102 protein-coding genes, 1 pseudogene and 2 riboswitches (2 of these 105 cut by a window edge) are annotated in these 113,905 nt (G+C 73.3%); of the genes and pseudogenes, 63 read left to right on the top strand and 40 right to left on the bottom strand.

The annotated features are described in order from the left end of the window. Positions 1–762 carry the 5' portion of a bifunctional adenosylcobinamide kinase/adenosylcobinamide-phosphate guanylyltransferase gene (locus ACFW6A_RS01810; protein ID WP_351851205.1) on the bottom strand. Its footprint begins 441 nt before the window's first position, so 762 of the gene's 1,203 nt are visible here — the first part of the coding sequence; it begins with the start codon at positions 760–762; its stop codon lies off the left edge, out of view. 91 nt (positions 763–853) lie between these two features. On the opposite strand from ACFW6A_RS01810, the gene ACFW6A_RS01805 reads away from it, so the two are divergent. Further along, the gene (locus ACFW6A_RS01805; protein WP_351851207.1) at positions 854–1,060 is read left to right on the top strand and encodes a hypothetical protein; all 207 of its coding nucleotides are present in this window, start codon (positions 854–856) and stop codon (positions 1,058–1,060) included. 161 nt (positions 1,061–1,221) lie between these two features. Here the strand turns inward: ACFW6A_RS01805 and ACFW6A_RS01800 are convergent, their stop codons facing one another. From ACFW6A_RS01800 to ACFW6A_RS01790, 3 genes are all read right to left on the bottom strand, one after another. Further along, positions 1,222–2,313, bottom strand: coding sequence for a trypsin-like peptidase domain-containing protein (locus ACFW6A_RS01800; protein ID WP_351851210.1), 1,092 nt, complete (start codon positions 2,311–2,313; stop codon positions 1,222–1,224). Between the two features lie 184 nt (positions 2,314–2,497). Next, on the bottom strand, positions 2,498–3,274 hold the full coding sequence (locus ACFW6A_RS01795; protein WP_351851236.1) for a methyltransferase domain-containing protein: 777 nt from the start codon (positions 3,272–3,274) through the stop codon (positions 2,498–2,500). A gap of 65 nt (positions 3,275–3,339) precedes the next feature. Further along, positions 3,340–3,942, bottom strand: a complete 603-nt coding sequence (locus ACFW6A_RS01790; protein ID WP_351851213.1) for a DUF3043 domain-containing protein — start codon at positions 3,940–3,942, stop codon at positions 3,340–3,342. Between the two features lie 280 nt (positions 3,943–4,222). Here ACFW6A_RS01790 and ACFW6A_RS01785 point away from each other — a divergent pair, with 280 nt between their 5' ends. The 5 genes from ACFW6A_RS01785 to ACFW6A_RS01765 all read left to right on the top strand — a co-directional run bounded on the left by ACFW6A_RS01785 (position 4,223) and on the right by ACFW6A_RS01765 (position 10,995). Beyond that, positions 4,223–5,020, top strand: a complete 798-nt coding sequence (locus ACFW6A_RS01785; protein WP_079021937.1) for a PspA/IM30 family protein — start codon at positions 4,223–4,225, stop codon at positions 5,018–5,020. A gap of 19 nt (positions 5,021–5,039) precedes the next feature. Continuing rightward, positions 5,040–5,318: a hypothetical protein gene (locus tag ACFW6A_RS01780; RefSeq protein WP_351851215.1), complete on the top strand. Its 279-nt coding sequence runs from the start codon at positions 5,040–5,042 to the stop codon at positions 5,316–5,318. A gap of 463 nt (positions 5,319–5,781) precedes the next feature. Continuing rightward, entirely contained in the window at positions 5,782–7,005 is a 1,224-nt protein-coding gene (locus tag ACFW6A_RS01775) for a histidine kinase (RefSeq protein ID WP_351851239.1), read from the top strand. Next, positions 7,002–7,688 carry a response regulator transcription factor gene (locus ACFW6A_RS01770; RefSeq protein ID WP_351851218.1) on the top strand — a complete coding sequence of 229 codons (687 nt, stop codon included), beginning with the start codon at positions 7,002–7,004 and terminating at the stop codon, positions 7,686–7,688. The genes ACFW6A_RS01775 and ACFW6A_RS01770 overlap by 4 nt, the downstream gene beginning before the upstream one ends. Positions 7,689–7,845: 157 nt before the next feature. Further along, positions 7,846–10,995 (top strand): efflux RND transporter permease subunit, encoded by a 3,150-nt coding sequence (locus ACFW6A_RS01765; RefSeq protein ID WP_386638159.1) that lies wholly within the window; start codon positions 7,846–7,848, stop codon positions 10,993–10,995. Positions 10,996–11,075: 80 nt separating this feature from the next. On the opposite strand, the gene nadA is transcribed toward ACFW6A_RS01765, so the two are convergent. Further along, positions 11,076–12,257 carry a quinolinate synthase NadA gene (gene nadA / locus ACFW6A_RS01760; protein ID WP_351851224.1) on the bottom strand — a complete coding sequence of 394 codons (1,182 nt, stop codon included), beginning with the start codon at positions 12,255–12,257 and terminating at the stop codon, positions 11,076–11,078. Between the two features lie 235 nt (positions 12,258–12,492). Between nadA and erpA the strand changes: the two genes are divergently transcribed. Continuing rightward, positions 12,493–12,849 carry an iron-sulfur cluster insertion protein ErpA gene (gene erpA / locus ACFW6A_RS01755; protein WP_189850249.1) on the top strand — a complete coding sequence of 119 codons (357 nt, stop codon included), beginning with the start codon at positions 12,493–12,495 and terminating at the stop codon, positions 12,847–12,849. A gap of 94 nt (positions 12,850–12,943) precedes the next feature. On the opposite strand, the gene ACFW6A_RS01750 is transcribed toward erpA, so the two are convergent. Then, complete coding sequence (locus tag ACFW6A_RS01750) at positions 12,944–14,431, bottom strand: hypothetical protein (RefSeq protein WP_386638156.1); 1,488 nt, start codon at positions 14,429–14,431, stop codon at positions 12,944–12,946. A gap of 67 nt (positions 14,432–14,498) precedes the next feature. Beyond that, positions 14,499–14,705, bottom strand: coding sequence for a hypothetical protein (locus ACFW6A_RS01745; RefSeq protein ID WP_351840890.1), 207 nt, complete (start codon positions 14,703–14,705; stop codon positions 14,499–14,501). 130 nt (positions 14,706–14,835) lie between these two features. Here ACFW6A_RS01745 and ACFW6A_RS01740 point away from each other — a divergent pair, with 130 nt between their 5' ends. Then, the gene (locus tag ACFW6A_RS01740; protein ID WP_351840892.1) at positions 14,836–15,810 is read left to right on the top strand and encodes a carbohydrate kinase family protein; all 975 of its coding nucleotides are present in this window, start codon (positions 14,836–14,838) and stop codon (positions 15,808–15,810) included. Positions 15,811–16,157: 347 nt separating this feature from the next. On the opposite strand, the gene ACFW6A_RS01735 is transcribed toward ACFW6A_RS01740, so the two are convergent. After that, a complete protein-coding gene (locus ACFW6A_RS01735; RefSeq protein ID WP_386638152.1) occupies positions 16,158–17,540 on the bottom strand; it encodes a cysteine desulfurase/sulfurtransferase TusA family protein in 1,383 nt (460 codons plus the stop codon). Positions 17,541–17,973: 433 nt separating this feature from the next. On the opposite strand from ACFW6A_RS01735, the gene coxB reads away from it, so the two are divergent. From coxB to ACFW6A_RS01715, 4 genes are all read left to right on the top strand, one after another. Further along, entirely contained in the window at positions 17,974–18,939 is a 966-nt protein-coding gene (gene coxB, locus ACFW6A_RS01730) for a cytochrome c oxidase subunit II (protein WP_386486169.1), read from the top strand. Next, the gene (ctaD, locus tag ACFW6A_RS01725; RefSeq protein ID WP_351840899.1) at positions 18,936–20,669 is read left to right on the top strand and encodes a cytochrome c oxidase subunit I; all 1,734 of its coding nucleotides are present in this window, start codon (positions 18,936–18,938) and stop codon (positions 20,667–20,669) included. The genes coxB and ctaD overlap by 4 nt, the downstream gene beginning before the upstream one ends. Next, positions 20,666–21,064: a cytochrome c oxidase subunit 4 gene (locus ACFW6A_RS01720; RefSeq protein WP_041128840.1), complete on the top strand. Its 399-nt coding sequence runs from the start codon at positions 20,666–20,668 to the stop codon at positions 21,062–21,064. Before ctaD ends, ACFW6A_RS01720 begins: the two co-directional genes overlap by 4 nt. A gap of 112 nt (positions 21,065–21,176) precedes the next feature. Continuing rightward, the gene (locus ACFW6A_RS01715) at positions 21,177–22,430 is read left to right on the top strand and encodes an Ig-like domain-containing protein (RefSeq protein ID WP_351840902.1); all 1,254 of its coding nucleotides are present in this window, start codon (positions 21,177–21,179) and stop codon (positions 22,428–22,430) included. A 73-nt stretch (positions 22,431–22,503) separates the two neighbouring features. Here the strand turns inward: ACFW6A_RS01715 and ACFW6A_RS01710 are convergent, their stop codons facing one another. After that, positions 22,504–22,905, bottom strand: a complete 402-nt coding sequence (locus ACFW6A_RS01710) for a hypothetical protein (RefSeq protein WP_351840904.1) — start codon at positions 22,903–22,905, stop codon at positions 22,504–22,506. 202 nt (positions 22,906–23,107) lie between these two features. On the opposite strand from ACFW6A_RS01710, the gene ACFW6A_RS01705 reads away from it, so the two are divergent. From ACFW6A_RS01705 to ACFW6A_RS01680, 6 genes are all read left to right on the top strand, one after another. Continuing rightward, complete coding sequence (locus tag ACFW6A_RS01705) at positions 23,108–23,728, top strand: heme-copper oxidase subunit III (protein ID WP_169085597.1); 621 nt, start codon at positions 23,108–23,110, stop codon at positions 23,726–23,728. 74 nt (positions 23,729–23,802) lie between these two features. Then, on the top strand, positions 23,803–24,612 hold the full coding sequence (locus ACFW6A_RS01700; protein ID WP_043222969.1) for a c-type cytochrome: 810 nt from the start codon (positions 23,803–23,805) through the stop codon (positions 24,610–24,612). Beyond that, the gene (locus ACFW6A_RS01695; RefSeq protein WP_043222971.1) at positions 24,609–25,661 is read left to right on the top strand and encodes a ubiquinol-cytochrome c reductase iron-sulfur subunit; all 1,053 of its coding nucleotides are present in this window, start codon (positions 24,609–24,611) and stop codon (positions 25,659–25,661) included. Before ACFW6A_RS01700 ends, ACFW6A_RS01695 begins: the two co-directional genes overlap by 4 nt. After that, the gene (locus ACFW6A_RS01690) at positions 25,658–27,283 is read left to right on the top strand and encodes a cytochrome bc complex cytochrome b subunit (protein ID WP_351840908.1); all 1,626 of its coding nucleotides are present in this window, start codon (positions 25,658–25,660) and stop codon (positions 27,281–27,283) included. The genes ACFW6A_RS01695 and ACFW6A_RS01690 overlap by 4 nt, the downstream gene beginning before the upstream one ends. Positions 27,284–27,413: 130 nt before the next feature. Next, on the top strand, positions 27,414–28,478 hold the full coding sequence (gene trpD / locus ACFW6A_RS01685) for an anthranilate phosphoribosyltransferase (RefSeq protein WP_351840910.1): 1,065 nt from the start codon (positions 27,414–27,416) through the stop codon (positions 28,476–28,478). Between the two features lie 85 nt (positions 28,479–28,563). Continuing rightward, positions 28,564–28,679, top strand: a riboswitch (SAM riboswitch). 206 nt (positions 28,680–28,885) lie between these two features. Further along, complete coding sequence (locus ACFW6A_RS01680; RefSeq protein ID WP_386638149.1) at positions 28,886–30,286, top strand: aminotransferase class V-fold PLP-dependent enzyme; 1,401 nt, start codon at positions 28,886–28,888, stop codon at positions 30,284–30,286. Here the strand turns inward: ACFW6A_RS01680 and ACFW6A_RS01675 are convergent. From ACFW6A_RS01675 to ACFW6A_RS01645, 7 genes and pseudogenes are all read right to left on the bottom strand, one after another. Then, positions 30,247–31,490, bottom strand: a pseudogene (locus tag ACFW6A_RS01675) (glycerate kinase); the annotation flags it as partial. The gene ACFW6A_RS01680 and the pseudogene ACFW6A_RS01675 overlap by 40 nt on opposite strands. Then, positions 31,445–32,875 (bottom strand): SLC13 family permease, encoded by a 1,431-nt coding sequence (locus ACFW6A_RS01670; protein WP_386638146.1) that lies wholly within the window; start codon positions 32,873–32,875, stop codon positions 31,445–31,447. The gene ACFW6A_RS01670 and the pseudogene ACFW6A_RS01675, both read right to left, overlap by 46 nt. 81 nt (positions 32,876–32,956) lie before the next feature. Continuing rightward, positions 32,957–33,616, bottom strand: a complete 660-nt coding sequence (locus tag ACFW6A_RS01665) for a response regulator transcription factor (protein ID WP_351840918.1) — start codon at positions 33,614–33,616, stop codon at positions 32,957–32,959. A gap of 2 nt (positions 33,617–33,618) precedes the next feature. Then, the gene (locus ACFW6A_RS01660; protein WP_351841192.1) at positions 33,619–34,971 is read right to left on the bottom strand and encodes an ATP-binding protein; all 1,353 of its coding nucleotides are present in this window, start codon (positions 34,969–34,971) and stop codon (positions 33,619–33,621) included. A gap of 59 nt (positions 34,972–35,030) precedes the next feature. Then, entirely contained in the window at positions 35,031–35,309 is a 279-nt protein-coding gene (locus tag ACFW6A_RS01655) for a small hydrophilic protein (RefSeq protein ID WP_351840920.1), read from the bottom strand. Positions 35,310–35,403: 94 nt separating this feature from the next. Next, entirely contained in the window at positions 35,404–35,685 is a 282-nt protein-coding gene (locus ACFW6A_RS01650) for an Lrp/AsnC family transcriptional regulator (RefSeq protein ID WP_030758121.1), read from the bottom strand. Continuing rightward, the gene (locus tag ACFW6A_RS01645; RefSeq protein ID WP_351840923.1) at positions 35,682–36,416 is read right to left on the bottom strand and encodes a rhomboid family intramembrane serine protease; all 735 of its coding nucleotides are present in this window, start codon (positions 36,414–36,416) and stop codon (positions 35,682–35,684) included. Before ACFW6A_RS01645 ends, ACFW6A_RS01650 begins: the two co-directional genes overlap by 4 nt. A 160-nt stretch (positions 36,417–36,576) precedes the next feature. Here ACFW6A_RS01645 and ACFW6A_RS01640 point away from each other — a divergent pair, with 160 nt between their 5' ends. From ACFW6A_RS01640 to ACFW6A_RS01620, 5 genes are all read left to right on the top strand, one after another. Continuing rightward, positions 36,577–36,819, top strand: a complete 243-nt coding sequence (locus tag ACFW6A_RS01640) for a hypothetical protein (RefSeq protein ID WP_351840925.1) — start codon at positions 36,577–36,579, stop codon at positions 36,817–36,819. A 34-nt stretch (positions 36,820–36,853) separates the two neighbouring features. Further along, the gene (locus ACFW6A_RS01635) at positions 36,854–38,218 is read left to right on the top strand and encodes an NYN domain-containing protein (protein ID WP_351840927.1); all 1,365 of its coding nucleotides are present in this window, start codon (positions 36,854–36,856) and stop codon (positions 38,216–38,218) included. A 265-nt stretch (positions 38,219–38,483) separates the two neighbouring features. Beyond that, on the top strand, positions 38,484–39,530 hold the full coding sequence (locus ACFW6A_RS01630; protein ID WP_351840929.1) for an NlpC/P60 family protein: 1,047 nt from the start codon (positions 38,484–38,486) through the stop codon (positions 39,528–39,530). A gap of 187 nt (positions 39,531–39,717) precedes the next feature. Further along, positions 39,718–40,743 carry an NlpC/P60 family protein gene (locus ACFW6A_RS01625; protein ID WP_351840931.1) on the top strand — a complete coding sequence of 342 codons (1,026 nt, stop codon included), beginning with the start codon at positions 39,718–39,720 and terminating at the stop codon, positions 40,741–40,743. A gap of 59 nt (positions 40,744–40,802) precedes the next feature. Next, complete coding sequence (locus ACFW6A_RS01620; RefSeq protein ID WP_351840933.1) at positions 40,803–42,026, top strand: hypothetical protein; 1,224 nt, start codon at positions 40,803–40,805, stop codon at positions 42,024–42,026. Here ACFW6A_RS01620 and ACFW6A_RS01615 read toward each other — a convergent pair. After that, a complete protein-coding gene (locus ACFW6A_RS01615) occupies positions 42,002–42,553 on the bottom strand; it encodes a PadR family transcriptional regulator (RefSeq protein ID WP_351840935.1) in 552 nt (183 codons plus the stop codon). The two genes, ACFW6A_RS01620 and ACFW6A_RS01615, sit on opposite strands and share 25 nt — an antisense overlap. 97 nt (positions 42,554–42,650) lie before the next feature. On the opposite strand from ACFW6A_RS01615, the gene ACFW6A_RS01610 reads away from it, so the two are divergent. Beyond that, on the top strand, positions 42,651–44,009 hold the full coding sequence (locus tag ACFW6A_RS01610) for an MATE family efflux transporter (protein ID WP_386483562.1): 1,359 nt from the start codon (positions 42,651–42,653) through the stop codon (positions 44,007–44,009). Here ACFW6A_RS01610 and ACFW6A_RS01605 read toward each other — a convergent pair. Then, positions 43,970–45,250 (bottom strand): glycosyltransferase family 87 protein, encoded by a 1,281-nt coding sequence (locus ACFW6A_RS01605; protein ID WP_351840939.1) that lies wholly within the window; start codon positions 45,248–45,250, stop codon positions 43,970–43,972. The genes ACFW6A_RS01610 and ACFW6A_RS01605 overlap by 40 nt on opposite strands. A 96-nt stretch (positions 45,251–45,346) precedes the next feature. Between ACFW6A_RS01605 and ACFW6A_RS01600 the strand changes: the two genes are divergently transcribed. Then, complete coding sequence (locus tag ACFW6A_RS01600) at positions 45,347–46,489, top strand: glycosyltransferase family 4 protein (protein WP_351840941.1); 1,143 nt, start codon at positions 45,347–45,349, stop codon at positions 46,487–46,489. Positions 46,490–46,540: 51 nt separating this feature from the next. Here the strand turns inward: ACFW6A_RS01600 and ACFW6A_RS01595 are convergent, their stop codons facing one another. After that, a complete protein-coding gene (locus ACFW6A_RS01595) occupies positions 46,541–48,337 on the bottom strand; it encodes an AMP-dependent synthetase/ligase (protein WP_351840942.1) in 1,797 nt (598 codons plus the stop codon). Positions 48,338–48,596: 259 nt separating this feature from the next. Here ACFW6A_RS01595 and ACFW6A_RS01590 point away from each other — a divergent pair, with 259 nt between their 5' ends. The 6 genes from ACFW6A_RS01590 to ACFW6A_RS01565 all read left to right on the top strand — a co-directional run bounded on the left by ACFW6A_RS01590 (position 48,597) and on the right by ACFW6A_RS01565 (position 53,535). Then, complete coding sequence (locus tag ACFW6A_RS01590) at positions 48,597–49,364, top strand: metallophosphoesterase (protein WP_351840944.1); 768 nt, start codon at positions 48,597–48,599, stop codon at positions 49,362–49,364. Between the two features lie 91 nt (positions 49,365–49,455). Then, positions 49,456–49,896 (top strand): SRPBCC family protein, encoded by a 441-nt coding sequence (locus ACFW6A_RS01585; protein WP_351840946.1) that lies wholly within the window; start codon positions 49,456–49,458, stop codon positions 49,894–49,896. 81 nt (positions 49,897–49,977) lie between these two features. Beyond that, positions 49,978–51,144 carry an ArsA-related P-loop ATPase gene (locus ACFW6A_RS01580; RefSeq protein ID WP_351840948.1) on the top strand — a complete coding sequence of 389 codons (1,167 nt, stop codon included), beginning with the start codon at positions 49,978–49,980 and terminating at the stop codon, positions 51,142–51,144. Between the two features lie 55 nt (positions 51,145–51,199). Further along, the gene (locus tag ACFW6A_RS01575; protein WP_351840950.1) at positions 51,200–51,697 is read left to right on the top strand and encodes a DUF5304 domain-containing protein; all 498 of its coding nucleotides are present in this window, start codon (positions 51,200–51,202) and stop codon (positions 51,695–51,697) included. A gap of 67 nt (positions 51,698–51,764) precedes the next feature. After that, entirely contained in the window at positions 51,765–52,706 is a 942-nt protein-coding gene (locus ACFW6A_RS01570) for an ROK family glucokinase (protein WP_351840952.1), read from the top strand. A 73-nt stretch (positions 52,707–52,779) separates the two neighbouring features. Next, complete coding sequence (locus tag ACFW6A_RS01565; RefSeq protein ID WP_351840954.1) at positions 52,780–53,535, top strand: endonuclease/exonuclease/phosphatase family protein; 756 nt, start codon at positions 52,780–52,782, stop codon at positions 53,533–53,535. A gap of 240 nt (positions 53,536–53,775) precedes the next feature. On the opposite strand, the gene ACFW6A_RS01560 is transcribed toward ACFW6A_RS01565, so the two are convergent. Both ACFW6A_RS01560 and ACFW6A_RS01555 read right to left on the bottom strand, forming a co-directional pair. After that, positions 53,776–54,423 (bottom strand): hypothetical protein, encoded by a 648-nt coding sequence (locus ACFW6A_RS01560; RefSeq protein ID WP_351840956.1) that lies wholly within the window; start codon positions 54,421–54,423, stop codon positions 53,776–53,778. Further along, entirely contained in the window at positions 54,416–55,198 is a 783-nt protein-coding gene (locus tag ACFW6A_RS01555) for an alpha/beta fold hydrolase (protein WP_351841194.1), read from the bottom strand. Before ACFW6A_RS01555 ends, ACFW6A_RS01560 begins: the two co-directional genes overlap by 8 nt. 175 nt (positions 55,199–55,373) lie before the next feature. On the opposite strand from ACFW6A_RS01555, the gene ACFW6A_RS01550 reads away from it, so the two are divergent. The 4 genes from ACFW6A_RS01550 (at position 55,374) to ACFW6A_RS01535 (ending at position 59,175) form a co-directional block, all read left to right on the top strand. Next, positions 55,374–56,120: a lysophospholipid acyltransferase family protein gene (locus tag ACFW6A_RS01550; RefSeq protein WP_351840958.1), complete on the top strand. Its 747-nt coding sequence runs from the start codon at positions 55,374–55,376 to the stop codon at positions 56,118–56,120. A 36-nt stretch (positions 56,121–56,156) separates the two neighbouring features. Beyond that, positions 56,157–57,386, top strand: coding sequence for a MacS family sensor histidine kinase (macS, locus tag ACFW6A_RS01545; RefSeq protein WP_351840960.1), 1,230 nt, complete (start codon positions 56,157–56,159; stop codon positions 57,384–57,386). A gap of 44 nt (positions 57,387–57,430) precedes the next feature. Further along, positions 57,431–58,078 carry a response regulator transcription factor gene (locus tag ACFW6A_RS01540; protein ID WP_351841196.1) on the top strand — a complete coding sequence of 216 codons (648 nt, stop codon included), beginning with the start codon at positions 57,431–57,433 and terminating at the stop codon, positions 58,076–58,078. 95 nt (positions 58,079–58,173) lie between these two features. Further along, positions 58,174–59,175, top strand: coding sequence for a 2-hydroxyacid dehydrogenase (locus tag ACFW6A_RS01535; protein ID WP_351840962.1), 1,002 nt, complete (start codon positions 58,174–58,176; stop codon positions 59,173–59,175). Here the strand turns inward: ACFW6A_RS01535 and ACFW6A_RS01530 are convergent. After that, on the bottom strand, positions 59,172–61,049 hold the full coding sequence (locus tag ACFW6A_RS01530) for a chorismate-binding protein (RefSeq protein WP_351840964.1): 1,878 nt from the start codon (positions 61,047–61,049) through the stop codon (positions 59,172–59,174). The genes ACFW6A_RS01535 and ACFW6A_RS01530 overlap by 4 nt on opposite strands. 252 nt (positions 61,050–61,301) lie before the next feature. Continuing rightward, positions 61,302–64,061 (bottom strand): N-acetylmuramoyl-L-alanine amidase, encoded by a 2,760-nt coding sequence (locus ACFW6A_RS01525; RefSeq protein ID WP_351840966.1) that lies wholly within the window; start codon positions 64,059–64,061, stop codon positions 61,302–61,304. Between the two features lie 215 nt (positions 64,062–64,276). Here ACFW6A_RS01525 and ACFW6A_RS01520 point away from each other — a divergent pair, with 215 nt between their 5' ends. Both ACFW6A_RS01520 and ACFW6A_RS01515 read left to right on the top strand, forming a co-directional pair. Further along, positions 64,277–65,629: a class II 3-deoxy-7-phosphoheptulonate synthase gene (locus tag ACFW6A_RS01520; RefSeq protein WP_376466916.1), complete on the top strand. Its 1,353-nt coding sequence runs from the start codon at positions 64,277–64,279 to the stop codon at positions 65,627–65,629. Positions 65,630–65,751: 122 nt separating this feature from the next. After that, complete coding sequence (locus ACFW6A_RS01515) at positions 65,752–66,012, top strand: (2Fe-2S)-binding protein (protein WP_351840968.1); 261 nt, start codon at positions 65,752–65,754, stop codon at positions 66,010–66,012. Between the two features lie 37 nt (positions 66,013–66,049). On the opposite strand, the gene bfr is transcribed toward ACFW6A_RS01515, so the two are convergent. Continuing rightward, a complete protein-coding gene (gene bfr, locus ACFW6A_RS01510) occupies positions 66,050–66,526 on the bottom strand; it encodes a bacterioferritin (RefSeq protein ID WP_351840970.1) in 477 nt (158 codons plus the stop codon). Between the two features lie 181 nt (positions 66,527–66,707). On the opposite strand from bfr, the gene ACFW6A_RS01505 reads away from it, so the two are divergent. Next, positions 66,708–67,352 carry a sulfite oxidase-like oxidoreductase gene (locus ACFW6A_RS01505; RefSeq protein WP_351840972.1) on the top strand — a complete coding sequence of 215 codons (645 nt, stop codon included), beginning with the start codon at positions 66,708–66,710 and terminating at the stop codon, positions 67,350–67,352. A 33-nt stretch (positions 67,353–67,385) separates the two neighbouring features. Here ACFW6A_RS01505 and ACFW6A_RS01500 read toward each other — a convergent pair whose 3' ends face one another. From ACFW6A_RS01500 to thiO, 6 genes are all read right to left on the bottom strand, one after another. Beyond that, on the bottom strand, positions 67,386–67,982 hold the full coding sequence (locus ACFW6A_RS01500) for a DUF4396 domain-containing protein (protein WP_351840974.1): 597 nt from the start codon (positions 67,980–67,982) through the stop codon (positions 67,386–67,388). Positions 67,983–68,078: 96 nt separating this feature from the next. Continuing rightward, positions 68,079–68,930 (bottom strand): deoxyribonuclease IV, encoded by an 852-nt coding sequence (locus ACFW6A_RS01495; RefSeq protein WP_351840976.1) that lies wholly within the window; start codon positions 68,928–68,930, stop codon positions 68,079–68,081. A 7-nt stretch (positions 68,931–68,937) separates the two neighbouring features. Next, complete coding sequence (gene pknB, locus ACFW6A_RS01490) at positions 68,938–70,863, bottom strand: Stk1 family PASTA domain-containing Ser/Thr kinase (RefSeq protein ID WP_351840978.1); 1,926 nt, start codon at positions 70,861–70,863, stop codon at positions 68,938–68,940. Between the two features lie 102 nt (positions 70,864–70,965). Next, complete coding sequence (locus tag ACFW6A_RS01485; RefSeq protein ID WP_351840980.1) at positions 70,966–71,760, bottom strand: thiazole synthase; 795 nt, start codon at positions 71,758–71,760, stop codon at positions 70,966–70,968. A 5-nt stretch (positions 71,761–71,765) separates the two neighbouring features. After that, positions 71,766–71,966, bottom strand: coding sequence for a sulfur carrier protein ThiS (gene thiS, locus ACFW6A_RS01480; RefSeq protein ID WP_043223059.1), 201 nt, complete (start codon positions 71,964–71,966; stop codon positions 71,766–71,768). Then, positions 71,963–73,147 (bottom strand): glycine oxidase ThiO, encoded by a 1,185-nt coding sequence (gene thiO, locus ACFW6A_RS01475; protein ID WP_351840982.1) that lies wholly within the window; start codon positions 73,145–73,147, stop codon positions 71,963–71,965. The genes thiS and thiO overlap by 4 nt, the downstream gene beginning before the upstream one ends. Next, a riboswitch (TPP riboswitch) is annotated at positions 73,145–73,258 on the bottom strand. (Overlaps the previous gene by 3 nt.) An 83-nt stretch (positions 73,259–73,341) precedes the next feature. Between thiO and ACFW6A_RS01470 the strand changes: the two genes are divergently transcribed. The 5 genes from ACFW6A_RS01470 to ACFW6A_RS01450 all read left to right on the top strand — a co-directional run bounded on the left by ACFW6A_RS01470 (position 73,342) and on the right by ACFW6A_RS01450 (position 77,733). Continuing rightward, a complete protein-coding gene (locus tag ACFW6A_RS01470) occupies positions 73,342–74,565 on the top strand; it encodes an FAD-dependent oxidoreductase (protein ID WP_351840984.1) in 1,224 nt (407 codons plus the stop codon). Positions 74,566–74,663: 98 nt separating this feature from the next. Next, the gene (locus tag ACFW6A_RS01465; RefSeq protein WP_351840986.1) at positions 74,664–75,029 is read left to right on the top strand and encodes an Rv2175c family DNA-binding protein; all 366 of its coding nucleotides are present in this window, start codon (positions 74,664–74,666) and stop codon (positions 75,027–75,029) included. Positions 75,030–75,103: 74 nt separating this feature from the next. Beyond that, positions 75,104–75,757, top strand: coding sequence for a thiamine phosphate synthase (gene thiE, locus ACFW6A_RS01460; RefSeq protein WP_351840988.1), 654 nt, complete (start codon positions 75,104–75,106; stop codon positions 75,755–75,757). Positions 75,758–75,876: 119 nt separating this feature from the next. Beyond that, positions 75,877–76,791, top strand: a complete 915-nt coding sequence (gene metF / locus ACFW6A_RS01455; protein ID WP_351840990.1) for a methylenetetrahydrofolate reductase [NAD(P)H] — start codon at positions 75,877–75,879, stop codon at positions 76,789–76,791. Between the two features lie 54 nt (positions 76,792–76,845). Further along, positions 76,846–77,733 carry a hypothetical protein gene (locus tag ACFW6A_RS01450; RefSeq protein WP_351840992.1) on the top strand — a complete coding sequence of 296 codons (888 nt, stop codon included), beginning with the start codon at positions 76,846–76,848 and terminating at the stop codon, positions 77,731–77,733. A gap of 19 nt (positions 77,734–77,752) precedes the next feature. Here ACFW6A_RS01450 and ACFW6A_RS01445 read toward each other — a convergent pair whose 3' ends face one another. The 5 genes from ACFW6A_RS01445 to ACFW6A_RS01425 all read right to left on the bottom strand — a co-directional run bounded on the left by ACFW6A_RS01445 (position 77,753) and on the right by ACFW6A_RS01425 (position 83,641). Beyond that, positions 77,753–79,186, bottom strand: coding sequence for an NAD(P)/FAD-dependent oxidoreductase (locus ACFW6A_RS01445; RefSeq protein WP_351840994.1), 1,434 nt, complete (start codon positions 79,184–79,186; stop codon positions 77,753–77,755). Positions 79,187–79,196: 10 nt separating this feature from the next. Continuing rightward, positions 79,197–79,835 carry a DUF4126 domain-containing protein gene (locus ACFW6A_RS01440; protein WP_351840996.1) on the bottom strand — a complete coding sequence of 213 codons (639 nt, stop codon included), beginning with the start codon at positions 79,833–79,835 and terminating at the stop codon, positions 79,197–79,199. Between the two features lie 302 nt (positions 79,836–80,137). Then, entirely contained in the window at positions 80,138–80,749 is a 612-nt protein-coding gene (locus tag ACFW6A_RS01435; RefSeq protein ID WP_351840998.1) for a TetR/AcrR family transcriptional regulator, read from the bottom strand. Positions 80,750–80,778: 29 nt separating this feature from the next. Continuing rightward, positions 80,779–82,923: a YhgE/Pip domain-containing protein gene (locus tag ACFW6A_RS01430; RefSeq protein WP_351841000.1), complete on the bottom strand. Its 2,145-nt coding sequence runs from the start codon at positions 82,921–82,923 to the stop codon at positions 80,779–80,781. Beyond that, complete coding sequence (locus ACFW6A_RS01425) at positions 82,895–83,641, bottom strand: ATP-binding cassette domain-containing protein (RefSeq protein WP_351841200.1); 747 nt, start codon at positions 83,639–83,641, stop codon at positions 82,895–82,897. Before ACFW6A_RS01425 ends, ACFW6A_RS01430 begins: the two co-directional genes overlap by 29 nt. A gap of 362 nt (positions 83,642–84,003) precedes the next feature. On the opposite strand from ACFW6A_RS01425, the gene ACFW6A_RS01420 reads away from it, so the two are divergent. The 3 genes from ACFW6A_RS01420 to ACFW6A_RS01410 all read left to right on the top strand — a co-directional run bounded on the left by ACFW6A_RS01420 (position 84,004) and on the right by ACFW6A_RS01410 (position 86,008). Next, entirely contained in the window at positions 84,004–84,477 is a 474-nt protein-coding gene (locus ACFW6A_RS01420; RefSeq protein ID WP_351841002.1) for an SAV_6107 family HEPN domain-containing protein, read from the top strand. Between the two features lie 66 nt (positions 84,478–84,543). Next, positions 84,544–85,332 carry a methyltransferase gene (locus tag ACFW6A_RS01415; protein ID WP_351841004.1) on the top strand — a complete coding sequence of 263 codons (789 nt, stop codon included), beginning with the start codon at positions 84,544–84,546 and terminating at the stop codon, positions 85,330–85,332. 274 nt (positions 85,333–85,606) lie between these two features. Continuing rightward, on the top strand, positions 85,607–86,008 hold the full coding sequence (locus ACFW6A_RS01410) for a DUF3040 domain-containing protein (RefSeq protein ID WP_351841006.1): 402 nt from the start codon (positions 85,607–85,609) through the stop codon (positions 86,006–86,008). Between the two features lie 229 nt (positions 86,009–86,237). Here the strand turns inward: ACFW6A_RS01410 and ACFW6A_RS01405 are convergent, their stop codons facing one another. The 4 genes from ACFW6A_RS01405 to ACFW6A_RS01390 form a co-directional block, all read right to left on the bottom strand. Further along, the gene (locus ACFW6A_RS01405) at positions 86,238–88,586 is read right to left on the bottom strand and encodes a DUF3488 and transglutaminase-like domain-containing protein (RefSeq protein WP_351841008.1); all 2,349 of its coding nucleotides are present in this window, start codon (positions 88,584–88,586) and stop codon (positions 86,238–86,240) included. Next, positions 88,583–89,962, bottom strand: coding sequence for a DUF58 domain-containing protein (locus tag ACFW6A_RS01400; protein WP_351841010.1), 1,380 nt, complete (start codon positions 89,960–89,962; stop codon positions 88,583–88,585). The genes ACFW6A_RS01405 and ACFW6A_RS01400 overlap by 4 nt, the downstream gene beginning before the upstream one ends. After that, on the bottom strand, positions 89,962–90,978 hold the full coding sequence (locus ACFW6A_RS01395) for a MoxR family ATPase (protein WP_351841012.1): 1,017 nt from the start codon (positions 90,976–90,978) through the stop codon (positions 89,962–89,964). Before ACFW6A_RS01395 ends, ACFW6A_RS01400 begins: the two co-directional genes overlap by 1 nt. A gap of 146 nt (positions 90,979–91,124) precedes the next feature. Further along, positions 91,125–91,718, bottom strand: a complete 594-nt coding sequence (locus tag ACFW6A_RS01390; protein WP_351841014.1) for a carbonic anhydrase — start codon at positions 91,716–91,718, stop codon at positions 91,125–91,127. Positions 91,719–92,037: 319 nt separating this feature from the next. On the opposite strand from ACFW6A_RS01390, the gene rsmH reads away from it, so the two are divergent. From rsmH to ACFW6A_RS01310, 16 genes are all read left to right on the top strand, one after another. Next, complete coding sequence (gene rsmH / locus ACFW6A_RS01385) at positions 92,038–92,994, top strand: 16S rRNA (cytosine(1402)-N(4))-methyltransferase RsmH (protein ID WP_351841016.1); 957 nt, start codon at positions 92,038–92,040, stop codon at positions 92,992–92,994. Beyond that, entirely contained in the window at positions 92,991–93,524 is a 534-nt protein-coding gene (locus ACFW6A_RS01380; RefSeq protein WP_351841018.1) for a septum formation initiator, read from the top strand. Before rsmH ends, ACFW6A_RS01380 begins: the two co-directional genes overlap by 4 nt. Before the next feature lie 7 nt (positions 93,525–93,531). Continuing rightward, positions 93,532–95,538 (top strand): penicillin-binding protein 2, encoded by a 2,007-nt coding sequence (locus ACFW6A_RS01375; protein WP_351841020.1) that lies wholly within the window; start codon positions 93,532–93,534, stop codon positions 95,536–95,538. A gap of 18 nt (positions 95,539–95,556) precedes the next feature. After that, positions 95,557–97,251 (top strand): UDP-N-acetylmuramoyl-L-alanyl-D-glutamate--2,6-diaminopimelate ligase, encoded by a 1,695-nt coding sequence (locus ACFW6A_RS01370; protein ID WP_386483606.1) that lies wholly within the window; start codon positions 95,557–95,559, stop codon positions 97,249–97,251. A gap of 4 nt (positions 97,252–97,255) precedes the next feature. After that, entirely contained in the window at positions 97,256–98,680 is a 1,425-nt protein-coding gene (murF, locus tag ACFW6A_RS01365) for a UDP-N-acetylmuramoyl-tripeptide--D-alanyl-D-alanine ligase (RefSeq protein WP_351841024.1), read from the top strand. Continuing rightward, on the top strand, positions 98,677–99,747 hold the full coding sequence (gene mraY, locus ACFW6A_RS01360) for a phospho-N-acetylmuramoyl-pentapeptide-transferase (RefSeq protein ID WP_351841026.1): 1,071 nt from the start codon (positions 98,677–98,679) through the stop codon (positions 99,745–99,747). Before murF ends, mraY begins: the two co-directional genes overlap by 4 nt. Next, positions 99,729–101,168: a UDP-N-acetylmuramoyl-L-alanine--D-glutamate ligase gene (murD, locus tag ACFW6A_RS01355; RefSeq protein WP_351841028.1), complete on the top strand. Its 1,440-nt coding sequence runs from the start codon at positions 99,729–99,731 to the stop codon at positions 101,166–101,168. Before mraY ends, murD begins: the two co-directional genes overlap by 19 nt. A 55-nt stretch (positions 101,169–101,223) precedes the next feature. Beyond that, positions 101,224–102,564 carry a putative lipid II flippase FtsW gene (ftsW, locus tag ACFW6A_RS01350; protein WP_351841030.1) on the top strand — a complete coding sequence of 447 codons (1,341 nt, stop codon included), beginning with the start codon at positions 101,224–101,226 and terminating at the stop codon, positions 102,562–102,564. Positions 102,565–102,570: 6 nt separating this feature from the next. After that, entirely contained in the window at positions 102,571–103,665 is a 1,095-nt protein-coding gene (murG, locus tag ACFW6A_RS01345) for an undecaprenyldiphospho-muramoylpentapeptide beta-N-acetylglucosaminyltransferase (RefSeq protein ID WP_351841032.1), read from the top strand. Between the two features lie 25 nt (positions 103,666–103,690). After that, the gene (locus tag ACFW6A_RS01340; protein WP_351841034.1) at positions 103,691–104,494 is read left to right on the top strand and encodes an FtsQ-type POTRA domain-containing protein; all 804 of its coding nucleotides are present in this window, start codon (positions 103,691–103,693) and stop codon (positions 104,492–104,494) included. Positions 104,495–104,773: 279 nt separating this feature from the next. Then, positions 104,774–105,988 (top strand): cell division protein FtsZ, encoded by a 1,215-nt coding sequence (gene ftsZ, locus ACFW6A_RS01335; RefSeq protein ID WP_351841036.1) that lies wholly within the window; start codon positions 104,774–104,776, stop codon positions 105,986–105,988. Continuing rightward, entirely contained in the window at positions 105,985–106,728 is a 744-nt protein-coding gene (gene pgeF, locus ACFW6A_RS01330; protein ID WP_351841038.1) for a peptidoglycan editing factor PgeF, read from the top strand. Before ftsZ ends, pgeF begins: the two co-directional genes overlap by 4 nt. Continuing rightward, positions 106,725–107,444 carry a YggS family pyridoxal phosphate-dependent enzyme gene (locus ACFW6A_RS01325; RefSeq protein WP_351841040.1) on the top strand — a complete coding sequence of 240 codons (720 nt, stop codon included), beginning with the start codon at positions 106,725–106,727 and terminating at the stop codon, positions 107,442–107,444. The genes pgeF and ACFW6A_RS01325 overlap by 4 nt, the downstream gene beginning before the upstream one ends. 122 nt (positions 107,445–107,566) lie before the next feature. Beyond that, complete coding sequence (locus ACFW6A_RS01320; protein ID WP_030748389.1) at positions 107,567–108,187, top strand: cell division protein SepF; 621 nt, start codon at positions 107,567–107,569, stop codon at positions 108,185–108,187. A gap of 81 nt (positions 108,188–108,268) precedes the next feature. Then, on the top strand, positions 108,269–108,559 hold the full coding sequence (locus ACFW6A_RS01315; protein ID WP_150227729.1) for a YggT family protein: 291 nt from the start codon (positions 108,269–108,271) through the stop codon (positions 108,557–108,559). A 55-nt stretch (positions 108,560–108,614) separates the two neighbouring features. Next, positions 108,615–109,688 carry a DivIVA domain-containing protein gene (locus tag ACFW6A_RS01310; protein ID WP_200428100.1) on the top strand — a complete coding sequence of 358 codons (1,074 nt, stop codon included), beginning with the start codon at positions 108,615–108,617 and terminating at the stop codon, positions 109,686–109,688. A 166-nt stretch (positions 109,689–109,854) separates the two neighbouring features. Here the strand turns inward: ACFW6A_RS01310 and ileS are convergent, their stop codons facing one another. Further along, on the bottom strand, positions 109,855–112,998 hold the full coding sequence (gene ileS, locus ACFW6A_RS01305; protein ID WP_351841043.1) for an isoleucine--tRNA ligase: 3,144 nt from the start codon (positions 112,996–112,998) through the stop codon (positions 109,855–109,857). Positions 112,999–113,557: 559 nt separating this feature from the next. On the opposite strand from ileS, the gene ACFW6A_RS01300 reads away from it, so the two are divergent. Beyond that, positions 113,558–113,905, top strand: the beginning of a protein-coding gene (locus tag ACFW6A_RS01300) for a TraR/DksA family transcriptional regulator (RefSeq protein WP_386483534.1). Its footprint extends 555 nt past the window's final position; only the first 348 of its 903 coding nucleotides appear in the window; it begins with the start codon at positions 113,558–113,560; its stop codon lies off the right edge, out of view.

Below are 113,905 nucleotides of genomic sequence, written 5' to 3'. Positions count from 1 at the left end.
GGTGGCCACGTACACCACCTCGGGGAAGGTCTCCAGGCGCCGCTCGGCCTCCACCGACTTCCCCGAGCGCGCCCCGCCGGTCACCAGCGTCCGCCGCGGCACGCCGGGCCGTTCGCGGTACTCGCCCGGGTACAGCACCGTCCCGTCCGGCACCGCCCGCGCCCCGGCCGCCGCGAGCCGCCGGTCCAGCTCCGCGCCGGTCGGCGCGTCGTGGTCCAGGTGGACGGCGATCACCTCCGTGCCCGGCCCCACCGCGCCGGTCGCCCGCAGCCGGGCCAGCGCCTCCGGCCGGCCCGTGACGTCCATCGCCACCAGGTCGTACGGCTCCGTGTGGTTCTCCGCCAGCCCGGCCGGCGCCCCGCCGCGCGGCAGGTACAGCAGCCGCTCGCCCTCGGCGGACACCACCTCGTAGCCGGTCCCGGGGGAGTCCATCGGCACCGCCCGCACCCGGTGCCCGCTGATCAGCGTCAGCTCCCGTCCGTCGGGCACCCGTCCCGCCGTCGGCAGCCCGGCCGGCAGCTCCACCGGCGGACCGTCGTGCGGATACGTCAGGAGCACCTGCCGCACCCCCACCAGCGAACGCCCCGCGCGGGCCGCGGCGAGCGCCGCCCCCGGGGTGAGGTCCAGCAGCAGCGCCCCGTCCACGAGCAGGGCGGTGGCGGCACGCGCGCGCGTGCCGAGGGAGCACGCGCACACCGCGCAGGGGCAGTCGGGGCGGGGCAGGCCGAGCGGAGAGCCGGTGCCGAGCAGAGTCAGTTCCACGCACTGATCCTCCCGCGCCCCCGCGCGCGGTGCTCGCCCGGCTACGCTGCGGGCAGGAAACCGATCATCCGGTGAGCCCCAGGAGGCGGACATGGCATGGACGTGGCGGTTCGAGAAGTCCGACGGCACGGAGGTCGTGCCGGTGGTGACCCCGGAGGAGTTCGGCACCCAGGGGGACGCCGAGAGCTGGCTCGGCGAACACTGGCGCGACCTCCTCGCCGGCGGCGCGGACCAGGTGACCCTCTCCGAGGACACCACGAAGATCTACGGCCCGATGCCGCTGGACGCGGGCGAGTGACCCGGTAGCCGCCGTTCGGGGGCGGGGCCCTGGCGGCTCCCGCCCCCTCCGCGTCCCCGCCGCCACCCGGCCCGGTCCGGCGTCACCCCTCGCCCCGGCGCCCCGCTCCGCCGCCGGGCCCGGCACGCCGGCACGCCCGGCGCGTCCGGCGTGCGTCCGGGTCACATCTCGCCGAGCGTCACCTCGGCCTTGCGGGTCGCGTCGCCCCGCACGTACGTCACGGCCACGACGTCCCCGGGGCTGCGGTCCGCCAGGGACTCCGCGAGCGAGGTGATCGTCGTGATGTCGTCGTCGGCGAGCCGGGTGATCACGTCGCCCGCCCGCAGCCCCGCGTCCGCCGCCGCGCCGCCCGCCTCGGCCTCCACCACCGCCACGCCCGCCGGCTCGTAGTCGTCGTTCAGGACCGTGCGGCCGGTGATGTCGAGGGCCGCCCGGCCCGAGTCGGTCACCTTGCCGTCCTTGACGATCTGGTCGGCGACCGTCTTCACCATCGAGGCCGGGATCGCGAAGCCGATGCCGGGCGCCGAGCCGCCGCCCATCTGGGGGTCGCTCGCCGCCAGCGTCGGGATGCCGATGACCCGGCCGTCCAGGTCGACCAGCGCGCCGCCGCTGTTGCCGGGGTTGATCGCGGCCGAGGTCTGCACCATGTTGCCGATGGTCGCGCCGGTGCCGCCGCCGGTCCGCCCCTCGCTGACCGTGCGGCCGGTGGCGGAGACGATGCCCTGGGTGACGCTGCCGGACAGGCCCAGCGGGGAGCCCATCGCCAGCACGATCTGGCCCATCGCGACCGCCGACGAGTCGCCGAACCGGGCCGGCTTGAGCCCGTCGGGCACCGACTCCAGCCGGATCACCGCGAGGTCCTGCTCCGGATAGGCGGCGACCAGCCGGGCCGCGACCGGCTGCCCGCCGGTGGCGGCCGTGACCCGGAAGGTCTTCTCGTCGCCGACCACGTGCGCGTTGGTGACGACGTGCCCCTTGTCGTCGTAGACGACGCCGGAGCCGAGGCTCTCGGAGGCGTCGATCTGCACCACGGACGGCAGCACGTCCTTGATGACGGCCTGGTAGTCGTCCTGGAGGTCGTTGGCGGCGCGCGGGACCGCCGCCTGCGAGGTGGTCCGCTCCGGCGCGGCGGGCGTCCCGGGGTCCGTGGAGCAGCCGGCGGTCAGGGCGGCGGCGCAGACCCCCGCGGCGAGGGGGAGGGCGAGGCGTCGGGCGCGGGAACGGGCACGGGGGCGGGCACGGGTGGCATCCATGTCCGGAGTATCCGTTCCGCCCCCTTCGCCCGTCCCGGTGGACGACTCCGGACGGGCGTACCTCCCGGCCGGGCGTACTTCCCGCCGGACCGGGCAGGGGTATGTGTCGGGAGCAGGCGGTACGCGAAGGGGCCGGCCCGCCGCGTCGGCGCACCGGCCCCTCGGCCGTGTCGTGAAGGAGGCGTCAGCCCCGGACCCCGCACAGGTGCAGCAGCGCCGCGACCCGCCGGTACGGATCGGTCCGGCCCGCCCGCTCCTCGGCGGCGAGCAGCCGCTCCAGCTCCTCGGCGGCGGGCAGTCCCGCCTCCAGGGGGACGCCGTCGGTGAAGACCCGCACCCCGTACCAGGCGTGCAGCGGCGCCGCGATCCCCGCGAGCGTCGCCGTCAGCGCCTCCAGCCGGTCGGCCCGCACCTTCACGCCGTCGTCGTCCTGGTAGACGTCCGTGTCGAAGCCGGCCAGCGCACCCGCCCAGTCCCCGGCGAGCCCCGGCCGCATGGCGAGGGCGTCCGCGTTCCGTACCACCAGGGAGAGCAGGCCGCCGGGCGCCAGCATCCGGGCCAGGCCCGCGAGCAGGGCGTCCGGCTCGTCGGCGTACATGAGCACCCCGTGGCACAGGACCACGTCGAAGCTGCCCGGCAGGAAGTGGACGCCGGTCTCGCGGCCGTCGCCCTCGATCAGCCGGACCCGCTCGCGGATCCCGGCCGGCTCGGTCGCCAGCGAGTCCCGGGCCGCCTTCAGCAGCTCGGGGTCGGCCTCCAGGCCCGTGACGGTGTGACCGGCCCGGGCCAGCCGCAGTGCCTGCGCACCGGCCCCCATGCCCGCGTCGAGGATCCTCAGCCGCTGGCCCACCGGGTAGCGGCCGGTTATCTGCTCGTCGACCTGGCGGGCGACGATCTCCTGCCGGATGGTGTCCCGGAGCCCGCCGTGGCCGGCGGGCCAGTGGACGACGGCGGGCAGCACGGGACCGCCCGCCCCGGTGGCGGACACGCCGAAGGCGTGCCCGCCGGAGACCGAGCCGTCCGCGCTCAGGGCCGCTCTCCGCGCTTGACCTGCGGCTTCGGAAGCCGCAGACGGCGCATCTGGAGCGTGCGCATCAGGCCGTACGCGATCGCGCCGCGCTTCGGCTCGTTCGGGAAGCGCTCGGCCAGCTGCTTCCGCAGGCGGATCCAGATGCCGATCGAGTCGATGACGATCAGGATGATCACACCGAGCCAGAGCAGCAGGGAGATGTTCTGGAGCGAACGGTTCGTGTTGCCGAAGAGCGAGAGCACGAGGATGACCACGGCCATCGGCAGGAAGAACTCGGCGATCGCGAAGCGCGAGTCGACGAAGTCGCGCACGAACCGGCGCACCGGGCCCTTGTCACGGGCCGGCAGATAACGCTCGTCACCGCTGTTCAGCGCTTCGCGCTGGCGCGTCAGGTCGGCCCGCCGCGCCTCTCGCTGGCGCTTGGCGGCCTCCTTGCGGTCGAGCGGGACGGTCTGCGCACGACGGCGCTGCGTCTGGGCCTCACTCCGCTTCGGGGTCGGGCGGCCCTTGGGGGCCTCGGGGTCGCGGGGCTGCTTGGAGAGGTCCGCCGTCACCTTCTCGGTGGGGGCCTTCTCATCCTTCGAACGGCTACGGAACACAAAACCCAAGGGTACGGGGTGGCGGGCATGGAACCCCAGTCCGGGAGGGAACGATCCGCTCACAGCCGGCGTCGTAGCCGGTACGCACACGAGGACGGCCGGCCCCGGGGTCTCCCTGAGGTCCTTCCTCCTCCTCCCGCGGGAGGAGCGGCAGGGGCCACTCGTCCTTGGGGAGGAGCGCATCCCGCTCCGAACAGTGCGGTAATAGAGGCAGGGCCCGTACTGTGGATCCTGTCGAAGAGCCGGTGCCACGTCCGTCAGAAGGGGGCGCGCGAAGCCCATGAGCGGTGTCATGAAGCGTATGGGGATGATCTTCCGCGCGAAGGCGAACAAGGCCCTTGACCGGGCCGAGGACCCGCGCGAGACCCTCGACTACTCCTACCAGAAGCAGCTGGAGCTGCTGCAGAAGGTGCGCCGGGGCGTCGCCGACGTCGCCACCTCCCGCAAGCGGCTCGAACTCCAGCTGAACCAGCTGCAGGGCCAGTCCGCCAAGCTGGAGGACCAGGGCCGCAAGGCGCTGGCGCTCGGCCGTGAGGACCTCGCCCGCGAGGCGCTGTCCCGCCGCGCCGCGCTCCAGCAGCAGGTCAGCGACCTGGAGGTGCAGCACCAGACCCTCCAGGGCGAGGAGGAGAAGCTGACCCTCGCCGCGCAGCGGCTCCAGGCCAAGGTGGACGCCTTCCGCACGAAGAAGGAGACCATCAAGGCCACCTACACGGCCGCCCAGGCGCAGACCCGGATCGCCGAGTCCTTCTCCGGCATCTCCGAGGAGATGAGCGACGTCGGCCTCGCCATCCAGCGGGCCGAGGACAAGACCGCCCAGCTCCAGGCCCGGGCCGGCGCCATCGACGAGCTCCTCGCCTCCGGCGCGCTCGACGACCAGTCGGGCCTCGCCAAGGACGACATCCAGGCCGAGCTGGACCGCCTCTCCGGCGGCACGGACGTCGAGCTGGAGCTCCAGCGCATGAAGGCCGAGCTGGCCGGCGGCCCCTCGGCACAGCAGCAGGCCATCGAGGGCGGCGCCCAGGGCGCCCCGCAGCAGAACCAGCAGCAGTCCCACCCGCGCTTCGACAAGCAGTAGCCAGGACAAGGACGGCGTCATGATCGTACGGATCATGGGGGAGGGCCAGCGCGAGCTGGCCGACAGCCACTTCGCCGAGCTGAACGCGCTCGACGACGAGTTGCTGGCCGAGATGGAGTCGGGCGACGAGGAAGGCTTCCGCCGCACCCTGGCGGCCCTCCTCGACGCCGTCCGCCGCCTGGGCGGCCCCCTCCCCGACGACGCCCTGGAGCCCTCGGAGCTCATCCTCCCGTCCCCCGACGCGAGCCTGGACGAAGTCCGCGCCATGCTCACGGACGACGGCCTGATCCCGGGCTGACGCCCCCGGCGCGGCCGGACGTTCCGCCCGGGGAACCCCCGGGCGGACGGACGACGCCACCGGGGGAGGGCCGGCCCGCCCCACCGGTACGCCACCCGCACGGCGCCGCCCCGCGCTCCCACCGGCCCAGCTCCCGCCGTACCCGCGCTCCTGCCAGCCCGCTTCTTGCCGTGGCGGCCCCCGCCGGAGCCGCTCCCGCCGGAGCCGCTCCCGCCGGAGCCGCTCCCGCCGGAGCCGCTCCCGCCGGAGCCGCTCCCGCCGGAGCCGCTCCCGCCGGAGCCGCTCCTACCGTGCCCGCTCTCGCGGTGTCCGCCCCGGCCCAGCTCCGGCCGTGCCCGCCGCCGGACCCGCGCTCCTGCCGTGCCCGCCCTCCGTACCAGCCCCCCCGTACCCGCCCCCGCCGGACCCGCCCTGTTCCGCGCCCCCCGCGCCCCCGTACCGTTCCCCGGTGACCCGCACCAGCATGACCGCCCGCGTGTGTGAGCGCTTCCGCGAGCATCCCCTCGCCTTCGACACGGCCCTGGCCGGAGGCGTCCTCGTCGCGATGATCGCCGCCTCCTTCACCGACCCCCACGGCAGCGTCACCGGCCCCACCTTCGGCGACCGCGCCCCCACCCTCCCCGGGGTGGGGATGATGCTCGTCGCCGCCCTCGCCCTCGTCTTCCGCCGCCGCCGGCCCTTCGCCGTCCTCACCCTCGTCTCCGGGCTCGCCCTCGTCGAGCTGCTCGGCGAGACCCGTCCGGCGCCGGTCACCATCGGCGTCGTCGTCGCCCTCTACACCGTCGCCTCCCGCACCGACCGCCCCACCACCTGGCGCGTCGGCCTCGCCACCATGACCGTGCTCGCCGTCGCCGCCATGGCCTTCGGCCCCACCCCCTGGTACGCCCAGGAGAACCTCGGGGTCTTCGCCTGGACCGGCATGGCGGCCGCCGCCGGCGACGCCGTCCGCAGCCGCCGCGCCTTCGTCGACGCCATCCGCGAGCGGGCCGAGCGCGCCGAGCGGACCCGCGAGGAGGAGGCCCGCCGGCGGGTCGCCGAGGAGCGCCTCCGGATCGCCCGCGACCTCCACGACGTCGTCGCCCACCACATCGCCCTGGTCAACGTGCAGGCCGGGGTCGCCGCCCACGTCATGGACAAGCGTCCCGACCAGGCCAAGGAGGCGCTCGCCCACGTCCGCGAGGCCAGCCGCTCCGCCCTCGACGAACTGCGCGCCACCGTCGGCCTGCTCCGCCAGTCCGGCGACCCGGCGGCCCCCACCGAGCCCGCCCCCGGCCTCGCGGTGCTCGACGGGCTCCTCGACAGCTTCCGCAAGGCCGGCCTGCCCGTCTCGCTGGCCCGCACCGACGGGGCCCGGCCCCTCCCGGCGGCCGTCGACCTGGCCGCGTACCGGATCGTCCAGGAGGCCCTGACCAACGTCCGCAAGCACGCCGGACCGGACGCCCGCGCCGAGGTGAGCGTCGTCCTCGTGGGCCGTACGGTCGAGGTCACCGTCCTCGACGACGGCGCCCCGGCCGCCGGCCCCGCCCCCGAACCCTCCGGCGGCCACGGCCTGCTGGGCATGCGCGAGCGGGTCACCGCGCTCGGCGGCGTCCTCACCACCGCACCCCGCTACGGCGGCGGCTTCCGGGTGCAGGCGATACTGCCGCTGACGCCCGGGACGGCCCGGGAGGCGGGGGAGGACAGATGACGATCCGCGTGCTGCTCGCCGACGACCAGGCCCTGCTGCGCAGCGCCTTCCGGGTGCTGGTCGACTCCGAGCCCGACATGGAGGTCGTCGGGGAGGCCGCCGACGGGGCCCAGGCCGCCGCCCTCGCCCGCAGCGAACGGCCCGACGTCGTCCTCATGGACATCCGGATGCCCGGCACCGACGGCCTCGCCGCCACCCGCGCGATCACCGCCGACCCCGAACTCTCCGGCGTCCGGATCGTCATGCTCACCACCTTCGAGATCGACGAGTACGTCGTCGAGTCGCTGCGGGCCGGCGCCTCCGGCTTCCTCGGCAAGGGCGCGGAGCCGGAGGAACTGCTCGGCGCGATCCGGATCGCGCACGCGGGCGAGGCGCTGCTCTCGCCGGCCGCCACCAAGGGCCTGATCACCACCTTCCTCGCCCAGAGCGCCGCCGCCCCGGCCGGAGCCGGGCCCGGGGCGGACGCCGGCCGGCTCGCCGCGCTCACCGCCCGGGAGCGCGAGGTCCTCGTCCTGGTCGGCGGCGGCCTCTCCAACGACGAGATCGCCGAACGGCTCGACGTCAGCCCGCTCACCGTGAAGACCCACGTCAACCGCGCCATGGCCAAGCTCGGCGCCCGCGACCGCGCCCAGCTGGTGGTCACCGCCTACGAGACGGGACTGGTCCGCCCGAGGGGGGAGTGACCCGGGGCCCCGGCGTACTGCGGACGCGGTACGCGCCCGGCCGGGATAACCGCCCCGGGGGCGACGCGATCGGCCCGCGGGTGGCCGATCCTGGGGCCGGGGGGCGCTCCTGGCTGCCCGCCGCCTGCCGACGAGTACGCCACAGAAGAGAGACCCCATGTCCTGGCTGTCCAGATTCAGCCTCGCGCAACGGGCCCTGATCGGGCTGATGTCCATCGTCGCGATCGTCTTCGGACTGATCGCGATACCCCAGCTGAAGCAGCAGCTGTTCCCCTCGATCGAGCTCCCGATGGTCTCGATCATCGCCCCGTACCAGGGCGCCTCTCCCGACGTGGTCGAGAAGCAGGTCGTCGAGCCGCTGGAGAACAACCTCAAGGCCGTCGACGGCATCAAGGGCGTCACGTCCACCGCCTCCGAGGGCAGCGCCGTCATCATGGCCTCCTTCGACTACGGGGACGAGTCCACCAAGCAGCTCGTCGCCGACGTCCAGCAGGCCGTCAACCGCGCCCGGGCGGTGCTGCCCGACACGGTCGACCCGCAGGTCGTGGCCGGCTCCACCGACGACATCCCGACCGTCGTCCTCGCCGCCACCTCCGACCGGGACCAGCAGGCCCTCGCCGACCAGCTGGAGCGGACCGTCGTCCCGGCCCTGGAGGACATCGACGGCGTCGGCCAGGTCAGCGTCGACGGCGTCCAGGACCTCCAGGTCTCCGTCACCCCCGACGAGCGCAAGCTCGCCGCGGCCGGCCTGACCCCGATGAACCTCGCCCAGGCCCTGCAGAACGGCGGCGGCACCATGCCCGCCGGCTCCTTCTCCGAGGCCGGCGAGAGCCGCACCGTCCAGGTCGGGGGCGGCTACACCTCGCTCCGGCAGATCCAGGACCTGCGCGTCAAGCCCGCCAAGGGCAAGGCGGTCCGGCTCGCCGACGTCGCCACCGTCGAGCAGGAGGAGTCCGCCCGGGTCTCGCTGACCCGCACCAACGGCAAGCCCAGCCTCGCCGTCATGGCCACCATGGACAAGGACGGCAGCGCCGTCGCCATCTCCGAGGCCGTCGAGGAGAAGCTGCCCGAGCTGCGGAAGCAGCTGGGGGCGGGCGCCCAGCTGACCGTCGTCTCCGACCAGGGCCCGGCCGTCGCCAAGTCGATCTCCGGCCTCACCACCGAGGGCGCCCTCGGCCTCGTCATGGCCGTCCTGGTGATCCTGGTCTTCCTCGCCTCGATCCGCTCGACCCTGGTGACCGCGGTCTCCATCCCGCTCTCGGTCGTCCTCGCGCTGATCGTGCTGTGGACCCGCGACCTCTCCCTCAACGTGCTGACGCTCGGCGCGCTCACCATCGCCATCGGCCGGGTCGTCGACGACTCGATCGTGGTCCTGGAGAACATCAAGCGCCACCTCGGCTACGGCGAGGACCGCCAGTCCGCGATCATCACGGCCGTGAAGGAGGTGGCCGGCGCGGTCACCTCCTCCACCCTCACCACGGTCGCCGTCTTCCTGCCGATCGGCCTGGTCGGCGGCATGGTCGGCGAGCTGTTCGGCTCCTTCAGCCTCACCGTGACGGCCGCCCTGCTGGCCTCGCTGCTCGTCTCCCTGACGGTCGTCCCGGTGCTCTCGTACTGGTTCCTGCGCGCCCCCAAGGGCACCTCCGATGACCCGGACGAGGCCCGCAGGGCCGCCGAGGAGAAGGAGGCGAAGAGCCGCCTCCAGCGCGCGTACGTGCCGGTGCTGCGGTTCGCCACCCGCCGCCGCCTCACCAGCGTGGCGATCGCCCTCGTCGTCCTGGTCGTCACCTTCGGCATGGCGCCGCTGATGAAGACCAACTTCTTCGACCAGGGCGACCAGCCGGTCCTGACGGTCAAGCAGAAGCTGGACCCCGGCACCTCCCTGGACGCCTCCGACGAGGCCGCGAAGAAGATCGAGAAGGTCCTCGCGGACACCGAGGGCGTCAAGGACTACCAGGTCACCGTCGGCTCCTCCGGCTTCATGGCGGCCTTCGGCGGCGGCACCGGCGCCAACCAGGCGTCCTTCCAGGTGACCCTGGAGGAGTCCGCCTCGTACGAGAAGACCCGCGACGCCATCGAGGCGGCGCTCGGGAAGCTCGACGGCGTCGGCGACACCTCGATCTCGGCCGGCGACGGCTTCGCCGCCCAGGACCTCAGCGTCGTGGTGAAGGCCGGTGACCGGGAGCTGCTCCAGAAGGCGTCCGAGCAGGTCCGGAAGGCCGTCGCGGAGCTGAAGGACGTCACCGATGTCCAGAGCGACCTCTCCCAGTCGGTCCCGCGGATCTCCGTGAGGGCCAACGAGAAGGCGGCCGACGCCGGCTTCGACGACGCGAGCCTCGGCATGATCGTCGCGCAGGCCGTCCGCGGCACCCCCGCCGCCAAGGCCACCCTCGACGACACCGAGCGGGACGTCCTCATCACCTCGGCCACCCCGGCCACCACCCTCGACCAGCTGAAGGCGCTGCCCCTCGGCCCGGTGCGGCTCGGTGACGTCGCCACCGTCGAGCTCGTCCCCGGCCCGGTCTCCATGACCCGGATCGACGGCGCCCGGGCGGCGACGATCACGGCCAAGCCGACCACGGACAACACCGGCGCCGTCGGCACCGCGCTCCAGTCGAAGATCAGCGCGCTCGACCTGCCGGAGGGCGTCTCGGCCTCCGTCGGCGGCGTCTCCGAGGACCAGGACGAGGCCTTCCTCAACCTGTTCCTGGCGATGCTCGCGGCCGTCGCGATCGTCTTCATGCTGCTGGTCGCGACCTTCCGGTCGCTGATCCAGCCGCTGATCCTGCTGGTCTCCATCCCGTTCGCCGCCACCGGCGCCATCGGCCTGCTGGTCGCCACCGGCACCGCGATGGGCGTCCCGGCGATGATCGGCATGCTGATGCTCATCGGCATCGTCGTGACCAACGCGATCGTGCTGATCGACCTGATCAACCAGTACCGGGCCCAGGGGTACGGCGTCGTGGAGGCGGTCGTCGAGGGCGGCCGGCACCGGCTCCGCCCGATCCTGATGACCGCCCTGGCGACGATCTTCGCCCTGCTGCCGATGGCCCTCGGCATCACCGGCGAGGGCGGCTTCATCGCCCAGCCGCTCGCCGTGGTCGTGATCGGCGGCCTGATCAGCTCGACCCTGCTGACCCTCCTCCTCGTCCCGACGCTCTACGCGATGGTCGAGCTCCGCAAGGAGCGCCGCGCGAAGAAGAAGGCGGCGAAGAAGGCCCGCGAGGAGGACGACGACGCGACGGTGATCCCGGAGCAGCCGGACGTCAGCCCGCTCGACGCGACCCTGCTCGACGCCCTGGACTAGATTCCGGCCGGCAGAGCGAAGGGGCGCCCCGCGAACTCGCGGGGCGCCCCTTCGGCGTACGTGCCCAGACGGGAGAACCGTTACGGCAGTGCCAGCATCCGCTCCAGCGCCAGCTTGGCGAAGGTCTCGGTCTCCTTGTCGACCTCGATCCGGTTGACCAGGTTGCCTTCGGCCAGCGACTCCAGCGTCCACACCAGGTGCGGCAGGTCGATCCGGTTCATGGTCGAGCAGAAACAGACCGTCTTGTCGAGGAAGACGATCTCCTTGCCCTGATCGGCGTAACGGTTCGCCAGCCGGCGGACCAGGTTCAGCTCCGTGCCGATCGCCCACTTCGAGCCGGCCGGGGCCGCCTCCAGGGTGTTGATGATGTACTCGGTCGAGCCCACGTGGTCCGCGGCGGCGACGACCTCGTGCTTGCACTCCGGGTGGACCAGCACGTTCACGCCGGGGATCCGGGCGCGGACGTCCTCGACCGACTCCAGCGAGAAGCGGCCGTGCACCGAGCAGTGACCCCGCCACAGGATCATCTTGGCGGCGCGCAGCTGCTCGGCGGTGAGCCCGCCGTTCGGCTTGTGCGGGTTGTAGACCACGCAGTCGTCCAGGGACATGCCCATGTCGCGGACGGCGGTGTTCCGGCCCAGGTGCTGGTCCGGCAGGAAGAGCACCTTCTCGCCCTGCCGGAAGGCCCAGTCCAGGGCCCGCTCGGCGTTGGACGAGGTGCAGATCGTGCCCCCGTGCCTGCCGGTGAAGGCCTTGATGTCGGCCGAGGAGTTCATGTACGAGACCGGCACGGTGACGTCCGCGATCCCGGCCTCGGTCAGCACGTCCCAGCACTCGGCGACCTGCTCGGCGGTGGCCATGTCGGCCATCGAGCAGCCGGCCGCGAGGTCCGGCAGGACGACCTTCTGGTCGTCGCCGGTGAGGATGTCGGCCGACTCGGCCATGAAGTGCACGCCGCAGAAGACGATGTACTCGGCCTCCGGCTTGGCGGCGGCGTCACGCGCGAGCTTGAAGGAGTCGCCGGTGACGTCGGCGAACTGGATGACCTCGTCGCGCTGGTAGTGGTGGCCGAGGACGAAGACCTTGTCCCCGAGCTTCTCCTTGGCCGCGCGGGCACGCTCCACCAGGTCGGGGTCGGAGGGAGACGGCAGATCGCCGGGACACTCCACGCCGCGCTCGCTCTTGGGGTCGGCCTCGCGGCCGAGCAGCAGCAGGGCGAGCGGCGTCGGCTGGACGTCCAGGGGGGTCTGGGCGGTGGTCACGTCACGCACCCTTTCTTCGGGGAACCTTTTCGTCTAAATGACGCTATCTATCATAACCCCTTCACGTCATCCTGACGATGGCCATAGTGTCGATGTGACGAATTCGCCTTCCGCGTCTTCGGACGGCATGTGCGAGCATGGAGGAGGGAAATCCCACCCGACCCGGAATGAATCCGGGGCACCGCCGGTTGTCACCGTCGGCAAGCAGTCTCCGTACAACCCGGGAGAGATGTAGATGTCCGTATCGGACGAGACCGGCACCGTCACCGACGGCATCATCGTCACCGACGCCGCCGCGGCCAAGGTCAAGGCTCTGCTGGAGCAGGAGGGCCGTGACGACCTCGCGCTGCGCGTCGCCGTCCAGCCCGGTGGCTGCTCCGGTCTGCGCTACCAGCTGTTCTTCGACGAGCGCTCGCTCGACGGCGACGTCGTCAAGGACTTCGACGGTGTCAAGGTCGTCACCGACCGCATGAGCGCCCCGTACCTGGGCGGCGCCTCCATCGACTTCGTCGACACCATCGAGAAGCAGGGCTTCACGATCGACAACCCGAACGCCACCGGCTCCTGCGCCTGCGGCGACTCGTTCAGCTAAACCGTCGCGGAGCGACGAAGCGGGCGGTGGCCCGGGAGACCGACCTCCCGGGCCACCGCCCTTTCCGCGTGCCCGGCGCCCGGGCGGTACGGCCCTACCGGCGCGGCACGGCCTCGTCGCTCGCCGCGTCCACCACCGGCCGGTCGCCCAGCGGCGCCTCCAGCGTCACCTCCACGGTGACCTCCTCGGCGACCAGGACGCAGACCCGGTCGGGGTCGTTCGGCTTCTCGTCGATCCGCACCCGCACCTGCCGCGGGTCCTCGACGGCGTGCGCGGTGTAGGTGCTGCACACCCCGCCCCAGAAGGTCACCGCCAGCGTCCGCCCGTCACCCCCGACGGTGAACGACTCGATCCGCCGCACCGGCGCCGTGCCGTCCGAGGGCTCCGGCGCGGAGGGCGTGGGCTGCGGGGACGGCGCCGCCGGTGGCGCCAGGAACTCCGGCGCCACCGCCGTCGAGGTCACCGTGTACGCCGCCGCGTCCGCCGGATCGGCCGTGAACAGCCACGCGGGGACCAGCGCCCGCCCGTCCGCCGTGTCCGCCGCCGCGAGACCGAGCACCGCACCGGTCACCGGGACCTCGCGGGGCGGCGCCGCGTCGACGGCCGTCTGGCACGGCACGTCCTTCCCGGGCCCGCCGGGGGCCTGTGGCTCTCCGGCCTGCGGCTCCCCGGCCGGCGGGTCCGTGGCGCAGCCGCCGATCCCGATCGGGCCGGTGCCCTTCGACTCCTCGTTCAGCCGCGCCAGCGCCCGCTCCGCCGACACCACCGGGTACGCCTCGCCCCTCGCCGGCTCCTTCAGCGTCCCGCTGCCCGCCACCGGCCGCCCGTCCGGACCGATGTGCAGCCCCGTCGACCAGCCGTACGTGGGCAGCCCGCCGATCACCGGATCGGCGTTCACCACCCGCACCGAACCGTTCATCACCTGCGCCGCCGACACCTTGGCGTCGTCCTGGCCCAGCGCCTTCAGCACCGGCGCCGCCGCGGCCCTCGCCGCCGCCTCGCTCACCGGGGAGCCTCCGGCCGGCGGCTTCGCCCCGCCCGGAGGCGGACAGGCCCTCCCCTTCAGGCAGGCGTCGCCGGCCGGACCGCCGTCGTACCAGGAGTACGTCCAGTTCCCCGGCGCCTGCCGCGACACGTCCAGGCGCGGCCCCCGGCCGTCCTTCTCGGGCCGGATCGTCCACACGTCCCCGACCAGCGCCGGGCTTCCCCCGACGCCGAGCGCCCCGGCCAGCCTGGTCACCTCTTCCGAGGTGACCAGGCCCTTCGGCCGGTGGACCGCGGCCGACGAGGGCCCTTGGGGGAGTGGGCCCTCGGCTCTGTAGACCGTTCCCCGCGGGTCGCCGCCCGGGTCCGGTTCGCCCGGCGCGATCCCCGCGCCCGGGCCGGTACCGCCGCCCCCGCCCCCGAGCCGCAGGGGCGGCGGCGCGGGCGCGCCCGCGGCCCGGGACGCCGTGTCCCCGCCGTCCCCGTCGTCACCGGCGGCGGTCAGGTACAGCCCACCGCCACCGGCCAGCAGCACACCCGCCGCCACCGTGGCGACGAGCACGGCCCGCCGCCCGCGTCCGCTCTCCGTACCGCTCACCGCAACGCTCCCTCGTGTCGTTCGGACACCGGTGGGACGGGGCGGGGGCGCGGTCGGTTCCGTTCCGTCAGCCGCCGTACTCGGCGGTGGCGGCGATCAGCCGCGCCGACGCGTCCGGGACGACCACGCCGTGGATCGAGGCGGGGGAGACGGGGGCGGGCGCCGGATCGGCCGGCGTCACCCAGTGCGGGACCATCCGGGCACTGGCGCCGCGCAGCTCGGCGAGGCTCGGTTCGGACTCGTGTCGCTCACGGGGAGCGGGGTACGTCGTCATGGGCGCACCGTATGCACCACCCGCCTCCGGAGAAAAGCCCTACTCTGGGGTAGTTTCCACTGTTCGGCAGCGCGCCCCGCAGCGGATACCGTGGAACGTCCTCACCCATCACCCGCAGGAGCGCCCAGCCGTGCGTATCGCAGTCACCGGCTCCATCGCCACCGACCACCTCATGACCTTCCCCGGCCGGTTCGCCGACCAGCTGGTGGCCGACCAGCTCCACACGGTCTCCCTCTCCTTCCTCGTGGACAACCTCGACGTCCGCCGCGGCGGCGTCGGCCCCAACATCTGCTTCGGCATGGGCCAGCTCGGCGGCAACCCGATCCTCGTCGGCGCGGCCGGCTACGACTTCGACGAGTACCGCGCCTGGCTCGACCGCCACGGCGTCGACACCGCCTCGGTCCGCATCTCCGAGGTCCTGCACACCGCGCGCTTCGTCTGCACCACGGACAAGGACCACAACCAGATCGGGTCCTTCTACACCGGCGCCATGAGCGAGGCCCGCCTCATCGAGCTCAAGGCCGTCGCCGACCGGGTGGGCGGCCTCGACCTCGTCCTCATCGGCGCCGACGACCCCGAGGCGATGCTCCGCCACACCGAGGAGTGCAAGGCCCGGTCCATCCCCTTCGCCGCGGACTTCTCCCAGCAGATCGCGCGCATGGACGGCGAGGAGATCCGCACCCTCCTCGACGGCGCGGCGTACCTCTTCTCCAACGAGTACGAGAAGGGCCTCATCGAGGCGAAGACCGGCTGGACCGACGAGGAGATCCTGTCCCGCGTCGGGCACCGCGTCACCACGCTCGGCTCGCGCGGCGTCCGCATCGAGCGCGCCGGCGAGCCGGCCATCGAGGTCGCCTGCCCGGAGGAGGAGGCCAAGGTCGACCCCACCGGCGTCGGCGACGCGTTCCGCGCGGGCTTCCTGACGGGGCTGTCCTGGGGGGTCGGGCTGGAGCGGGCGGCGCAGGTCGGGTGCATGCTGGCGACGCTCGTCATCGAGACGCTCGGCACGCAGGAGTACACGCTGCGGCGCACCAACTTCATCGACCGCTTCACCAAGGCGTACGGCCACGAAGCCACCGCAGAACTCCAGTCCCACCTCTCCTGACCCGCGCGCCCGCGCCGCCGCCCGTGGCGCGGGCCGTGCCTGTGGGACGGCGCCCCTCTGCCGGGCCAAGGCTTTCCGGGCCTGAACCCGCACCTGCTGTACGACGCCGTACGGGTGCGGGTCCGGGCACGGAAGCGGAGGCACCCGCAAAGGTGCCGTTCCGTTGTGCCCACCCTCCCCCAAGCTCTCGGCTTCGCTCGAGCAGGGGGGACCCCCATCGCCCCAGCGGAACGACTGCCCACAACGGAGCGGCGGGGGCAGCCCCGCCCGGGCGCAGCCCACAACGGAACGGAGGGGGCGGCCCGCAGCGTGGCGGTCGGGCGCGGCGCCCTGCGGGGGTGGCGGGGTCAGGTGGTGCGGCGGACGACGTACGCGGGGGCGCCCTGCGGGGAGGGGACCTCGCCCACGTACTCCTGCCCCCGCATCCCGCACCACGCGGGAATGTCCAGCCGGGCCGCCGCGTCGTCCGACAGCACCGTCACCGTCCCCCCCACCCGCACCGACCCGATCACCTTCGCCAGCTCGATCACCGGGATCGGGCACCGCTTCCCGAGCGCGTCGACGACCAGCTCCTCGGCGAGGACCGGCTCCGCGGCGACCGGCGCGGCGCCCAGCCGTTCCCGTACCGACGCCACCACCCCCGGCAGCACCGCAAGGAAGCGGTCCACGTCCGCCTCCGCCGTGCCGGCCGGCAGCGAGACCCGGACGTTCCCCTCGCTCAGGACGCCCATCGCGCGCAGCACGTGGCTGGGCGTCAGCGTCGAACTCGTACACGACGAACCGGACGAAACGGAGAATCCCTCCCGGTCCAGCTCCGACAGGAGCGTCTCCCCGTCGACGTACAGGCAGGAGAAGGTGACGAGGTGGGGGAGGCGCCGCACCGGGTCGCCCACCACCTCCACGTCCGGCACCAGCTCCGGCACCCGCGCCCGGATCCGGTCGACCAGGCCCCGCAGCCGGGCGCCCTCCGCCGCCGCCTCGGCGCGCACGGCCCGCAGGGAGGCCGCCGCCGCGACGATCGCGGGCAGGTTCTCGAAGCCGGGCGCCCGGCCCGACTCCCGCTCGTCGGACGGGCCTTGCGGCGCGAACCGCACGCCCTTCCGCACCGCCAGCAGGCCCACCCCGGCCGGCCCGCCCCACTTGTGCGCGCTCGCCGCCAGCAGCGACCAGCCCTCCGGCACCGGCCCCCAGCCGAGCGACTGGGCCGCGTCCACGAGCAGCGGCACCCCGGCCGCCCGGCAGGCCTCCGCGACCTCGGCCACCGGCTGCTCCGTGCCCACCTCGTGGTTGGCGGACTGGAGGCAGGCGAGCGCGACCCCCTCGCCCAGCTCCGCGGCGAAGACCTCCGGGTCCACCGCACCGGTCCGGCCGACCGGGACCTCCGTCACCGTCCCGCCGGCCGCCGCGTGCGCCTCGCCCGCGTGCAGCACCGAGGAGTGCTCGACGGCCGAGACCACCAGCCGCCCGCCGATCCGCCGGCGCCCGGCGAGCGCGCCCGACACGCCCGAGTGGACCGCGCGGGTCCCCGAAGGAGTGAAGACGAGTTCGTCGGGGCGGCAGCCCACCGCCTCCGCCGCGGCCTCCCGCGCCGCGTCGAGCAGCAGCCGGGCCCGCCGCCCCTCCCGGTAGAGCCGGGCCGGGTCGGCCCACCCCTCGTCGAGGGCGGCGAGCAGCGCCTGGCGGGCGACGGGGTGCAGGGGGGCGGCGGAGGCGGCGTCGAAGTACGGCATCCGCCCACGGTAGAGCCTGCCTCCCGGCGCCCCCGGGAGCCCCCGCCACCGGCCGGTGGCCGTCGCCGGGCCCGCGCGGACCCGCCCGCCGGCCCCCGCCCCGGCCCGCGGCCGCCGGTCGTCCGGCGCCCGCGCCCGCCCCCGGGCCGGGTGCCCGGACCCGGCCGGTGAGCTCCCGTCAGAACCCCGCTCCCACCCGCCGCCAGACCCCCGAACGGGCGCTTCCGATCGTCCGCCGGAACGGCCGGGTCCACCCCTTCGGGGACTCGGACGGCGCGTTGGGCACCCTCCCCGCGCGACCCCAAATAGCGTCCAGTAGGGTTTGGTCCGCATAAACATCCAAACCCCTGCCCGCGGCCGGGGCGGCGACCGACCAGCGAGACGGACGGCCGTGGCCGACCAACGCGGGCCGAGACTCTCGGGAAGGCGCTACGTGAGTCCCAACGGCTCCGACCGCTCGTCGCGGCGCCCGATGCGGCGGAAGCTGCCGCAGGTGCTGACTGCGGGCCTGATCCTGGCGACAGCCACCGGCTGCTCGTACAACTGGGAAGACTTCCCCCGCCTGGGCATGCCCACCCCCGTCACGGAAGAGGCGCCTCGGATCCTCTCCCTGTGGCAGGGCTCCTGGGCCGCCGCGCTCCTCACCGGCATCCTGGTGTGGGGCCTCATCCTGTGGGCGACCATCTTCCACCGGCGCAGCCGGACCAAGGTCGAGGTACCTCCGCAGACCCGCTACAACATGCCCATCGAGGCGCTGTACACGGTCACCCCCCTCATCATCGTCTCGGTGCTCTTCTACTTCACCGCGCGCGACGAGTCGAAGCTCCTCGAGCTCTCCCCGAAGCCCGCCCACACGATCAACGTGGTCGGCTACCAGTGGAGCTGGGGCTTCAACTACATCGAGGACGTGCCCGGCGTCGAGGGTGACGCGAAGACGGACGAGAACCTCGCGTCCATCCCGGACAAGTTCATCGACCAGTTCCCGGAGAACGCGGGCGGCGTCTACGACGCCGGCATCCCCGGCGACCGGAACCCGCAGACCGGCAACCCGGGCCCGACCCTGTGGCTGCCGAAGGGCGAGAAGGTCCGCTTCGTCCTCACCTCGCGTGACGTCATCCACTCCTTCTGGGTGGTGCCCTTCCTCATGAAGCAGGACGTCATCCCGGGTCACACCAACGCCTTCGAGGTCACCGCGACCCGTGAGGGCACCTTCCTCGGCAAGTGCGCCGAGCTGTGCGGTGTCGACCACTCCCGGATGCTCTTCAACGTCAAGGTGGTCTCCCCGGAGCGCTACCAGGCGCACCTGAAGGAGCTGGCCGAGAAGGGTCAGACCGGCTACATCCCGTCCGGCATCGAGCAGACGGACCCGGCCAGGAACGCGGAGAAGAACCAACTGTGAGCATCCCCAACGAAACCAAGGGTGCCGCGGCTGAGGACTCGTACGAGAACGAGGTGCCCGTCCGCCGCAAGCAGCCCGGCAACGTGGTGGTGAAGTGGCTGACCACCACCGACCACAAGACGATCGGTACCCTGTACCTCGTCACCTCGTTCGTGTTCTTCTGCATCGGTGGCCTCATGGCGCTCTTCATGCGCGCCGAGCTGGCCCGTCCGGGCACGCAGATCATGTCGAACGAGCAGTTCAACCAGGCGTTCACGATGCACGGCACGATCATGCTGCTGATGTTCGCGACGCCGCTGTTCGCCGGATTCGCCAACTGGATCATGCCGCTGCAGATCGGCGCGCCCGACGTGGCGTTCCCGCGGCTGAACATGTTCGCCTACTGGCTGTACCTCTTCGGCTCGATCATCGCGGTGGCCGGCTTCCTCACCCCGCAGGGTGCGGCCGACTTCGGCTGGTTCGCCTACTCCCCGCTGTCGGACGCCGTCCGCTCGCCGGGTGTCGGCGCCGACATGTGGATCATGGGTCTGGCCTTCTCCGGCTTCGGCACGATCCTCGGTTCGGTCAACTTCATCACCACGATCATCTGCATGCGCGCCCCGGGCATGACGATGTTCCGCATGCCGATCTTCACCTGGAACGTGCTGCTGACCGGTGTCCTGGTCCTGCTCGCCTTCCCGGTCCTGGCGGCCGCGCTGTTCGCCCTGGAGGCGGACCGCAAGTTCGGTGCCCACGTCTTCGACGCGGCCAACGGCGGAGCCCTGCTCTGGCAACACCTCTTCTGGTTCTTCGGACACCCAGAGGTGTACATCATCGCCCTGCCGTTCTTCGGCATCATCTCCGAGGTCATCCCGGTCTTCAGCCGCAAGCCGATGTTCGGCTACATCGGTCTGGTGGCCGCGACCATCGCGATCGCCGGTCTGTCCGTGACCGTGTGGGCCCACCACATGTACGTCACCGGTGGCGTGCTCCTCCCGTTCTTCTCCTTCATGACGTTCCTCATCGCCGTACCGACCGGCGTGAAGTTCTTCAACTGGATCGGAACGATGTGGAAGGGCTCGTTGTCCTTCGAGACCCCGATGCTCTGGGCCGTCGGCTTCCTGATCACCTTCACCTTCGGTGGTCTGACCGGCGTCATCCTGGCCTCGCCCCCGATGGACTTCCACGTCTCGGACTCGTACTTCGTCGTGGCGCACTTCCACTACGTCATCTTCGGCACCGTCGTCTTCGCGATGTTCTCCGGCTTCCACTTCTGGTGGCCGAAGTTCACGGGCAAGATGCTCGACGAGCGCCTCGGCAAGATCACGTTCTGGACGCTGTTCGTGGGCTTCCACGGCACCTTCCTGGTGCAGCACTGGCTCGGTGCCGAGGGCATGCCGCGTCGTTACGCGGACTACCTGGACGCCGACGGCTTCACCGCCCTGAACACGATCTCGACGATCTCCTCCTTCCTGCTCGGCCTGTCGATCCTGCCGTTCTTCTACAACGTCTGGAAGACCGCCAAGTACGGCAAGAAGATCGAGGTCGACGACCCGTGGGGCTACGGCCGTTCGCTCGAGTGGGCGACCTCCTGCCCGCCGCCGCGGCACAACTTCCTCACGCTGCCGCGGATCCGTTCGGAATCGCCCGCGTTCGACCTGCACCACCCTGAGATCGCGGCTGTCGACCAGCTCGAGAACAAGCCGCACGAGGCCGCGGCCCTCACGGGCAGCAAGGAGGCCGGCAAGTGAAGATCCAGGGCAAGATGTTCATCTGGCTGAGCGTCTTCATCCTTGCCATGGCGATCCTCTACGGCGTCTGGTCCAAGGAGCCGGTCGGCACGACGGCGCTCTTCCTGGCCTTCGGCCTGGCCATCATGATCGGCTACTACCTGGCCTTCACGGCCAAGCGGGTCGACGCGATGGCGCAGGACGACAAGGAGGCCGACGTCGCGGACGAGGCCGGCGAGGTGGGCTTCTTCGCCCCCCACAGCTGGCAGCCGCTGTCGCTGGCCATCGGTGGCGCCCTCGCCTTCCTCGCGATCGCGATGGGCTGGTGGCTGCTGTACTTCTCCGCGCCGCTGATCCTCGTCGGCCTGTTCGGCTGGGTCTTCGAGTTCTACCGCGGTGAGAACCAGAACCAGTAGCGGTACCCCGTAACACCCCGAGGGGCCCGGTCACTTCGTACGCGAAGCGGCCGGGCCCCTCTTTTGCCGCGCCCGGCGCGCCCGCGCGCGGAACTGTCCTTAGCGTGAGGTCATGAACGACACGCCGCGCATTCGGACTGTTCTGAGCTGCACCCTCCTGGCCCTCGCCGTCACCGCGGGCGCGACGGCGTGCGCGGGCCCGGACGGGCACCCGCTGTCGGCGAGCCCCTACGACGCGGCCGACCAGATCGCCTTCGCGGCGGCCGACGGCACCCGGCTGGACCCCGAGAAACCGCTGGAGATCACCTCCCGGGGCGACGACGGGCGGATCACCGACGTGACCGTCACCGACGCGGCCGGCCGCCACCTGGCGGGCGAGCTCACCGCGGACGGCCGCACGTGGCGTTCCACGGGCTCCCTGGCCGCCGGGACCCGCTACACCGTCAGGGTGGCCGCGGAGGACGAGGACGGGGCCCCGGGCGCCCGTACGTACACCTTCGAGACGGCTCCGGCCAAAAGGGCCCTGACCGTCACCTTCGGGCCGGAGGCGGGCACGTACGGCGTCGGGCAGCCGATCACGGCCGAACTCACCCTCCCCGTCAAGGACAGGGCCGCGCGCGCCGTCGTCGAGCGGGCCCTCAAGGTCCGCTCCACGCCCGCCGTCGAGGGCTCCTGGTACTGGGTGGACGACAAGACGCTCCACTTCCGGCCCCGGGAGTACTGGCCGGCCGGCGCGCTCGTCTCCGTCACCGGCAACCTCGACGGCCTCCGGGTCGGCGACAAGCTCTACGGCGGCCCGTCCAAGCCGCTCCGGCTGAAGATCGGCGACCGGATCGAGGCCGTCGCCGACGCCGGGTCGCACCAGATGACCGTGAAGCGCAACGGAGAAGTGATCAACACCATTCCGGTGACCACCGGGAAACCGGGCTTCTCCACCCGTAACGGGATCAAAGTGGTGCTCGGCAAGGAGTACTACGTCCGGATGCGCGGCACCAGCATCGGCATCTCCGAGGGCAGCTCGGAGTCGTACGACCTGCCGGTGTACTACGCCACCCGGGTCACCTGGAGCGGCGAGTACGTGCACGCCGCCCCCTGGTCCGTGGGCTCCCAGGGCGTCGCCAACGTCAGCCACGGCTGCGTGGGCATGTCCACCGACAACGCGGCCTGGTTCTACGAGACCGTCCGCGCCGGCGACATCGTCCGCACCGTCAACAGCAGCGGCGAGATGATGGACACCTTCGGGAACGGCTTCGGGGACTGGAACATGCCCTGGGAGAAGTGGCGCCGGGGCAGCGCCCTGGTGGCCGAGCAGGGCGACCCCACGGCCACCCACGACGCCAAGGCGCGCCTCCGCCCGTCCCTCTAGGGGCCCGGCACCGCCGCGCCCCTCCGGCTCACCCGCCCGGCGCCACGGCTCCGCCGCCGCGCCCCCGCGGGGGTCACGCGTCGATCGACAGGCGCGAGCGCAGCAGGGCCGCCAGGGACGCCGCGAACTCGACCGGTTCCACCGGAAGGGTGACAGCGGCGTCCGCGCGGCTCCAGGTGGCCAGCCAGGCGTCCTGCGGGCGGCCGATGAGCAGCAGCACCGGCGGGCACCGGAAGACCTCGTCCTTGATCTGCCGGCAGACGCCCATGCCGCCCGCGGGGACGGCCTCGCCGTCCAGCACGCAGACGTCGATCCCCCCCTCGTCCAGCCGCTTCAGCACGGCCGGGAGCGTCGCGCACTCCACGAACTCCACGGGGGGCACGTCGGCCGCGGGCCGCCGCCCGGCGGCGAGCCGGACCTGCTCCCGGGTGTTCGCGTCATCGCTGTAGACCAGGACCGTGGCACTCGACTGCATCGTTCCTCCGTCCGGAAGGCGGGCCGGTCGTCCTCGACCGGTGCGCGGGAGCCTACTCCGCTCCACACCCCGTCAACACCCGTTCAACACCTGTTCGAAGGGTGTCCGGAGGCCCTTCCGATGGGCCGTTCGGGCTGGACACACCCCTCTGACACTCCGAACGGCACCCCCCGGAGTGAGGGCGGGATAAGCGACCGACATAATGTCGGTCGTGGCGACAGTAACGACAGTAGATACCGGGCACGCGCACCCGTCGGTCAATCGACCGAACCTCACCAGCGTCGGAACCATCATCTGGCTGAGTTCCGAGCTGATGTTCTTCGCGGCCCTCTTCGCGATGTACTTCACCCTGCGATCGGTGACCGGTCCCGAGTTCTGGGCGGAAAAGGCCGCGGCCTTGAACTTCCCGTTCTCGGCGACCAACACCACGATCCTGGTGCTCTCCTCCCTCACCTGCCAGCTCGGCGTCTTCGCCGCGGAGCGGGGCGACGTGAAGAAGCTCCGGACGTGGTTCATCATCACGTTCGTGATGGGTGCGATCTTCATCGGCGGCCAGGTCCTGGAGTACACCGAGCTGGTCAAGCACGAGGGCCTCTCGCTCTCGTCGGACCCGTACGGCACGGTGTTCTACCTGACCACCGGCTTCCACGGCCTGCACGTGACGGGCGGTCTCATCGCCTTCCTGCTGGTCCTCGGCCGGACCTACGCCGCCAAGAGGTTCACTCACGAGCAGGCAACCGCCGCCATCGTCGTGTCCTACTACTGGCACTTCGTCGATGTCGTCTGGATCGGCCTCTTCGCCACGATCTACATGATCAAGTAGTCGGTCACCGCCCGTCGCGGCGGACCGACATCCAGCAAGCATCGACGCAGAAGATCCTGACACCGGGGTAATCCGTGAAAAAGCTCTCCGCACGACGACGCCATCCGCTGGCGGCGGTCGTCGTCCTACTTCTCGCGCTGGCGGCCACGGGGGGGCTGTACGCCGCGTTCGCGCCCGCGGGCACGGCGAAGGCCGATGAAACCGCCCAGTCCCTCGCCATCGAGGAGGGCAAGAAGCTCTACTCCGTCGGCTGCGCCAGCTGCCACGGAACCGGCGGTCAGGGCACCTCTGACGGCCCGTCCCTCGTCGGCGTGGGCTCCGCATCCGTGGACTTCCAGGTCGGCACCGGCCGCATGCCCGCGCAGCAGCCGGGCGCCCAGGTCCCGAAGAAGAAGGTCATCTACACGCAGGCTGAGATCGATCAGCTCGCGGCGTACGTCGCCTCCCTCGGTGCCGGCCCCGTCACGCCGAAGGAAGGCCAGTACAGCCCTGAGGGCGCCGACATCGCGAAGGGTGGCGAGCTGTTCCGCACGAACTGCGCGCAGTGCCACAACTTCACCGGCGAGGGCGGCGCGCTGACGCACGGCAAGTACGCCCCGAGCCTCGAGGGCGTCAGCCCGAAGCACCTCTACGAGGCCATGCAGACCGGCCCGCAGAACATGCCTTCCTTCCCGGACACCACCATGCCGGAGAAGGAGAAGAAGGACATCATCGCGTACGTCCAGGCCGTCAACGGCGACGAGACCGCCAGCCCGGGCGGCCTCTCGCTCGGTGGCCTCGGCCCCGTCTCCGAGGGCCTGTTCGCCTGGATCTTCGGTCTGGGTGCGCTGATCGCAGTTGCCATCTGGGTCGCGGCCCACACCGCTAAGGCCAAGAAGTCATGAGTACCCAAGAGATTCCAGAAGAGAACCTGCCGGCAGGGCAGGACACCGCGCACGGCGCGGTGAAGGTCGCGGACAACCCGTTCGCCGACCCGGGCCTTCCGCCCCACAAGCCGCGTGTCCAGGACATCGACGAGAAGGCCGCCCGGCGCTCCGAGCGCGCGGTCGCCTTCATGTTCGTGCTGTCGATGCTGGCCACCATCGGCTTCATCGCCTCGTACGTGATCTTCCCGGTCGACAAGATCGTGTACATCTGGCCCTTCGGCCACGTGTCCGCGCTCAACTTCGCGCTCGGGTGGACGCTCGGCCTCGCCCTCTTCTTCATCGGCGCGGGTGCGGTCCACTGGGCCCGCACCCTGATGTCCGACGTCGAGATCGCGGACGAGCGTCACCCGATGGCGGCGTCGCCCGAGGTCAAGGCGAAGGTCATGGCGGACTTCGCGGCCGGTGCCGCCGAGTCCGGCTTCGGCCGCCGCAAGCTCATCCGCAACACGCTCTTCGGCGCGCTGGCCCTGGTGCCGCTCTCCGGAGTCATGCTGCTGCGTGACATGGGACCGCTGCCCGAGCGCAAGCTCCGGACCACCCTGTGGGCCAAGGGCAAGCTGCTCATCAACATGAACACGCACGAGCCGCTGCGTCCCGAGGACGTCGCCGTCGGTTCGCTGACCTTCGCGATGCCCGAGGGCCTCTCGGAGCACGACCACAACTTCCAGACCGAGATCGCCAAGGCCGCCCTGATGATCGTCCGGATCCAGCCGGAGGACATCAAGGACAAGCGCGAGCTCGAGTGGTCGCACGAGGGCATCGTCGCCTTCTCGAAGATCTGCACCCACGTCGGCTGCCCGATCTCCCTGTACGAGCAGCAGACGCACCACGTGCTCTGCCCGTGCCACCAGTCCACCTTCGACCTGTCCGACGGCGCCCGAGTCATCTTCGGCCCGGCCGGTCACGCCCTCCCGCAGCTGCGGATCGGCGTGAACGACAAGGGCTTCCTCGAAGCGCACGGCGACTTCGACGAGCCCGTCGGTCCCGCATTCTGGGAGCGCGGATGAGCACTGTGACCAACACGCAGAAGAAGGCGCCCGCCGGTGAGCGGGTCGCCGACTGGGCCGACGGACGCCTGGGGATCTACACGCTGGCCAAGGCCAACATGCGGAAGATCTTCCCGGACCACTGGTCCTTCATGCTGGGCGAGATCTGCCTCTACAGCTTCCTCATCATCATCCTGACGGGCGTCTACCTGACGATGTTCTTCCACCCGTCGATGAACGAGGTGGAGTACGCCGGCTCGTACGTCCCGCTCCAGGGACAGCTGATGTCCGAGGCGTTCAACTCGACCATGCACATCTCCTTCGAGGTGCGCGGTGGTCTGCTGATCCGGCAGATCCACCACTGGGCGGCGCTGATCTTCCTCGCCGGCATGTTCGTGCACATGATGCGCGTCTTCTTCACCGGCGCGTTCCGCAAGCCGCGTGAGATCAACTGGCTGTTCGGCTTCCTGCTGTTCTTCCTGGGCATGTTCACCGGCTTCACCGGCTACTCGCTCCCGGACGACCTGCTCTCCGGCACCGGTGTCCGCTTCATGCAGGGCGCGATCCTGTCGGTGCCGATCGTCGGCACCTACCTGTCGATGTTCCTCTTCGGCGGCGAGTTCCCCGGCGGCGACTTCGTCGCCCGGTTCTACTCGGCGCACGTGCTGCTGCTCCCCGGCATCATGCTGGGCCTGGTGGTCGCTCACCTGATCCTGGTGTTCGTCCACAAGCACACGCACTTCGAGGGCCCCGGCCGGACGAACAAGAACGTCGTCGGCATGCCGCTGCTCCCCGTGTACATGGCGAAGGCCGGAGGCTTCTTCTTCCTGGTCTTCGGCGTCATCGCGGTGGTCGCCGCGGTCGCCTCGATCAACCCGATCTGGGCGCTCGGCCCGTACCGCCCGGACCAGGTGTCCACCGGCGCCCAGCCCGACTGGTACATGGGCTTCGCCGAGGGTCTGATCCGCGTCATGCCGGGCTGGGAGATCAACCTGTGGGGCCACACGCTGGTCCTCGGCGTGATGATCCCGCTGGCGATCTTCCCGGCGGTCCTCGCCGCCATCGCGGTCTACCCGTTCATCGAGTCCTGGATCACGGGCGACAAGCGCGAGCACCACATCGCGCAGCGCCCGCGCAACGCTCCGACGCGCACCGCCTTCGGCGTCGCCTGGATCACCGCGTACATGATCATGCTCGTCGGTGGTGGAAACGACCTCTGGGCGACCCACTTCCACCTGTCGATCAACTCGATCACCTGGTTCGTGCGGATCTTCTTCTTCGTCGGCCCGGTCATCGCGTTCATCGTCACCAAGCGGATCTGCCTCGGCCTCCAGCGCCGGGACAAGGACAAGGTGCTGCACGGGCGCGAGTCCGGCATCATCAAGCGCCTGCCGCACGGTGAGTTCGTCGAGGTCCACGAGCCGCTCAGCCAGGGCGAGCTGTACAAGCTCACCGCGCACGAGCAGTACGAGCCCGCCGCGCTCCCGCCGGCCGTCGACGAGAACGGCGTCCAGCGGAAGATCGGCGCGATGGAGAAGCTCCGGGTCAAGCTCAACAAGGGCTACTACGGCGACGACAACCAGGTCGCCAAGCCCACCCTGGAGGAGTACAAGGAGATCCAGAGCGGCCACGGCCACCACTGACTCCCTCCCGACCTCCTGACGTAGGTCGCCACGGCGAGAGCCCCGTCCATTCGATGGACGGGGCTCTTTGCCGTTCCCGGGGATCGATAGGCTGGACCCCGTATCCGACGCACGATCATCAGGAGCTGCCATGAGCGCTGTGACCCCCGCTGGAGGACCTACCACGGCGGGCCGCTCCTGGCCCGTCCTCCTGAACGGCCTCCTGGAGGGGAAGGACCTCTCCGCCGACGACACCGCGTGGGCGATGGACCTGATCATGAGCGGCGAGGCGACCGACGCCCAGATCGCCGGCTTCATGGTGGCGCTCCGGGCCAAGGGCGAGACCGTCGAGGAGATCAGCGGGCTCGTCCGCACCATGTACGCGCACGCCAACACCATCGAGGTGCCGGGACCGGCCGTCGACATCGTCGGCACCGGGGGCGACGGCGCCAAGACCGTCAACATCTCCACGATGGCCTCGATCGTCGTCGCCGGCACCGGCACGAGGGTCGTCAAGCACGGCAACCGGGCCGCCTCCTCCGCCTCCGGCTCCTCCGACGTCCTGGAGAAGCTCGGCGTCAACCTCGACCTCACCCCCGCCCGGGTGGCCGCGGTCGCCGAGGAGGCGGGCATCACCATCTGCTTCGCGGTGAGGTTCCACCCCTCGCTGCGGCACGTCGCCGCCGCCCGCGGCCAGCTCGGCATCCGCACCACCTTCAACGTGCTCGGCCCGCTCACCAACCCGGCCCGGGTGAAGGCGCAGGCCGTCGGCGTCGCCGACCCGCGGATGGCGCCGATCGTCGCCGGGGTCTTCGCCGAGCGCGGCAACTCCGCCCTGGTCTTCCGCGGCGACGACGGCCTGGACGAGCTGACCATCACCGGCACCTCCCGGGTGTGGGTGGTCCGCGACGGCGCCGTCCGCGAGGAGGTCTTCGACCCCAAGGACGTCGGCGTCGACTACGCGCCGCTGGAGGCGCTGCGCGGCGCCGACGCCTCCTTCAACGCGGACGTCGCCCGCCGGCTCCTGGCCGGCGAGACCGGGCCGGTGCGCGACGCGGTGCTGCTCAACGCGGCGGCGGCGCTCACCGCCCTGGAGCCCGGCGAGGGCACCCTGGCGGAGCAGCTGCGGGCCGGGATGGCGCGGGCCGCCGAGTCGATCGACTCCGGGGCCGCCCGCGCGTCCCTGGACCGCTGGGTCGCCGCCACCCACGCCTGAGACCCGCCGCGCGGACCGCGCGACCCCGTCCCGGAATGCGGACGGGGTTGCGCGGAACGCGAGCGGTGGCATACGTTCGGCTACAGGTCATGAGTGACAGCCCCAAGCCCCGGCTGGCTGTCCGGCAACCCTCCGTCCGTGGCGGGGTGCCCCGGGTGAAGACCAGGCCGTGGACAGCAAGGTCCATGGCAAGCGCGGACCCCTTGCGCCATCCCTGGGGTCCTGGTCCTTGAGGGAGCGGTCTCGTGAGCAAGCGAATGCGTTAGGGCCTCCGGCCCCCTTCTCCTCCCCTCCGTACGGCCCCGTTCTCGCCGTGCGTCGAGGCAACACCCGTACGCGGCACGCCGTTTCGCGCTGCCCTGCGGGCCCTTCACGCCCTTTCGCCTGTCCCGCCGGGAGATACCGCCATGTCCGCACGCCCGAACGCCGCCGCCTCCTCCGCCCTCGCCGCCGCCGAGTCCGCCGACGCCTGCTGCGCCGAGCCGCTGCCGGTCCTCGGCCGTGACGTCACCGTCCCGCTCGTCACCGGCGGCGAGGTCACCTACGCGGCCCTCGACTACGCCGCCAGCGCCCCCGCCCTCCAGCGCGTCTGGGACGACGTCGCCGCCTACGCCCCGTACTACGGCAGCGTCCACCGCGGCGCCGGCTACCTCTCCCAGCTCTCCACCGACCTCTTCGAGCAGAGCCGCGCCACCGTCGCCGAGTTCCTCGACTGCCGCGAGGGCGACCAGGTCGTCTTCACCCGCTCCACCACCGACTCGCTCAACCTGCTGGCCCAGGTCGTGCCCGCCGACTGCCAGGTCTTCGTCTTCGAGACCGAGCACCACGCCTCGCTGCTGCCGTGGCGCGACGCCCAGGTCACCTACCTCAACGCCCCGCGCACCCCGGCCCAGGCCGTCGAGACCCTGGAGCGCGCCCTCGCCGACCGCGACCCCCACGGTCCCGCCCTCGTCTGCGTCACCGGCGCCTCCAACGTGACCGGCGAGCTGTGGCCGGTGCGCGAACTGGCCGCCGCCGCCCACGCGCACGGCGCCCGGATCGTCCTCGACGCCGCCCAGCTCGCCCCCCACCACCCGGTCTCCGTCAAGGAACTCGACGTGGACTGGGTCGCCTTCTCCGGGCACAAGCTGTACGCGCCCTTCGGCTCCGGCGTCCTCGCCGGCCGCGCCGACTGGCTCCAGACCGCCGAGCCCTACCTGGCCGGCGGAGGCGCCTCCCGTACCGTGGCACGCCGCGCCGACGGCGGCGTGGACGTCGAGTGGCACACCACCGCCGCCCGCCACGAGGCCGGCTCCCCGAACGTCATCGGCGTCTACTCCATCGCCTCCGCCTGCAAGGCGCTGACCGAGGCCGGCTTCGACGCCCTCGTCGCCCGCGAGCGGCACCTCATCGACACCGTCCGCGCCGGGCTCGCCGAGGTGCCCCAGGTCCGCGTCCTCTCCCTCTTCGGCGACGACGCCCCGCGCGTCGGCGTCATCTCCTTCGTCGTCGACGGCTGGAACAGCTCCCACTTCGCCGCGGTCCTCTCCGCCGAGTACGGCATCGGCGTCCGCGACGGCCTCTTCTGCGCCCACCCGCTCGTCCGCACCCTGCTCGGCTCCGACGCCCAGGACCCGGGCGAGTGCGGCGCCCCCGAGCCGGCCGCCCCCGGCGAGCGCTCCCTCAACGCCATCCGCGTCAGCTTCGGCGCCGGCACCCCGGACGAGCACGTCGAGCGCTTCGTCCGCGCCGTGAAGGAGCTCGTCCGCGACGGCGCCCAGTGGAAGTACCGCACCGAGGACGGCCGCTGCGTCCCCGACCGCGGCTGACCGACGGGCCTCAGGCCACGAGCCGGGTCCCCAACAGGACCATCCGCAGGGCCCGTTCGGCCGCGTCCGCGAGGAACTCGGCGCCCCGGTCGAGCGCCTCGGGCAGCGCCACCGGCGCGGGCAGGATCGAGCCGTACGCGTCGACCCCCACCGCCCGCACCTCGTGGGCGCCCCGGCCGAGCGTGCCGGCCAGGGCCAGCACCGGCACCCCGTGGGTCTTGGCCCGGCGCGCCACCTCCGCCGGGACCTTGCCCCGCACGGTCTGGCCGTCCAGGGCGCCCTCCGCGGTGATCACCAGATCGGCGCGGGCCAGCCGGGCGTCCAGGTCCACGTGGCCGAGCAGCACCTCGAAGCGGGGGAGCAGCCGGGCCCCGAGCGCGGCCAGGCCCGCGCCGAGCCCGCCCGAGGCCCCGGACCCGGGGGCCGTACCGAGCGCCGCGGGCGCGCCCAGGTCCCGTACGAGGAGCGCGGCCCAGCGGTCCAGGGCGGCCGCCAGCTCCTCGACCCGCTCCGGGCCCGCGCCCTTCTGCGGACCGAAGACCCGGGCCACGCCCCGCTCGCCGCAGAGCACGTTGTACGGATTGCAGGCCACCAGCAGCTCGGCCGCCGCGAGCCGCGGATCGAGGCCCGTCGGATCGATCCGCTCCAGCCGCGTCAACGCGGCACCCCCCAGGGGGAGTTCGACTCCCTCGGCGTCCAGGAGCCGGGCGCCGAGGGCCTGGAGCGCACCCGCTCCGCCGTCCGAGGTGCCGGAGTCGCCGCAGCCGACCAGGATGCGGCGGGCCCCGGCGTCGAGGGCGGCCCGGATCAGTTCGCCCACCCCGTACGTGGTGGTGGCGCCCGGGTCGCGCCGGTCGGCCGGCACCAGGGAGAGGCCCGCGACGGCCGCCATCTCGACCACCGCGGAGGAGTGGTCGAGCAGCGCGAAGTGGGTCTCGACCGGGTCGCCGAGGGGGCCGGCCGCGATCCGGGGCAGCAGCCTGCCCCCGGTCGCGGCGGCCAGCGCCCGGGCGGTGCCCTCTCCTCCGTCGACCAGCGGGATCAGGTCGACGACCGCGTCCGGGCGGACCCGGCGCAGCCCCTCGGCGATGGCCTCGGCGGCCTCGGGCGCGGACAGCGACTCCTTGAAACCGCTGGGGGCGACGGCGATGTGCAGGCTCACGGCCGGGACTCCTGAAGGACGGGCACGCCGAGCAGCGGCCAGACGGCGAGGGCGAAGAGCAGCACCAGGGCGGCGCTGAGCGGGGCGAGCACGACGGAGAGCCGCAGCAGGTCGCCCGGGGTGAAGGTGGGGACGCCGTCCGGCGGTTCGGCGAAGAGGGCGACCGGTTTCGCGGAGGCCGGCAGCGTCTGGCAGAACCCGGCGGCGGCCGTGGAGGCGAGGGCGGCGGCCACCGGGTTGATCCCGGCGCCGGCCGCCGCGGCCACCACCAGCGGCACCAGCACCGAGGAGCGGGCGGAGCGGGACTGGAGCACCAGGTGGGCGGCGGTGCTCACGGCGACGACCACGGCGAGGAAGGCCCACGGGGGCATCCCGCCCGGCACTCCGCCGACCAGCCATCCGGCGGCGCCGGAGTCGACCAGGGCCACGCCCATCGCGGTGGTCGCCGCCATGAAGAGCAGCATCGGCCAGGGCACCGACCGCAGCCCGTCCTTCATCCGGACCGTGCCGAGCGCGGGGGAGGAGGCCACCACCGCGCCGATCAGCGCGACCACGGCCGGCGAGACCCCGTGCAGCGGCTCCGCGCACCACAGCGTCACCACCGTGCAGAGCAGCAGCAGGCAGCGCTGCTCGGGCGGGGAGAGCGGGCCCGACACCGGGGTGGCGGAGTGCTCCTGGACCTCGGCGGCGGTGATCCGGACGGGCCCCCGCCGGTCCTCGCGGCGGGTGGTGGTGAGCAGCACCGCCTCCGCGGCGAGGTGGGAGGAGACCACCGCGAGCGGCAGGCCGAGGACCAGCCAGCGGGTGAAGCCGAGGGACTCGCCGGTCTGTTCCAGGAGCACCCCGACGGTGATGAGGTGGGCGCCCGCGCCGATCAGGGTGGCGACCGCCGACAGCAGGATGACGGTGGGGAAGAGCAGGGCCAGCATCACGACCAGCCGGCGGCGCCCGGCGAGCACGTGGGCGAGGGCGAGGAAGACCGGCAGGGCGAGCGCGGCCCGGCCGGAGGTGGCCGGGACGGCGAAGGCGGTGACGACCAGCGCGGCGGTGGTCAGGTGGACCAGCTGGCGCACGGTCCGGGCGCCGGTGACGAGGAAGGCGGCCGCGCGACCGGCCAGCCCGGTCCTGGTCACCGCGGCGGCGAGGACGAAGGCGCAGATCAGCAGCCAGATGGTGGCGTCGCCGAGGGTGGCGAAGAGGACGTCGGAGCTGATCACCCCGGTGACGGTGAGGGCGAGTCCGGCGCCGAGCGCGACGGAGGTGTCGTCGACCGGGGCGGCGATCCAGGCGCAGGTCGCGAGGGCGAAGACGGCCAGGGTCAGCCGCGCCTCGCCGCCGAGGCCGGGGGTGGTGCCGGGGACGGCGAGCACCGCGCAGGCGCCGAGCGCCAGGCAGAGCCAGACCGTCTGTCGGAGGGAGAGGTTCACGGGAACCAGCCTCCGGGCGGCCGGTGAGCCGGCGATGAGCCCTCCATGAAGGAAGGTTCACGCGGCGCCCGGCCGCGCGGGTCACGGCAGCCGGTACCCCATGCCCCGCACCGTCTCCAGCCGCTCCGCGCCCAGCTTCTTCCGCAGCGCCCGGACGTAGACGTCCACGATGTTGGAGCCGGGGTCGAAGTCGTACCCCCACACGTGGGAGAGGATCTGCTCCCGGGAGAGCACCTGCCCCGGGTGGCGCAGGAACAGTTCCAGGAGCACGAACTCACGGGCGGTCAGGTCCACCGTCCGCTCCCCGGAGCGGGCCCGCCGGGTGCGCAGGTCCAGGCCGAGGTCGCCGCTGCGCAGCACGGTCACCTCGGGGGCGCGGGCGGCGGTGCGCAGCCGCAGCCGGATCCGGGCGAGCAGCTCCTCGAAGCGGAAGGGCTTGGTCATCCAGTCGTCGGCGCCGCCCTCCAGGCCGGCCACGGTGTCCCGTACCGAGTCGCGGGCCGTCAGGACCAGGACGGGGAGGGTCGCCCGGGCCTCGCGCAGCTCCCTGAGGACGGTGAAGCCGTCCCGGCCGGGCAGGCCGATGTCCAGGACGACCAGGTCGAAGGCGCCGGTGAGGGCCAGGGCGAGGGCGGTGTCGCCGTCGGCGGCCACGGAGGTGGTGAAGCCGTTGGCGCGGAGCCCCTTCTCGACGAAGGAGGCGATGCGCTCCTCGTCCTCGGCGATCAGGATGCGGTTCATGCTCACTCCTCGAAGACAAGTGCGAAGGTGGCCCCGCCGCCCGGGGTCGGACGGAGCTCGACCGAGCCGCCCCGGTGCCCCTCGGCGATGGCCCGGACGATGGCGAGCCCCAGCCCGGCTCCGCTGGTGCGGGCGCCGCGCCGGGCGGTGCCCCGCCGGAAGCGCTCGAAGATCACCGCCGCGTCCTGCTCCTGGACCCCGGGGCCCCGGTCGGCGACGTACAGCTCGATCCGGCCGGCTGCGGCCCGCGAGCCGATCGCGATCCGCGCGCCGGGCACGGTGTGCTGGACCGCGTTCTGCGCGAGCTGCACCATCGCCTGGGTGATCCGCTGGGCGTCCAGCGACGCCTCCCGGTCGGCCACCCCGTCCAGCACCCAGTCCCGCTCGCCGAGCGCCCGGGCCTTCACGAAGACGTCGGCGGTCAGCTCCGCGAGCTGGACGTCCTCCGTGCGGACGAAGTCCGGCCGCTCGGCCTTGGCGAGCAGCAGCAGGTCCTCCACGATCCGGCTCATCCGGTCCAGCTCGTCGGTGACGATCCGGACGGTCTCGGCGCGCTCGGCCGGGTCGTCGCCCATCAGCTCCAGGTGGCCGCGGACGATGGTGATGGGGGTCCGCAGCTCGTGCCCGGCGTCGTCCACGAACTGCCGCTGGCCCGCGAAGGCGCGTTCGAGCCGGTCCAGCATCGCGTTGAAGGTCGCGGCGAGCGCGGCGATGTCGTCCTTGCCCTGCACGGGGATCCGCTGGGTGAGGTCCCGCTCGGTGAGTTCGGCGGCGGTCGTCCGCACCACCCGCACGGGGGCGAGGATGCGGCCCGCGACGACCCAGCCGATGCCGGTGGTCAGCAGCAGCGCCACCCCGGATATGGCGAGCAGGATGCGGAACGCCTCGTCCGCGATGGCCTGTTGCCGGTCGGCGTGAAAGGCGACGACGAAGGCCGAGGGCGGGCCGCCGGTCTCGATCGGCACCTTCGCCCAGCGCACCTCGCCCCGCGCCCGGTCGATCCGGCCCGAGGCCTCCGGCGCGGCGGCGACGGCGTCGAGCGCGGGCCGGTCGCGGTGGAGCGGGAGGGCGCTCGGCGTGTCCCGGGACTGCCGGACCACCCGCGGTCCGGGCCCGCCGGTGCCGACCAGGCCGAGCAGCTCCTCGTCCGGGTCGGAGTACTGGCGCTGGAGGAAGACCCGGAGCAGCGTCTCCGGGTCGGTGAAGCGGCGGCCGGTCGCCGGGTCGACGCCCTGGGCCACGAAGGTGGCGAACTCCCCGGTCTCCTGGGCGAGCAGCTGGTTGATGCGGTGGTCGGCGTCCCGCAGCAGCAGGGTGCGGGTCACCACGGCGACGGCGGCCAGCGCGACCGTCATGACGAGCAGCAGCCAGAGCAGGATGCGGACGCGGGCGGAGAGGCGGTGTTCGGTGCGCTTCACTCGTGGTCGTCATCGTCGTCGTCGCCCGTGGCCGAGGGCCCGGGCACGACGGAGTCGGTGGGCGTCGTCGAGGGTGCCGTCGCGGTCGGGGCCGGTACGGACCACGTCGGCGTCGGTGCCGGCGGGGCGGGCGGGGGCGGTGTGGTGGAGAGGCGCACGGCGGGCGGGACGCGCGGCGCCTCCGGCTCGTCGGTCAGCGCGTAGCTGGTCGCGGCGATGCCGAGCGGGACGGCGACGACGGCGACGAGGCCGGCCATGCGGTGGGTGAAGGACATGGCGCCAGGGTGGGGCGCGAAGGCGCGTCCCCGGATGAAGCCCGGATGAGGATTCCTTCATCCGGGCTTCCGCGGGGCGGCACGGGGGCCGGGGTCAGGACTCCAGGCCGATGGCGAAGGCCGCTTCCAGGTCGTGCTGCGAGTACGTGCGGAAGGCGACGTGCGTGTCGGTGCCCTCGACGCCCGGGATCTTGCTGATCCGGCCGGGGATGACCTCGGCCAGGTCGTCGTGGCGCGGCACCCGGACCATCGCGATGAGGTCGTACGTGCCGGTCACCGAGAAGACCTCGCTGACGTTGTCGAGCGCGGCGATCGACTCCGCGATCTCGGGGATGCGGTCCACGCTGGTCTTGATGAGGACGATCGCGGTGATCACGGCTGGCTGTCTCCCTCGGTCGCCGCTGCTGGGGATTTCACTCTATCCCCACCCCGGAAGCGCGCCCACGCGTAGAGGAAGCCGACGGAGAAGCCCACGACGTGGGCCAGGTAGGCGACCCCGGGCCCCGCGCCGGCGGCCCGCGCGGCCAGCCACTGGAGCGTGAACCAGAAGACGAGCACCGCCCAGGCCGGGAAGCGCAGCGGCAGGAAGAAGAGGAAGGGGAAGAGGCTCGTCACCCGGGAGCGGGGGAAGAGGAAGAGGAAGGCCCCGAGCACCGCCGAGATCGCCCCGGAGGCCCCGACCAGGGTCTGCTCGCTGTCGGCGTGCGCCAGCGCGTAGCCGAGCAGGGCGAGGTAGCCGGTGCCCAGGTAGAAGAGGGCGAACTCGGCGTGCCCCATCCGCTCCTCCGCCATCGCCCCGAAGACCCAGAGGAAGAGCATGTTGCCGAGCAGGTGGAGCCATCCGCCGTGCACGAAGAGGGCGGTGAAGGGGGTGAGCAGGGCGCCCGGATCGCCCCGCGTCAGCTCGGCTGGCACCACTCCCCACCGCTGGAAGTACGCGCTCTGCGCCGCGAGCACCTCGTCCCCTGTGCCGTACGACGGGTTCATTCCGGAGACGGGGCTGACAATGAAGAGGAGGCAGCAGGCGGCGATCAGTCCGTAGGTCACCGCGGGTCCGGTGCGGACGCTCCGGTAGGCGCCCCGGGCCGTGCCTCGCCAGTCGATCATGGACAGATCATGGCCCAAGAGGGACGAAGTGGACAGAGTGCCTCGCCGGGCCGGGCGCCCGCCGGTGAGGCCGTAGGGTTACGGGATCGAGCACCGCAGTCCGACGGCGCACCGCGGCTCCCGTACCTGGTACCACCACGACAGGAAGAAGGACGGCACCATGACGACCGTTCCCCAGCCGACCGCCGAGACCCGCTGGCGCTGCACCCTGTGCGGCAACCTGACCCGCTTCGACGTGACGCGCTCGTCCAAGGTCGTGGAGTACGTCCATCTGGACCTGGCGGGGGAGCCCAAGGTCGAGGAGCGCGAGGTGCTCAGTGAGACCATCGAGTCGGTCCGCTGCCGCTGGTGCAACGCGGTGGACCAGATCGAACTGGTGGACAAGCCGGGCGTCGAGTCCTGACGGACGGCGCCGACGACAGTAGGGGTGACGGATCGTGGAGCAGTCCGCGCACGGTGACGAACCGGCCGGCGCGGCGGGTGACGCTGCCGAGACGCTCGACCATCCCCTGCCGGAGGGGGTACGGCGGCGGGTGATCGCGCTGGTCGCCGACGCCTTCGGCGGCCTGACCGTCGCCGAGCTGCCCGCCCCCCTGCGCCAGTACGCCCGTTTCACCGCGAGCCGGCGCGCCAAGTTCGCCGGCAACGCGATGGCCGCCGCCCTGGAGGGCGACCCGCTCTTCCGGCAGCGGATCGGCGAACGGTTCAGACAGGCTCAGCCGGAACTGGCCGGGGCCGTGGAGACCGGCGCGCCGCCCGCCGCCGCCGACCCCGTCGACGTGGCCGCGGCGGCCTACGTGCTGCGCCCGCCGGGCTGGGCCAAGCTGGTGGCCGCCGCCGGCGAGGAGGTCCAGCGCGCCGACGCCGAACGCGCCGACGAGGCGGGCCGGCGCGAGCTGGAGCGGCTCCGCGAGGAGCTGGCCGCCGCCCGCGACCGGACCAGGGACGAGACCGAGCAGCTCCGGCACGACCTGGAGGCCGCCCGCAAGGAAGCCGAATCGCTTCACCGCAAGCTGCGCAGCGCGCAGAGCGACGTGAAGCGCGGCGAGGCGGCGCTGCGCCGCGCCCAGGCCGAGATGGAGGCCGCCCGCGCCGAGTCGGCCGCCCAGGTGTCCGCCGCGGAGAGCGAGTCGCGGCGGCTCAAGGCCCGCCTCGGCGAGGCCGAGGCGGCCCTGGAGGCGAGCCGCCGGGCCGCCCGCGAGGGGCGTTCGGTGGAGGACATGCGGCTGCGGCTGCTGCTCGACACCGTCCTGGACGCGGCCCAGGGGCTGCGGCGCGAACTCGCCCTGCCGCCCGTGTCGGTGCATCCGGCGGACACCGTGGACGCCGTGGAGCCGGGGCGGATGTCCCCGAAGGACATCGCGGCCCGCGCCCTGTCGGAGACCGATCCGGCCCTGCTCGACCAGCTGTTGGAGCTGCCGCAGACGCATCTGGTCGTCGACGGCTACAACGTCACCAAGACCGGCTACCCGACGATGCCGCTGGAGAAGCAGCGGCTGCGGCTGCTCGGCGGGCTCTCCGCGCTCGCGGCCCGCTCGGGCGCCGAGGTCACCTGCGTCTTCGACGGGGCGGAGCTGGCCGCCCCGGTGCTCCTCGCGCCGCCGCGCGGGGTGCGGGTGCTCTTCTCCAAGCCCGGTGTCACGGCGGACGAGTTGATCCGCCAGCTGGTGCGGGCGGAGCCGCCGGGCCGGCCGGTCGTCGTGGTCTCCACCGACCGCGAGGTGGCGGACGGCGTCGCGAAGGCCGGTGCGCGGCCGGTGGCGTCGGCTCTGCTCCTCAAGCGCCTTTCGCGGCTCTCGTAACGACTCGCCCGGCTCACAACTCTTGTTCCCTATGCCCGTTTTCTGGAGTGCGGACCGTCAAGTGCCGGTCACACGCGGTGTGATGTGTGTAAATAAAGTGCTGCGTGAGCGAGTTTTTTGCCGTCGGGATTTGAACTGATCACAACTTGGTCACTAGGGTCGGGCCTCGAACCTTCGCGCGGTTGATCACCCATCAGGGCGGTCCGTGGAGGAACCGCCTGCCCCTGACCGGCCGGGCGGCTCGAGGAAGAAGGAGCTCGCCTTCGTGGCGTCCCACCGTCGACCCAAGCAGCCGAGCCGCACCCGTGTGACCGTGCTCACCGCGACCGCGGCCGCCGCCGTCGCGTTCTCCGCCCAGACCGGAGCCCAGGCGGCCCCCAAGCCGAAGATCGACGAGGTCAAGTCGAAGGTCGACAAGCTCTACCACGAGGCCGAGGAGGCCACGGAGCAGCACAGCCTGGCCGAGGAGCGCCGCGGCAAGCTGCAGAAGGAGATCGGCCAGATCCAGGACCGGGTGGCCCGTGGGCAGCAGGAGCTGAACACCCTCCGGGACCAGATCGGTTCGGTCGCCAGCGCCCAGTACCGCTCCGGCGGCATCGACCCGGCGCTCCAGCTCTTCCTCTCGTCGAACCCCGACGACTACCTGGACAAGGCGTCCGCCATCGGCCGGGTCACCGACCAGCAGGCCGACGTCCTCGCCACCATCCAGGACAAGCAGCGCGCCCTCGCCCAGGAGCGCGCCGAGGCCACCGCCAAGCTCGCCGACCTCGAAGAGGTCCGCAAGACGCTCGCCGAGAAGAAGAGCAAGGTCCAGGGCAAGCTCGCCGACGCCCGCAAGCTGCTCAACACGCTCACCGCCGAGGAGCGCGCCCGCATCCAGCAGGAGGAGCGGGCCGAGGCCGAGCGCGCCTCCCGTGCCGCCGCCCCCCGCCTCGACCTGGGCAACGAGGCCCCGGCCAGCGGTCTGGGCGCCGCCGCCCTCTCCGCCGCCGCCACCCAGCTCGGCAAGCCGTACGTCTCCGGCGCCGAGGGCCCCAACGCGTACGACTGCTCCGGTCTGACCATGTGGGCCTACCGCCAGGCCGGCGCCCGGCTGACCCGCACCACGTACACCCAGCAGAACGACGGCGTGAAGATCGGCCGCAGCCAGCTCCGCCCGGGCGACCTGGTCTTCTTCAACGGCCTGTCGCACGTCGGCCTGTACGCGGGCAACAACACGATCCTGCACGCCCCGAAGCCGGGCGCCGTGGTCCGCTACGAGTCGATGAACTACATGGGCACCTTCCAGTTCGGTGTCCGCATCGGCGGCTGACCCGCCCGGCCGTGCCGCCCGAACGGGTGGTTCGCGGCACACCTCGCTGACCCGACGCCCCGCCGGTGACCTTGTGATCTCCGGCGGGGCGTCATTTTTCGCGCCCGGCGCCTTCGTTGGACGGGGTCGAGGGAGCGGCTACTGTCTGCCGCGCCAGTCCCCACGAGCCGAACGGAGAGCGCGAGCCGTGGCCTCCCACCGCCGACCCGCCCGGGTCACCGTCCTGACCGCAGCGGCCGCGGCCACCGCGGCGGCCTCCCTCGGCGCCGTCCCCGCGAGCGCCGACCCGGGCGCCGGCACCGCGGCCACCCGCGCCAAGGTCGACCGGCTCTACGAGGAGGCCGAGCGGGCCGCCGAGGGCTACAACCGGGCGGACGAGAAGGCGGACGCGCTGCGGCGGAAGGTCGGCCGGGCCCAGGACAGCCTCGCCCGCGGCCAGGAGCGCATCAACCGGATGCGGGGGGCGCTCGGCTCCCTCGCCGGCGCCCAGTACCGCTCCGGCGGCCTCGACCCGGCCCTCGTCCTGCTGCTCTCCTCCGACCCGGACAGCTACCTCGACCGCGCCTCCGCCCTCGACCGGGTCACCGCCCGGCAGAGCGCCGCCCTCACCGAGCTCCAGCGGGAGCGCCGCCGGCTCGACCAGGAACGCGCCGAGGCCCGCACCGCCCTCGGCGAGCTGGAGCGCAGCCGCGCCGAGGTGGCCCGCCACAAGCGGTCCGTGGAGCGCAAGCTCGCCGAGGCCCGCCGGCTCCTCGCCTCCCTCACCGCCGCCGAGCGCGCCGACTACGAGCGGGCCTCCCGCTCCGGCGGACGCGCCGGCGGCCCGGCCGAGGAGCTGCCGCCGGCCGCCGACCTCGGCCCGGCCGACTCGCGGGCCTCCGCCGCGGTGCTCGCCGCCCGCAGCGCCGTCGGCAAGCCGTACGTCTGGGGCGCGACCGGCCCCACCGCCTTCGACTGCTCGGGGCTGATGGTCTGGGCGTACCGGCAGGCCGGGATCAGCCTGCCGCGCACCTCGGCCGCCCAGCGCCACGCGGGCCGGCAGGTGCCGCTCTCCCAGGCGCAGCCCGGCGACCTCGTCACGTACCGCGGCGACGCCAGCCACGTCGCCATCTACGCCGGGAACGGGCAGGTCATCCACGCCCCCTATCCCGGCGCCCGGGTCCGCTACGACCCGGTCGACATGATGTCGCACGTGACGGTGACCCGCCCCTGAGCCCGCCGCAGCCCGCTCCGGGAGGCGTCGGCCCGTCACCCGGTCGTACGATCTGAGGCGTGGCGGAACAGGGGTGCGGAGCGCGTCGGCCGGCGGCCGTGGTGCTCGCCCTGGTCCTCGCGCTCGCCGCGCTCGTCGGCTGCGGCACCGCCGCCCGGCCCGCCGACCCCGCCCTGCGCGAGGTGCAGGCCCTGCTCGACCGGCACGCCGAGGCCCTCCTGGACCGCGACGAGACCGCCTGGCTCGCCGCCGCCGACCCCGCGCACCGCGCCGCCGCGCGCACCGAGTTCCGCCGCCTCGCCCAGGTCCCGCTCGCCGGGTGGAGCTACCGCGTCACCGGCGTCGACCGGACCGGCGAGGGCCGGCTCACCGCCCGCGTGGAGCGCGGCCACCGCGTCGCCGGATACGACGCGGGCCCCCTCGGCGCCGACCGGGTCATGGACTTCGCCGAGCGGGACGGGCGCTGGTACGTGACCGGCGAGCGGCCCGCCGAGGGCGCCCCGGCGCGGCTCTGGGAGCAGGGCGAGGTCACCGCGGTGCGCGGCGCCCGCTCGCTCGTCCTCGGGGTCGGCCAGGACCGGGACCGGCTGGCCGAGATCGCCCGGCTCGCCGACCGGGCCGTGCCCGCCGTCGACGCGGTCTGGAGCCCCGCCTGGGCCCGCCGGGTCCTGGTCCTGGTCCCGGCCTCGCTCGACGACATGGGCGGGCTGCTCGCGGCGGACGGCTCGCAGTACCGGGGGATAGCGGCCGTCACCACCGGGGAGACCGGGCACCGGGCCGACGCGCCCGCCGACCGCGTGATCGTCAACCCCGAGGCGTACGGCGTGCTCGGCGACTTCGGCCGGGAGCTGATCCTCACCCACGAGACCGTCCACGTCGCCACCCGCGCCCACACCTCGCCGTCCACCCCGGTCTGGCTCTCCGAAGGCTTCGCGGACTGGGCCGCCTACCGGGGCGGCGGCCGCACCCCCGCCGAGGCCGCCCCCGAGCTGCGCCGGGCCGTGCGGGCCGGGGACGTGCCCGCCGCCCTCCCCGAGGACGCCGACTTCGGCTTCGAGGGCGACGGCGACGCCCTGGCCCGCGCCTACGAGAGCGGCTGGCTGGCCTGCGCGATGATCGCCGACCGCTGGGGCGAGGACCGGCTGACCGCCTTCTACCGCGAGGTGGGCGCCCACCCGGGCCGGGAGGGCGCGGTGGAGAGCGCCCTGCGGAAGGTGCTGGACACGACGCCGGAGGCGTTCACCGAGGAGTGGCGGGCCTACCTGCGGTCCCGGCTCGGCTGAGCGCGGGCGTCGAGCTCCGCCAGGGCCTCCGCGAGCCAGGCCTTCTCCTCGGTGCCGGTGGCGCGGGCGATCCGGAGCATGCCGCGGCGGAAGAGGTCGGGCTCCGCCTCGACGGTGGCCGGGGCGCCGTCCTCGTAGAAGAAGCTGGCCGGGGTCAGCAGGAAGGCCTGGCGGCGGCGGAGGACGCCGGCCTGCTCCGCCGGGTCCGGCAGCAGGCCGAGGAAGGTCAGCAGGGTGAAGAAGCGCTGGCCGTCGGTGATCTCGACGTCCTTGGGGGAGCGGAGCCGGTCGAGCAGCCCGGCGCGGCCCTCCGGGGTGAGCGAGAGGGTGCGGCGGGGTGCGGCGCCGGCGCCCGGTCCGGTGCGGCTCTCCACCAGGCCGTCCCTCACCAGCCGGTTGATCGCCGGGTAGAGGGCGCCGTCGCTCACCGGGCGGACGTGGCCGCTCAGCGCCTGGATGCGCTCCTTCAGCTCGTACCCGTGCAGCGGCCGCTCGTACAGGAAGCCCAGGATCGACAGCTCCAGCACCGGGCGCCCTCCTTCCGCGCTTGTCCTCGCTCCTCCCCGCATGCTACCTCTTTTCGAGGTGCCTCGAATCGAGGTACATCGTTTCGAGGGGGGATCCATGGGGACGCAGCGGAGTCACCGCCGCACGCTCGTCCGGCTCGGCGGACCGGTCTATCTGGAACTGCTCGCCGGGGTCGCCGCCGGGATCATCAACATGGTCTGGGTCGCCCGGCTCGGCGGGGACGCGGTCGCCGCCGTCGCCCTCGCCACCAACGTCGAGAACCTGCTCCTCGGCGTGGTCCTCATGGCCGGCTCCGGCACCACCGTGCTCGTCGCCCGGGCCCGCGGCGCCGCCGACCCCGGGGCCGTCCGCACCGCCGTCCGGGGCGGGACGGCCCTGTGCGCCCTGCTCGTCCCGCCCGTCGCCCTCGGCGGCCTGCTGCTCCGCGAACCGCTCGCCGCCCTCCTCCTGGGCGGGACCGGCGGCGGCACCGGGCACGACGGCGCGTACGCCCTCACCGTCGCCTACCTCGCCGTCTCGCTCCCCGGCACCGCCGTCCTCTACGCCGGGAACGTCCTCGACGGCGTCCTCAAGGGCGCCGGGGACACCCGCACCCCGATGCGGCTCGCCTTCCTCGCCAATGGCCTGATCCTGGTCCTCGACCCGCTGCTCATCCACGCGTACGGAGTGCCGGGCGCCGCCCTCGCCACCGTCCTCGGCCGCACCGCCGCCCTCGCCGCCGGCCTGGCCGCCCTCCGCCGCCACCCGCTGCTCAGGGCCGCCCGGGCCACCGCGCCCACCGGGACGACCGCGGCCGCCCTGCGCCGCACCGCCGCCACCGGACTGCCGATGGCCGCCGACTTCACCCTGCGGATGGGCGGCGCGCTCGCCCTCGTCGCCGTCGTCGCCCGGCTCGGCGTGACCGAGACCGCCGCCTACGGCATCGCCACCAAGGGCATGTACGTCGCCACCATGGCCCTCTACGCGGTGCGCCAGGCGGCGGCCATCCACACCGCCCACCTGCTCGGCGCCGGTTCCGGGGCCGGCGGACGCGCGGCCGTCGCCCGCGCCGCGACCCTGCTCGGGGCCGGGCTGGGGACGGGCTTCGCCGCGCTCCTGTGGGCCGGGGCGGACGGCGTGATGCGGCTCTTCGGCGCCGGGCCCGAGGTCGCCGCGGCGGGCGCGCTCTTCCTGCGCTGCCTCGCCGGCTACCTCCCGCTCATGGGGGCGTACATCGCCGCCGCCGGGGTCTTCGACGGCGCGGGGGCCAGCCGGTACCTGGCCGGGATCACCGTCGCCGGCGTCCTCCTCCAGCTGCCGCTCGCCCTCGCCCTGTCAGGGCTCGGCCTCCCCGGGATCTGCCTGGCCATGACGCTCGCCATGGCCGCGCAGCTCGGCGCGCTGGCGGTGTCGCACCGCCGTACCGCGCGCGCCGCTCAGGCCGAGCGGGTGAGCACCTTCTCGGGCTCCGGCTGACCCGCCGGGACCGGGATCGCCACCGAGCCCGCCTCGGTGACCGTGTGCTTCCACAGGATCCGGCAGGCCATGAGCGTGGCCGCGATCAGCAGGCCGTTGCGCAGGAACAGCACCCCGATGCCCAGCCAGTCGCTCTGCGTCACGTGCGAGAACCAGACCGGGAACTCGAACTGCGTCACCGCCGTCGCCCACAGGATCAGGTACGCCGGCGTCGCCATCCGGCTCGACCGGTAGGCCAGGCAGACCGCCGCGACCCCGACCAGCCAGATCATGTACTGGGGGGAGATCACCCGGCTCGTCGCGGTGAAGAGCAGCACCGCGACGAAGGCCGCGTCCGCCACCGTCGAGGAGGTGAAGCGGCGCGCCTTGAAGCGCCACACCAGCAGCCAGCCGAAGGCCGCCGCCGTCAGCGCCATCGCGCCCTTCGACACCCAGGACACGTACGGGCCGAGGAACTCGATCGAGCCGTAGTTCATCCGCGCCTCGCCGTCCCAGCCGAAGTGCCGGGCCACGTGGAAGACCATCGCCCCCAGCGACTCGACCTCCGTGCCCCGCTCGCTCTGGAAGGAGAGGAAGGCCAGCCCGCCCGGCATCCACACCATGCACAGCGCCAGCACGCCCAGCGCCGTCCCGGCCGCCACCGGCCAGGAACGCCAGGTCGCCCGGCCCTTCGGGGTGCCCACGAGGACCAGCGCCGGCCACACCTTGAGCACCGCGCCGAAACCGGCGAGCGCCCCCAGCACGCGCGGGCTGCGGATCGCGGCGAGCAGCCCCGCCACGGCCACGGCGGTGACCATGATGTCGTAGCGGGCGTACGCGGTCGGGCCCATCAGCGGCACGGCCGCCAGCCACAGCCAGGCCCCGCGCATCGTCCGGCCCGGACGGCCGCCGGTGTACACCAGCAGCCCGAAGACGAGGGCGTCGCAGAGGAAGGCCAGCACGAAGAAGGCGGCCGAGTAGTTCAGGAACGGCAGGAGGGCGGGGGAGAGGATCGCGAGGGCCGCCGCCGGCGGGTACTGCCAGGTGACGTCGTCCTGCGGGTACGTGCCGGTCTTCAGGACCTCGTACCAGCTCTGGTAGATCTGCTCCACGTCACTGGTGACGTCCGGACCCGGCACCACCACGATCCGGAAGACGCACACCAGGAGGACGATCCTGGTCAGCGCCCACAGACCGAGCGGAAGACGCAACTCCCGCAGTCGTCCAGCCGTGCGCGAGCCGATCCCCACTGCGCCCGTCATACCTGTCCTGTTCCTGTCCTGTCGGTCCGCTCGCGCGGAGAGGGGTGGTGCCGGGCGAAGGGTACGATCGCGTGCCATCACGTACTGTCTGTCACGATGCACAAGACCCTGATCGTAACGAACGATTTCCCGCCGCGTCCCGGCGGAATCCAGGCGTTCCTGCACAACATGGCGTTGCGACTGGACCCCGACCGGCTCGTGGTCTACGCCTCCACGTGGAAGCGAGGCCGCGAAGGGGCGGAGGCCACCGCTCTGTTCGACGCGGAACAGCCTTTCACGGTTGTCCGGGACCGCACCACCATGCTGTTGCCCACACCACGGGTGACCGCGCGGGCCACCGCGCTGCTGCGCGAACACGGCTGCGCGTCGGTCTGGTTCGGCGCCGCCGCGCCCCTCGGCCTGATGGCGCCCGCGCTGCGCCGGGCCGGCGCGGAGCGGCTGGTCGCCACCACCCACGGCCACGAGGCCGGCTGGGCCCAGCTGCCCGCCGCCCGGCAGCTGCTGCGGCGGATCGGCGAGGGCACGGACACCCTCACCTACCTCGGCGAGTACACCCGCTCCCGGATCGCGTCCGCGCTCACCCCGGCCGCCGCCGGCCGCATGGTGCAGCTGCCGCCCGGCGTCGACGAGAAGACCTTCCACCCCGGCTCCGGCGGCGACGAGGTCCGGGCCCGCCTCGGCCTCACCGACCGCCCGGTCGTCGTCTGCGTCTCCCGGCTCGTCCCGCGCAAGGGCCAGGACACCCTGATCCGCGCCCTGCCCCGGATCCTGCGGCAGGTGCCCGACGCCGTCCTGCTGATCGTCGGCGGCGGCCCGTACGAGCGGGACCTGCGCCGGCTCGCCGCCGAGACGGGCGTCGCCGCCTCCGTCCGCTTCACCGGCGCCGTGCCCTGGTCGGAGCTGCCCGCCCACTACGGCGCCGGCGACGTCTTCGCCATGCCCTGCCGCACCCGGCGCGGCGGCCTCGACGTCGAGGGCCTCGGCATCGTCTACCTGGAGGCGTCCGCGACCGGCCTCCCGGTCGTCGCCGGCGACTCCGGCGGCGCCCCCGACGCCGTCCTCGACGGCGAGACCGGCTGGGTCGTGCGCGGCGAGTCCGCGGAGGACACCGCCGACCGCGTCACCACCCTCCTCCTCGACCCGGCCCTGCGCGCCCGCATGGGCGAGCGCGGCCGCGCCTGGGTGGAGGAGAAGTGGCGCTGGGACCTGCTGGCGGAACGGCTCAGGGAACTGCTCTGAGACACGGGGAAGGGGCCCGGCGCATCGGCGCCGGGCCCCTTCCCCGTGGCCTCACTTGCTGTAGATCGCCTCGATCTCGTCCGCGAAGTCCTTCGCCACCACGTTCCGCTTCAGCTTCAGCGACGGGGTGATGTGGCCCGCCTCCTCGGTGAACTGGGACGCCAGGACGCGGAACTTGCGGACCGACTCCGCCTTCGAGACCGCCGCGTTGCCGTCGTCGACCGCGCGCTGGACCTCGGCGAGCAGCTCCGGGTCCTCGCGGAGGGCGGCGGCGGTGGTGCCGGCCGGCTTGCCGTGCTCGGACGCCCAGCGGCCCAGGAACTCCTCGTCGAGGGTGACCAGGGCGCCGACGAACGGACGCCCGTCGCCGACCACCATGCACTCCGCGACCAGCGCGTGGGCGCGGATCCGGTCCTCGATGACCGCCGGGGCGACGTTCTTGCCGCCCGCCGTCACCAGGATCTCCTTCTTCCGGCCGGTGATCGCGAGGTAGCCGTCCTCGTCGAGGGTGCCGATGTCGCCGGTGTGGAACCAGCCGTCGGCCAGCGCCTCGGCCGTCGCCGCCCCGTTGTTCCAGTACTCCGTGAAGATGTGCTCGCCGTGCAGCAGCACCTCGCCGTCGTCCGCGATCCGCACCACCGACCCCGGCAGCGGCTGGCCGACCGTCCCGATCTTCGGGCGGTCCCACGGGTTGAAGGCGGTCGCCGCGCAGGACTCGGTGAGGCCGTAGCCCTCCAGGACCGTGAAGCCGATGCCGCGGAAGAAATGGCCCAGCCGCTCGCCCAGCGGCGCCCCGCCGGAGATCGCGTACTCGCCGCGCCCGCCGAGGACCGCCCGCAGCTTCGAGTAGACCAGCTTGTCGAAGACCTTGTGCTTGAGCTTCAGGCCGAAGGACGGGCCCTGCGGGGTGGCCAGCGCGCGGCTGTAGGCGATGGCCGTGTGCGCGGCCTTGTCGAAGATCTTGCCCTTGCCGTCGGCCTGCGCCTTGGCCCGCGCCGAGTTGTAGACCTTCTCGAAGACCCGCGGGACACCCAGGATCAGCGTCGGGCGGAAGGAGGCCAGCTCGTCCGTGAGGGTCTTGATGTCCGGGAGGCAGCCCAGGCGGATCGGGGCCATCACCGAGGCCACCTCGATCAGCCGGCCGAAGACGTGCGCGGCCGGGAGGAAGAGCAGCACCGAGGACTCGCCGGTGCGGAAGAGCGGCTTCAGGCGCTCCACCACGTTGCCGCACTCGGCGAAGAACGCCCGGTGCGTCAGCACGCAGCCCTTGGGGCGGCCCGTCGTGCCCGAGGTGTAGACGATGGTCGCCGGGTCGTCCGCGTTCGCCGCCGACATCCGGGCGTCCAGGGCCTCGTCCGAGACCTCCGCGCCGGAGGCCGTCAGCCGCTCGATCGCGCCGTCCTCGATCTGCCACAGGCCCTTCAGCTCCGGCAGCCCGTCCCGTACGGACTCCACCGCCGCCTGGTGCGCCGCGGACTCCACGAGCGCGAGCGAGGCGCCCGAGTCGCCGAGGATCCACTGGATCTGCTCCGGCGAGCTGGTCTCGTACACGGGCACGGTCACCGCGCCCGCGCTCCAGATCGCGAAGTCGAGCAGCACCCACTCGTAGCGGGTGCGGGAGAGCAGCGCGACGCGGTCGCCGACCCCGACCCCGGCGGCGATCAGGCCCTTCGCGGCCCCGCGCACCTCGGCGAGGAACTCCGCGGCGGTCACGTCCGTCCACACGCCGTCGGCCTTGCGGCCCATCACGGCGACGTCTGGGTGCTGGGAGGCGTTGCGGCGGATGAGATCCGTCAGGTTGCCGTCCGAAGGGACCTCGTACAGGGCCGGAAGGCTGAACTCGCGCAAGACTGCTGCTCCTCATCGGGCTCCGGTGCCACGGCTCTGTGTGGATGCACCAGTGCGGTCCATGATCGGGCAGGTGCTCGGTGGGGGTGAGCACGACTGTGGACTGCCCGGACGTTACCCACCAGTACGTGGTTCCCGATAGGGGGTCCCGGCCAGATGTTCCGTGCGTCACACCAGCGTGACGGTCCTCTCCGCACAGTAATCCACAGCTTTCCCGACTCCCAAGTAACCGCAGGTCCGACGCCCTAAGGTGGGGCCCATGCGAGTCCACGTGGTCAGCGACGTGCACGGCAACTCCGGCGCCCTCGCCAGGGCGGGGGACGGCGCCGACGCCCTCATATGCCTCGGCGACCTGGTCCTCTTCCTCGACTACGCCGACCACAGCCGGGGCATCTTCCCCGACCTCTTCGGCACGGCGAACGCCGACCGGATCGTCGAGCTGCGCACCGCCCGCCGCTTCGACGAGGCCCGCGACCTGGGCCGCAGCCTCTGGGCCGGCCTCGCCGTCGACCGCGAGACCGCCATCGAGTCCGCCGTCCGCCGCCAGTACGCCGAACTCTTCGCCGCCTTCCCCACCCCCACGTACGCCACCTACGGCAACGTCGACATCCCCGCCCTCTGGCCCGAGTACGCGGGCCCCGGCACCACCGTCCTCGACGGGCAGCGGATCGAGCTCGGCGGCCTGGTCCTCGGCTTCGTCGGCGGCGGCCTGCGCACCCCCATGCGCACCCCGTACGAGATCTCGGACGAGGAGTACGCCGCCAAGGTCGAGGCCCTCGGCGAGGTCGACGTCCTCTGCTCCCACATCCCGCCCGAGGTCCCCGAGCTGACCTACGACACCGTCGCCCGCCGCTTCGAGCGCGGCAGCACCGCCCTCCTCGACGCCATCCGCCGCACCCGCCCCCGCTACGCCCTCTTCGGCCACGTCCACCAGCCGCTGGCCCGCCGGATGCGGATCGGCTCCACCGAGTGCGTGAACGTCGGGCACTTCGCCTCGACCGGCCGCCCCTTCGCCCTGGAGTGGTGACGGGGGCGACACGGGGGCGCGATAGCCTTCCGTCGGCACGTCTGTGCCCCGATGTACGCCCGCCGGACCGCACAGTGGAGGAGCCACCGCGATGGCCGAACACACCAGCTCGAGCATCACCATCGAGGCGGCGCCGGCCGACGTCATGGGCGTGATCGCCGACTTCGCCCGCTACCCCGACTGGACCGGCGAGGTCACCCAGGCCGAGGTCCTCCAGACCGACGACGCCGGCCGCGCCGAGAAGGTCCGGCTCGTCCTCGACGCCGGCGCCATCAAGGACGACCACACCCTCGCGTACACCTGGACCGGCGCGAACGAGGTCAGCTGGACCCTGGTCAAGTCCCAGATGCTGCGCTCCCTCGACGGCTCCTACCGGCTCGCCGAACTCCCCGGCAACCGCACCGAGGTCACCTACCAGCTGACCGTCGACGTCAAGATCCCCATGCTCGGCATGATCAAGCGCAAGGCCGAGAAGGTCATCATCGACCGCGCCCTGGCCGGCCTGAAGAAGCGCGTCGAGTCCAAGGCCTGAGGGGCGGAGGGCCGCACCGGGGCACCGACGGGCGGGGGCCGCGCGGCCGGCGCCCGGGCGCCCCGCGATAGCGTCACCCGCATGCGGATCATCCTCGTCACCGGAGCCGGCGGCGCCGGGCGCACCACGGTCGCCGTCGCGACCGCCCTCGCCGAGGCACGCGCCGGCCGACGCGTGCTGCTCGTCCCCGGCGACGCGGACCCGGACCGCCCCGGACCGCTCGCCGAGGCCGCCGAGGCCGCGGGTCCCGGGACGCTGACCGTGCTGCGGCCCGACCCCGCGGGGGACTTCCGGCGGGAGTTCCTCGCCCTCCAGGCCCGCTCCTCGACCGCCCTCGACCTCCTCGGGGCCTCGCCCTTCGAGGACGCCGAACTCACCGAACTGCCCGGCAGCCGCCAGTTCTCCCTGCTCCGGGCGCTGCGGGAGGCCGCCACCGGGGACCACGACCTCGCCGTCGTCGACCTGCCGCCACTGCGCGAGGCCCTCACCGTCCTCGCCCTCCCCGAGCAGCTCCGCCGCTACCTGCGCCGGCTGCTGCCGCCCGAGCGGCAGGCCGCCCGCGCGCTGCGCCCGATGCTCGCCCAGCTCGCCGGCGTCCCCATGCCCGCCCGGTGGCTGTACGAGACCACCGCCCGCTGGGAGCGGGAACTCGCCGCCGTCCAGGCCGTCGTCGAGGCCCCCGGCACCACCGTCCGGCTCGTCCTCGAACCCGGCCCGGCCGCCGCCGCCACCCTCCGCGACGCCCGCCTCGGCCTCGCCCTCCAGGGCCTCGCCCTCGACGCCGTGATCGCCAACCGGCTCCTCCCCGCCGCCTCCGAGGACTCCTGGCTCGCCGCCCTCACCGCCGAACAGCACCGGCACCTCGACGCCCTCCGCGCCGACGCCGGGGACGTCCTGCACGAGCTGCCGCACCTCGGCCGCGACCCGCGCGGCCCCGGGGACCTCGCCCTGCTCGCCGCCGTACGCCCCGGCCTGGAGCCCGTCCCCGCGCCCGCCCCGGCCGTCGAGGACCGGCGCGCCCGGGACGGCGTGCTCGTCTGGCACCTGCCGCTGCCCGGCGCCGTCAAGCAGGACCTCTCCCTCGTCCGCCGGGGCGACGAGCTGCTCCTCGCCGCCGGCCCCTTCCGCCGCACCCTCCCCCTCCCGCCCGCCCTGCGCCGCTGCACCGTCACCGGCGCCGGACTCGTCGACGGCGACCTCGCGATCCGCTTCGCCCCCGACCCCGGACTGTGGCCCGAGCCCTCCTGACCCCCGCACCCGGGCGTGTACCGTCGAAGGAAGGGAAGCGACGGAGGAGTACGCCATGAGCAGCGAGCGGGACCCCTGGGCCGACGCCTGTGCCGAGGACCTGGAGGCGGAGAAGGCCCGCCGCCGCGCGCGGCACGGGGAGGAACCCGGCTCGCCCGCCGAGGAGTTCCGCAAGCTCTTCGAGGCCGTCGCCGAGAAGCTCGCCGGCGGACTCGGCGCCGCGGCCCCGCTGTTCGGCGGGCAGGACGCCGCCCGCGCCGCCGCCCAGGCCGCCGAGACCGTCAAGGGCCTCGTCAACCAGGCGAAGGCCGCCGTCGAGCCCGTCATCGAGCGCAATCCGCAGGTCTTCGACCACCTCGCCGCCGCCGGCAGCGAACTCCTCGCCGCCTACCGCTCCGCCGTCGAGGGCCACGAAACCCGCTGGACCCGCGGCCCCGGCCTCTCCGAGGACGACCCCCGCCGCGCCGCCGGCACCCCCGGCGAGCCCGCCCCGGAGGAGCGCCGCGACGGCGAGGACGGCCCCGCCACCGGCCGTCCCATCGATCTGGACTGATCAGTGCGGCGCCCTCCCCTCGGGTACGGTGGGCCCTAGCGGGGCTCGACCGAAAACTGAGGGATTCATGGGACTCACCATCGGCGTCGACATCGGCGGCACGAAGATCGCGGCCGGCGTGGTCGACGAGGAGGGCAACATCCTCGACACGCACACGGTGCCCACCCCACCGACCCCCGAAGGCATCGTCGACGCCATCGGCGCGGCCGTCTCCGAGGCCGGCAAGGGACACCCGATCGAGGCCGTCGGCATCGGCGCCGCCGGATACGTCGACGACAAGCGGGCCACCGTCCTCTTCGCGCCGAACATCGACTGGCGGCACGAGCCGCTGAAGGACAAGGTCGAGCAGCGCGTCGGCCTCCCCGTCGTCGTGGAGAACGACGCCAACGCGGCCGCCTGGGGCGAGTACCGCTTCGGCGCAGGCCAGGGCCACGAGGACGTCATCTGCATCACCCTCGGCACCGGCCTCGGCGGCGGCATCATCATCGGCAACAAGCTGCGCCGCGGACGCTTCGGCGTCGCCGCCGAGTTCGGCCACATCCGGGTCGTCCCCGACGGCCTGCTGTGCGGCTGCGGCAGCCAGGGCTGCTGGGAGCAGTACGCCTCCGGCCGCGCCCTCGTCCGCTACGCCCGGCAGCGCGCCAACGCCACCCCCGAGCGGGCCGAGGTCCTGCTCGGCCTCGGCGACGGCTCCCCGGAGGGCATCCAGGGCAAGCACGTCAGCGAGGCCGCCCGCGCGGGCGACCCGGTCGCCGTCGACTCCTTCCGCGAGCTGGCCCGCTGGGCCGGCGCGGGCCTCGCCGACCTGGCGTCGCTCTTCGACCCCTCGGCGTTCATCGTCGGCGGCGGCGTCTCGGACGAGGGCGACCTCGTCCTGGACCCGATCCGGAAGTCCTTCCGGCGCTGGCTGATCGGCGGTCAGTGGCGACCGCACGCCCAGGTGCTCGCCGCCCAGCTCGGGAACAAGGCCGGTCTCGTCGGCGCGGCGGACCTGGCCCGTCAGGGCTGACCCCCGCGTCCCGTCCGGCCGATGCCCGCCGCGCCCTCTGGGGCGGGGCGGGCATCGGGCCTATGTTGGGCCCATGGCCCTCGACGCGACCGGCGCGCTGCCCGCCTCCCGTACCGAGCCGGACGGCTCCGCCGTGGTCCGGATCCTCAGCTACAACATCCGCTCGATGCGCGACGACGAGGACGCCCTCGCCCGGGTGATCCGGGCCTGCGCCCCCGACGTCGTCCTCGTCCAGGAGGCCCCGCGCTTCTTCCGCTGGCGCAAGCACGCGGCCCGGCTGGCCGCCAAGAGCGAACTGGTGACGCTCTCCGGCGGGGCCACCGCCGCGGGGCCGCTGCTGCTCTGCTCGCTGCGCGCCACCGTCGAGCGGACCGAGGACGTCCTCCTGCCGCTCACCCCCGGACTGCACCGGCGGGGCCTCGCCACCGCCGTCGTCCGCTTCGGGGCCGTACGGCTGGGTCTCGTCAGCTGCCACCTGAGCCTGCGCGAGGACGAGCGGTACGCCCAGGCCGGGCTGGTACTCGACCGGGTGGCCGCGCTGGGCACCCTGTACACGATCGTCGCCGGCGACCTCAACGAGCGCCCCGGCGGCCGCGCCTCCACCCGGCTCGCCGAGAGGCTCAGGGACGGCTGGACGACCGCCCCCCGGGGCACCGAGCACACCCACCCCGCGACCGACCCGCACCAGCGCATCGACGCGATCCTCGCCACGCCCCCGGTGGAGTTCCTGGGCTGCGGCGTCCCCTCCGGCCTCCCCCCGGCCGACCTGACCGCCGCCACGGACCACCTCCCGGTACTGGCGGCGGTCAGGCTCCGCGCGGGGGTCTGACACCCGCCCGGTCCCCCGGCGGGCGGAGTCCGCCTCAGCCGGCCGAAGCCCGGAAGGCGCCTCGGGCGCCGAGCGGTGCGAGGGCGGCGTCGGAGGGGGCAGCCCACCTCCCGGTGCTGGCGGCGGTCAGGCTCCGCGCGGGGGTCTGAGGCCCGTCCGGCTCCCGGACTGTGTCGGGAGGGGCGGCCCGTCTGCCGGTACGGGCGGCGGGCGGGCCCCCGGGCGGGGGCCCGCCCGGGGTCACACGACCGCGCCGCGGCCCGGGTCGTCGTAGCCGTCGTCCTCGTCGTCGCCCTTCATCCGGGCCACCAGGGTCACGAAGCCGCCCAGGAAGCCGCCGACGCACAGGGTGGTCAGCCACCAGGTCATGTCCCACCGGAGGAGGACCGCGAGCAGCATCAGGACCGGGCCGCCGACCACCGCGAGCCAGGCGAACTTGGTGGTGGTGTCCGCCTCCGGGAGCGGCGGCGGCTCCGGCGGCACGAAGTGCCCCTCGTCCGCGCCGCCGGGACCCTCCTCCGGCTCGGCCACGCTGTAGTCGCGCGGACCTCCGCCCGGGCGCACCCCGGGCGCGAAGGTGATCGAGCTGCCGAGGGCGGGCCCGGCGCCAGGGCCGTCGTCGTCATCCGCCTCGGGCTCCGGCTCGGCCGGTGCCGGCTCCCGCTTCGTCTTGTCCGGCTTCGGTACGTCGCTCCCCGAGGCGGCCCGGGCCTCCCGCGCCTCCAGCTCCTCCGGCTCGGGCAGCCGCAGGTTCTCGATCGGCCGGAACGGCCGCGCCCCCGGCGGGTCCGCGGGCTCCTCGCCGTACCCCGCGACGATCGCGGCCCACGCCGCCTCCTCGTCGATGGGCTGCGGCTCCCGCTCGCCGCCGTCCTGCTGGTCAGCCACCGCTCCTGCTCCCCTTCCCGCCCACGACTCCCGGGGCGAGACGCTCGACGAACGCCAGACTCTCCTCGAAGATCCTCTCCGCGTCATGGTCCAACGTCGCGACGTGGTAGCTCTGTTCCAGCAGGACCTCGCGGACGTCCGTGGAGGAGACCCGGGCGAGCACCCGCGCCGAGTCGGCCGGCGGCACCACGTGGTCGTCCGGGCTGTGCAGCAGCAGGAGGGGCTGGGTGACCTGCGGCAGCTCGGCGTCCACCAGCCGGAAGAACTGCCGGAGCGAGTGCGCCGCGTGCAGCGGGACGCGGTCGTACCCGACCTCGGTCACGCCCTCCTTCGCGATGTCGTTGGCGACGCCCTTCGTCGTCGGGACGAGGTGCCGCACGACGGGCAGGGCGTGCGCGGCGAGGCCGTGCACCTTGTTGCCCGGGTTGACGAGCACGATGCCGCGGACCGCGTCCCCGTGCTTCGCGGCGAGGCGGAGGGTCAGCGCCCCGCCCATGGAGAGGCCGAAGACGAAGACCGAGGAGCAGCGGGCGGTCAGCTCGCGCAGCGCCCGGTCCACCTCCGCGTACCAGTCGTGCCAGGTGGTGAGCTGCATGTCCTGCCAGCGCGTGCCGTGCCCGGGCAGCAGGGGCACCGACACGGTCAGGCCGCGGTCCGCGAGGTACTCGCCCCACGGGCGCATCGACTGCGGGGAACCGGTGAATCCGTGACAGAGAAGGACGCCGACCTCTCCGCCCTCATGGCGGTACGGCTCGGCTCCGGGAAGGACCGGCACCGGGGTCTCCTGTTCGGTCTGCGGCTCCGGCGCGTCGGGACGCGGGAACCGTGCGGCGACGGGGGGAAGGACCTTCACGGTACGCGACCGGACCGACACCGACCAGGGCCGCAGCGGGGGCGGCACGTCGCCACGGGATAAAGTCGTCGCGACGGCACACGGAAGGCATGGCGAGTTGATCTACGGCGCAATGAAGTTCTCCATCGGCGGGTCCCTGAAGCTCGCCTTCCGGCCCTGGGTGGAGGGCCTGGAGAACGTGCCCGCCGAAGGGCCCGCGATCCTGGCCAGCAACCACCTGTCCTTCTCGGACTCCTTCTTCCTGCCCGCGGTCCTCGACCGCAAGGTCACCTTCATCGCCAAGGCGGAGTACTTCACCACGCCCGGCGTGAAGGGCCGGCTGACCGCGGCCTTCTTCAAGGGCGTCGGCCAGCTCCCGGTGGACCGCTCGGGCGCCCGCGGCGCCGGCGAGGCGGCCATCAAGGCCGGCATCGAGGTCATCGAGGGCGGCGGCCTCTTCGGCATCTACCCCGAGGGCACCCGCTCGCCCGACGGCCGGCTCTACCGCGGCAAGCCCGGCGGGCTCGCCCGGGTCGCGCTGGCCACCGGCGCCCCGGTGATCCCCGTCGCCATGATCGACACCGAGAAGATCCAGCCGCCCGGCAAGGTCGTCCCGAAGCTCATGCGCCCCGGGATCAGGATCGGCAAGCCGCTGGACTTCTCCCGCTACCAGGGCATGGACGGCGACCGCTTCATCCTCCGCTCGGTGACCGACGAGGTCATGTACGAGATCATGAAGCTGTCCGGCCAGGAGTACGTGGACATCTACGCGACGGCCGCCAAGCGGCAGCTCGCCGAGGCCGAGAAGGCCGCCAAGGAGGCCGTGAAGGCGGAGATCGCCGCACGGGAAGAGTCCGGCGCCTGACGTTCCCGTGGGGGAGCGCCGGTGGGGGTGGGGGAGATGGCCAAGCGCGAGCGTGTCGTGCGCATGTCGGTGGAGCAGCCGCTGTGGCGGGCGCTGACCGGCTACCGCGTCCTGACGACGGTCTACGCCGTACTGATCTTCGCCACCGGCCGGGACCGCTACGAGCGGCCCTGGATCGCCGTCGCCTACCTCGCGGTGCTCTGCGTCTGGACCCTCGCCACCCTGCCCAAGGTGGCGAACGCGGCGAGCTGCACCAAGCGCTTCCTCACCGCCGACCTCGCCCTCGCCCTCACCGGCATCCTCCTCACCCCGCTCGCCGACGCCCACGCCCAGACCGTGGACGGCCCCACGCTGCCGACGATATGGACGGCCGGCTCGGTCCTCGCCTACGCCATCAAGGGCGGCTGGCGCTGGGCCGGCTTCGCCTCCTCCCTCGTCGCCGTCGCCAACATCATCGAGCGGGGCCACCCCAGCCGGGACACCGTCCACAACGTGATCCTGGTCTGGGTGGCCTCCATCGCCATCGGCTACGTCGTCGAGGTCGCCCGCGCCTCCGAGCGCACCCTCGCCCGCGCCCTGGAGATCGAGGCCGCGACCCGCGAGCGCGAGCGGCTCGCCCGCGACATCCACGACAGCGTCCTCCAGGTCCTCGCCATGGTGCAGCGGCGCGGCACCGCCCTCGGCGGGGAGGCCGCCGAGCTGGGCCGGATGGCCGGTGAGCAGGAGGTCGCGCTGCGGACCCTGGTGGCCGGCGGCCTCACCCGCGCCAGCCACGTCTCCGAGGACGAGTCCGAGGGCGCGGTCGTCCGGGTCGTCGAGGTCGACGACGAGCCCGCCGACGACGCCCCCGTCGACCTGCGCACCCTGCTCGCCCCGCGGGCCGGCGCCCGGGTCACCCTCTCCGACCCCGGCGTGCCCGTGCCGCTGCCCTCCGCCGCCGCCCGCGAGCTGGCCGCCGCCGTCGGCGCCGCCCTGGACAATGTGCGGGTGCACGCGGGCGCGGACGCGCGCGCGTGGATCCTGGTCGAGGACTGGGACGACGAGGTCATCGTCACCGTCCGGGACGACGGGCCCGGCATCCCGGAGGGCCGGCTCGCGGAGGCGGAGGGCGAGGGCCGGATGGGCGTCGCGCTCTCCATCCGGGGGCGCCTGCGCGACCTGGGCGGCACGGCCGAGCTGATCTCGGTCCCCGGCCAGGGCACCGAAGTCGAACTGAAGGTCCCGCGACCGGCGCGGGACGCACGGGGGAAGGCAGGAGAGAAGTGAACGAGGCACACGGCGAGGCGGAGCGGGGACGGCCCGTCAAGGTGATGGTCGTCGACGACCACCCCATGTGGCGGGACGCCGTCGCCCGCGACCTGGCGGAGGCGGGCTTCTCCGTCGTCGCCACCGCGGGCGACGGCGAGCAGGCCGTCCGCCGGGCCCCGGCCGCCGCCCCCGACGTCCTGGTCCTGGACCTGAACCTGCCGGCCAAGCCGGGCGTCCAGGTCTGCAAGGAGCTGGTCGGGACGCTGCCCGGGCTGCGGGTCCTGGTCCTCTCGGCGAGCGGCGAGCACGCCGACGTCCTGGAGGCCGTGAAGTCCGGCGCCACCGGCTACCTGCTGAAGTCGGCCAGCACCGAGGAGCTGACCGACGCGGTCCGCCGCACCGCCGCGGGCGACCCCGTCTTCACCCCGGGCCTGGCGGGCCTGGTCCTCGGCGAGTACCGCCGCCTCGCCTCCGAGCCCGCGCCCGCCGCCGGCGCCGGCGAGCCCGAGGCGCCGCGCCTCACCGACCGCGAGACCGAGGTCCTGCGGCTCGTCGCCAAGGGCCTCAGCTACAAGCAGATCGCCGAGCGGCTGGTCATCTCGCACCGCACCGTGCAGAACCACGTCCAGAACACCCTGGGCAAGCTCCAGCTGCACAACCGCGTCGAGCTGGTCCGGTACGCGATCGAGCGCGGCCTCGACGAGGGCTGACCGGCCGGGCGCCGGGCGGGACGGGGGACGGGGCCGTATATTCGGCCGCATATGCGGCCTTGCGGCTTTTGCGGCTTTTCGGCGAGAGGACTGTCGTGGAGATCCTGGCATTCGGCGTGCAGGCGGACGAGAAGCCGCTGATCGAGAGGGCGTTCGCGGGCCACCACGACGTCCGCTGCCTCGACGTCTTCCTCAGCGAGGACACCGCCCCCATCGCGGCCGGGTACGAGATCGTCTCCACCAGCGTCAACGCCGTCCTCGACCACCGGGTCCTGCAGACCCTGGCGGCCGGCGGGACCCAGATGATCGCCCAGCGCTCCACCGGCTTCAACAACATCGACCTGGAGGTCGCCGAACGCCTCGGCCTCACCGTCGCCCGGGTCTCGTACTACTCGCCGTACTCGGTCGCCGAGTTCGCCTGGACCCTCGCCATGGCCGTCAACCGGCGGATCGTCCGCGCCTCCAACCGCACGCGCGACTTCGACTTCCGCCTCGACGGGCTGATGGGCCGCGACATGCGGGGCCGCACGGTCGGCGTCCTCGGCACCGGCAAGATCGGCGAGGCCTTCACCCGGATCGCCCACGGCTTCGGCATGCGGCTCCTCGGCTGGGACGTCGCCGAGAACCCGGCCTGCGTCGCCCTCGGCATGGAGTACGCCGACAAGGACCGGCTCCTCGCCGAGGCCGACCTCGTCAGCCTCCACGTCCCGCTGCTGCCCGCCACCCGGCACATCATCGACGCCGCCGCCCTCAAGGCCATGAAGGACGACGCGATCCTGGTCAACTCCAGCCGCGGCGGCCTCGTCGACACCGAGGCCCTCGTCACCGAGCTCCGCGCCGGCCGCTTCACCGGCGTCGGCCTCGACGTCTACGAGGCCGAGGCCGGCCTCTTCTTCCTCGACAAGTCCCTCGCCGGCGTCGAGGACGACACCCTGGCCCGCCTGGTGACCTTCCCGAACGTCGTCGTGACCAGCCACCAGGCGTACTACACCGTCGACGCGGTCGGCCAGATCATCGACACCACGGTCCAGAACGTCCTCGACTACACGCGCGGCGAGCGCGGCGAGAACGTCCTGGTCCCCAGGGCCGCCTCCTAGACCAGCACCCCGGCCAGCAGCGAGGCCGTCACCGCCGCGCCCTCCAGCGTCAGCACCGACTCCGGGTGGAACTGCACCGAGGCGAAGCCCGGGCCGCGCAGCGCGTGCACCTCGCCCGACTCCGCGTCCCGGCTCACCTCGATCCGGTGCAGCGCCAGCTCCGTCTCCTCCCGCTCGTCGCAGCGCGCCGTGAAGCTGTTGTAGAAGCCGACCGTCCGCTCCTGCCCGAACAGGTCGATCCGGACCTGGGCGCCCTGGAACGGGACCCGCTTGCGCACGATGTCCAGTCCCAGCTCGGCGGCGATCAGCTCGTGGCCCAGGCACACGCCGAGGAGCCCGTGCCGGTGGCCGCGCAGCAGCTCGGCGGTGAGCCCGCGCAGGAACCGCATCTTCGGGTCGGCCGCGTCCGTCGGGTCGCCCGGGCCGGGCCCCAGCACCACCGGCCCCTCGTGGGCGAGCGCCAGCTCCCGCAGCCCCGGCTCGTCGTAGCGCAGCACCGACACCTCCAGCCCCGAGGAGCGCAGCAGGTGGGCCAGCATCGCGGTGAAGGTGTCCTCCGCGTCGACCACCAGCGCGTGGCCCGTCAGCTCCGCCGACCGGACCTGCATCCGCAGCCAGAACGGCGCCAGGTCCGCCCGCCGGGCGTCCAGCGCGGCCCGCACCCGCGGATCGTCCGCCAGCCGCGGCCGGACGACCGCGTCCTCCGCGGCCGGGCGCCCCTCCCGCACCCCGAGCGCCGCCAGCACCCCCGCCGCCTTCGCGTGGGTCTCCGCGACCTCGCCCGCCGGGTCCGAGTGCCGCACCAGCGTCGCGCCCACCGGCACCCGCAGCCGCCCGTCGGCCGCGATGTCGGCGGTACGGATGAGGATGGGGGAGTCCAGCGTCTGCGCCCCGTTCCCGTCCGTGCCGAGCAGCGCCAGCGCGCCCGCGTAGTAGCCCCGCCCGCCCGCCTCGTGACGCTCGATCACCCGGCAGGCGTTCTGCACCGGCGAGCCCGTCACCGTCGCCGCGAACATCGTCTCCCGCAGCACCTCCCGCACGTCCAGCGAGGAACGGCCCCGCAACTCGTACTCGGTGTGCGCGAGATGGGCCATCTCCTTCAGCCGGGGGCCGATCACCACCCCGCCCCTGTCCCCGACCGTGCACATCATCTTCAGCTCCTCGTCCACCACCATGGAGAGCTCCTCGGTCTCCTTGCGGTCGGCGAGGAAGCCCAGCAGCCCCTCGGCGGTCGGCGCGGCCCCGTCCGGGTAGCGGTAGGTTCCGCTGATCGGGTTCATGACCACGGTCCCGCCCGACATCCGGACGTGCACCTCGGGGCTGGCCCCGACGAGCGTCCGCTCCCCGGTGTGCACGACGAAGGTCCAGTACGCGCCCCGCTCGCCCCGGAGCAGCCGCCGGAAGAGCGCCAGCGCGTCGGCCCGCCCGAAGCCCGGGATCTCGCCGGTGTACGTCCGCCGGATGACGAAGTTCGCGCCCTCGCCGCCGCCGATCTCCTCCTCGATCACCCGCCGCACGGTCGCCGCGTACTCCTCGTCGGAGACGTCGAACCGCCCGCCGGCCACGGCGACGGGGTGCGCGGGCAGCGCCTCCAGCACCTCGCCGAGCGGCAGCTCGTACGTCTCGTCGGCGACCAGCACCGACAGCGGCGTCCCGTCGTCCCGCACGTCGAACCCGCGCTCGCGGATCTGCCGGAACGGCACCAGCGCGAGCGCCGGCCGCTCGCCCACCGGCAGCTCGGCCAGCCGCTCCACCTCGTGGACGGAGCCGGTCAGCACCTCGACGGTGTCGTGGTCGCGGCCGGGGGTGCGGCGGCGCAGCAGGGCGAAGGGCGGGGCGGAGTCGTCGAGGAGACGGGAGAGGTCGAAGTCCATGGCAGTGGGTTCCTTCCGGTCGGAGTGCGGAGAGGAACGGCCTCGCGGGTACGAGAAAGGCCGCCCCTCGGGCGGCCTTCGCGTGGTCTTCGGGTACGCGCAGTCAGTGGGCCGCCGGAGGGACGGTCCACCACCAGTTCTGGTGCGAAGGCGTGTACATGCGAGCACTGTAACCCAGCCGGACACGGGAACGGGGCCCGTCCCGCGCCCCGGAAGGCGTGGAACGGGCCCCGTCCGCGGGGCGCGACCGGATCAGACGATCAGGTTGAAGGCCTGCCAGCCGCCGCCGACCTGCGCCTTGGGGGCGTAGGGGTTGGGGTAGCCGCCGGTGTTCCTGTAGAACCACAGGACGCCGGAGGCGTCGCGGGCGATCAGGTCCGGCTTGCCGTCCTTGTTCAGGTCACCCGGGCCGACCATCGTGTCGTACGCCTGCCAGCCGCCGCCGACCTGCGCCTTCGTGGCGTAGGGGTTCGGGTGGCCGCCGGTGTTCTTGTAGAACCACAGGACGCCGGCCTTGTCGCGGGCGATCAGGTCGGGCCTGCCGTCGGCGTTCATGTCGCCGGTGCTGATCAGCTCGTTGTAGACCTGCCAGCCGCCGCCGACCTTGACGCGGGTCGCGAACGGGTTCGGGGAGGCGCCGGTGTTCGTGTACAGCCACAGGACGCCGGTCTTGTCGCGGGCGATCAGGTCGGGCCTGCCGTCGGCGTTCATGTCGCGCGCGCCGAGGATCTTGTCGTAGACCTGCCAGCCGCCACCGACCCGGAGGCGCGCCTTGAACGGCGCGTTCGGGTTGCCGGAGCCCTTGTAGTACCAGAGCACGCCGTCCTTGTCCCGGGCGACCGCGTCACCGGTGCCGTCGGCCCGCAGCTCCGTCATCGCCGTGAGCGCGTCGTAGGCCTGCCACCCGGCACCGACCCGGTACTTGGCCAGGAACGGCGCGGCGGGGTTGCCGGACCCCTGGTACTGCCAGAGGACGCCGGCGGCGTCGCGGGCGATGACGTTGTTGCGGTCGGTGGCGCTGACGGGGGCGGCCGAGGGGGCCTCGGTGACCTCGCTCTCCTTCACCCAGACGATCTTGTGGTGGAAGCGGATCGGCACGAACTTGACGCTGCCGACGACGTTCCTCTGGGCCGAGCCGAACCAGTCGTCGCCCACCACCGCGGGGCCGGCCTTCACGTAGGCCTGGCCGGAGGCAAAGGTGAACTTCGACAGCGGGTCGTTCTCGTTGCCCGGGGCCTCCAGGGCGGCCGCGGTGTAGGCGGCGGTCTCCGGGAAGGAGCGGCCGAAGACCTTGATGGAGGTCAGGGGGGCCTTGACCTTCACCGTGGTGGCGTTCACCGGCACGGTGTACTGGCCGCCGGGGTTGTAGAACCAGGCCTTCTGGCCCGCGTACCAGATCGCCGTCCAGTTGGTTCTGACCTCGGCGACGACGTAGAGGCCGCCGGCACGGACCTTGTTGCCGTAGTTGGAGCCCTGGGTGGGCAGCGCGGTGAAGTACGGATCCTTGAGGGCGGCGTAGCTCGTCCCCGGGCCCGTGTAGAGGTAGCCGAAGTTGACGGGGCGGACCGAGGCCGTCTTGTTCGTCTTGGTCTCGTCGTCCCAGTACGTCATCGCCGTCTGGTTCGCCGTGGTGAACGGCGGCACCACGCGGACCGTCTGCCCCGCGCGGAACAGCCCGCCCGCGCCCTTGTCGCCCTGCGGGGCGCCGAGCAGGGACATGTAGTAGTTCCAGTCCCAGTACGGGCCCGCGTCCCAGTGGAGGGTGTCCATGCGGTCGTCCGTCTGGAGCGCGACCTCGTCGTGGCCGATGATGTGCTCACGGTCGATCGGCACGCCGTACTTGGCGGCGAGGAACTTCACCAGCTCGGCCGAGGTGCGGTAGAGCTGCGGGTCGAACCAGGAGCCCTCCTTGATGGCCCAGCCCTCGTGCTCCACGCCGATGGCGTGCATGTTGTGGGTCCAGTTGCCCGCGTGCCAGGCCAGGTTCTTGTTCTCCAGCAGCTGGGCCACCTCGGTGCCCGCCGCGTTGATCATGTAGTGGGCGCTGCCCTTGCCCTTCGGGTCGGTCAGGGTCCGCAGCGAACCGTCCCACGCGCCCTCGGTGTCGTGGATGACGATCTGGCGGATGTCGACGCCGTTGTTGGGGCGGTCGGCCTGGGTGTAGTTCTTCGACCCGTCCGCCGCCGGCACGATGAAGTGGGGCGTGCAGTTCATCCCGGACGGGCACTCGACCGTCGCCGTCGTCGCCGTGGTGCTCGCGAAGGCCGCGGCGAGCGGGACGTTCGCGGGCCGGGCCGGGGTGACCGAGGGGTCGGCCGGCAGGGCGAGCTGCTCGCCGTCGGAGGTGAGCTTGTGCTCGCCCTTCTTGATCGACTCGAAGACGCGCTTCGCGAAGACCTCGGCGCCCTTCTTCTGCGTCGACTCGCTGTAGCGGGCCACGGCCGGGTACCAGTCGCCGGCCTCGTCCGACAGCTCGGCTCCCGCCTGCTTCTGGTACTCGGCGAGCAGGGCGGCACCGGCCCGGATGGAGGCGGCGCTGTCGTTCTGGACGGTCTCGGCCGGGCTGTCGATCAGATCGGCGGCCTTGTCCAGCGTGTGCAGCCGGGGGTCGTCGGTGTCGACGGTGGCTCCGGCCAGGGTGCGGCGGACCCGCTCCGGGTCGAAGCCCTTCTCGATCTCCGGGCGCCCGCTGCCGTTGAAGTGCCGGATCTGCTCGTCGGTGATCTCGGTCTCGACGTCCTCCGGGTCGACCTTCGTCAGGCCCATGACGTTGTAGCCGCCCGTGGTGCTGGGCTCGCCGTCGTGGGACTCCCACAGCGACTTCTGGTACGACACCGCCATCAGCACGCTCTGCGGTACGTCGAACTCCGCCGCCGCCGCCGCGAACTGCTCCTGGAGGGTGGCCCTGCCGCCGGGCTCCGCGTCGCCGGCCGCGCCGAGGAGACCCGGCGAGGCGACCGCGAGGGTCCCGATCGTGGCGGTGGCGACGACCGCGGCCGCCGCGCCGTACAAGAGTCGTTTCTTCTTGCGATCCCTGCGGTGCCTCTGGGTCACACCCACCCCTGTTGTCAGCTATGTATTTGGCGAGCAGGTTTGCTCGTTTGCTAAACGGGCCCGAGGGTAACATCACCCGATGGCGTGAAGATCGTGCCCGGACATAACGGATGCGCGTCTCAGTGACTGGGCAGGGGACAGGACAGGACGAAGAACCCCGTACTGTGGTCCGTGTGACCGTGAACGCTGAATCCCACGCCGTCGCCAAGGCGACCTGGCGAGACCTGCCCGCGGCGCAGCAGCCCGAGTACCCCGATGCCGAGGCTCTGCGCGATGTGATCGCGGACCTCGAGTCGTATCCTCCGCTCGTCTTCGCCGGCGAGTGCGACCAGCTGCGCGCCCGGATGGGAGCCGTCGCCCGTGGCGAGGCGTTCCTGCTCCAGGGCGGCGACTGCGCGGAGGCCTTCGACGCGGTGTCGGCCGATCACATCCGGGCCAAGCTGAAGACCCTGCTCCAGATGAGCGCCGTCCTGACGTACGCGGCCTCCGTGCCCGTCGTCAAGGTGGGCCGCATCGCGGGGCAGTACTCCAAGCCCCGCTCCAAGGGCACCGAGACCCGTGACGGTGTGACGCTCCCCACCTACCGGGGCGACTCCGTCAACGGCTTCGACTTCAACGAGAAGGCCCGCGTCCCGGACCCCGAGCGCCTGAAGCGGATGTACAACGCGTCCGCCTCCACGCTCAACCTGGTCCGCGCCTTCACCACCGGCGGTTACGCCGACCTGCGCCAGGTGCACGCCTGGAACCAGGACTTCGTGAAGTCGTCCCCGTCGGGCCAGCGCTACGAGCAGCTGGCGCGCGAGATCGACAACGCCCTGAACTTCATGAAGGCCTGCGGCACCGACCCGGCCGAGTTCAAGGCGGTGGAGTTCTACGCCTCGCACGAGGCACTGCTGCTGGACTACGAGGGCGCGCTGACCCGTACGGACTCGCGCACCGGCAAGCTGTACGACACCTCCGGCCACATGGTCTGGATCGGCGAGCGCACCCGCCAGCTGGACCACGCCCACATCGAGTTCGCCGCGCAGATCGCGAACCCGATCGGCATCAAGCTGGGCCCGACGACCACCCCGGAGGAGGCGCTGACGTACATCGAGCGCCTCGACCCGGACCGCGAGCCGGGCCGGCTGACCTTCATCGTCCGCATGGGCGCCGACAAGGTCCGGGACAGGCTCCCGGAGCTGGTCGAGAAGGTCACCGCCTCGGGCGCCACCGTCGCCTGGGTGACCGACCCGATGCACGGCAACACCTTCGAGGCGGCCTCGGGCCACAAGACCCGCCGCTTCGACGACGTGCTCGACGAGGTCAAGGGCTTCTTCGAGGTCCACAAGGAGCTGGGCACCCACCCGGGCGGCATCCACGTGGAGCTCACCGGTGACGACGTCACCGAGTGCGTGGGCGGCGGCGACGAGATCTTCGTCGACGACCTGCACCAGCGCTACGAGACGGCCTGCGACCCGCGCCTCAACCGGAGCCAGTCGCTCGACCTCGCGTTCCTCGTGGCCGAGATGTACCGCGATCAGTAAGTAGGTACCTACGACGATGGGGCGCGGATCCTTGTGATCCGCGCCCCATCGTCGTATCGAAGGCTTTTGCGCCCCGGGCCCGCCGGGTAAGGTTAGGTTAGCCTAATCGATCTCGGCGGGAGGTGATCCGCGTGTACGTCTGCTCATGCTTCGGTGTCACGGAGAAGCAGGTCAAGGAGCACGCGGAGGCCGGCGCCTGCACGCCCCGCCAGATCGCCTCGGCCTGCAAGGCGGGCACGGACTGCGGTTCGTGTGTACGTCGCATCCAGGCCATTCTCGGGCGGGGGAACTGCCCGCGCCGCGAGCTCGTCGACCAGGGCGTCCCCGCTCTCGTGGCGGAGGTCTCCGGCGCGGAGGTCCTCGACCTTCCCGAGGCCGCCTAGCCCTCCGGCCGGCCGCCCCGGGCCCTCGGGCGCCCCGTCAGCTGGGCTGCTCGATGAGCGTCGAGAGGTAGAGCGCCTCGCCCAGCGACTCGATCAGCTCCAGCTGGGTGTCCAGGTAGTCGATGTGGTGCTCCTCGTCCGCGAGGATCTCCTCGAAGAGGTTGGCCGAGGTGACGTCGCCCTTGGCGCGCATGACCTCGATGCCCCGCTTGAGGCGGTCGATCGCCTCCACCTCGACCTGGCGGTCCGCCTGGAACATCTCGGTGACGGTCTGGCCGACGCGCACGTGGAAGAGCCGCTGGTAGTTGGGCAGGCCGTCGAGCATCAGGATGCGCTCGGTCAGCTTGTCCGCGTGCTTCATCTCGTCGATGGACTCTTCGCGGGTGTACTTCGCGAGCTTCGTCCAGCCCTTGTTGTCCTGGATGCGGTAGTGCAGCCAGTACTGGTTGATGGCCGTCAGCTCGCCGGTCAGCTGCTCGTTCAGAAACTCCAGGACCTCGGGGTCGCCCTGCATCGCTCCAGGTTCCTTCCATCACGGGACGTGTCCGGCCCCTCACGGGGCAGGATGGCCGCATCCTCGCACTCCGCATGGGGGGCGTCCAGTAAGTGCAGGCTTAGTAGGAGTTGCCCGAATGGGCGCGTCCGGGTGGGTGGCTGGTCATGACCACCCCTCGCGGTCTGTCACCATGGATGACATGGGTCAGCCGGACAGCGGGGTACACCGGGAAGCGGGGATGCCGGACATTTCGCCCGAGCTGCCGCCGGGGCAGCGGCTCCAGCGCGGCTGGCCGGTCACCCACTACGGGCCCGTGCCCAAGTTCAAGCCGGAGCGCTGGGAGTTCCGCGTCTTCGGCGCGACCGCCGACGGCGACAAGCGCTGCTGGAACCACGAGGAGTTCTCGGCCCTGCCGTTCTCCACGGTGGTGGCCGATCTGCACTGCGTGACCAAGTTCAGCATGCTCGGCGCCGAGTGGGGCGGCGTCGCCGCCCGCACGGTCCTGGAACTCGCGCCGCCCGCCCCGCACGTCACGCACGTGATGGTGTGGGCCGAGTACGGCTACAGCGCCAACATGCGGCTCGCGGACTTCGCCGCCGAGGGCACGATCTTCGCCACCCACAAGGACGGCGAGCTGCTCACCGCCGAGCACGGCTTCCCGCTGCGGCTCGTCGTGCCGCACCTGTACGCCTGGAAGGGCCCGAAGTGGGTCCGGGGCGTGGAGTACATGACGGCCGACCGCCGGGGCTTCTGGGAGGAGCGCGGCTACCACAACCTCGGCGACCCGTGGACCGAGCAGCGCTACTCGTACCAGGAGGAACCGGGCGACGGCCCGGAGCTGTAGGCCCCCGGCCGTCGCGTACGGCCCGGCCGTCGGTCAGTGGTGGTACTGGTGCACCACCGCGTGGCCCTTGCCCCGCCCGATCATCCACTTGTTCACCGGCGTGGTGACCAGGAAGGCGACGACGAAGGCGAAGGCGAGGGCGCCCCAGAAGAGGGCGTCGTCGAGGTGGGCGTCCATGGCGCCGGGGACGAGCAGCAGCACGCCGTTGTCGACGATCTCCATGACGATGATCGAGATCGTGTCGGCGGCGAGCGCGACCTTGAAGGCGGACCGGAAGTCCAGGCCGGCGGCGAGGACGCCGCGCAGCGTGAGCGCGTAGCCGAAGAAGAACGCCAGGACGATCGCGAGGACCATGGTCGGCGCGTTGCCCCAGCCGAGCGCGGTGCCGATGATCATGCCGAGGACCTCGCCGATGGCGCAGCCGGTGAGGCAGTGGAGGGTGGCCTTCGCCGCCATGCCCCAGGACGCCGTCCCGCCGCCGTGGCCGGCGTGGTGGTCTCCGTGGCCTTCGTGACCCTCGTGGCCTCCGTGGCCCGCGTGGTCTTCGTGACCCGCGTGTGCGGCGGTGTGGGCGTGGTCCGTGTGCCCGGTGTGGCGGTGGTGATGGGTCTCGTGCGCTTCGTGCTCCATGAGGGTGCCCCCAACCTCGGGTAGCGGTTCCTGCTTCTCCTCGGGAACCGTATACCCCCTCGGGGTATTCCTCAATCGGAAATGACCGGGAGTGGATCAGTCCCGGAGCTTCTTGAGCAGCTCGATGTCGGCGAGGTGCCCCTCCTTGCCGCCCGGGGTCTCGATGATCAGCGGCACGCCGTCGGTGGCCGGGTGGCGCAGGAGTTCACGGAACGCCTCCTGGCCGATGTGGCCGACGCCGATGTTGGCGTGCCGGTCCTTGTGCGCGCCGGCGACGTCCTTCGAGTCGTTGGCGTGGATCAGCCGCAGCCGGCCCTCGCCGACCGTGGCGACCAGCTCGTCCAGGGTCCGCGCCGCCCCGCCCGGCGCGGTCAGGTCGTGGCCGGCCGCGAAGACGTGGCAGGTGTCCAGGCAGATCCCCAGCCGGGGGTGGTGGTCGAGCGCGTCGAAGTACGGCCCGAAGTCCTCCGCCCTGGAACAGAGCGAGGAGCCCTGGCCGGCCGTGGACTCCAGGAGCAGGTACGGGTCGTCCTCGTGGGTCAGCTCGTCGAGCAGCGGCAGCAGGCGCTCCCGCACCTGCGCCAGCGCCTGCGCGCGGGGACGGCCGCCGGTGGCCGAGCCGGTGTGGACCACCACGCCCCGCGCGCCGATCTCCCGGCCGCGCCGCAGCGAGTGGCGCAGGGACTCCACCGACTTCTCGGCGGTGGCCTCGGTGGAGGAGCCGAAGTTGATCAGATAGGGGGCGTGCACCCAGGCCGAGACCGACCCGTCGGCGCACTCCTGGCGGAACCGCTCGTCCTGGGCGGGGTTGCCGGTCGGGGTGGCCCAGCCGCGCGGGTTGGCGACGAAGACCTGGACGGTCTCGGCGCCCAGCTCGCGGGCGTAGCCCAGGCCGGTCGTGGCGAGACCGCCCGCCACGGGGACGTGGCCGCCGACGGGGTTGCGCATGGCTCTCTCAGATTCCCTTGATCGTGATGGTGACGGTGGAGCCCTCCGGGGCGGTCGTCCCGCCCTCGGCGGACTGGCCCGTGACCTCGTTGCCGAGGAAGGGGAAGGACTTCTCGACCTTCACCTCGAAACCGGCGTCCTCCAGTGCCGCGCGGGCCTCGTCGGTCGTCATGCCGAGGACGTCCGGGACCTCGACGGGACGCGGGCCCTTGGAGACCGTCAGGGTGACCGCGTCGCCCTTCGCGGCCCGGCTGCCCTCGGCGAGGGACTGGGCGGCGACCGAACCGGCGGCCTCGGGGGAGTGCACCCGCTCCGGCGCGACGGTGACCTTGAGCCCGGCCTCCTGGAGGGCGGCGGTGGCGTCGGCGACGGTCTCGCCGGTCACGTCGGGGACGTCGACCGGGGCGCCCTTGCTGACCACGAGGGCGACGGCCGAGTCCGGGGCCCGCTCGGTGCCCGGCTCCGGGTCGGAGCCGATCACGGCGCCCTGGGCGACGGTCGTGCTGAAGGCGGTGGAGACGACGCCGGGGGCGAGGCCCTGCTCGGTGAGGATCCGCTTGGCCTCGGCGAGCGGCTTGTTCCGCAGGTTGGGGACCTTCACGATCTCCGGGCCGCGGGAGAGGGTGAGGGTGACGGTGGCGTGGCTGCGGACCCGCTCGCCGGGCGCCGGGTCGACGGCCATCACGGTGCCGCGCTCGTACACCTCGCTGAAGGCGCGCTTCGTCGTGCCCAGCTCCAGGCCGGCGTCGGCCAGCCGCCCGGCGGCCGCCTCCTCGGTCTGGCCGAGGACGGCGGGGACCCGGGTGAACTGGCCGGCGTTGATGTACCAGACGCCGCCGCCGATGCCCAGGGCGAGCAGGACGCCGAGGACGATCAGGAGCGGGCCGCGCGGGGCCGGCCGGCGGAGGGTGCGGCGGCGCCCGCCGGGCGGCGGGGGCTCGGGGGCCGAGAGGCGGCTGGTGTGCCGCACCTCGTGCGGGTCGGCGGCCTCCGCCGCGGGCACGGGGCGGGCGATCACGCTGGTGCGGTCCTCGCCGGTGTCCCGCTGCTCGGCGCGCGCCCGGGGCGGCACCGCGTCCAGCTGCGCGTCGGTGAGCGCCGCCCGCGCCTCCCGGGCCTGGGCGAGCAGGGCCACGGCGTCGTGCGGGCGGACCTCGGGATTGCGGGCGGTCGCGGAGGCGACCAGCTCGTCCAGCTCCAGCGGCAGGCCGGGGACGGCGGCGGACGGGGCCGGCACGTCGGTGTTCAGGTGCTGGTAGAGCACCTGGGCCGGGGTGTCGCCCGAGTGGGGCTTGGCGCCCGTCAGCATCTCGTACAGCACGACGCCGCAGGCGTACACGTCGGCGCGGGTGTCGGCGGTGCCGTGCTCGATCTGCTCGGGGGCGAGGTACGAGACGGTGCCGAGGACCGCTCCGGTGGTGGCGGTCGCCGAGTTGACGGACCGGACGAGCCCGAAGTCGGCGACCTTGACCCGGCCGTCGTCCCCTATCAGCACGTTCTCCGGCTTCATGTCCCGGTGCACGAACCCGGCCCGGTGCGCGGCGCCGAGCGCGGCCAGCACCGGCTCCAGGATGTCCAGGGCGGCGCGGGGCTGGAGGGCGCCGCGCTCGCGGAGCACGTCCCGCAGGGTGCAGCCGGAGACGTACTCCATCGCCAGGTAGACGTACGCGCCCTCGGCGCCCTGGTCGAAGACGGCGACCACGTTCGGGTGCGCGAGGCGGGCGACGGACTTCGCCTCGCGGATGAACCGCTCGACGAAGACGGCGTCGGCCGCCAGGGCGGGGTGCATCACCTTGAGCGCGAGGACGCGGTCGAGGCGGGTGTCCACGGCCCGGTAGACCGTGGCCATCCCGCCGACGGCGATGCGCGCGTCGACGCGGTAGCGGCCGTCGAGCAGCCGCCCGACGAGGGGGTCCTGAAGGGTCGTGTCCACGGCGTCGAGTCTACGAGCCGGGGCGGACGCGGCCCGCCCCCCGGGGCCGACCGCAGCACGCTTGTGACGTACCCCGCGCACCCCGGCCCCGGCGGGAGGGGGTCAGAACGCGGGGCGCTCCGGGTCGAGGCGGGCGCGGCCCTCCACGGGGGAGGACGCCTCCGCGAAGTGGCGGCGGGGGATGCGGCCCGCGCGGCGGGCCAGCCGCCCGGCCTCGACCGCGTGGCGCATCGCCGAGGCCATCAGGACCGGCTCCTGCGCGCGGGTCACCGCCGAGGCGAGCATCACCGCCGCGCACCCCAGCTCCATCGCGAGCGCCGCGTCCGAGGCGGTGCCCGCGCCGGCGTCGAGGATCACCGGGACGCCGGCCCGCTCCACGATCAGCTCGAAGTTGTGCGGGTTGCGGATGCCGAGGCCGGAGCCGATGGGGGAGCCGAGCGGCATGATCGCCGCGCAGCCGACGTCCTCCAGCTTCCGGGCCAGGACCGGGTCGTCGTTGGTGTAGGGCAGGACGGTGAAGCCGTCGTCCACCAGGGTCTCGGCGGCGTCGAGGAGCTCCACCCCGTCCGGGAGGAGGGTCCGCTCGTCCGCCACCACCTCCAGCTTGACCCAGTCGGTGCCCAGCGCCTCCCGGGCGAGCCGGGCGGTGAGGACGGCCTCGCCCGCCGTGTGGCAGCCCGCCGTGTTCGGCAGCACGCGGATGCCGAGCCGGTCCAGGACGGAGAGGACCGACCCCTGCACGGTCGGGTCGAGGCGGCGCATGGCGACGGTGGTCAGCTCGGTGCCGCTGGCCGCCAGGGAGCGCTCCAGGACGTCCAGGCTGGGGGCGCCGCCGGTGCCCATGATGAGCCGGGAGGAGAACTCCGTACCGCCGAGGACGAAGGCGTCGTCGGACATCGCGCTCAGCCCCCCTGCACCGCGGTCAGCACCTCGACCCGGTCGCCGTCGGCGAGCAGCGTCGCCGCCCACTCGCCGCGCGGCACCACCGTCTCGTTGACGGCGGCGGCGACCCCGGCGGGGGCGGCGGTGAGCTCGGCGACCAGGGAGGCCAGGGAGACGGGGGCGGCGAGCGCGCGCGGCTCGCCGTTCACGGACACGTTCATGCGGGCTGCTCCTGACGTACGGGCAGAGCGGTGGGGAAACGGCGGGGGGAGAAGGGGCGCGCCTCGTCGGGGAGGGCGCCGGTGGTCAGCGCCTCCGCCATGACGTCGCCGGTGACGGGGGTGAGGAGGATCCCGTTGCGGTAGTGGCCGGTGGCCAGGTGGAGACCGGGCAGGGCGCTCGGGCCGAGCAGCGGCGCGTTGTCGGGGGAGCCGGGGCGCAGCCCGGCCAGGGTCTCGGTGAGCGGCAGCTCGGTGAGGCCGGGTACCAGTTCGTGGGCGTCGCGCAGCAGCTCGTACACCCCGCCCGCGGTCACCGTGGTGTCCCAGCCCAGCTCCTCGCTGGTGGCGCCGACGACCAGCTCGCCGTTCTCGCGCGGCACCAGGTAGACGTGGCTGCCCCGGACCACGGCCCGGACGGTGCGGGAGAGGAAGGGGGCGTACGGGGCGGGGATCCGCAGCCGCAGGACCTGGCCCTTCACCGGGCGGACCGGCGGCAGGACCGCCGGGGGCACGCCCGCCAGCCGGCCGCTGAGACTGCCGGCGGCGAGGACGGTCTGCCCGGCGGACAGCTCGGTGCCGTCGCCGAGGACGACGCCGCGCGCCCGGTCGCCGGTCACCACGAGCCGCTCCGCGAGGGCCCGGTGGAAGACCACCCCGGCCCGCTCGCAGGCGGTGAGCAGCGCGGCGGCCAGCCGGCGCGGGTCGACCTGGTGGTCGCCGTCCACCCGGAGCCCGCCGCGCACCCCGGGCGCCAGCATGGGCTCCAGGCGGCGGCACTCGCGGCCGGACAGCCAGGTGGAGGCGAGCCCGCAGCGGGCCTGGAGGGCGTGCAGTTCGCGCAGGTGGGCGCGGTCGTCGGCGTCGAGCGCCACCGCGAGGGTGCCGCAGTCGCGGTAGCCGACATCGAGGCCGGCGGCCTCCTCCAGCTCGGCGACGAAGGCCGGGTAGCGCGCGGCGGAGGCGAGGTTGAGCCCGAGCAGGGTCTCCTCGCCGTAGTGCAGTTCGGTGACCGCGGCGAGCATGCCGGCCGCGGCGCGCGCGGCGCCGCCCCCCGGCCCGGGGTCGACGACCGCGACGGTCAGCCCGCGCAGGGCCGCCCGCCAGGCCGTGACCAGGCCGATGACGCCGCCGCCGACCACGAGGACGTCGGAGCTGGTGTCGGTGCTTTCGGAAGAACGCATGGGCGTTCCCGCCCCTCCCTTCGCCGGCATGACCCGGATCAGGTTCGTACGGTCGGAGGCCGGCCAGCCTCCCTCTCAGCCCGGTGCGTCCGGGCTCCCGCGAGTGGTGTGTGCCCGCCACCCTAGCCCCCGCCGGCGGAGCGCCGCAGGGGACCTCCCTTCCTGACGATTCGTCAGATGCGTAAGGTGGACGGGTGAGCGAGCAGAAGCAGACCCAGCGGCACGTCGTGATCGTCGGCGCGGGCATGGCGGGCGTCCAGACCGCCGTCGCCCTGCGCGAGCAGGGCTTCGAGGGCCCCGTCACCCTCATCGGCGCCGAACCCCACCAGCCCTACGACCGTCCCCCGCTCTCCAAGGCCGTCCTCCTCGGCAAGGCCGAGCACTCCGCCTTCGACGTCGACTTCGAGTCCCTCGGCGTCGACCTCCGCCTCGGCCTCGACGTCACGGGCCTGCGCCCCGCCGCACGCGAGCTCGTCACCGAGGAGGGGCGCTTCCCGTACGACGTCCTCGTCCTCGCCACCGGCGCCCACCCGCTCACCCTCCCCGGCACCGAGGGCGTCCCCGGCGTCCACCTGCTGCGCACCCTCGACGACGCCGTCCGCCTCGGCCCCGTCCTGGCCGGCGGCGGCCCCGTCGTCGTGGTCGGCGCCGGCTGGATCGGCGCCGAGTTCGCCACCGCCGCCCGCGAGGCCGGCTGCGCCGTCACCGTCGTCGAGGCCGCCGCCCTCCCGCTGGCCGGCGCCCTGCCCGACGAGGTCACCACCGCCATGGCCGGCTGGTACGCCGAGAGCGGCGCCGAACTCCTCACCCACGCGCGCGTGGAGACCGTCCGGCCCGGCACCGTCGTCCTCGCCGACGGCCGCGAACTGCCCGCCGGCGCCGTCGTCGTCGGCATCGGCGCCCGCCCCGCCACCGACTGGCTCGCCGGCTCCGGCATCGCCCTCGACCCGAGCGGCGCCGTCACCGCCGACGACCGGCTGCGCACCTCCCTGCCCGACGTGTACGCGGTCGGCGACTGCGCCTCCTTCCCCTCGGCCCGCTACGGCGAGCGGCTCCTCGTCCACCACTGGGACAACGCCCTCCAGGGCCCCCGCACGGTCGCCGCCGACATCACCGGCGCCGACGGCACCGCCCCGGAGCCGTACGACCCCGTCCCGTACTTCTGGTCCGAGCAGTTCGGCCGCTTCGTCCAGTACGCCGGCCACCACGCGGGCGCCGACGCGCTGGTGCGGCGCGGCGACGCGTCCGGCGCCTCCTGGTCGGTGCTCTGGCTGCGCGGCGGGGTGCCGGTCGCGCTGCTCGCCGTCGGCCGCCCCCGCGACCTCGCCCAGGGGCGCAGGCTCATCGAGGCCGGCACCCCCCTCGACCCCGAGCGCGCCGCCGACCCGTCCGTCCCGCTGAAGTCGGCGGCCCTGTAGCGCCGCTCCGCCCGTCCGGGGGCCGGCGGCGCCCCGTACGGAGGCGGGCGGGGCGGGCCCGACTACCGGCCGCCGGTCCCGGATGGCAGGCTTGTCCCGTGACCGAGATTGACGCAAACATCGATGCTCTCGTCCCCGCCTGGCTCTACCTCCCCGACATCGCGGAGATGCTCGGCGTCGAGGTGACGCGGGTGCGGCAGCTGGTGAAGGAGGGCCAGCTGATCGCCGTGCGCCGCGGCGAGAACAACGCCCTCCAGGTACCCGCCGCCTTCATCCAGGACGACAAGGTCGTCAAGGGCCTCGCCGGCACCCTGACGCTCCTGCGGGACGACGGCTTCTCCGACGAGGAGATGCTGGAGTGGCTCTTCACCGCGGACCCGACCCTGCCCGGCACCCCCGCGCAGGCCCTCGGCGAGAATCGCGGCACGGAGGTGAAGCGCCGGGCGCAGGCGCTCGCCCTCTGAACCACCGGACCACCACCGCCGGTGCCGCGGCCCCGCGCCGCGGCACCGGCGCCACCCGACGGGGGGAACCCACCATGCCCACGCCTCGCGAGCGGCTCGCCGACGCCCGGCTCTACCTGTGCACCGACGCCCGGAAGCGCCAGGGCGACCTGCCCGCCTTCCTCGACGCCGTGCTCTCCTCCGGCGTGGACGTCGTGCAGCTCCGCGACAAGGGCATGGAGGCCGGCGAGGAGCTGGAGCACCTCGCCGTCCTCGCCGACGCCTGCCGCCGCCACGGCAAGCTCCTCGCCGTGAACGACCGGGCCGACGTCGCCCACGCCATCGGCTCCGACGTCCTCCACCTCGGCCAGGGCGACCTGCCCGTCCCCGCCGCCCGCGCGATCCTCGGCGACGAGGTGCTGATCGGCCGCTCCTGCCACGCCGAGGCCGAGGTGGCCGCGGCCGCCGCCGAGCCCGGCGTCGACTACTTCTGCACCGGCCCCTGCTGGCCCACCCCCACCAAGCCCGGCCGGTACGCCCCCGGCCTCGGCCTGGTGCGGTACGCGGCGGGCCTCGCCCAGGACCGCCCCTGGTTCGCCATCGGCGGCATCGACGAGACCAACCTGGACGAGGTGCTGGACGCCGGCGCCCGCCGCGTCGTCGTGGTCCGCGCGCTCACCGAGGCCGACGACCCGGCCGCGGCCGCCGCCTCTCTCGCCAAGCGCGTCCGGGAGCGGGCCGGAGCCTGACCGGCCAGGGGTCCGACCGGCCCGGAGGGGCCTGTTCCGTCTCGTACCGGTGTCCGAAAAGGTGTCCAGTACTCGGACGCGGTTTCCGCGCTTCCCTGGACCCCGTCTAACCTGCCGGTATGGCCCTTGGAACCGCTTCCGTCCGTACGGACCGCGCCCGCACGGTGCGCGAGATCCTCGCCTCCGGGACGTCGTACTCCTTCGAGTTCTACGCCCCCCGGACGGCCAAGGGCGAGCAGGTCCTCTGGAACGCCATGCGCCGCGTCGAGGCCGTCGGCCCCAGCTTCGTCTCCGTGACCTACGGCGCCGGCGGCTCCACCCGCGGCGGCACCGTCAAGGCCACCCAGAAGATCGCCTCGGACACCACCCTCACCCCGGTCGCCCACCTCACCGCCGTGGACCACTCGGTCGCCGAGCTGCGCAACGTCCTCGGCCAGTACGCCGACGCCGGCATCCGCAACATGCTCGCGCTGCGCGGCGACCCGCCCGGCGACCCGCTGGGCGACTGGGTCGAGCACCCCGAGGGCGTCCGCTACGCCGCCGACCTGGTCCGTCTCATCAAGGAGTCCGGCGACTTCTGCGTGGGCGTCGCCGCCTTCCCCGAGATGCACCCCCGGTCCGCGGACTGGGACACCGACATCCGGCACTTCGTCGACAAGTGCCGGGCGGGCGCCGACTACGCGGTGACCCAGATGTTCTTCGACCCGGAGAACTACCTGCGGCTCCGCGACAGCGTCGAGAAGGCCGGCTGCGAGACCCCGATCATCCCCGAGGTCATGCCCGTCGTGAACGTGAAGACCCTCGACCGGCTGCCCCAGCTCAGCAACGCCGCCTTCCCCGCGGACGTGAAAGAACGCATCCTCGCGGTCAAGGACGATCCCGCCGCTGTACGCTCCATCGGTATCGAGTTCGCGACGGAGTTCTGCGCGCGCCTGCTGGCCGAGGGTGTCCCCGGACTGCACTTCATCACGCTCAACAGCTCCACCGCGACGCTCGAGATCTACGAGAATCTCGGACTGCACCAGCAGTCCTGACCGGTCGTACCCGCCCCGACCCGCGGCGGTGGCCGTAGAGAGGGGCTGCGGGGCATGGGGTGGACGGTCCTCTACATCGCGTTCGGCCTGGTGGCGCTCTGGCTGCTGGGCGAAGTGCTCCTCCAGTACAAGGCGCGGCTGCGCTGGCGGATCCTCGCCTTCTGCGGCTTCCTCGGCGTGGTCGCCGGCGTGCTGCTGCCCTCGGTGGCGGTCATCATCGCGGGTGCCGTCGCCTTCGCCGCCGGCCAGACCTTCGTGACCCTCTCCTTCCGCCGCGGCTTCTCCACCGGCTGGGCGATCGGCGGCAGCCCCGGCGCCAGCCGCCGCCGCAGGGCGGGCGCGGCCCCCGAGGCCGGCCCCACCCTGGAGGTCTCCGGCCTCGCCTACGAGGACGCCGACGCGGCCCACGCCCCCGGCCCCGATGCCGAGGAGCTGCGCGCCGGCGCCGAACCGGCCTCCGTCTACGAGCCGCAGCCCCTGCCCGAGGACACCGGAAGCTACGGCGTCTACGGCGGGCAGCACGACCAGGCCCCGCAGCCCGCCGCGTACGGCGGCTACGACACGGGCGCCCACGACACCGGCGGCTACGACACCACCGGCTACGGCACCGGCGGCTACGCCCCCACCGGCCAGGACGCCCCCGCCTACGACACCTACGCCGCCGGCTACGAGCAGCAGCCCGGATACGACTACGGCACCGCCGGCGCCCCGCAGCAGTACGCCGCCTACTCCGACCCGTACATCGGCCCCGGCACCGACGGCCAGCAGTACACCTCGTACTACGGCGACCCCCACGCCCCCTCGTATGGCTACGACACCCCGCCCGGCGGCGTCTGGGTCCCGCAGCAGCGCGACACCGACGAGCAGCCGCCCCAGGCGCACGCCCCGGGGCAGTACGGCTACGATCCGCACCCGGACGAGCGGTCCCCCTACCGCTACTGAGCGGACGGGGCGGACCGGCTCACTGCGAGCCGCGGAACTCCGCGCCCTCCACGATCAGCCCGGCCACCAGCGCGCCCGACATGCCCGCGTGGGCGAGGCCGCCGCCCGGGTGCGACCAGCCGCCCGCGAAGTAGAGGCCGGGGACGGGGGAGAGGTTCGCTGCGGGCAGCAGGGCGTTGCCCGCCCCGGCCAGCGCGGGGCCCGGTACCTCGGCCGTCCCGGTCGCCGCCCGGACGTCCTCGGGCGCACGGACGTGCCGCCACAACAGCCGCTCGGCCAGCCCCGGCACCGCCCGCGAGGCCGCCTCGACCATCCGGTCGGCGAACGGCTCCCCGCCCCACTCGCCGGAGGCCGGTACGGTCGCCGTGACCGTCACCGCCTCGTAGGCACCCTCCGGGTGCAGCGCCGGATCGTCGGGCCGCAGCACCGTGACCGTCGGCCGGCCGCCCTCGGCATGCACGACCGTGCGGTGCACGGCCCCCTCCTCACGGGCCCCCCGCAGCGCCAGGTGGACCGTCACCCTGCTGGTGCCCAGCACCTGGTGACGCGCCCAGTCCTCGCTGCCCTCCCACTCGACCAGCTGGTCCCGGTAGAGCGCGGGCACCGGGATGCCGGAGACCACGTGGTCGGCGTCGACCGCCTCGCCCGTCTCCAGCCCGACGCCCACCGCCCGGCCGTCCTTCTCGACGACCTCCGTCACCTCCGTGCCGAAGACGAACTCCACCCGCCGCTCCCGGCAGCGCTCGTACACCGCGACCGCGAGCGCCCGGATGCCGCCGGCCACGTACCAGCTGCCGAAGGTCTGCTCCATGTACGGCAGCACGGCGGCGGACGCCGGCGCGGAGGACGCCGGGAAGCCGTACGCCTCCGCGTACGAGTCCAGGAGGGCGACCAGCCGGGGGTCCCGCAGCTCGCGCTCCCCGACCTGGGCCAGCGTCCGCGTCGGACGGCGCAGCAGGCCCGCCCTGAGGGCCGGGTACGGCTCCTGGGCCAGGGCCTTCGGGTCGGCGGGCTGCGGCTCCTCCAGGAGCGGGCGCCGGGTGCGGTCCCACGCCTCGCGGGCCCGCGTCAGGAAGTCGCCCCAGCGCTCGCCCGCGCCCGCGCCGAGCGCCGCGTCCAGCGCGGCGACCGTGCCGGCCCGGGAGGCGTTCGGCAGGTCCACGCGGGTGCCGTCGGCGAAGACGTGCCGGGCGGCCGGATCGACCTGGCTCAGCCCGACGCACTCCTCCAGCGGCTTCTTCCCCGTCTTCACGAACAGGTCGCGGTAGACCGCCGGCAGGTGCAGCAGCCCGGGGCCGGTGTCGAAGGCGAAGCCCTCGCGGGCGAAGCGGCCCACCGCCCCGCCGTACGTCGACGTCCGCTCGTACACCGTCACCGTGTGTCCGGCGACCGCGAGCCGTGCCGCCGCCGCCATGGCGCCGAGACCCGCGCCGATCACCGCAATCCGTCCCATGCCAGGGACTTTATCGGCCTCCGCCGACAGAACGGTCCGCAGGTGGGCCGCCCTCCGCCGCGGCCAGTCTGCGCTCCTCGCGGCGCTGGGCCCGGCGGCGCAGGAAGCGCCGGATCCGGGAGGCCAGGAAGACCAGCAGCCACACGCCGAGCGCCAGCAGCACGGCGGCGATCACCGCCGCCGCCACCGGATGGAAGATCGCGAAGGTGATGACCCCCGCGACCGCGAGGTCCTCGCCCGTGCTCAGCGCGATGTTGGAGAACGGCTCCGGCGAGGTGTTCACCGCCATCCGCGTCCCCGCCTTGACCAGATGGCTCATCAGCGCCGTCGACCCGCCGATCGCCCCCGCCGCCAGCTCGGGCAGCGAACCGCTCTCGCCCGCCAGCAGGGCCGCCACCACGGCGCCCGCGACCGGCCGGATCACGGTGTGGACGGAGTCCCAGAGGTTGTCCACGTACGGGATCTTGTCGGCGACCGCCTCGCACAGGAACAGCACGCCGGCCACGATCAGGACGTCCGTGCGCTGGAGCGCCTCGGGCACCTCGTCGGTGAGCCCGGTCGCGCCGAAGAGACCGAGGAGCAGGACCACCGCGTAGGCGTTGATCCCGCTCGCCCAGCCGCTCGTGAAGACCAGGGGGAGTACGGACACGCTCGTGATCGTAACGAGGCGGCGCCCGTCCGTCACGACTGAGTACGCGTACTCAGGGGCCGAGATGAGTACCCGCGCGGATGGGGGAGGGGCCGCCGGGAGGAGAGAGTGGAGCCCACGGAAGGGGCGCGGCTCCGGACCGCCGACACGGGGCGGCGGAACGGGGCCGCGCGCCTGCCGGCACGGGGGACGTGCACGGGGGTGTACGAAGGAAGCGCCGGTCCGGCGTGGCTCGGGGGGATCGAGCCTCGTCGGACCGGCGCTTCTCGTTGCGGCCTGCGGCCTGCGGCCCGGGTCCCGGATCAGCCGCGTCCGCCCACCCGGCCGTGCAGCAGCAGCGACAGCGCCGCGTGCACGTCGTCGAGGGAGCGCTCGCTCTGGAAGGCCTTCCAGTCCAGGGCGGCGACAAGCACCATGCCGACCAGGGCCGCCGCCGTCAGCTGGACGTCGATCTCCCCGCTCAGCTCGCCCGCCTCGACGCCCTCGCGCAGCACGCCCTCCACGACGGCGACGGCCTCCTGGCGCACCACCAGGAGCGTGGAGTTCCAGGCGCGGTTGGTGCGCCAGAGCTCGGCCACGTACAGCTGGGTGAAGGCCGGGTAGCGGTCGATGAAGACGAGGCCGGCGCGGATCATCGCGTCCAGCGCGGCCACCCGGCTGCCGCCCCGCGCCGCCGTCTCCTCGGCCGCCGTCCGCAGGGAGGCGGTGAGGAGGGAGACGCCGTGGCGCAGCAGCTCCTCGAAGAGCTCGGTCTTGCTCTTGAAGTTGTAGTAGACCGTGCCCTTGGCCACCCCGGCCCGCTCGGCGATCTCGTCGACCGTCGTGGCCGAGAACCCCTGCTCGGCGATGAGGGTGACGGCCGCCTCGTAGAGCTTGGCGCGGGTGGCCCGGCGGCGGGTGCTGCTGCTGTCCATGGGATCGATTCTCACAGAGGCGGTGCGGGTCAGAGGGACAGTTCCGGGTGCAGCCGGTCCAGCGTCCACACCTGCTTGCGCCGCGCGGAGACCGCGGTCAGGGCGAGCGCGCCCAGGGTGTAGGCGGTGAGGACGGCGACGGCCTCCCAGACCGGCCCGAGCCCGCCGCCGCTGATGAGCCGGCGGAGCGCGTCCACCACGTGGGTCATCGGCAGGAAGGGGTGGACGGCGTTGAAGAAGCCCGGGCTGGTCTGCACCGGGTAGGTGCCGCCCGCCGAGGTCAGCTGGACCATGAGCAGCGCGAGCACCAGGATCCGGCCGGCCGCGCCGAAGCGGGCGTTGAGCCACTGGATGATCGCGGCGAAGCAGCAGGTCACGAGCGCGAGGAAGCCGACCGTGCCGGCCGCCCTGGCCATCTCCAGGCCGAGGCCCCAGTGCAGGACGGAGAGGAGCGCCCCGACCTGGAGGACGCCGATCGCCGCCACCGGGAACCAGCCGGCCAGCGCGATCCGCCACGCGGAGGCGCCCGCGGCGAGGGCCCGCCGGTTCATCGGCTGGATGATCATGTAGGCGACCATCGCGCCGACCCAGAGGGAGAGCGGGATGAAGTACGGGGCGAAGCCCGTGCCGTAGTTCGGCGCCTTGTGGAGCGTCTGGGCGGCCAGCTTCACCGGGTCGGCCATGACCTCGGTGCGCCGGTCGCGCTCGTCCTTGTCGTAGTCCGGGATCTTGTCGACGCCGTCCTTGAGGCCGGTGGCGAGCGAGCCGGAGCCGTCGGCCAGCTTGAACAGGCCGCCGTCGAGGTCGCCGGCGCCCTTCTTGAGCTTGCCGACGCCGCTGTCCAGGCTGACCGAGCCGGCGCGGGCGCCCGTGATGCCGGTGTGCAGCTGCTCGGCGCCGTCGGCGACCTTCTTCGCGCCCGTGTTGAGCTCGTTGATCCTCCGGATGGCGCCCTCGACGTCCTCGTCCAGGTGCGGGGCGCGGGCGGCCAGCTCGTCGGCCTCCTTCTTGAGCTTCTTCAGCCGCGTGTCCAGCGTCTTCAGGTCGCCCTTGCTGTCCTTGGTCAGCTCGTGCACGTCGTCCGCGACGGTGGCGACGTCCCCGGCGGTGGTCGATGCCTCCTTGAGGGCCGCGCACACCTCCTCGGGATCGGGGAGCGCGACGCCCTCGGGCAGGGTCACGCCCTCCGGCAGCTCGACCGGCGCGGCGGCGCCGGGCTTCGCGCAGGACTCGCGGTGCAGCCGGGCGAGCGTGTCGTCCGCCTTGTGGGCGGCGGTGCGCAGCAGCGGGGCGCGGCGCACCAGGTCCTCCAGGTCGTTGCGGGCGAGGGTGGCCGAGTCGGAGACCAGCTTGGCGGTGTCGCGGATCGACTTGCCGTTGTTCGCCAGGTAGGGGCGGACCTTGTCCGCGGTGCCGTTGACCTTGTCGGCGAGCGCCTGGGTGCCGTTCGCGACCTTGCGCGTGCCGGTCTGGACGTCCTTGGAGCCCTTGTCCAGCTTCTTCAGGCCGGAGGCCAGGTCGCTGCTGCCGGTCTTGGCGTCGCTCAGTCCGTCGGAGAGGTCCTTGGACCCCTTCTTGGCCTTGTCCACGCCCTTCTTGAGGTCGGCCGCGCCCTTGGCGGCCTCGGCGGTGGCCTCGTGGATGTCGGAGAAGGAGATGAAGATCCTGTCGAGGAAGGTCCGGGAGGACTTGGTGGAGGCGGCGGTGCGCACCTCGGAGAAGACCGTCCGCGAGATCTGGCCGACGATGTAGTTGTTGGAGTCGTTCGTCCGGACCTTCAGGGCGCCGGTCTCGGGGGAGTCCCCGGAGCTGGAGGCGATCCGCTCGCTGAAGTCGGCGGGCACGGTCAGGGACAGGTAGTACGTGCCGTCCTCGACGCCCTTGCGCGCCTCGGCGTCGCCGACCCGGTGCCACTCGAAGGTCCTGCTGTCCAGCAGCCCCTCGGTGAGGTCCGCCCCGGCGGTGATCCGCCTGCCGTCGACGGTGGCGCCGCGGTCCTCGTCGACGAGGGCCACGGGCAGCCGGTCGAGCCTGCTGTACGGGTCCCAGAACGAGTACAGGTACAGGGCGCCGTACAGCAGCGGCAGCAGCAGGACCGCGACGAGCGCGGCGCGCGGCAGCTTCCCCCTGCCGAAGCGCCTCAGCTCAAGCGCGGCCAGTTTCGGCGAGCGCATCGTCCGCCCCCTCCTCGGTGGTGTCGTCTTCGGCGGTGGTCCCCGCGGCCGGGGCCACCGTGGTGATCCGCAGGGCGCCGGCCGGGGCCTCGCTGCAGACGGCGAGGACGGTGGTGCCGGCGTCGGCCACCGCGCGCAGCAGCGCCCAGGCCTCGGCCCGGTCGGCGTCCGACAGCTTCAGGTCCGTGTCGTCCACGCCGAGCAGCCGGGGCCGGCCGATGAGGGCCAGCGCGATCGACAGCCGCAGCGCCTCCAGGCGCTCCAGGTCCCGTACGGAGGTCCGCTCGCCCTTCGGCAGGGCGGCCGGGTCCAGCCCGGCGGCCGCCAGGGCCTCGTCGATCCGGGCCCGGGCCTCGGCGGCCCGGGCGCCGGGGCGGCGCAGCAGGCCGCGGACCGAACCGTCGTAACGGCGCTGGAGCAGCGCCCGCTCGCGCAGGTGCTCGGCCACCGTCAGGGAAGGGTCGAGCTCGCTCACGCCGGGCACCTGCCCGAGCGCGGCGACCCGGCGCACGGCCGCCATCCGGCGCGGCAGCGGCAGCCCGCCGACCTCGGCGCGGCCCTCGTGGGTCTTCATCCGCCCGGTGAGCGCGAGCAGCAGACAGGTGCGGCCGCTGCCGGACGGGCCTTCGAGCGCCACCAGGGACCCGGCCCCGGCACGGAACGAGACCTCGCGGAAGGCCCAGCCGCGGGGGCCCTTGAGCCCCAGCCCCTCGGCCACGAGCGCGGCGCCGCGCGCCGCCGGGCCGAGGCCGGCTTCTCCGCCGGCGCCTGCTTCCGCGCCGTTGCCGGTCTTCCCGCCGGCTCCCGCTTCCCCGTCGGTGCCGGCCTTTCCGGCGGTCCCTGCCTCTCCGCCGGTGCCCGCCCCTTCGTCGGCGTCCTCCGGAGACGGTCGTGTGGCCAGGTCGTCGGATCCCACGGATCCACCCCCCGCTTCCCCACTTTTGAACTGACTGGTCAGTGCAAAAGTTACCCGCGAGTCGCTTCGCTGGCAAAACCCCAGGTCAGGGTGATTGTCAGAGGGGGCCTGCACGATGGACACAGACGGCGACAAGACCGTCACCCGACGACAGGAGGCTCGTCATGGCCAGTCCTTTCGCAGCAGCCGACGTCCACCCCGTGTCCCGCAGGAGCGCCGCCCCGCCCGCCGCCCTCGACCTGCTCGCCAAGGCCCACGCCGGGCTCGACGAGGCCGCCGCCCTCGACCGCCCCCACGAGAGGTACGCCACCGCGCACCTCGCCGCCCTGCGCGCCGCGGCCGCCGTCCTCGCCGCCCGCGCCCGCCCCGTGCCCCCGACCCGCCGGCGCCAGGCCATAAGGAGCGCCTGGGAGCTGCTGCCGCAGCTCGCGCCCGAGCTGACCGAATGGAGCGTCCTCTTCGCCTCCGGGGCCCCGCGCCGGGCCCTCGCCGAGGCCGGGGTCGCCGCGGCCGCGACCCCGCGCGAGGCCGACGACCTGGTCAGGGACGCCGCCCACTTCCTGCGCCTGGTCGAGCGGCTCCTCGCGCTCCAGCCGGTGCTGCCCCGGCAGCCCCCGGCGGACGACGTCGCCGGATGATCGGCACGGCACCCCGGAGGCCATAGGGTGGGGAGGTCCGTACCCGTCACGAAGGAGCCAAGAGCCGTGCCGGACCCATCCGCTGTCTTCGGCCGTGAGGCGTCGTCGCGCCCGTCGCGCGCCTCCCTGCGCACCGCCGTCGTCTGGGACGTCCTCAAGGACGCCCTCGACCGCCGGGTCGGGAGCGCCGGGAAGGCCGCCCTGGACGTCCTCGACACCGGCGGCGGCTCCGGCAACTTCGCGGTCCCGGTGGCCCGCCTCGGTCACCGCGTCACCGTCGTCGACCCCAGCCCCAACGCGCTCTTCGCCCTGGAGCGCCGTGCCGCGGAGGCCGGGGTCGCCGACCTGGTGACCGGCGTCCAGGGCGACGTCCGCGGCCTCTTCGACGTGGCCGAGCGCGGCGCCTACGACGTGGTGCTCTGCCACGGCGTCCTGGAGTACGTCGACGACCCCGCCGAGGGCGTGCGGAACACGGTGGCCGCGCTCCGCCCCGGCGGCGCGCTCAGCCTCCTCGGCGCCGGACTCGGCGGCGCGGTGCTCGCCCGCGCCCTCGCCGGACACTTCACCGAGGCCCGGACCGCGCTCGGCGACCCCGACGGCCGCTGGGGCGCCGGCGACCCCGTGCCCCGGCGCTTCACCGCCGAGCAGCTCACCGGGCTGGCCGAGGAGGCCGGGCTCTCCGTGGCCGCCGTCCACGGCGTGCGGATCTTCGCCGACCTGGTGCCCGGCGTCCTCGTCGACACCGAGCCCGGAGCCGCCGAGGCCCTGCTGAAGCTGGAGGCGGCCGCCGCCGAACTGGCCGCCTTCCACGCCATCGCCACCCAGCTCCACGTGCTCGCCGAGAAGTCCGCCTGATCCGCTGGAACTCCGGGGCCGCGCCACCCGTTCGGAGGTGCGGGCCCGGCTCTGCCACAGGCCGCCCCATATGCGGCTTCGCGCCGTATGATCGAGGGAAACCATCCGGCATGACGGGCGGACGGCTGGGGAATCAACGCCTCACCATCCGAACCGCATGGCGGCCCGGATTGGCTGATCGGTAGTGAGGGCGGGTTTCACGGGGGCGATTCCCTGCCTATCCTGAAAGGGCCGCAAACCGGTCGCCCCCGCGACCGACGACTAGGAGGACTCCGTGCCGCTCTCGGAGCACGAGCAGCGCATGCTCGAGCAGATGGAGCGAGCGCTGTACGCCGAAGACCCCAAGTTCGCGACAGCGCTCGAGGGAAGCGGGCTGCGCACGTACACCCGGCGTCGGGTGTATCAGGCAGTCGCCGGCTTCCTGGTGGGTATCGCGCTCCTCATGGCCGGAATGGTCGCACAGCAGATCTGGATCAGCGTGGTGGGATTCCTCGTCATGCTGGGCTGCGCGGTCCTGGCGGTCACCGGCTGGCGCAAGGCGCCGAAGCCGGGCGAGCAGCCGCAGCAGGCGGCCAGGGGCCGCCGTGGTGGCGGGCAGGCGCGACGCTCCATGATGGACCGGATCGAGACGCGGTGGCAGCGACGCCGCGACGAGCAGCAGGGCGGCGGCCACTGACGCCCCGCTGAGCGGAGACCCCGCACCCCCGTGACCCCGCCCCGCCGGCCCCGAGCCCGGCGGGGCGCAGTCTTTTCCCGTGGCCCTTGCGGCCCCGCGACCTCCTGCGAACCCCCGCGATCTCCCGCGGCCTCCTGAGCATCCCCACGCCCCGCCCGCCGAAAGCGCTCCGCCGGCCCCGCGGGACGTGTTCCCGCGGGGCCGGCGGAGCGCGGTCCGCGCCGGAGCCTCAGGTGCGCAGGCGCGGGGCGCGGGCCTTCAGGGCGGTCCAGCGGGTGGAGGCCGACCAGTGGAGACGGGCCGCGGAACGGGGAGCCAGGAGGGCACGGAGACGGACCGTGCGCGAGGCCCGCGCGTGGAACCCGGCCCGTACCCGCTTCGCGTCCCGCGCGAGCCCCTCCACCGGCCGCGGCGACGGCGCGTAGAGGGTCTCCTCGACCGCGCCCGCCACCCGGTGCACGGCCTCCGCCGCCTCCCCGGACAGCTCACCCGCCCGGACGATCCGCTCCGCGGTCCTGCGGGGCGTCTGCGCCTCGTCGGGTTCGAGGCCGTAGTCCCAGGCCGTGTCGCCGATCTCCCGCCACACCGCCAGCGCGCCGCCCGAGGGCGCGAGCCGCTTGGCCCGCACCCGGGTCCGCCAGAGGAGCGGGACGAGGGGCAGCGCCAGGACCAGCAGCACCGCCAGCGTCCAGCCGGCCACCTTCGCCAGGTCCGTACCGCCGCCGGAGGCCGTGTCGTCCGCCGCCGCCGGGTTCGGGCCGCACTCGCCGAGGCGCCGCATCTCCGGCGGGCAGCTCTCCGAGGCGCTCGGCGCCGCCGAGGGCTGCGCCGAGGACGTCGCGGAGGGCTGCGCCGGACCGGTCGGGCCGGCGGTGGGGGAGGCCTGCCGGGTGTACGCCGGGGTGGAGCCGCGCGACGGCGTGGGCTCGAAACGGGTCCAGCCGGCGCCCTCGAAGTACAGCTCCGGCCAGGCGTGGGCGTCCCGGATGCCGACCGACACCGAGCCGTCGGACTGCGTGGTGCCCGGCATGAAGCCGACCGCCACCCGCGCCGGGATGCCCAGCGTGCGGGCCATCGCCGCCATCGAGAAGGAGAAGTGGATGCAGAACCCCTCCTTGTCCCTCAGGAAGCGGGAGATCGCCTCCGTGCCCGTCCCGGACGTCACGTCGACGTCGTACCGGAAGCCGCCGTCCTCGGCGAACCAGTCCTGCAGCAGGACCGCCCGCTCGTAGTCGTTCGACGCGCCCTTGGTGACCTCCAGGGCCGTCGACCTCACGTCGGCGGGAAGGCTCCCGGGCACCTTGGTGTACTCGCGCAGCAACTGCTCCGGCGCCGGGCCCGCCTGGGCGAGCTGCTCGCTCGTGGGCCGCACGTCGAGGCTGGTCACCTGGTAGCGGACGCCCTTGGTCGTCTGCTTGTCGTCGCCGACGAGCATCCGGCCGGCCGGCTCGAACCGCCAGCGGCCCTCGATGTCGACCCGGGCGGCCGGGAACGGCATCGGCAGCCACTTCTGGTCGTACCCCTCCGAGGCGACGAAGTTGCTGGTCACCTCGGAGGTGCGGACGGACTGCGCGAGGCCGTCGGGCCACGGCAGCCCCTTCGGCACCGCCTCGATCGGGCGGACCGAGGACTTCCACGAGGTGCCGTCGAACTGGTCGAGGGCGACGAGCCGCAGGTACAGCCCGCTGTTGTCCAGGGCGTTGGTCCGGTAGCGCAGGACCTCGAAGTCCTCCGGCTGGCGCAGGTTGTCCTGGAGGGAGACCAGCGGGTTCACCGCGGCGATGGTGCCGCCGCCTCCGCCGCCCCCACCGGGGCCCGCGCCGCCGCCGCTGCCCAGCAGCCCGCCGGAGAAGCCCGGCAGGACGAGCGGCACCACCAGGGCGGTGCCCATCGCGACGGCGCCGATCCGGCGGCCGGTGCGGACCGGGGCGAAGGCGCTCCCCCCGCCGCCCGCGGCCGAGCCGGGCCGGCCGGAGCGCTGGGCGCCGCCGAAGACCCGCCCCCACGCCGAGAGCCGGTCGCGGCCCTCGGCGAGGAGCAGCAGGAGGTAGCCGGTGGCGGCGAGCAGGAACCAGAGCCGGCCCGCGCCGCCCCCGGAGAGCCCGGCGGCCACCGAGTACAGCGCGAGCAGCGGCAGGCCGGCCGGGGCGGCGCGGCGGAAGGTGACCGCCAGCACGTCCACCAGCAGCCCGATCGCCAGCACGCCCGCGACCAGCAGGAGCCGGATGCCCTCGGTGTCCGGGGCGGGGATCGCGTAGGTGCCGACGTCCTCGGCGCCGAGCCGGAACAGCTCCGCCACCCGCTGGACCGCGAGCGGTCCGGGCAGGAAGCCGAGGAAGGCCTGCTCCCGGGCGAAGACCGCGGTCAGCGCGACCACGCCGACCAGCAGCTGGGCGCCGACCGTCAGCGGCCGGGCCAGCGGCACCCGCCGGCACAGCATGCCGGCGGCGCTCTGCAGGGCGAGCAGGAAGGCCGCGGTGAAGATCCAGGTGGCCGGCTTGACCAGCGGCAGCAGCGCCCCGGCGGCCATCAGGGAGGCCGCCCAGGCGGCCAGTGTCAGGCGGGTGAGCCCGCTCATGCCCATCCTCCGTAGCTGTCTGCGGCGGCGGTGTCGCGCAGCTCCCCGGCGGCCTGCTGCCAGAGGTCGGCCATGCGGGCCCCGGGCGGTACGGAGACGACCGTCCAGCCCGCCTCGCGCAGCTCCCGCACCCGGGCCTCGACGGCCCCGGCGACGGCGCCGCCGGTGAGCCAGGTGCCGGAGTCCAGGACGAAGGCGACGGCCGCGCCGGCCCGGCCGCGCATCCGGCCGGCCAGGGCGGCCTGCTCCTCGTCGAGGTCGCCGAGGAAGGCGACGAGCAGCCCCTCGCTCCCGGCCCGCAGCACGTCGGAGGCGCGGGAGAGCCCGGCGCCGTCCGAGTGGTCGACGATCGCGAGGGTGTCCATCAACAGCCCGGCCGTCTCCGCGGAGTCGCCGGTGGACGCGCCCGCGTAGCCCTCGGAGCCCTCGCCGGGGACGGCGGTGCCGGTGTCGGTGAGCAGCCGGACCGCGTAGCCCCGCTCCAGCATGTGGGTGAGGACGGAGGCGGCGCCGGAGACGGCCCACTCGAAGGCCGAGTCGGGGCCCGAGCCCTGGTAGCCGGCCCGGCGGGTGTCGAGGAGGACCGTGCAGTGCGAGCGCTGGGGCTGCTCCTCGCGGCGGACCATCAGCTCGCCGTAGCGGGCGGTGGAGCGCCAGTGGACGCGGCGCAGGTCGTCGCCGGTCCGGTAGGCGCGCGGGATGACGTCGTCGTCGCCGGCGAGGGCCAGGGTGCGCTGCCGGCCCTCCCCGTACCCGGCCGCCTCGCCGCCCAGCCGGACCGGGGGCAGCGCCGTGGTGCGCGGGACGACGGTCAGGGTGTCGTACGCGTGGAAGGAGCGGGTCAGCTCGCACATCCCGAAGGGGTCGCTCAGCCGGAGCTGGAGCGGCCCGAGCGGGAAGCGGCCGCGCAGGTCGGAGCGGACCCGGTAGGAGACCTCGCGCCGGCCGCCGGCCTCGACCCGGTCGAGGACGAAGCGGGGGCGGGGGCCCAGCATGTAGGGCACGTGGTCCTGGAGCATCAGCAGCCCGGTGGGGAGCTTGGAGACGTTCTCCATCCGGAGCTGGACCCGGGCCTCGGTGCCGGCCGCCACCCGCTGCGGGGTGAGCCGGCGGGAGGTGGCGACCCGGTAGCGGGTGCGGTACAGGACGACGGCGCAGATCAGCGGCAGGCTGGCGAGCAGCAGGCCGACCCGGAGCAGGTCGGCCTGGCCGAGCACGTAGGCGCAGACCGCGGCGGCCGCCCCGGCGGCCAGGAAGGAACGGCCGCGGGTGGTGAGGCCGCCGAGGGCGGCCCGCAGGCCCGCCCGGCCCTCCTCGGCCCGGGGGCCGGCGCGGTCGTCGGCCCGCTGCCCCTCGGGTGCGGCGGGGGTCGCCATCACAGCTGCCGGCCCCCGGGCAGCCGGCCGTGGACCGGGCCGGCGGGCGGGGCCGAGGACGGGACGGGGGTCCGCTGGAGGATGTCGAGGACGACCTGCTCGGCGTTGCGCCGGCCGAGCTGGGCCTGCGCGGTGGGCAGCAGCCGGTGCGCGAGGACGGGGACGGCCAGCGCCTGGAGGTCGTCGGGCAGCACGTACTCGCGGCCGGCGAGGGCCGCGGAGGCCCGGGCGGCCCGCAGCAGGTGGAGCGTGGCGCGGGGGGAGGCGCCGAGCCGCAGGTCGGGGTGGCTGCGGGTGGCGGCGACGATGTCGACCGCGTACCGGCGCACGGCGTCGGCGACGTGCACCGCGCGGACCGCCTCGATCAGCTTGAGGACCTCGTGGGCGTGGGCGACCGGCTGGAGGTCGTCCAGCGGGTTGACCGCCCCGTGCACGTCGAGCATCCGGTACTCGGCCTCGGCGCTCGGGTACCCGATGGAGACGCGGGCCATGAAGCGGTCGCGCTGGGCCTCGGGCAGCGGGTAGGTGCCCTCCATCTCGACCGGGTTCTGGGTGGCCACGACCATGAACGGGCTGGGCAGCTCGTAGGTGTGCCCGTCGATGGTGACCTGGCGCTCCTCCATCGACTCCAGGAGCGCGGACTGCGTCTTGGGCGAGGCCCGGTTGATCTCGTCGCCGATGACGATCTGGGCGAAGATCGCGCCCGGCTTGAACTCGAACTCCCGCCGCTGCTGGTCGAAGATCGACACGCCGGTGACGTCCGACGGCAACAGATCGGGGGTGAACTGGATGCGGCGCACCGAGCAGTCGATGGACCGCGCGAGCGTCTTGGCGAGCATGGTCTTGCCGACGCCGGGCACGTCCTCGATGAGGAGGTGGCCCTCGGCGAGCAGCACGGTCAGCGCGAGACGTACGACCTCGGGCTTGCCCTCGATCACGCTCTCCACCGAGCCGCGGACGCGCTCCGCGGTGGTGGTCAGATCAGTGAGGCTCGCTCGGTCGTCATAGGTCGTCACCCCGGCCCTCCTCGGCCTTGCAGGAAAACGGACACCTGCCCCCGACGGGATGGACGGGGGGTGTCACCCGAGCATTCTTGTGGGGACGGCCGGGCCCTGTCACTCGCCTGTGGACAACTGCGGACGGAATGCCGGGGTTTGTCGTCTTACGCGGAGGCGGAAGATGTGCTCGGACCGGTGCCGGAACCGTTCTCCACAGGGTGGATCTCGCGCAGCAGACCGGTCGTGACGTCGAAGACGAACCCCCGGACGTCGTCGGTGTGCGGCAGGAACGGGGAGGTGCGGACCCGCTGCATCGACTGCCGCACGTCCTGGTCCACGTCCCGGAAGGCCTCGACCGCCCAGGCCGGCCGCTGCCCCACCTCGTCCTCCAGCTCGTGCCGGAAGTCCTCGGTGAGCGACTCCAGGCCGCAGCCCGTGTGGTGCACCAGCATCACGGCCCGGGTGCCGAGCGCCCGCTGGCTGATGGTGAGGGAGCGGATCACGTCGTCGGTGACGACGCCGCCCGCGTTGCGGATGGTGTGGCAGTCGCCGAGTTCGAGGCCCAGCGCGGCGTGCAGGTCGAGCCGGGCGTCCATGCAGGCCACGACGGCGACGCGGAGCACCGGACGCGCGTCCATGCCCGGATCGGCGAAGTCGGCGGCGTACCGCGCGTTCGCCTCGACGAGCCGCTCGGTGACCGAGCCGCCGGCGGGTATCGCGCCGGACGGGCCGGGGGAGGGGTGTGCGGAGGTCGTCATGGCTCCGACGGTAGTGCGCACCGCCCCGGCGGGCCCGCTGTGAGAAGAGGACAAAGAACCCCAATGATCCCGGGTGTGAGGCAGCCCACAGTGCGCACCGGGCGCCGCCGATCGAGTGAACCGCCCCGAACGTCCGCACGCGCGTCCGGCGCCGCGCGACGCGCCAGCCGGTTGATTGACCGGCCCCCTCCGTGGACTAGAGTGACGCGGAGTTCCCGGAGACAATCGAGCGATGTGCGGCGGTTTCTCCCCCGTGTGCGCGGCGGCACCCACGGCTCGCCCCCTTACCCGCTCGCCGTGCCCGTTCTGAGAGGGTGCGTTGAGCAACGACCGACACGTCCCGGTGATGCTCCAGCGGTGCCTGGACATGTTGGCCCCGGCCCTCCAGGCCCCCGGAGCGGTCGTCGTCGACTGCACCCTGGGCCTCGGCGGACACAGCGAGGCCCTGCTCCGCACCTTCCCCGAGGCCCGGCTCGTCGCCCTCGACCGCGACAAGGAGGCCCTGCGCCTCTCCGGCGAGCGGCTCGCCCCCTACGGGGACCGCGCCACCCTCGTCCACGCGGTCTACGACGAGCTCCCCGAGGTCCTCGACCGGCTCGGCATCGACAAGGTCGACGGCGTCCTCTTCGACCTCGGCGTCTCCTCCATGCAGCTGGACGAGGCCGACCGCGGCTTCGCCTACGCCCAGGACGCCCCGCTCGACATGCGCATGGACCAGACGACCGGCATGAGCGCCGCGGAGGTCCTCAACACCTACCCGGCCGGCGAACTCGTCCGCATCCTGCGCGCCTACGGCGAGGAGAAGCAGGCCAAGCGGATCGTCTCCGCCATCGTCCGCGAGCGCGAGAAGGAGCCCTTCACCAACAGCGCCCGGCTCGTCGAGCTCATCCGCGACGCCCTCCCGCAGGCCGCCAAGCGCACCGGCGGCAACCCCGCCAAGCGCACCTTCCAGGCCCTGCGCATCGAGGTCAACGGCGAACTGAGCGTCCTGGAGCGGGCGATCCCGGCCGCCGTGAAGGCCCTCGCCGTCGGCGGCCGCGTCGCCGTCCTCTCGTACCACTCCCTGGAGGACCGGCTCGTCAAGCAGGTCTTCGCGGCCGGCGCGGCCACCACCGCCCCGCCCGGCCTCCCGGTCGTCCCCGAGAAGTACCAGCCCCGCCTCAAGCTCCTCACCCGCGGCGCCGAACTCCCCACCGAGGAGGAGGTGGCCGAGAACCGCCGGGCCGCCCCCGCCCGCCTCCGGGGCGTCGAGCGCATCCGGGAGGACGTGCTGTGAGCACGGCGAGGGGGCCGCTCAAAGGCCGGGCCGCGCGGCTCGGACGGCTGATGCCGTCCGGACCCAGCACGGCCGCCCGCACCCCCTTCGTCCTGCTCGTCGTCCTCCTCCTCGGCGGCGGCCTCATCACCCTGCTGCTGCTGAACTCCGCCCTCAACCAGGGCTCCTTCAAGCTGCGCGAACTCAAGGACCGCACCACCGAACTCACCGACGAGGAGCAGGCCCTCCAGCGCGACGTCGACGCCAACGCCGCCCCCGACGCCCTGGAGCGCCGCGCCCGCGAACTCGGCATGGTCCCCGGCGGCAGCCCCGCCTTCCTCGGCCCCGACGGCAAGGTCCTCGGCGAGCCCACCGTCGCCCCCTCCCCGAAGCCCTCCCGCACGCCGAGCCGGGCCCCCGGCCGCACGGCCGACCCCGCCCCCTCCGGTACGCGGGAGCCCGCGCCCGGCCCCGGCGCGGGCACCGCCCCGAAGCCGACCGCCACCGGAACCACCCCGACCGCGACCGCCCCCACGACCTCCGGCAGGTGACCGAGCAGTGCCCTCCCAGGAGCCCCCGCGCCGCCGCGTCCCCGGACCCGCGCGCCCGGCCCGCCCCCGGTCCGCCGCTCCCGCCGGATCCGGCGCCCGGTCCGGAGCCGGCGCGCGGGCCCCGCGTCCCGCACCGCGTCCGGCCGCCCGCCGCCCCGCGCCCCGGCCGCCCGCCCGCAAGCCCCGCACCATCACACTCGGCAGCCCCAAGCCCCGGCTGCGGCTGATCTCCGTCGGGCTCACCCTCGTCATGCTGGCCTTCGTGGTGCGGCTGCTCCAGGTCCAGGCGGTCGACGCCAGCGCGTACGCGGCCAAGGCCGCCACGTACCGCTACCAGGAGTACACGCTCTCCGCCGAGCGCGGCGAGATCACCGACCGCAACGGCATCGCCCTGGCCACCAGCGTCGACGCCTACGACATCACCGCCGACCCGAAGCTCTTCACCCCCGAGGAGTCCAAGGTCCGCGACGCGCCCGAGCAGGCGGCCGCCCTCCTCGCCCCGGTCCTCGGCAGGGAACCGGCCGAGCTGGCGAAGAAGCTCCGCACCCCCAAGTCCCGCTACACCCTGCTCGCCCGCAAGCAGACCCCGCAGGTCTGGAACCAGATCAAGGACCTCAAGAAGGTCTACGCGCAGAAGGCCCAGGCGGCCGGCGGCACCGGCGTCAACCTGCTCGGCGGCGTCCTCAGCGAGCCCAGCACCAAGCGGGTCTACCCCAACGGGGAACTCGGCGCCGGGATACTGGGCTACGTCAACGCCGAGGGCCGCGGGGCCGGCGGCGTCGAGTCCATGCTCGACGCCGAACTCGCCGGCCGGGACGGCAAGATCCGCTTCACCGCCTCCGGCGGCCGGCAGGTCCCCACCGCCGGCTCCCAGGGCACCCCCGCCGTCCCCGGCTCCGACATCGAGCTCACCATCGACCGGGACATCCAGTGGGCCGCCCAGCAGGCCATCAGCGAGCAGGTCCGCAAGTCGAAGGCCGACCGCGGCTACGTCATCGTCCAGGACACCCGCACCGGCGAGGTCCTCGCCATGGCCAACGCCCCCGGCTTCGACCCCAACGACCTCTCCGCGGCCAACGCCGCCGCCATGGGCAACGCCGCCCTCCAGGACGCCTACGAACCCGGCTCCACCAGCAAGGTCATGTCGATGGCCGCCGTCCTGGAGGAGGGCAAGGCCGCCCCCGACACCCACGTCGTCGTCCCCAACCGGCTCCACCGCGGCGACCGGCTCTTCAAGGACGACATCGACCACAAGACCTGGTACCTGACGCTCAACGGCGTCCTCGCCAAGTCCAGCAACATCGGCACCATCCTCGCCACCGGCCAGCTCGGCAAGGACCAGGCCGAGTCCAACCGCGTCCTCGACGGCTACCTCCGCCGCTTCGGCATCGGCAGCCCCACCGGCCTCGGCTTCCCCGGCGAGACCCCCGGCATCCTCGCCAAGCCCGAGGACTGGTCCACCTCGCAGCAGTACACGATCCCCTTCGGCCAGGGCCTCTCCGTCAACGCCCTCCAGGCCGCCTCCGTCTACTCCACCATCGCCAACGGAGGCGTACGGATCGAACCCACCCTCGTCCGCGGCACCAAGGGCCCCGACGGCCGCTTCACCCCCGCCGCCGCGCCCGAGCAGAACCGGGTCGTCAGCGAGTCGACCGCCAAGACCCTCGCCCAGATGCTGGAATCGGTCGTCGAGGACCGGGAGGGCACCGGCACCAGGGCCGCCATCCCCGGCTACCGCGTCGCAGGCAAGACCGGCACCGCCAACCGCGTCGACCCCGAACTCGGCCGCTACAAGGGCTACACGGCCTCCTTCGCCGGCTTCGCCCCCGCCGACCAGCCCCGCGTCACCGTCTACTGCGCCATCCAGAACCCCACCAAGGGCAGCTACTTCGGCGGCCAGATCTGCGGACCCATCTACAAGAAGGTCATGGAGTTCGCGCTCAAGACCCTCCACGTGGCACCCACCGGCAGCGAGCCCGCCCGCCTGCCGGTCACCTTCGAACCCACCCCGTGACCCCCGGGAGCACCACCAGTGACGACGATCACCCCCCACTCCGGGAACCGGAAAACGAACTCCGGCGACGCCCCCCGCTCGTTTGGTCCCCCGCAGGGTGCGCCCGGTACGCTCACCGCCGTGCCACACGCTGATCAGTCCCGAACCACCCCGCCCCGCCCGGAGCGGGCCCGCCCGACACCCCTGGGCGAGCTCGCGGCACGGCTGGACACCGAGCTCCCCGACGCCGCACGGGACGTCGCCGTCTCGGGCATCACCCACGACTCCCGGGCGGTACGGCCCGGGGACGTGTACGCGGCCCTGGCCGGCGCCCGCCTGCACGGCGCCGACTTCGCCGCCCAGGCCGCCGGCCTCGGCGCCGCCGCGGTCCTCACCGACCCGGCCGGAGCCGACCGCGCCGCCGCCACCGGCCTGCCCGTCCTCGTCGTCGGGGACCCGCGCGCCCGGATGGGCGAACTCGCCGCCGAGATCTACGGCCGCCCCGGCGCGGACCTCCTCCAGATCGGCATCACCGGCACCTCCGGCAAGACCACCACCGCCTACCTCGTCGAGGGCGGCCTGCGCGGCGCCGGGAAGCACACCGGGCTGGTCGGCACCGTCGAGATGCGGATCGGCGACGAGCGCATCAAGTCGGAGCGCACCACCCCCGAGGCCACCGACCTCCAGGCCCTCTTCGCCGTCATGCGCGAACGCGGCGTCGAGGCCGTCGCCATGGAGGTCTCCAGCCACGCCCTCGTGCTCGGCCGGGTCGACGGCTGCGTCTTCGACGTCGCCGTCTTCAACAACCTCAGCCCGGAGCACATGGAGTTCCACTCCGACATGGAGGACTACTTCCGGGCCAAGGCGACCCTCTTCACCCCGGAGCGCAGCCGGATCGGCGTGGTGAACGCCGACGACGCGTACGGCCGCCGGCTCGTGAAGGAGGCCGGCGTCCCGGTCGTCACCTTCTCCGCCGAGGGCCGCGCCGACGCCGACTGGCGCGCCGAGGACGTCGTCCTGGGCGCCGCCGACTCCACCTTCACGGCCGTCGGCCCCCAGGGCGAGCGGATCCCCGCCACCGCCCCGCTGCCCGGCCCCTTCAACGTCGCCAACACCCTCGCCGCCATCGCCACCCTCGCGACCGCCGGGCTCGACCCGCGGACCGCCGCCGACGGCGTCGCCGCCGTCCCCGGCGTCCCCGGCCGCCTGGAGCGCGTCGACGCCGGCCAGCCGTACCTCGCCGTCGTGGACTACGCCCACAAGACCGACGCCGTCGAGTCGGTGCTCCGCTCGCTGCGCGAGGTCACCGAGGGCCGGCTGCACGTGGTCATCGGCTGCGGCGGCGACCGGGACACCACCAAGCGCGGCCCCATGGGCGCCGCCGCGGCCCGGCTCGCCGACACCGCCGTACTGACCTCCGACAACCCCCGCTCCGAGGACCCGCTCGCGATCCTCACCGCGATGCTCGCGGGCGCCGCCGAGGTGCCCGCCGCGGAGCGCGGCGACGTCCTGGTCGAACCCGACCGGGCCGCCGCCGTCGCCGCGGCCGTCGCCCGCGCCCGGCCGGGCGACACCGTCCTGGTCGCCGGCAAGGGCCACGAGCAGGGCCAGGAGATCGCCGGGAAGGTCCGTCCCTTCGACGACCGCCAGGTCCTCCGCGAAGCGATCGAGGCGGCGAGCGGGACACCGGCCGCCGCCGCGATCGGACACCGTCACCAGAACAGTCAGGGATGAAGCAGTGATCGCCCTCTCCCTCGCCGAGATCGCCGAAATCGTCGGCGGGCAGGCGCACGACATACCGGATCCGGGCGCCCGGATCACCGGGCCCGTCGTCATCGACTCCCGCGAGGTGAAGCCCGGCAGCCTCTTCGCCGCCTTCGCCGGGGAGCGCGTCGACGGCCACGACTACGCGGAGCGCGCCGTCGCGGCGGGCGCGGCGGCGGTGCTCGCCACCCGCCCCGTCGGCGTCCCCGCCCTCGTCGTGGACGACGTGCAGGCCGCGCTGGGCGCCCTCGCCCGCACGGTCGTCGAGCGGCTCGGCACCGATGTCGTCGCCCTCACCGGCTCGGCCGGCAAGACCTCCACCAAGGACCTGATCGCCCAGGTCCTCGAACGCCACGCGCCCACCGTCTGGACGCCCGGCTCCCTCAACAACGAGATCGGCCTGCCGCTCACCGCGCTCAAGGCCACCGGGGAGACCCGGCACCTCGTCCTGGAGATGGGCGCCCGCGGCATCGGCCACATCCGCTACCTGACCGGGCTCACCCCGCCCCGGATCGGGCTCGTCCTCAACGTGGGCTCCGCCCACATCGGCGAGTTCGGCGGACGCGAGCAGATCGCCGAGGCCAAGGGCGAGCTGGTCGAGTCCCTGCCGTCCGCCGAGGAGGGCGGAGTGGCGGTCCTCAACGCCGACGATCCGCTCGTCCGCGCCATGGCGAGCCGCACCAAGGCCCGCGTCGTCCTCTTCGGCGAAGCGGACGAAGCGGCCGTACGGGGCGAGAACGTCCGCCTCACGGACACCGGCCGGCCCGCTTTCACGCTTCACACACCCACCGGGTGCAGCGACGTGACCTTGCGCCTGTACGGTGAGCACCACGTGTCGAACGCGCTCGCAGCGGCCGCCGTCGCGCACGAGCTGGGCATGCCTGTCGAGGAGATCGCCACCGCGCTCTCCGAGGCCGGCTCCCTTTCGCGCTGGCGCATGGAGGTCACCGAGCGTCCGGACGGCGTGACGATCGTCAACGACGCCTACAACGCGAACCCCGAGTCCATGCGAGCCGCCCTGCGCGCGCTCGCGGCCATGGGCAGGGCCGGACAGGCCCGGGGGGCCCGCACGTGGGCGGTGCTCGGCAAGATGGCCGAGCTCGGTGACGCGTCGCTCGCCGAGCACGACGCGGTCGGACGGCTCGCCGTCCGGCTCAACGTCAGCAAGCTCGTCGCGGTCGGGGACAGGGAAGCGTCCTGGCTGCAACTGGGCGCCTATAACGAGGGTTCGTGGGGTGAGGAGTCGGTGCACGTGTCCGACGCGCAGGCGGCTGTCGACCTGTTGCGCAGGGAGCTGCGCCCGGGGGACGTGGTCCTGGTGAAGGCGTCCCGGTCGGTCGGTCTCGAGCAGGTCGCCCTGGCGCTGCTCGACGCTGAGGGCGAGGTATCCGGCCGATGAGGCAGATCCTCTTCGCGGGGGCCATCGGCCTCTTCCTCACCCTGATCGGCACCCCGCTGCTCATCAAGCTGCTCGCCCGCAAGGGGTACGGGCAGTTCATCCGGGACGACGGCCCCCGCGGCCACGCCGGGAAGAAGGGCACGCCCACCATGGGCGGCATCTCCTTCATCCTGGCCACGCTCATCGCGTACGCCCTGGCCAAGGTCATCACCGGCGAGGACCCGACGTACTCGGGCGTCCTGGTGCTGTTCCTGATGGCCGGCATGGGCCTGGTCGGCTTCCTCGACGACTACATCAAGATCGTCAAGCAGCGCTCGCTGGGCCTGCGGGCCAAGGCGAAGATGGCCGGCCAGCTCATCGTCGGCATCGCCTTCGCGATCCTCTCGCTCCAGTTCGCGGACGCGCGCGGCCAGACCCCCGCCTCCGACAAGCTCTCGTTCATCACGGACTTCGGCTGGTCCATCGGCCCGGTGCTCTTCGTGGTCTGGGCGCTCTTCATGATCCTGGCCATGTCCAACGGCGTGAACCTGACGGACGGTCTGGACGGTCTGGCGACCGGCGCCTCCGTGATGGTCTTCGGCGCCTACACCTTCATCGGGCTGTGGCAGTTCCAGGAGTCCTGCGCCAACGCGCTGACCCTCACCAACCCGAACGCCTGCTTCGAGGTCCGCGACCCGCTGGACCTCGCGGTCGTGGCCTCCGCGCTCATGGGCGCCTGCTTCGGCTTCCTGTGGTGGAACACCTCGCCCGCCAAGATCTTCATGGGCGACACCGGCTCCCTGGCGCTCGGCGGCGCGCTCGCCGGTCTCGCCATCTGCTCCCGCACGGAGCTGCTGCTCGCGCTGCTCGGCGGCCTGTTCGTGCTGATCACGATGTCCGTGGTCATCCAGGTCGGCTCGTTCAAGATGACCGGCAAGCGCGTCTTCCGGATGGCCCCCCTCCAGCACCACTTCGAACTCAAGGGGTGGTCCGAGGTCCTGGTCGTCGTCCGGTTCTGGATCATCCAGGGCATGTGCGTCATCGTGGGCCTGGGCCTCTTCTACGCGGGATGGGCAGCCGACAAGTGAGCGAAGAGCTGGACTGGCGGGGCAAGCACGTCACGGTCGCGGGGCTCGGGGTGTCCGGCATCCCGGCCGCCCGCGCCCTGGCCGCCCGGGGCGCCGTGGTGACCGTCGTGAACGACGGCGACGACGAGCGCTCCCGGACGCAGGCCGCGGAGCTGGAGGCGGAGGGGATCACCGTCCGCCTCGGCGACGGGGCGACCCTGCCGGCCGGCACCGGGCTGGTCGTCACCGCCCCCGGCTGGCAGCCGGACAAGCCGCTCTTCGCGGCCGCCGCCGAGGCGGGCGTGGAGGTCTGGGGCGACGTCGAGCTGGCCTGGCGGCTGAGGGGCCCCGGGGCGGCCCCCTGGCTGGCGGTCACCGGCACCAACGGCAAGACCACCACGACCCGGATGCTCGCCTCCATCCTGGAGGCCGCCGGGCTGCGGACCGCCGCCGTCGGCAACATCGGCGTCTCGCTCCTCGACGCCGTCCTCGGCGACGAGGAGTACGACGTCCTCGCCGTCGAGCTGTCCAGCTACCAGCTGCACTGGGCGCCCTCGGTGCGCGCCCACTCGGCCGCCGTGCTCAACCTGGCGCCCGACCACCTCGACTGGCACGGCTCCATGGAGGCGTACGCCGCCGACAAGGGCCGGATCTACGAGGGCAACCGGGTCGCCTGCGTCTACAACGTCGCCGACCCGGCGACCGAGGACCTGGTCCGCGAGGCCGACGTCGAGGAGGGCTGCCGCGCCATCGGCTTCACCCTCGGCACCCCCGGCCCCTCCCAGCTCGGCGTCGTCGAGGGCATCCTCGTCGACCGGGCCTTCGTCGAGAACCGGCAGAAGAACGCCCAGGAGCTCGCGGAGGTCGCCGACGTGCGGCCGCCGGCCCCGCACAACATCGCCAACGCGCTCGCCGCGGCCGCCCTCGCCCGCGCCTTCGGCGTCGAGCCGCAGGCGGTACGGGACGGGCTGCGGGCCTTCCGCCCCGACCCGCACCGGATCGAGCCGGTCGAGGAGGTCGGGGGCGTGATGTACGTCGACGACTCCAAGGCCACCAACACCCACGCCGCCGAAGCCTCGTTGGCCGCCTACGACCCGATCGTCTGGATCGCCGGCGGGCTCGCCAAGGGCGCGACCTTCGACGAGCTGGTGGAGAAGTCCGCGAAGCGGCTGCGCGGCGTCGTCCTGATCGGCGCGGACCGCGCGCTGATCCGCGAAGCGCTGGCGCGACACGCCCCGGAGGTCCCGGTGGTGGACCTCGACCGGACCGACACTGGGGCGATGTCCGAGGCGGTCCGCGAGGCGGCCCGGCTCGCCCGTCCGGGGGACACCGTCCTCCTGGCCCCGGCCTGCGCCTCGATGGACATGTTCGCCAACTACAACAAGCGCGGCGAGGCGTTCGCGGACGCGGTCCGTGCCCTCGACGCCACCGGCGACGCCTGACCCGACCACTGCGAGGGTCCGGCCGTACCGGGCCTGACCGGAGGGGGCAGCGACCATGCCGAGCAAGATCGCCGGGACACGCCGGCCCTCCGCCCGACCGGGCGGAGGGCGGACCCCCGCGACCCCGCGGGGGGCGCGCGGCGGAGGCGTACGCGGGCTCCACACGCGCGTGCGGCGGGCCTGGGACCGGCCCCTCACGGCGTACTACGTGATCATCGGAGCGGGGCTGCTCATCACCACGCTCGGCCTGGTGATGGTCTACTCGGCCTCGATGATCACCGCGCTCCGCTACGAGCTGGTGCCGTCCTACTTCTTCCGCAAGCAGTTCTTCGCCGCGCTCCTGGGCACCGGACTGCTGCTCGTCGCCTCCCGGATGCCGGTGAAGCTGCACCGGGCGCTCGCCTACCCGATCCTGGTCGGCGCGGTCTTCCTCATGGTGCTCGTCCAGATCCCGGGGATAGGGCACTCCGTCGGGGGCAACCAGAACTGGATCTCGCTGGGCGGCCCGTTCATGCTCCAGCCCAGCGAGTTCGGCAAGCTGGGGCTGATCCTGTGGGGCGCCGACCTGCTCGCCCGCAAGCAGGACATGAAGTTGCTCACGCAGTGGAAGCACATGCTCGTGCCGCTGGTGCCGGGCGCCTTCATGCTGCTCGGGCTGATCATGCTCGGCGGCGACATGGGCACCGCGATCATCCTCACCGCGATCCTCTTCGGCCTGCTGTGGACGGCCGGCGCGCCCACCCGGCTCTTCGTCGGGGTGCTCGCGGTGGCCGGCGCGATCGGCGTGCTGCTCATCAAGACCAGCCCGCACCGGATGGACCGCTTCCAGTGCATCGGGGCCACCGATCCGGGTGGCGAGGGGGCCCCGTGCCTCCAGGCCGCGCACGGAATCTATGCTCTGGCATCGGGCGGATGGTTCGGTTCCGGGCTCGGTGCGAGTGTGGAAAAATGGGGCCAACTGCCCGAAGCGCACACCGATTTCATCTTCGCGGTCGCCGGTGAGGAACTGGGCCTCGCGGGGACGCTGTCGGTGCTCGCCCTGTTCGCGGCCCTAGGCTATGCGGGTATCCGCGTGGCCGGACGCACGGAGGACCCCTTCGTTCGATTCGCCGCGGGAGGCGTGACCACCTGGATCACGGCCCAGGCCGTGATCAACATCGGTGCGGTGCTCGGTCTGCTGCCGATCGCCGGAGTCCCGCTCCCGCTGTTCTCGTACGGGGGGTCGGCCCTGCTGCCGACCATGTTCGCCGTCGGGCTCCTGATCGCCTTCGCGCGACAGGAACCCGCCGCGAAAGCGGCCCTGGCCCTGCGCCGCCCCGGCTGGGGCAAGCGGGCCGGGGTGAGATGGAAGTCGATGCGACGGCGCGTCAAGAAGCGCCCGTCCGGAGAGCGGTGAATTTCGGTGCATGTCGTACTCGCCGGCGGGGGGACCGCCGGTCACATCGAGCCGGCGCTCGCCCTCGCGGACGCCCTGCGCAGGCAGGACCCGAGCGTGGGCATCACGGCGCTGGGCACGGAGAAGGGCCTGGAGACCCGGCTCGTGCCCGAGCGGGGCTACGAGTTGGCGCTCATCCCCGCCGTACCGCTGCCCCGCAAGCCCACCCCGGAGCTGATCACCGTCCCCGGACGCCTGCGCGGCACCATCAAGGCCGCCGAGCAGATCCTGGAGCGCACCAGGGCGGACGTCGTGGTCGGCTTCGGCGGTTACGTGGCGCTCCCCGGCTACCTGGCCGCCAAGCGACTCGGCGTGCCGATCGTCGTCCACGAGGCCAACGCCCGGCCCGGCCTGGCCAACAAGATCGGTTCCCGGTACGCGGCCGCCGTCGGCGTCTCCACCCCGGACTCCAAGCTGCGGGGCGCCCGTTACATCGGCATCCCGCTGCGGCACACCATCGCGACCCTCGACCGGGCCCGGGTCCGGCCCGAGGCGCGCGCCGCCTTCGGACTCGACCCCAACCTGCCGACGCTGCTGGTCTCCGGCGGTTCGCAGGGCGCCCGCAGGCTCAACGAGGTGGTCCAGCAGGTCGCCCCGGTGCTCCAGCGCTCCGGCATCCAGATCCTGCACGCGGTCGGCCCGAAGAACGAGGTGCCGCGCGTCGACAACATGCCCGGAATGCCGCCGTACGTGCCGGTACCGTATGTGGACCGGATGGATCTCGCGTACGCCGCGGCCGACATGATGCTCTGCCGCGCGGGCGCCATGACCGTCGCCGAGCTCTCCGCCGTCGGACTGCCCGCCGCCTACGTCCCGCTGCCCATCGGCAACGGCGAACAGCGGCTCAACGCGCAGCCGGTGGTCAAGGCCGGCGGTGGACTCCTCGTCGACGACGCGGAGCTGTCGCCGCAGTGGGTGCAGGCCAACGTCCTGCCCGTACTGGCCGATCCGCACCGGCTGTACGAGATGTCCCGCGCCGCCTCCGAGTTCGGCCGCCGGGACGCCGACGACCTGCTCGTCGGCATGGTGTACGAGGCGATCGCCGCCCGCCGGCAGGCGTAGCGGGGGACCGAGGGAAGAGGCGCGCGTGGCAGCCGGACCGACGACCGCGGAGAAGAGCGGCACCGAGAGGCCGAAGGGGTCGTCGGACCGGCGGTCCGGGCCGGCGGGTCCGGGCGGGCGCTTCCGTCCGGCCGGTCTGAAGCTCGCCCTGATCGCCGTCGGCGTGCTCCTGCTCGCCGGCGGCACGGTCTGGGCCCTCTACGGCTCGGCCTGGTTCCGTGTGGAACGTGTGAAGACTTCGGGCACGGCGGTGCTCACCCCGGCCCGGGTCGAGGCCGTCGCCGCCGTCCCGGTCGGCGCACCGCTGGCCACCGTCGACGTCGACGCGATCGAGGCCCGTCTCCGGGAGGAACTGCCCCGGATCGCCTCGGTCGAGGTATTCCGGTCCTGGCCGCACGAAATCGGTCTCAAGGTGACCGAAAGGAAACCCGTGCTCCTTCTGGAGAAACGCGGATCCTTCACCGAAGTCGACTCCGCCGCCGTCCCGTTCGCGACCGTCACCACCCCGCCCCCGGGAGTGCCCCGGCTCGTCCTCGACGCGGCGGCTTCGCCCAGCCTGCGACGGTTCGACGCGGACCGGCTGCTGGCCGAGGCGGTGCGCGTACGGAGTGAACTCCCGGACGCGATCGCGAAGGACACTCGTGTCGTACGCCTCTCCTCGTACGACTCCGTCACTCTGGAGCTGACCCGGGATCGCACCGTCTTCTGGGGCAGTGCCGAACACGGGCCCGCGAAGGCCCGGGTGCTCACCGCCCTCATGAAGGCGACCCCCAAAGCGGGGCACTTCGACGTAAGTGCCCCCAGCGCGCCCGCCTCCTCCGGAAGTTGACGCGCATCCGCGCTGGCCAGCACCCTGGTTGGCCAGCGCTACGGGTGATCACATAGGGTGAAAAGAAAAACGGGAGGTTCGGCGTGTTCGTTGAACGCGCGCGGCTTGTCGACTTAGTGTCCTGTTCGGAAGAGTCCAGCGGACAGGGACACTGGTAACCCTAAAGTTCAACGTTAGGGTTGGGGTCGGCGCAACGGACCACCCCATCGGCATCCGTCGTCGCGGCGCGTCAACCACCGCGCAATGACGACACGTAACTCGAGGCGAGAGGCCTTCGACGTGGCAGCACCGCAGAACTACCTCGCAGTCATCAAGGTCATCGGTGTCGGCGGCGGTGGTGTCAATGCCATCAACCGAATGATCGAGGTCGGTCTCAAGGGCGTCGAGTTCATCGCCATCAACACCGACGCGCAGGCGCTGTTGATGAGCGACGCCGACGTCAAGCTCGACGTCGGCCGTGAACTGACCCGCGGCCTCGGGGCCGGGGCCAACCCCGCCGTCGGCCGCAAGGCGGCCGAGGACCACCGCGAGGAGATCGAGGAGGTCCTCAAGGGGGCCGACATGGTCTTCGTCACCGCCGGCGAGGGCGGCGGCACCGGCACCGGCGGCGCGCCCGTCGTCGCCAACATCGCCCGCTCGCTCGGCGCCCTGACCATCGGCGTGGTCACCCGCCCGTTCACCTTCGAGGGCCGCCGCCGCGCCAACCAGGCGGAGGACGGCATCGCCGAGCTCCGCGAAGAGGTCGACACCCTCATCGTCATCCCGAACGACCGGCTGCTGTCCATCTCGGACCGCCAGGTCTCGGTCCTCGACGCCTTCAAGTCGGCCGACCAGGTCCTGCTCAGCGGCGTCCAGGGCATCACCGACCTCATCACCACCCCGGGTCTGATCAACCTCGACTTCGCCGACGTCAAGTCGGTCATGTCCGAGGCCGGCTCGGCCCTCATGGGCATCGGCTCCGCCCGCGGCGACGACCGCGCGGTGGCCGCCGCCGAGATGGCGATCTCCTCGCCGCTCCTCGAGGCGTCCATCGACGGCGCCCGCGGTGTGCTCCTCTCCATCTCCGGCGGCAGCGACCTCGGTCTCTTCGAGATCAACGAGGCCGCCCAGCTGGTCAGCGAGGCCGCCCACCCGGAGGCCAACATCATCTTCGGCGCCGTCATCGACGACGCCCTCGGCGACGAGGTCCGGGTCACCGTCATCGCGGCCGGCTTCGACGGCGGCCAGCCGCCGGCCCGCCGGGACAACATCATCGGCGCGGTCTCCGCCAAGCGCGAGGAGCCGGCCCCGGCCCCCCGCGTCACCGAGACCCCCCGCCCGCTCGGCGGCCTCGGCACGGTGACCCCCCGCGAGGAGCCCGCCCCCGTCCAGCCCGAGCCGGCCCCGCCCGTCAGCGAGACCCCGCTGCCGCCCGTCCCGCCGGTGGTCCCGCCGGCCCGTCCGTACGCGGACAGCCCCGCCGAGGAGCTGGACGTGCCGGACTTCCTGAAGTGATAGGGCACCGCCACACGACGAACGGCGCGCACTTCGCCTTCACCGACCGGTGGGGCGGGGTGAGCGCCGTTCCGTACGAGGAGCTCAACCTCGGCGGCGCCGTCGGCGACGACCCGGAGGCGGTCCGGACCAACCGGGCCCGCGCCGCCGCCGCGCTGGGGCTCGACCCGGCCCTGGTCGTCTGGATGAACCAGGTCCACGGTGCCGGCGTCGCCGTGGTCGACGGCCCCTGGGAGGACGGCGAAGCCGTCCCCGCCGTCGACGCGATCGTCACCGCCCGCCGCGGACTCGGCCTCGCCGTCCTCACCGCGGACTGCGTCCCCGTCCTCCTCGCCGACCCGGTCGCCGGGGTCGTCGCCGCCGCCCACGCCGGCCGGCCCGGCATGATCGCCGGGGTCGTCCCCGCGGCGGTCGCGGCGATGACGGAGCTGGGGGCCGAGCCCGCGCGGATCACCGCCCGCACCGGCCCCGCCGTCTGCGGACGCTGCTACGAGGTCCCCGAGGCGATGCGCGCCGAGGTCGCCGCCGTCGAACCCGCCGCCCGCGCCGAGACCTCCTGGGGCACCCCCGCCGTCGACGTCGCCGCCGGGGTCCGTGCCCAGCTGGCCCGGCTCGGGGTCACCGACGTCGAGGACGCCGGGGTCTGCACCCTGGAGTCCGGCGACCACTACTCGTACCGCCGCGATCGCACCACGGGGCGACTCGCGGGATATGTCTGGTTGGGCAGGGAAGAGGCATGACGGACCGTACGGCCGAACTCGCGGAGAACCTGGCACGGGTGGAGGAGCGGATCGCCGCCGCCTGCGCCGCCGCCGGGCGCCCCCGCGAGGAGGTGACCCTGATCGTCGTCACCAAGACCTACCCGGCGAGCGACGTGCGGATCCTGCACGGGCTCGGGGTGCGGAACGTGGCGGAGAACCGCGACCAGGACGCCGCGCCCAAGGCGGCCGCCTGTGCCGACCTCGATCTCACCTGGCACTTCGTCGGTCAGTTGCAGACCAACAAGGTCAGATCCGTGGTGGGTTATGCCGATGTGGTGCAGTCCGTCGACCGGCTCAAGCTCGTCTCCTCCCTCTCCGCGGCCGCGGAGAGGGCCGGGCGCGAGCTCGACTGCCTGATCCAGGTCGCCCTCGACGCCGAGTCCGGCGGGCGCGGCGACCGCGGCGGCGTGTCGCCCGACGGGGTCGAGGAGTTGGCCGCCGCCCTGGACGAGGCCCCCGGGCTGCGGCTCGGCGGCCTGATGACGGTCGCCCCGCTCGTCGGCGAGTACGCCGGCCGGCAACGCGCCGCCTTCGACCGGCTGATGGATTTGTCGACTGCCCTGCGCGCGACCCGTCCGGCTGCGAACATGGTGTCAGCGGGAATGAGTGCGGACCTCGAGGACGCCGTCGCCGCCGGGGCGACACACGTACGCGTCGGTACGGCGGTACTCGGAGTCCGTCCGAAGCTCGGGTAACGTCGCGAAGCAGGTCGGACCACAGCAGAAAATATGGTCATTCCGCGAACGGCGGGGTGGCCGCGTGGATCGCGGGCACTTGGTGACGAGGCCGATCCACCACAGAGCGGAGGAATCGGAGCATGGCCGGCGCGATGCGCAAGATGGCGGTCTACCTCGGTCTCGTGGAGGACGATGGGTACGACGGCCGGGGCTTCGACCCCGACGACGACTTCGAGCCCGAGCTGGAGCCGGAGCCCGAGAGGGAGCGGCGCCACACCCCGCCGCGCCAGATCGAGCGCGAGGAGCCCGTGCGCGTGGTGGCCCCTCCGGCCCCCCGGGAGCCGGTCGCCCACTCTGCCCCGGTACTCGCCGAAAGCGGTCGTCCGGCCCGAATTGCCCCCGTGGCATCCATCACACCCGAACGCCCGAGCCTGGAGAAGAACGCACCGGTGATCATGCCCAAGGTCGTGTCCGAGCGGGAGCCCTACCGCATCACCACGCTCCACCCCCGGACCTACAACGAGGCCCGTACCATCGGGGAACACTTCCGTGAGGGCACCCCGGTGATCATGAACCTCACGGAGATGGACGACACGGACGCGAAGCGACTTGTCGACTTTGCCGCCGGACTCGTCTTCGGGCTCCATGGCAGCATTGAGCGCGTGACGCAGAAGGTGTTCCTGTTGTCGCCTGCTAACGTCGATGTCACGGCGGAGGACAAGGCCCGTATCGCAGAGGGCGGATTCTTCAACCAGAGCTGAGAACCGAAACCGGACGGACCGGCCGCGAGGGCGGCCGGAGCAAGCTGAGAAAACGAGAGCCAGGGGAGAGGGAACCGCGGGATGGGCGTCGCACTACAGGTGGTCTACATCGCGCTGATGTGCTTCCTCGTCTTCCTGATCTTCCGGCTGGTCATGGACTACGTCTTCCAGTTCGCCCGTTCGTGGCAGCCCGGCAAGGCGATGGTGGTCGTTCTGGAGGCCACCTACACTGTCACCGATCCACCGCTCAAGCTTCTGCGGCGGCTCATCCCGCCGCTGCGTCTCGGGGGCGTGGCACTCGACCTGTCCTTCTTCGTTCTGATGATCATCGTCTACATCCTCATCAACGTCGTGAACTCCATCGCGAGGTGAGGATGGACGATACGGTCCTGCCGACTGCCGACGACTACGTAGAGGTGAAGAAGAGATGCCGCTGACCCCCGAGGACGTGCGGAACAAGCAGTTCACGACCGTCCGCCTGCGAGAAGGCTATGACGAGGACGAGGTCGATGCCTTTCTCGACGAGGTCGAGGCCGAGCTGACCCGCCTGCTCCGCGAGAACGAGGACCTGCGCGCCAAGCTGGCCGCCGCGACCCGTGCGGCCGCGCAGAACCAGCAGCAGGCCATGCGCAAGCCCCCGGAGCCGCAGGACAACCGTCCCGTCGGTCCCGGCGCTCCCGTGCCCGCCGCCATATCCGGTCCGCCGGTCCAGCAGCAGCCGCCGCAGATGGGCCCGCCGCAGCTGCCTTCCGGTGCTCCTCAGCTTCCCGCCGGCCCGATGCAGGGCGGACCCATGGGTCCCGGCCCGATGCAGGGCGGTCCGATGGGTCCCGGCCCGATGCAGGGCGGCCCCATGGGCCACCCGCAGCAGCAGCAGATGCAGCCGCAGCCGCCCCAGCAGCCCGGTGGCGACAGCGCGGCCCGCGTCCTCTCGCTGGCCCAGCAGACCGCCGACCAGGCGATCGCCGAGGCCCGCTCCGAGGCCAACAAGATCGTCGGCGAGGCGCGCTCGCGTGCCGAGGGCCTGGAGCGGGACGCCCGCGCCAAGGCGGACGCGCTGGAGCGGGACGCGCAGGAGAAGCACCGCGTCGCGATGGGCTCCCTGGAGTCCGCCCGCGCCACGCTGGAGCGCAAGGTCGAGGACCTGCGCGGCTTCGAGCGCGAGTACCGGACCCGTCTGAAGTCCTACCTGGAGTCCCAGCTGCGTCAGCTGGAGACCCAGGCGGACGACTCGCTGGCTCCGCCGCGGACCCCGGCGACGGCCTCGCTGCCGCCGGCCCCGTCCATGGCGTCCGCCGGTGCGGGTGCGCCGTCCTACGGCGGCAACGGTCCGATGGGCGGCGGTCCGTCCATGGGCGCCGCTCCGTCCTACGGCGGCCAGCAGCAGATGTCGCCCGCGATGACCCAGCCGATGGCTCCGGTCCGCCCGCAGGCGCCGCAGCCGATGCAGCAGGCGCCCGCGCCGATGCGCGGCTTCCTGATCGACGAGGACGACAACTGAGGCGGCGCCTGAACGTGCCCTGAGCACGTAGCCGTCGGCAGCCGAAGGGCCGGCCCCGTACCCCGGGGACCGGCCCTTCGCCGTGTCCGGAGCCGCCCTCCGCGTCCGCGGGCGGCATGCGGAAGGGCCCCGCACTCCCGGGAGTGCGGGGCCCTTCCCGTGTCGGTCAGACCTTGCGGAGGTGGAAGGTGAGCGCGAGCGGCTCGTCCGTGAAGGCGGGGCCGTAGCCCTCGGCGGGCTCGCCTTCCGCGTGGTCCGTCGCCAGGACCTCGTCCGCGATGAGGCCGGCGTGGGCCCGGAGGGCCTCCGCGGTCTCGGGGGAGGCGGCGGTCCAGCGGAGCGCGATGCGGTCCGCGACGTCGAGGCCGCTGTTCTTGCGGGCCTCCTGGATCAGGCGGATCGCGTCACGGGCGAGGCCGGCCTTGCGGAGCTCGGGGGTGATCTCCAGGTCCAGCGCGACCGTCGCGCCGGAGTCGGAGGCGACCGACCAGCCCTCGCGGGGGGTCTCGGTGATGATGATCTCCTCGGGGGTGACGGTGATCGTCTCGCCGTTCACCTCCAGGCTCGCCCCGCCGTCCCGCAGGGCCAGTGCCAGCGCCGCCGCGTCGGCCGCGGCGACGGCCTTCGCCACGTCCTGGACGCCCTTGCCGAAGCGCTTGCCGAGCGCCCGGAAGTTCGCCTTGGCGGTGGTGTCGACCAGGCTGCCGCCGACCTCGGAGAGGGAGGCCAGGGAGGAGACGTTCAGCTCCTCCGTGATCTGGGCCTGGAGCTCCGGGGAGAGCGCCGCGAAGCCGGTCGCGGCGACCAGCGCGCGGGAGAGCGGCTGGCGGGTCTTCACGCCGGACTCGGCGCGCGTCGCGCGGCCGAGCTCGACGAGCCGGCGGACGAGGACCATCTGCTCGGAGAGGGTGGCGTCGACGAGGGCGGCGTCGGCCTCCGGCCAGGTGGCGAGGTGGACCGACTCGGGGGCGTCCGGGGTGACCGGGACGACCAGGTCCTGCCAGACCCGCTCGGTGATGAAGGGGGTCAGCGGGGCCATCAGCCGGGTGACGGTCTCGACGACCTCGTGGAGGGTCCGCAGGGCCGCCTTGTCGCCCTGCCAGAAGCGGCGGCGGGAGCGGCGCACGTACCAGTTGGAGAGGTCGTCGACGAAGGCCGACAGGAGCTTGCCGGTGCGCTGGGTGTCGTACGCCTCCATCGCCTCGGTGGCCTCGGCGACGAGCGTGTTCAGCTCGGAGAGCAGCCACCTGTCGAGGACGGAGCGGTCGGCCGGGGCCGGGTCGGCGGCGGACGGCGCCCAGCCGGACGTACGGGCGTACAGGGCCTGGAAGGCGACCGTGTTCCAGTACGTGAGGAGGGTCTTGCGGACGACCTCCTGGATGGTGCCGTGGCCGACGCGGCGGGCCGCCCAGGGCGAGCCGCCGGCCGCCATGAACCAGCGGACGGCGTCGGCGCCGTGCTGGTCCATGAGCGGGATCGGCTGGAGGATGTTGCCGAGGTGCTTGGACATCTTGCGGCCGTCCTCGGCGAGGATGTGGCCGAGGCAGACCACGTTCTCGTACGAGGACTTGTCGAAGACCAGGGTGCCGACGGCCATCAGCGTGTAGAACCAGCCGCGCGTCTGGTCGATGGCCTCGGAGATGAACTGCGCCGGGTAGCGGCTCTCGAACAGCTCCTTGTTCCGGTACGGGTAGCCGTACTGCGCGAACGGCATGGAGCCCGAGTCGTACCAGGCGTCGATGACCTCGGGGACGCGGACGGCTTCGAGGGAGCACCCCTCGGCCGGGCACGCGAAGGTGACGTCGTCGATGTACGGGCGGTGCGGGTCGAGGGCCGACTGGTCGGTGCCGGTCAGCTCCGACAGCTCGGTGCGGGAGCCCACGCAGGTGAGGTGGCCCTCGTCGCAGCGCCAGATCGGGAGCGGGGTGCCCCAGTAGCGGTTGCGGGAGAGCGCCCAGTCGATGTTGTTGTTCAGCCAGTCGCCGAAGCGGCCGTGCTTGACCGAGTCCGGGAACCAGTTGGTGTTCTCGTTCTCTTCGAGGAGGCGGTCCTTGACGGCGGTGGTGCGGATGTACCAGGACGGCTGCGCGTAGTAGAGCAGGGCCGTGTGGCAGCGCCAGCAGTGCGGGTAGCTGTGCTCGTACGGGACGTGCCGGTAGAGCAGGCCGCGGGCGTCGAGGTCGGCGGTGAGGGCCTCGTCGGCCTTCTTGAAGAAGACGCCGCCGACGAGCGGCACGTCCTCCTCGAAGGTGCCGTCGGGGCGGACCGGGTTCACGACCGGCAGGCCGTACGCCTTGCAGACCTTGAGGTCGTCCTCGCCGAAGGCGGGGGACTGGTGGACGAGGCCGGTGCCGTCCTCGGTGGTGACGTACTCGGCGTTGACCACGTAGTGGGCCGGGGCGTCGAAGGGGATCAGCTCGAAGGGGCGCCGGTAGGTCCAGCGCTCCATCTCGGCGCCGGTGAAGGACTCGCCGGTGGTGACCCAGCCCTCGCCGAGGGCCTTGTCGAGCAGCGGCTCGGCGACGACGAGGCGCTCGTCGCCGTCGGTGGCGACGACGTAGGTGACCTCGGGGTGGGCGGCGACGGCGGTGTTGGACACCAGGGTCCAGGGGGTCGTCGTCCAGACGAGGAGGGCGGCCTTGCCGGCGAGCGGGCCGGAGGTCAGCGGGAAGCGGACGAAGACCGAGGGGTCGACGACGGTCTCGTAGCCCTGGGCCAGCTCGTGGTCGGAGAGGCCGGTGCCGCAGCGGGGGCACCAGGGGGCGACGCGGTGGTCCTGGACGAGCAGGCCCTTGTCGAAGATCTGCTTGAGCGACCACCAGACCGACTCGATGTACGAGGGGTCCATGGTGCGGTAGGCGTCGTCGAGGTCGACCCAGTAGCCCATGCGGGTGGTGAGCTCGGCGAAGGCGTCGGTGTGACGGGTCACCGACTCGCGGCACTTCGCGTTGAACTCCGCGATGCCGTACTCCTCGATGTCCTTCTTGCCGGAGAAGCCGAGCTCCTTCTCGACGGCGAGCTCGACCGGGAGGCCGTGGCAGTCCCAGCCGGCCTTGCGGGCCACGTGGTAGCCGCGCATGGTGCGGAAGCGCGGGAAGACGTCCTTGAAGACGCGGGCCTCGATGTGGTGGGCGCCGGGCATGCCGTTGGCGGTCGGCGGGCCCTCGTAGAAGACCCACTCGGGGCGTCCCTCGGACTGCTCCAGGGTCTTGGCGAAGACCTTGTTCTCCTGCCAGAAGTCGAGCACGCCGTGCTCGAGGGCGGGCAGGTCGACCTGGGCGGGCACCTGGCGGTACTGGGGCGGTGTCATGCGGCGGACTCTCCTCCGGACGGACAATTCCTGCTTCCGTCGGAGGGACGAGAGCTGCGCTCCCGCGGTACCACCCTCCTTGGCTCCGGGCGTGGCCGTCCGGGGCCCCCTCATTGGGGTCGCGACACCGGTTCTAGTCACCGCGCTTCGTGGTGCGTGTCCACGCGGCTTTCTTCCGGCAGCTCCGGGGTGATGCTTCGCATCGGGCTCGCCCCCGGGCTCTCACCGTCCCCGGGTCGCTCATGGCTGCGTACGACGCTACTGGGCCCCATCGACGCCTCTCGCTGAGGCCAGTGTACGGGGCGCGGGGGCACCGGGCCGACCGGTTTGCGGGTGACCCGAATGGCCACACGGGGCGGCGCGGACTTCGCGGGGCCGTGCGGGGGAGCGGCGGGGCGGATAACCCGGCGGGGAGTTGGGCACCTGTTCCCACGGGTCCGCCCCGGGGGCCGTGGGGCGGGCGGAATGGGCGGCGTGCCCCGTTGCCAGCGGCCTTGGGTCGATTTATCGTCCCAGCACGATGCGCGAGCAAGATCACAAAATGTGAAGGGGCCGCGACATGGTGGCGAAGAAGACCGCCGCGAAGCAGTCCCCGGCCGCCGCCGGGGACCCCGGCTCCGCCGGCTCCCCGGGCGATCCCGGGGCCCCGGGGGAAGCGGCCGGGAGGAAGCCGGCGAAGCGGACGGCGGCCCCGTCCCGCGCGTCCGCGTCCGCGGCGGAGGAGGCGGACGCCCCCCGGGCCGCGAAACGCCCCGCGAAGCAGCCGGCGGCGAAGCGGCCGGCCGCGCGGAAGACCGTGAAGAAGGCGGCCGAGGAGAAGGCGGCCGGGAAGACCGCGAAGAAGACCGCGAAGAAGTCCGCGGGGCCCGCGGAGGAACCCGCGGGGGCCGCCGGCGAGTCCGGCTCG

The organism is Streptomyces sp. NPDC058758 (genome assembly GCF_042746075.1).
Classification (GTDB): Bacteria; Actinomycetota; Actinomycetes; order Streptomycetales; family Streptomycetaceae; genus Streptomyces.
This window is presented reverse-complemented; position numbering and strand designations above follow the sequence as displayed.

Bases quoted from the DNA above. Each gene is read 5' to 3' on its own strand.
- ACFW6A_RS01540 (WP_351841196.1), top strand. From the start codon at position 57,431: ATGGTCGTCGACGACCACCCCATGTGGCGGGACGCCGTCGCCCGCGAC.
- ACFW6A_RS01785 (WP_079021937.1), top strand. From the start codon at position 4,223: ATGAGCGGTGTCATGAAGCGTATGGGGATGATCTTCCGCGCGAAGGCG.
- ACFW6A_RS01770 (WP_351851218.1), top strand. From the start codon at position 7,002: ATGACGATCCGCGTGCTGCTCGCCGACGACCAGGCCCTGCTGCGCAGC.
- ACFW6A_RS01805 (WP_351851207.1), top strand. From the start codon at position 854: ATGGCATGGACGTGGCGGTTCGAGAAGTCCGACGGCACGGAGGTCGTG.
- thiE (WP_351840988.1), top strand. From the start codon at position 75,104: ATGCCCACGCCTCGCGAGCGGCTCGCCGACGCCCGGCTCTACCTGTGC.
- erpA (WP_189850249.1), top strand. From the start codon at position 12,493: ATGTCCGTATCGGACGAGACCGGCACCGTCACCGACGGCATCATCGTC.
- ACFW6A_RS01505 (WP_351840972.1), top strand. From the start codon at position 66,708: ATGGGTCAGCCGGACAGCGGGGTACACCGGGAAGCGGGGATGCCGGAC.
- ACFW6A_RS01775 (WP_351851239.1), top strand. From the start codon at position 5,782: ATGACCGCCCGCGTGTGTGAGCGCTTCCGCGAGCATCCCCTCGCCTTC.
- metF (WP_351840990.1), top strand. From the start codon at position 75,877: ATGGCCCTTGGAACCGCTTCCGTCCGTACGGACCGCGCCCGCACGGTG.
- ACFW6A_RS01735 (WP_386638152.1), bottom strand. From the start codon at position 17,540: ATGCCGTACTTCGACGCCGCCTCCGCCGCCCCCCTGCACCCCGTCGCC.
- ACFW6A_RS01745 (WP_351840890.1), bottom strand. From the start codon at position 14,705: ATGACGACGTACCCCGCTCCCCGTGAGCGACACGAGTCCGAACCGAGC.
- ACFW6A_RS01530 (WP_351840964.1), bottom strand. From the start codon at position 61,049: ATGGACTTCGACCTCTCCCGTCTCCTCGACGACTCCGCCCCGCCCTTC.
- ACFW6A_RS01605 (WP_351840939.1), bottom strand. From the start codon at position 45,250: ATGACGGGCGCAGTGGGGATCGGCTCGCGCACGGCTGGACGACTGCGG.
- ACFW6A_RS01445 (WP_351840994.1), bottom strand. From the start codon at position 79,186: ATGGGACGGATTGCGGTGATCGGCGCGGGTCTCGGCGCCATGGCGGCG.
- ACFW6A_RS01565 (WP_351840954.1), top strand. From the start codon at position 52,780: ATGGCCCTCGACGCGACCGGCGCGCTGCCCGCCTCCCGTACCGAGCCG.
- mraY (WP_351841026.1), top strand. From the start codon at position 98,677: ATGAGGCAGATCCTCTTCGCGGGGGCCATCGGCCTCTTCCTCACCCTG.
- ACFW6A_RS01405 (WP_351841008.1), bottom strand. From the start codon at position 88,586: ATGAGCGGGCTCACCCGCCTGACACTGGCCGCCTGGGCGGCCTCCCTG.
- ACFW6A_RS01715 (WP_351840902.1), top strand. From the start codon at position 21,177: ATGAACGACACGCCGCGCATTCGGACTGTTCTGAGCTGCACCCTCCTG.
- ACFW6A_RS01765 (WP_386638159.1), top strand. From the start codon at position 7,846: ATGTCCTGGCTGTCCAGATTCAGCCTCGCGCAACGGGCCCTGATCGGG.
- ACFW6A_RS01325 (WP_351841040.1), top strand. From the start codon at position 106,725: ATGACGGACCGTACGGCCGAACTCGCGGAGAACCTGGCACGGGTGGAG.
- murD (WP_351841028.1), top strand. From the start codon at position 99,729: ATGGGCAGCCGACAAGTGAGCGAAGAGCTGGACTGGCGGGGCAAGCAC.
- ACFW6A_RS01570 (WP_351840952.1), top strand. From the start codon at position 51,765: ATGGGACTCACCATCGGCGTCGACATCGGCGGCACGAAGATCGCGGCC.
- thiO (WP_351840982.1), bottom strand. From the start codon at position 73,147: ATGCGTTCTTCCGAAAGCACCGACACCAGCTCCGACGTCCTCGTGGTC.
- ACFW6A_RS01420 (WP_351841002.1), top strand. From the start codon at position 84,004: ATGGCCAGTCCTTTCGCAGCAGCCGACGTCCACCCCGTGTCCCGCAGG.
- ACFW6A_RS01690 (WP_351840908.1), top strand. From the start codon at position 25,658: ATGAGCACTGTGACCAACACGCAGAAGAAGGCGCCCGCCGGTGAGCGG.
- ACFW6A_RS01585 (WP_351840946.1), top strand. From the start codon at position 49,456: ATGGCCGAACACACCAGCTCGAGCATCACCATCGAGGCGGCGCCGGCC.
- ACFW6A_RS01310 (WP_200428100.1), top strand. From the start codon at position 108,615: ATGCCGCTGACCCCCGAGGACGTGCGGAACAAGCAGTTCACGACCGTC.
- ACFW6A_RS01315 (WP_150227729.1), top strand. From the start codon at position 108,269: ATGGGCGTCGCACTACAGGTGGTCTACATCGCGCTGATGTGCTTCCTC.
- ACFW6A_RS01400 (WP_351841010.1), bottom strand. From the start codon at position 89,962: ATGGCGACCCCCGCCGCACCCGAGGGGCAGCGGGCCGACGACCGCGCC.
- ACFW6A_RS01610 (WP_386483562.1), top strand. From the start codon at position 42,651: ATGGGGACGCAGCGGAGTCACCGCCGCACGCTCGTCCGGCTCGGCGGA.
- ACFW6A_RS01710 (WP_351840904.1), bottom strand. From the start codon at position 22,905: ATGCAGTCGAGTGCCACGGTCCTGGTCTACAGCGATGACGCGAACACC.
- ACFW6A_RS01645 (WP_351840923.1), bottom strand. From the start codon at position 36,416: ATGATCGACTGGCGAGGCACGGCCCGGGGCGCCTACCGGAGCGTCCGC.
- ACFW6A_RS01580 (WP_351840948.1), top strand. From the start codon at position 49,978: ATGCGGATCATCCTCGTCACCGGAGCCGGCGGCGCCGGGCGCACCACG.
- ftsW (WP_351841030.1), top strand. From the start codon at position 101,224: ATGCCGAGCAAGATCGCCGGGACACGCCGGCCCTCCGCCCGACCGGGC.
- ACFW6A_RS01450 (WP_351840992.1), top strand. From the start codon at position 76,846: ATGGGGTGGACGGTCCTCTACATCGCGTTCGGCCTGGTGGCGCTCTGG.
- ACFW6A_RS01800 (WP_351851210.1), bottom strand. From the start codon at position 2,313: ATGGATGCCACCCGTGCCCGCCCCCGTGCCCGTTCCCGCGCCCGACGC.
- ACFW6A_RS01665 (WP_351840918.1), bottom strand. From the start codon at position 33,616: ATGAACCGCATCCTGATCGCCGAGGACGAGGAGCGCATCGCCTCCTTC.
- ACFW6A_RS01430 (WP_351841000.1), bottom strand. From the start codon at position 82,923: ATGCGCTCGCCGAAACTGGCCGCGCTTGAGCTGAGGCGCTTCGGCAGG.
- ileS (WP_351841043.1), bottom strand. From the start codon at position 112,998: ATGACACCGCCCCAGTACCGCCAGGTGCCCGCCCAGGTCGACCTGCCC.
- bfr (WP_351840970.1), bottom strand. From the start codon at position 66,526: ATGCAGGGCGACCCCGAGGTCCTGGAGTTTCTGAACGAGCAGCTGACC.
- macS (WP_351840960.1), top strand. From the start codon at position 56,157: ATGGCCAAGCGCGAGCGTGTCGTGCGCATGTCGGTGGAGCAGCCGCTG.
- ACFW6A_RS01640 (WP_351840925.1), top strand. From the start codon at position 36,577: ATGACGACCGTTCCCCAGCCGACCGCCGAGACCCGCTGGCGCTGCACC.
- ACFW6A_RS01435 (WP_351840998.1), bottom strand. From the start codon at position 80,749: ATGGACAGCAGCAGCACCCGCCGCCGGGCCACCCGCGCCAAGCTCTAC.
- ACFW6A_RS01575 (WP_351840950.1), top strand. From the start codon at position 51,200: ATGAGCAGCGAGCGGGACCCCTGGGCCGACGCCTGTGCCGAGGACCTG.
- ACFW6A_RS01780 (WP_351851215.1), top strand. From the start codon at position 5,040: ATGATCGTACGGATCATGGGGGAGGGCCAGCGCGAGCTGGCCGACAGC.
- ACFW6A_RS01660 (WP_351841192.1), bottom strand. From the start codon at position 34,971: ATGACGGTCGCGCTGGCCGCCGTCGCCGTGGTGACCCGCACCCTGCTG.
- ACFW6A_RS01600 (WP_351840941.1), top strand. From the start codon at position 45,347: ATGCACAAGACCCTGATCGTAACGAACGATTTCCCGCCGCGTCCCGGC.
- ACFW6A_RS01655 (WP_351840920.1), bottom strand. From the start codon at position 35,309: ATGTCCTTCACCCACCGCATGGCCGGCCTCGTCGCCGTCGTCGCCGTC.
- ACFW6A_RS01590 (WP_351840944.1), top strand. From the start codon at position 48,597: ATGCGAGTCCACGTGGTCAGCGACGTGCACGGCAACTCCGGCGCCCTC.
- ACFW6A_RS01705 (WP_169085597.1), top strand. From the start codon at position 23,108: ATGTCGGTCGTGGCGACAGTAACGACAGTAGATACCGGGCACGCGCAC.
- ACFW6A_RS01320 (WP_030748389.1), top strand. From the start codon at position 107,567: ATGGCCGGCGCGATGCGCAAGATGGCGGTCTACCTCGGTCTCGTGGAG.
- ACFW6A_RS01500 (WP_351840974.1), bottom strand. From the start codon at position 67,982: ATGGAGCACGAAGCGCACGAGACCCATCACCACCGCCACACCGGGCAC.
- ACFW6A_RS01680 (WP_386638149.1), top strand. From the start codon at position 28,886: ATGTCCGCACGCCCGAACGCCGCCGCCTCCTCCGCCCTCGCCGCCGCC.
- ACFW6A_RS01485 (WP_351840980.1), bottom strand. From the start codon at position 71,760: ATGTCCGACGACGCCTTCGTCCTCGGCGGTACGGAGTTCTCCTCCCGG.
- trpD (WP_351840910.1), top strand. From the start codon at position 27,414: ATGAGCGCTGTGACCCCCGCTGGAGGACCTACCACGGCGGGCCGCTCC.
- ACFW6A_RS01495 (WP_351840976.1), bottom strand. From the start codon at position 68,930: ATGCGCAACCCCGTCGGCGGCCACGTCCCCGTGGCGGGCGGTCTCGCC.
- ACFW6A_RS01390 (WP_351841014.1), bottom strand. From the start codon at position 91,718: ATGACGACCTCCGCACACCCCTCCCCCGGCCCGTCCGGCGCGATACCC.
- thiS (WP_043223059.1), bottom strand. From the start codon at position 71,966: ATGAACGTGTCCGTGAACGGCGAGCCGCGCGCGCTCGCCGCCCCCGTC.
- ACFW6A_RS01695 (WP_043222971.1), top strand. From the start codon at position 24,609: ATGAGTACCCAAGAGATTCCAGAAGAGAACCTGCCGGCAGGGCAGGAC.